Genomic DNA, 114,639 nt, shown 5'->3' on the forward strand with positions numbered 1-114,639 from the left:
CACGGCGACCGCTGTGCGGCGTTCGCCGCCGAGCTGCGGGCGGACGGCTACGACGCGACCGCGCCCGAACTGGGTGCCAGCGTCGACTGCTGACCGTCGCACGCCGGAGACGGTGACGCCGGCCGTCGAATCTCGACTCGGTCCTGCACGTTCAACGCGTACGGTTTTCCCTCGCGTCGGCGTCGTCACGTGCGTGACCGACAGCGATTCGAACGCCGGTCCCGACACGGAGACCGATCCGGACGACCTCGCGTTGAGCGACGCCGAACAGGCCGCGCTCCACGAACTCCAGTTAGGCATCGAGCACGTCCACCGCGCCTACGGCACTCTCCTCGAGTTTCACCACGAACTCGGCCACGCGATGGATCGGATGGGCGACGCCGAAGACGAGCTCCGCGAGGCCGGTCACGAGGAGTGGGCGAACGAACTCAGAGACGAGCATCTCCCCGCGGGCGCGATCAGCGATCAGTGGACGTTCGAACTCGTCGAGGAGTTCTCCGAGGCGTTCCTCGAGGACGTCGACGCCTTCGAAGACGATGTCAGGGACGAGCTGGCCGACGGCATCGACCACGTGACCGAACGCCGCCAGAAACAGCAGCTACGGGACCGTTCCCAGCGAGAGGAGTAGGCGATCGCTCCGAGGTGAGCGGCTACAGGTGGTCGATGATCTCGTCGGCGAACGTCGACAGCGCCGCCTCCCGGTCGTCGTTCTGCAGCCCGATAATCGCGTGATCGAGCCCGTACGCCTCGAGTCGAGCGAAGTACTCCTGGAACCACTCGATCCCGGCGTGGAATCCGAGGTGGAGCGGCTCCGGGTCGGCCGTCGGATCGTCGGCCAGCTCGACGCGGACGGCGATGGCGAACGGCTTCTCGCCCGCGGCCTCGCGCCAGTCCGCGAGGTAGTCTTCCAGCGTGCGTTCCGGGAGGTGGTAGAACAGCCAGCCGTCACCGTGCTCGGCGATCCAATCGCGGGACTGCCGGGCGTGGCCGGTCGGCAACAGCGGGAGTGTTTCCGTGGTCGGCTTCGGGACCACGTCGAGGTCGCCCTCGAGGGATCCCCACTGCCCCTCGAGTTCGGGGAAGTCCTCGCGCCAGACCGTCCGGAGGGCCTCGACGGACTCGCGGAACAGCCGACCACGCTCCTCGCGGTCGACGTCGAAGGCGGGGTACTCCGGGTCGCGGTCGCCGGAGGCGACGCCGAGGACGAGTCGCCCGTCGGAGAGTCGGTCGACCGTCGCCGCGGATTTCGCGACGTGGAGCGGGTGGCGCAGCGTGAGGACGACGCTCGAGGTGCCGAGAGCGATCTCGTCGGTGTGGGCCGCGACGTGCGAGAGCCACGGCCAGGTGTCGAACGTCTGGCCCGAATCGCCGAACTTCGGCCAGTAGGTCGGGACGTCGCGGGCCCAGAGCCCGTCGAACCCGACCGATTCGGCATGTTTCGCGAGGTGCAGTTCGTCAGCGACGTCCGGCGTCGAACGGTTCGCTCCCGTGAGCGGAAAGCCGGCACCGAAGGTCAGGCCCTCGCGATCGAACAGGCGACGGTACCCAGCGTTTTCGTGTCCACCGGCAGGCATTCGACTGTGCTATCGGGCGGAGCCGTATGACGATGGCGTCTCGAGCGAACGTCGTCACTCCTCGGCGGCGCGAGAAAGAAGAGAAGAGAGAGAAAGTCGTCGAGTCCTCAGTCGTCGGCGGGCGTCGCACCGCTGCCGCCTTCGGCCTGCTCTTTCGTCCAGGCGAGCTTGCCACCGGCCGCGAGGATTGCGCGCTCGCGCTCGGAGGCGTCCAGCGTCGCCGTGTACTCGTCCTCGCCGTTGATGCGGACGGTGAACTCCTCCTGTCCGCTCGTGACGGCGTCGTAGACGTTGTCGACGATCTCGACGTCGTCGCCCTGATCGATGTTCTCGTAGGTCTCCTCGTCGATCGTCAGCGGGACGATCCCGAAGTTGAAGAGGTTCGCACGGTGGATGCGTGCGAAGCTCTGTGCGAGGACGCCCTCGATACCGAGGTACATCGGACAGAGAGCGGCGTGTTCTCGCGAGGAACCCTGGCCGTAGTTCTCGCCGGCGACGAGGAAGCCGCCGTCGGCGTCAAGCGCGCGCTGGGCGAAGGTGTCGTCGACGCGCGAGAGCGTGAACTCGCTCAGCTTGGGGACGTTCGACCGGTACATCAGGATGTCCTGGGTTGCAGGGATGATGTGGTCGGTCGTGATGTTGTCCTCCATCTTCAGGAGCGCTTCGCCCTGAATGTCCGAGTCGAGCTGGTCCTTCAGCGGGACGTCGCCGATGTTCGGGCCCTTGATGAGCTCGTCGTCGACGGCCTCGTCGGGGGCGATGAGGTCCGTCTTGGAGCCGTCGTACTCGTCGGGGAGCTCGATGCCGGGCGCTTCGAGGTCGCCGAGTTCCTCGGCGAGGTTGCGCGGGTCGACGATTTCGCCCTTGAGCGATGCGGCGGCAGCGACCTCCGGCGAACAGAGGTAGACGTTGTCGTCTTCGATCCCCGAGCGACCCTCGAAGTTGCGGTTGAAGGTTCGCAGGGAGACGGAGTCCGAGGACGGAACGTGACCGATGCCGATACAGGCACCGCACGTCGCCTCGGAAAAGTTGACGCCGGCGGCCATCATCTCCGCGACCCAGCCCTCGCGGGCGAGCATCTCGGAGGCCTGCTTGGAGCCGGGCGCGACGATCGTCTCGGTCTCCATCGAGGTCTCGCGTCCCTCGAGCATCTTGGCGACGGGGAGGATGTCCTCGTAGCCGCCGTTCGTACAGGAGCCGACGATGACCTGCTCGACGGATTCGCCTTCGACTTCGCTGACGGGAACGACCTTGTCCGGCATCGAGGGCTGTGCGATCAGCGGCTCGAGGTCGGAGAGGTCGACGACGATCTCGTCGTCGTACTCGGCGTCGTCGTCGGGCTGGAGCTCGACGTACTCGTCGCCGCGGTTGACGCGCTGGAGGTAGTCCTCGGTCTGCTCGTCGGTCGGGAAGATCGACGTGGTCGCACCGAGCTCGGTGCCCATGTTGGTGATGGTCATCCGCTCGGGTGCGGTCAGGGTCTCGACGCCCGGACCGGTGTATTCGAGGATCTTGCCGACGCCGCCTTTGACGCTCAGTCGGCGGAGCATCTCCAAGATGACGTCCTTCGCGGTGGCCCACTCGGGGAGCTCGCCCTCGAGGCGGACGTTGACGACTTCGGGCATCTCGATGTAGTACGGTGCGCCACCCATGGCGACGGTGACGTCGATCCCGCCGGCGCCGATGGCGAGTTCGCCGAGGCCGCCGGGGGTCGGCGTGTGGCTGTCCGAACCCAGCAGCGTCTTGCCGGGGGCCGCGAAGTTCTCGCGGTGGACGTTGTGACAGATACCGTTACCGGGTCGGGAGAAGTGAGCGCCGTATGTGCCGGCCGCAGAACGCAGGAAGCGGTGGTCGTCGGTATTCTTAAAGTCGAACTGATATGTCTGGTGGTCGCAGTACTGCGCCGCGATTTCGGTCTGGACCTCGTCCAGCCCCATCGCCTCGAACTGGAGCCAAACCATGGTCCCGGTCGTGTCCTGAGTAAGCACCTGATCGATCTCGATCCCGATCTCCTCGCCGGTCTCGAGTTCGCCCTCGACGAGGTGGTCGTCGAGAATCTTTTCGGTGAGAGTCTGTCCCATAGCACCTCGAACTCGGCTTTCCGTCCTGATAAATCCAGCGTGTTTCTGTCAGGGACGACCGCTACAATCCCCGCAAAACGGGTCGGGTTCGAGTAAGTATTGCCGTACAGGTGACCGTTCGTTTGAGGGGTAATTCCCCTCTTCGCGCGGGACTGAGTAAACGCGTCTGCCCCCCGATCGGGCGTCGAGTGCTGAACCCTAGCGTACCAGACGATACCGAATCAACGGGCCGTCGCGAACGGATACGCTTTTGTCGTCGCCGCGGCGTTGCGGGAACAGACATGTTCCGTTCCGGTGCCTTCGTCGCCGACTACGTCTCACCGACGACCGATACGCAGATCCAGCCAAACGGAGTGGATCTCACCGCCGACGTCGTCTTCGAGCAGCTGGAACCGGGCCGCATCGGCCGGGACAGCAAACAGATCGGCGACCGCGTCGCCCGTCCGCTTGAGGAGCTCGAGCAGAAAGAGCCCGACACCTACTACCTACCGAAAGGTGCCTACGTCGTCCGCTACGGCGAACGGATCGAGATCCCGGAGGGTCACGTTGGCTTCGTATATCCGCGCTCGTCGCTCATGCGCAACTCCTGTATGCTCAATACGGCGGTGTGGGACGCGGGCTACGAGGGGCGGGGCGAGGGGCTGTTACAGGTCCACCACGACATCGAACTCGCGCGCGGTGCCCGGATCGCCCAACTGGTCCTCGCCGAGGCCGACCACGAGGACGTCTACGACGGGAGCTATCAGGGCGAAAACGTCGAGTGAGAACCGCGTCGAGTTCGTCACCCGGGGACCGGTACCGGTTCGCGTACCGTTTTGCCGTTCGCTCGTCTACCCTCGAGTGACACATCGATGATGGCGACCACCCACGTGTTCACCGGACTCGCGGTCGTCGCGCCGGTCGCGTACGCCGCTCCCGAGTTCGCGGCCGCGCTCGCGGTCGGTGCGATCCTCGGCGGGCTCGCCCCCGATTTCGATCTCGTCGTCACCCATCGACGGACGCTGCACTTTCCCGTCGCCGGGCTCGCGATCGCCGTTCCCGCGGTCGTCGTTGCGGCCGTCTCCCCCTCGACGCTCACGCTCGCACTGGCCGCGCTCGCCGTCACGGCCTGGCTTCACGCCGCGAGCGATGCGATCGGCGGCGGTCCCGAGATGGACCCGTGGAACGAGCGCACCGAGCGTGCGGTCTACGATCACGTCCGCGGGCGGTGGATCCGTCCTCGGCGATGGATCCGCTACGACGGCGCGCCCGAGGACGCCGCTCTCGGAATCGCACTCGCGATTCCGGCACTGCTCGTCTTCGACGGCCGGCTCACCGCCGTCATCGTCGGTGGAATCGCCGTCTCCCTGGTCTATACGATCTGCCGGCGTCGGCTGGTCGCGTGGACGCCCGACTGGCTCGAGTGACCGAACGGAGAGAAAGAGAGCGACGCTCGAGCGAACGGGGGACGCGATCCCGATATCGCACGCGACAGCGTATCGTCTCTGGCAGCGTGCCGTACGTGACAGAACGATTGACTCTCTCGCAGTCGAAAGTCGGAACGCTGATACGCCCCCTGTCCGAGCGACCCCGTATGGTCGACGAGCTCGCCGCCAGAACGGCGCACCTGGTCTTCGCCGCCCTCTGGGCCGGCAGTGTCTGTTTCGTTGCCGCCGTCATCGTCCCGCTCGCACGCGACGGCGCGTTCAATACGACCCAACCGCTCGAGGTCATCTCGGGGAAACTGACATCCGTCTCGCGGGTGAGTTCGCTCGTTCTCCTCCTCTCGGGCGGCCATCTGGCAGGGAACATCTACACGACCGAGACGCTCTTCGGAGAGATCGGCGGCCGACTGGTACTCCTGATGGTCGCGCTCTGGCTGGTCCTGACCGCGCTCGTCGAAATCGGTGCGAAGCGGTTCGAGACCGGACTCACCGGAAAGAAGATCCGCGAACCGGCCCGCGATGCGCTGCCGGTGTTTCGGGCGGCGGCCGTCGCCGCGATCGCCTTACTGATCGTCGCGGGGCTGCTCTCGGCCAACGTCGGTCGTCTGGTTTAGCGACGACGGCGATATCGGACGACGGTTTCAGCACTTCGTTTTCGCCTCTCGACACCTTGGCAACGAACATTCTTGCGAAAGATACTTAGTCGGTTACTGTAACGTACTCGCTAATGATCAGGGGGAAAGACATGGCCCTGTCGCTCCTCGCAGTGGGGACGGCTGCCGTGGCCGGCTACGTCCTGCGCTCGGAGCGGTCGGCGGCCCACACATCACGATCGAAGGCAGACCTCGGCGCACGCGTCGTCGGTCCCGAAGACATCCCCGACGAGGCGACCGTCGTCGACGCGTCAGCGCAACGACTCGGCGAGATTCCCGGCGCGCGGCGAGCGCTCGACCGGGCGGTCCGCAACGGCGCGCGCGAGGAATGGGAACACATCACCCTCGAACGCGACGGTGCCTGGTCCGTCGTCGACCGAATTCGGCAGACGCTTCCCTATTACGACGCCGACGACGACAGCGAGTACAACGGCGTCTACGTCCAGTACAACGATCGAATCGTCGTGCTCGACGCGATCGGCTGGGCCCGTCTCGAGGAACCGGTCGCGTAGACCCCTCTCGATGGCCGCTCGCTCCGTTCTCTTACGCCACAACATTAATCACCGTCGGCTACCTCCGTTGGCCCGACTGTGACTCGATCCGGGCACCGCGTCGTCTTCGCCGGGGACGACCCGACGTCGCTCGACGGCCTCGAGACCGCGTTCGACGTGGTCGCTCCGGGAGACCGAGCGGCGGTCATCGACTGCCTCGAATCGACTGCCATCGATTGCGTCGTCGTTGCCGGGACCGGAACCGATCGCGTCGAGACCGTCGCCGCGGCGGCCGACGCTGCCCCATCGGTGCCGATCGTGTACGCGACGGCGACGCCCGACGGTACCGCCGCGGCCGCGGCGACGCGTGCGGGGGCGACGGAGTACGTCGTTCGAACGGCCGAAGAGACGCTCATCGAGCGCGTCGCGGCCGTCTCGAGCGCTCTCGGCTCCGCGAGCGCAGGAGGGAGCTGCGGCGGACGCGACCCGGATCACGAGTGCCCGACCGGAACCGATTCGAGTCCAGACGGGTCGCGCGGTCGGGTGAGCCGGACCGAGCGCGACGCGATCCTCGACCGGATCCACGCGACCGTGTCGGACGACGGTCCGCTAGACGCGCGCCTCGAGGAACTCCTGTCGATCGGTCGCACCGCGCTCGGTGTCGAATACGGAACGCTCTCGCGGATCGACGGCGGCCGCTATACGTTCGAATACGTCTCGGGCGTCGACGATCACATCACGAGCGGGGAGACGTTGCCCCTGTCCGAGGCCTACTGCCAGCGAATCGTCGACTCCGGAGAGCCGCTCGGATTTACCGCCGTCACGGACCAGCGGCCGGAGTTGACCGATCGCGGTGCCTTTCGGGAGTACGGCATCACCTGTTTCCTGGGCGTCCCGGTCACCGTCGACGGCGACCTGTGGGGGACGCTCTGCTTTTTCGCCCGCTCGGATCGGTCCGCCGCGTTCTCCGAGTGGGAGCGGACGATCGTCGAGTTGCTGGCGAACTGGATCGGCCACGAACTCGAGGGGCGATCGCGAGCGCGCGAACTCGAGCGCGTGCGGACCGCTCGCGAGCGAGCCCTCGAGCGACACGACGACGCGGTCCTCACCGTCGACGAGGACTGGCGACTGACGTCGGTACGCGGCCGGACCGAGGAGTTGCTGTCGCGCGACGAGACGGCCGTCGGAGCCTCACTGTGGGCGGTGCTCCCCGACGCGATCGGCTCGAGGCTCGAGGCGGAGTATCGACGCGCGATGGCAGAGGGGACGCCGATCACCCTCGAGGAATACGTTCCCTCGCTGGAGCGGTGGCTCCGGCTCCGGCTCTCTCCCGCCGAGACCGAGCTGTCGGTGACCATTACCGACGTGACCGAGCGTCGCGAGCGAGAGGTCGAACTGCAACGCTACGAGACGATCGTTGAGACGGTCGACGACGGCGTCCTCGTGATCGATTCCGATCAGCGGTTCGTCCACGTCAACGACGCCTTCGCCGACCTCGTCGGTGCCAGTCGCGAGCGACTCATCGGCACGCACGCGTCGACTCTCATCGACAAGGCGGGTCGAGATGCCTGGATCACCGCCGCCATGTCCCTGGCCATGGGCGATTCGACCCGCGAGACGTTCGACGCCGAACTCCAGCGCGTCGACGGCGGAACCGTCCCGATCGAGGCGAACGTGACGCTGCTGGAGTCGACCGATCCGGACGACGTCGCGTTCGTGTCCGTGGTTCGCGACGTGACCGCCCAGCGACGCCGCGCGGACGTCGTCACCGAGTTGCTCGAGACGACGCGCGCCCTGTTCTCCTGTGAATCGCGGGCGGACGTCGCCGAGGTCGTCGTCGACGCCGCCGAGCGCGTCCTCGGGTTCGAAATCGGTGCCGTCCGGCTCTACGATCCGGAGACGGCGGAACTGGTCTTGACAGCCGCCTCCGACGCCGTCGACGAACTGTTCGACGAGCGAAAGCGCGTCGGAATCCACGAGAGCGAGATGGGTAAGGCGTTCCGCACCGCCGACCCGATCGTCTTCGAGGACGTCCAGCGCAGTTCGCCGTTCGATTACGAGTCGATCCGCGGCGCGATGTGTATCCCGATCGGCGACCACGGCCTCCTCAACGTTAGCTCCCCGGTCAGCGGTGCCTTCGACGACCACCACGTCCAGCTCGCACAGCTGCTGACCGCCAGCGCGGCCGCTGCGCTCGAGCGGGCCGACCGCGGCGAGGAGCTGCTGCGCCACGAACGGGTCCTCGAGACCGTCGAGGGGATGGTGTACGCGGTCGACGGCGACGCCCGCCTGACGCTGGTGACCGAACCCCTCGCCGAGCGGCTGGGATACGACCGCGAGGAACTCATCGGCGAGCCCGTGTCGCACATCTTCGCCGACGAGTCCTACGACCGCGCGGTCGAACACGTCGAGGGGCTGCTCGCGGACCCCCAGCGCGACGGCGACGCGTTCGAGGCCACCTACACCACCGCCGACGGCGAACGGTTCCCGGTCGAGATCGAGTGTTCACTGTTACCTCGTGACGAGGACGAAATCGCCGCCGAGACGTTCCGCGGGACCGTCAGCGTCGTCAGAGACATCACTCAGCGCAAGGAACGCGAGCAGTACCTGCAGGTTCTCAACCGCGTCCTCCGGCACAACCTGCGGAACGATCTCACCGTCGTCATCGGGTATGCCGAACTTCTCCGCGAACGGCTCGACGATCCGGAGCTCGCGGCCGCCGCGGACACGCTCCTGGAGACCGCGACCGATCTCGCCGACACCAGCGAGAAGACCCGCGCTATCCAGCACGCGCTCGACCGAGACGGCGACCTCCAACCGGTCGACGCCGCCGCGGTCGCCGCGGAGACCGTCGCAGAGACCGAGACCGGGGACGCGGCCGTCTCCGTCTCGACGGCGGGCAACTGCTGGGCCTGGGCCGATTCCGGACTGGGACTCGTCGTCGAGAATCTCCTCGAGAACGCGATTCGACACGGGGGCGCGACACCGACCGTCGAGGTGTCGGTCGCGCGCGACGGCGAGCGAATCGAACTCGCGGTCGACGACGACGGACCCGGCATCCCGCCCGCGGAAACCGCCGTCGTCACCGGCGAGACCGACATCACACAGCTCACCCACAGCAGCGGTCTCGGACTCTGGCTGGTCCGCTGGATGGTCGACAGCTACGGCGGCTCCGTCTCGTTCGCGACGTCGGCCCTCGGCGGGAGCCGGATCGAGATCGCCCTCGAGGCCGCACAGTCGCCGTCGGCCGACGCAGAGTGATGGGGCGCGATCGGGCGTCCGGCGACAGACGCGCCGCCTGTCGACGAGGGTGACGGCCGCGGCCGGCTCCGCCGCGGAACCGCAATCACTACCACACCGGCCGGCCGACCCCTATTCATGCAACTGGGCCTGATCGGACTCGGACGGATGGGACAGATCGTCGTCGATCGCACGCTCGCAGCCGGCCACGACGTGGTCGCCTTCGACCTGGACGAGGAGGCCGTCGCGACGGCGGCCGACGCCGGTGCCGACCCCGCCGCGTCGATCGACGACCTCGTCGACCGGCTGGGCGCGGACAAGCGCATCTGGCTGATGGTTCCCGCCGGCGAGGCGGTCGACGTCACCCTCGAGGAACTCGAGAGCCACCTCGAGGGCGACGATATCGTCGTCGACGGCGGCAACTCCTACTTCGAGGACTCCGTCCGACGCGCCGAGTCCTGCCCCGCGGCGTATCTCGACTGCGGGACCTCCGGCGGCCCTGCGGGTGCCGAGCTCGGCTTCTCGCTGATGGTCGGCGGTCCCGAGTGGGCCTACGAGGCGTTCGAGCCGATCTTCGACGCCGTCGCGACCGGTCCCGACGGCCACGAGCGGATGGGGCCCGCCGGCTCGGGCCACTACGTCAAGATGATCCACAACGGCGTCGAGTACGCCCTGATGCAGTCCTACGGCGAAGGGTTCGAGCTGCTCCACGAGGGCCGGTACGACCTCGACCTCGAGAACGTGGCCTCGGTCTGGAACAACGGCGCGGTGATCCGCTCGTGGCTGCTCGAGCTGTGCGAGGAGGCCTTCCGCGAGGAGGGGTCCGACCTCGGGACCGTCGCCGACCGCATCGAGGGGGGCTCGACCGGCACGTGGACCGTCCAGGAGGCCCTCGAGCAGGAGGTCCCGCTGCCGCTGATCTACACGGCGCTCTCCGAGCGGTTCGGCTCGCGGGCCGACGACGGCCGGTTCTCGCGGCGACTCGCGAACCGGCTCCGGTACGGCTTCGGGCGGCACGAGGTCCCGCGCCGCGAGTAGTCGTTCGACCGGAATCGACACGGCGCACGTTCGGCTGCGAGCTATTCCGGAACACGTATATGTGACTTCGGAATATTCGGTGGCAGTCGCTTCCACTCGACCGCCCAGTTCGACGTGTCGGATCGTTCTTTTCTCCGGGAACAGGTGTCTGAAATATTGGGGCATACTCTTTACTCTCGGCCCCACAGCAGGAGTCATGAATTCGTTCGAGTCGACGTCAGTGTCCGTCGCGGCCGACGACCAGCTCAGCATGGCTATTATCGATCTCGTCGCGCAGACCACCGACACCGATCCGGTCGAGTTGGAGCCGCTGTACCACGCGATCGATCCGGACCTCCTCGACTCCCTGCCGGGCGAGACCGGCTTCACCAGTCTCGAGTTTTCCTATCACGGCTACACCGTCGTCGTTCGGGAGGGACGCGACGCGATCGAGGTTTCGATCGCGGACGAGAGCGTGACGATCGACGACTCCACCGAGACCGACCTCGCGGGCACCGGGTCCTCGACGTAAGTCGCCGAGAGAACTCGCCGGCCCGACGAGAGGAAACGGACGGCGGAGGTAACAGGAGAGTCCACCGTCTCAGACGAACTGAGAGAGTCCCGAAGAGACACGTCGCCGTCCCAACTGCTGCAAAGAGCTTTACACCGGATTCTCGATGATCGACCTATGCGCGAAGCCATCGTTACCCTCAGTGACGCCGAACTCGAGGCGATGGGCTTCAGTGGGCTCGTCTCGCTCCTCCGGGAGGCGGGGATTCGCGACGTGGAGATGCTCGAGGACCGCGGTTACACCTGCGTTCCACAGGTCGAAGTCGAAGCCCGGCTCGACGCGGACGCGCTCGCGGACCTGGACTGCGTCGACGACTGGGAGCTCGTCGCCGAGACGGAAGACGCGTACCGGTATCTCCTCGAACTCACCGCGACGGAGCTGCCCGAGGAAACGGTCGACGATCACGCGGCGTTACTCGGTGCCTGTGAGACGACGGTGACCGATCACGGCGCTCTCGTCTCGCTCGTCGGGTCACAGGACGCGATCCGCGAGATGCTCCGTCACTACGAGGCCGCCGGTGTCACCCCGGATCTCTGCAAACTCGGCGAGTACGACGGCGAGGCGTCCGCGCTGGACGCGCTGACCGACCGCCAGCGCGAGGTCATCGAGACGGCCTACGAGATGGGGTTCTACGAGATCCCGCGCCAGGCGTCGACCGACGACGTCGCCGGCACGCTCGACGTCGACGCCGCGACGGTCTCCGAACACCTCCAGCGAGCGGAGCGGAACCTGCTGATGCGACAGCTACCGATGTAGCGACGGGCGGGCGGTCTTTGACCGGCAGATCGCGTTCGGTCACGTTCTCGGAGCGAAGCGGAACCGACGCCGCTCGACGGCTCCCAGTACGGGTTCATAAACCCGCCTAGCACGTCCGGATGAATCGATAGGCCGGTCTCGCCCGATACCAGTACCCGTATGGCAGAACCGATGCCGACCGATCGCGAGCGAGGTACCGACGCACCGATCGACTCCCACCGGCTCCCCGCGAACGCTGACCGTTCCCTGCGCTGGGGGGCGTACCTGTTCGTCCTGTCCGGAATCGGACTCATCGCGAACGGGCTCGCGATGCTCTACCGAGCGGTCTTCGCGCCCGGATTCGAGTCGGGGGTCGGGACGCTGGGCGGACTCACGAGGGGGGAGCTCGCGGCGATCAATCACGAGGTCGCCCACTACATCGACCACCTCCACGTCAACGTCGCCGGACTGATGATCGCCGTCGGCGTCGCCGTGATCGCCCTCGCCTGGTTCGGGATTCGCCGCGGTCAGCGGTGGGCGTGGGCGACGGCGGTGGCGCTGCCCGCTGTCTTCCTCGCACACAGTCTTCCGGTCCACCAGACGGCCGGCTTCACGTTCGACGCGGTGGCGCATCTCGGCCCCGGAATCATGTGGGTGCCGGCACTGCTCGTCGGAACGGTACTGGCCTACCGGGGGTTGCGATCGGTCGATGGGACGGCGTCCGCGGATCGCGTCCGAAGCGACTGATCGAGCGACTCCCGTCGCAGACGCTTTTTCGGTCCAAGTCGACGGATCGCTGACTGATCGCTCCCTCGGAGACGGGGACAGACCGCCAGAGACACACCACTGTTGCAAGTGAAGCGGGATCGTACGGGGTGGGGGAGGGGCCGATCGCCGTGTCGCAGCGGGGTGTACGTCAGTATTGTACTCACAGGGTCGTTCGCTCCTGGATTAGACACTATCCCGGCTCGATCTCGTGCCACTACATGTCACGCCCGGACCACTATATGTCACGGCTTTAGCTGAAATAGTGGACTGTTCTCGTTCGGTCTCCTCCTAGACTAGTCTTCACGTGAAACAGTGGTGTGTGTGAGTTCACTTGAATCAGATGAAAAGGTGGTTTTAAATATTGTATCTCTCTTGGTACGGACATGCCTCGGTTCGAGCGGAAGCAGAACATCTTCCAGAACAAGGACGCTCTCGGGGAATCGTATCAACCCGAACGGATCGAAGAACGTGACGAAGAGATCGAGGCCTACATGGACGCGCTTCAGCCCATCATCGACGGCTGGGAGCCGAACAACATCTTTCTCTACGGGAACACGGGCGTCGGAAAGACCGCTGTCACCGAGTACCTCCTCGACGTGCTCCAGGACGACGTCACCGAGTACGACGACGTCGACCTCTCGGTGCTCGGTGTCAACTGCAAGACGCTCAACTCGTCGTATCAGGTCGCGATCGAACTGGTCAACACGCTCCGCCCCGCCGGTGCCGAGATCAGCACGACCGGCTACCCCCAACAGACCGTCTTCAAGAAGCTCTACGGCGAGCTCGAGGCGCTGGGCGGCACGGTCGTCATCGTCCTCGACGAAATCGATTCCATCGGTGACCGCGACGAGTTACTGTACGAACTCCCGCGCGCCCGCTCGAACGGCTATCTCGAGGCGACGAAGGTCGGCCTTATCGGCATCAGTAACGACTTCAAGTTCCGCGAACAGCTCGATCCGCGCGTCCAGGACACGCTCTGTGAGCGCGAACTGCAGTTTCCTCCCTACGAGGCGTCCGAACTCACCAACATCCTCGAGTCTCGAGCCGAGGTCGCGATCGCCGAGGACGGCTGCGACGGCGGCGTCCTGAACCTCTGTGCGGCACTCGCCGCGCGCGACAGCGGGAGCGCCCGACAGGCGCTGGACCTCCTCCGATTGGCCGGCGAAGTCGCGGAGAACAACGACGACGACGCGATTCGGGAGGGGCACGTCGAACGGGCGCGGTCGAAACTCGAGCAAGAGCGCGTCGAGGAGGGGATGCGGGAGCTGACGACCCACGGACGCCTCGCCCTCCTGGCGGTCGTCTCGAAGGCCGCCAAGGAGTCGACGCCCTGCCGGACCCGAGAGCTCTATCAGGAGTACGAGGCGCTCTGTGAGTCCTCGGGCACCGACTCGCTCGCCCAGCGATCGGTCCACAACCACCTCTCCGATCTCCGGATGCTCGGCATCCTCTCGGCGAAGGAGAACCGAAGCGGCTCCCGCGGGAACTACTACAGCTACGAACTCGACGTCCCCTTCTCGAGCGCCGTCGACGCGATGGCCGACGTGCTCTACCTCGACGAGGAGATCGAGACGATCCGCGATATCGCACGGATGAACAGCGTCGCCTGAGGCGACCTATCGTCCGATATAGACGTCCATCAGCGTCGGTATCGGCTCCGTCTCGTCCACCCCACACCACCGTTTCAAGTGAACCTCGAGCGACACGACGCCGATCGCGGGGCCGCGACGCTGACCGCCCACTTCACTTGTATCGGTGGTGTGTCACGGCGTCGCATCTCCGGACGGACGAGTCCGCTCGAGCCACGATCTCGTGGTCGACGATCCATTTCACGCGAAGCGGTGGTGTCCCGGGCGGCCGTTCGCCACCTTCCGCTCGGGGTCCCGGACCGGGACGATTTCGTCCGTTCACATGTACCGGTGGTGTCTCTGGGTTACGGCTCGAGCGACTCCGCCGACGGGACCCACGTGTTCAGATGTAACCGTGGTGTGTCTCCGTCCCGATTCACTTGAACCGGTGGTGTGTCGGCGGTCGAACCGACCGCGGGAGAGACCGTACCGACTCCGATTATCTCGGCGACCGGATCACCTTGGGAGGACGAGTGCCGGGCCGTCGGCGCTACGCGTCCTCGTCCGGTTCGTAGTCGTCGTAGATGCGGTCCATCCGGGCGGCCATCACGAAGTCGGCCTTGTGGAGGCCGTCGATCTTGTGCGTCCACATCTCGATCGTCACCTCGCCCCACTCGAGCCGGATGTCCGGATGGTGCCACTCTTCCTCCGCCAACTCGCCCACTTCGTACGTGAACTCGAGGGCATCGCGGAAATCCGCGAACGCGTAGGTTCCCTCGAGATGGTGGTCGTCGACGACCGTCCACACGTCGTCGCGAATTTCCGCGCGGTAGTCAGCGTACTCGTCGGGCTCGAGGGGTTCGTCCTCGCTCGTACAGGCCTCACACTCCTGATCGGCGAGCGCTGGTTCGGACATAGATCTCACTACGACTGCCAACGACGTGAAGATTTACACGGTACCCCCTACCCGTATTCTAGTCCAGTCACGACGCTCGTTTTATAATGGCGTCCCGACAACGACAGAGACAGTAGAGCTCACTGATGGGAGGGGATAAACGCAATATCGCGGTTCGGTTTTTCGGCGGTGCTGGGAACTATACGGACGTTCTCGAGCGACTCTGCACGTACATCATCACCGAAAACCCGACCGAAGCGGCGGTTTTCGAGTGGATCAAATCGAACACGCGAGCGACGAGCGACGACAGTATCCGCGACCGGCTCGCCTTTCTCGAGGGGATCGGGCTGCTCGAACTCGATTCGGACCGCGTTCGGCTCACCCGGCAGGGGATGGCGTGGCTCTCGGAGACGGATCCGAGGACCCTCTACGACCTGCTCTCGAGCAACGTCCGGGGGTTCGATACGCTACTCGAGGCGCTGCTCGACGGACCGAAGACCGACGCCGAACTGGGCGACTCAATCGGAGCCGCTCATCCCGAGTTCGACTGGAACGACGCCTCCGGACCCGCCCAACACAGGGGGTGGTTGCAGAGTCTCGGCTACGTTGTACGATCCGACGGTGTGAACTCGCTGACCGACAGCGGCCGAGAACTGGCGCGGCGACGGTCGTCCGACCATCCGACCCTCGAGCGGGGCGCATTCTACGCCCAGACCGACCTTGAGGACGCGTTCGACACCAGTTTCGGCTCGTACATCAAGGGCATCAGTCCGCGAACGGACGACGGGGAGCTGGCGTACGTCATCGTGAAGGCTCGCGAGGACGGCCCCTACGGCGACGAGATCGACGGCGAGCGGTTCACTTACATCGGAGAAGGGGTCCCGGAGAAGGGCGACCAGCAGTTAACTGGGGCAAACAATGCGCTCCTCGAGCAGGCCGACCGATCGACCGTCCCGGTGTACTTCTTCTACCAGCCGGCGGACAGCGACGAGCTCCGGTACGAAGGGCTGGTCGACGTCGTCGACGCCGAGTACGTCTCGCGGGACGGGCGGATGGTCTACGAGTTCACGATGGAACGGCTCGCGCTCGAGCCGGCCGAGTTCGAGGCGCTCTCGGAGTCGGTCTCCGAAGGCGTCGAGGGGGGCGAAGACGACGAACCGGCCCTGACCGACGACGAAGAGGAGTTCACCGCGGTCCAGCGACGGGTTCGCTCGAGCGCGTTCCCGAAGGAAGTCACGGCCGCCTACGACGGCCGGTGTGCGATCTGTGGGAAATCGCGCGAATCGCCGAACGGGACGATCGACATCGAGGCGGCCCACATCTATCCGAAGCGAGAAAACGGCCGCGACAACGTCCGGAACGGGCTCGCCCTCTGTCGGCTCCACCACTGGGCGTTCGATACCGGCTGGCTCACGGTCGCCGACGACTACCGGATTCTGGTCGCCGACCGGCCCGATCTCGAGGGCTACGAGGAGTTCGCGGCGCTCGAGGGGGACTCGCTGACGTTGCCAGCGGACGAGGACCGACATCCCCACGCCAAATTCCTCGCTGCACACCGGGAACGACACGGGTTCGAGTCGCCGTAAAGGCCGTTTGAAAGAGCCACTGAGTCGGAGCGGCGAGTCTCAATCGCAGATGCAGTCGTGTGTCCGTGTCAGCTCGACGACTTCGTCGTGTAATTTCGAAGCAAGCTGATAGACTGTTTCGGCCCGGTATTCCCCTGCAATGCCAGTTCGGTAGTATGACTCTGAGCGATTCTCGAGCCAGAGTGCCTCCAGACGATCAGCGATGTCTTCCGAAAAGAGGCCTGCCTGGACGGCCAACTCGTACACTTCGGTGTGTCGCTGTGCAGCCACGTCGTACCCCTTCTCCTGGACGTAGAACTGGATCGATCGTTCGATAGCCACGAACGACGACTCGATGATGACCGTGAAGTGGCCGTTGCGCTCGAGCAGGAATCCCGCTGCATCAAGGAGACGACACGCTTTCCGAAGTTGGATAACCGAAGACTCGGTGACGTACTCGAGTCCCGTTTCCGGGATTTCGGGCGTCCGCTGGAACGCATCTTCGGCGTCTCCGAGTGCATCCTCAAGTTCATTCGACGTCACTCGCTTTCACCACCGAACACAGCGCGTTTCACCTGTGTGAGCGTTTCGTCGGCGTACAGTTCGACCCCTTCCTGAAAGATTGGCCGAAGGTCCGACCCTCGGTTTCGAGCGCTCTCGTCCGACTCGACGAAAACGTCGAACTCGTATCGGTGTCCATCGATCGATTCGGCCTCGAGTTCGCGTTTCAGATCCGAAACGGTCCGTCGAACGGATACAAGTTCATCGTCATCGGCGACGAGTACGAAGACGTCGATATCGCTCATACGGTCGGCCTCACCGCGAGCCACGCTGCCGAAACAGAGGATCCCCGCGATCGAGGGAACCGTTTCAGTGAGACGGTCGACGAACAACCGAAGCGGTGCTCGGAATTCCGCCTGTGGAATCTCGAAGAGGGGATCGTCGGCGTCCGAGAGGTGTCGCTCGGCGATTCGATACAGCGTTTTGCTGCCGGTATCACGCCGGACGACGAGATCCAACTGCTCGAGCAGTGACAGCGCCTTCGAAACGCTCGGCCCGCCGAATCCGGTGAGGTCTTGGAGATCCCGATTCGAGAATTCGTCGGTCGGATTCTGGGCTGTGATCTCGAGGATGTCGTCCATCGCCTCGTACCTGAAGATCTGTTCCTCAGGAAGCGGAAGGTGCATCTCGACCCGCATTTGTTATACTACCTATAACGCGTTATATCACATATAACAGTTCTGCCGAGGGCCACGCTCGGATCCGATGAACGGGTACTAACTCCGGAGAGAGCTACTAGCCGGCGGTACTATGCTTATTCGTCAGGACAATCGCCCCCACTATCCCCGCGCTGGCGCTCGAGTTCGCGCTCGAGCGCCCCCGCATCCGGCCCGAGATAGGATGTCGTGAACGATCGCGGGCGATCGGTCGGCGACGAACCGCGGTCGGGATCGTCATCCGGACGATAGGGGACCACCGCTTCGGGGCCGACCAGCAACAGGCCGACCTGACTGGCCTCCGCCCTGATCCCGCGGACGCGTCGCGCAGCCTCGCGACGAGTCTCGTGATTGGTTGTCTCGGGGTCCGTATCCACATCTCGGATGGCCGCGAGCAGGGTGCGCGTGAGGTAGTCGATCGCCGTGAGACAATCGCGGACGGACTCGTGTTGCGTCCCGCCATCGGCACGGACTCGAGCGTTCGACATCGATGCCACTGATCGGTCGGGGCCTTCAAGGTCCCGCGAATTGTGGTCGGACATGGCTTCCGTAGCACTGATACGGGAGCTGGCGCAGTCCAGTGCCCATACACTGGACTGCATTTTGCCACGGATCGATCGAATAGACCCGTATATAGTTCCCGTGACAAACAGTATTGTTTTCAGCCGAATTAAAACTAACGACAGTACTGTTTGTTTGTCAAATCATATTGTTTCTAGTAACTGTCCAATGAAAATAGTCAAACGGGGAGAGAACGTCGTGGTGGCAGATGCGACCGAGGTTAGCCGACTGGATGACGCCGGTCGATAGAGATATCCTCGAGTTGCTCCACAACGACGGGGGGTTGCACGAACTCGTTTTGTCCCCTCGAATCATCGCAGAGAATATCGATTGGAGTCGTCAAACAGTTCGGGAACACGTGATGACACTTCGTGAGCACGGGCTCGTCGAGTACTACGATGAAACCGGCGGGATCTACCAACTCTCTGATCGCGGCCGTTCGTATCTCGAGGGCGAGCTCGACGCCGACGATCTCGAAGCAACCGACGAGTGACGGCCACACTGATCCCCACCTGCTTGCTCTCAGTCTCACTCGAAAACGCGATAGCTGATGTATCAAACCCCCTGGTGGTTAGCTGCATTTGCTTTCGTACGGTGACATCCCCAAGAGCCCGAAACAGATCGAAGTAACAGAACTCGCCACGTACCAAACCTCGCTACGGTGTCGCGGGTGCCGCATCGCCGTCGTCGTGTGCGAACGGACTGATGATGAGGTCGTCGTAGGGGAAGACCGGTCGCTTCGATTGGCCGTCCTCGTCGAAGCGGATGATCCCCAACGCCTCGAGCGTCGTCAGTTCCTCGTAGACGTTTTTTACGTCGCGGCCGACAAGGCGTGCGGTCTCGCGGATGCTGTCGGGTTCGTCGGCGCGGATCACGCGCAAGAGTGTGTACGTGCGCTCGTTGAGCACGTCGCTCAGCTGCTGTTCGTTCGCAAACGTTACTATCGCCGGCTGGTCGACGGGATCACCGCCCTGAAACGTTCGAATCGCTTCGCGCCCCGCTTCGTAGAGCGACTCTGCATCCCCGATCGTGACCAGAAGTACGTTGGTATCTGTCATAACCTCTCACCCTTGTTTTCGGATGGTCCAAACCGTTTCTTCGGAATTTCGTCCCAGAACTGCTCGTACAGGACCGCCATCCCAGGGAAGTCGATCAGTTGCGGTTCCGGATCCGGCGCGACGTGTCGTTCGTGACCTTTCGTATCCTCGTGGGCGTTGTCGTACCGACGGAGCGTGCCGTCCTCAAGGGTCTCCGGCCCGGACGTGAGTCTTCCATAGTGGAGCGTATACCGTCACCCCGACGGATACGCGTCGTCGTCCGTGCGGCGAATCGACAGCCGGACGAGCGTCCCATCCTCGTACACGTGCGAGCGACTGTACCCGTCGAGATCGTCGGCAACTGGTGCCATCCGCTACTGTGTTGGTTCTTCAACCAACGGCAAAAATGTAACGGGAATCCCTTCCAGACCTACCCGGGCGGGAGGTCGTGACACGTGATTTCGCACATATTCCCCACAGAATGGAGTAGTGGATACGTTTAGGATACCCCACCCCCGAATTGGGTCATGGGTCAATCTGGGTCATCATCCGGTGCGAAAGCACCGGACTGACTCGTTACTACGATTCGATAGTGGCAAGTTCGGTTTTCGAACGGCGAACTCGACCGAATCAAACGGGCTCCCGAAGCGCCCAGACGTCCGCGAGCGGCTCGAGCCGACTCGGCTCTGCCCCGCGGTCGGTGAGAATACCGGCGTGGTACAGCATCGCCTTCAGTTGGAACACCGTCGGCGAGTGGTAGACAGAGCCGTCCTCGAGCGCCGCGTGCCGAAGCTCGCCGTCTTCGGTCAGCACGCGACTCCGAACGCCGTCGGTCCCGCGGATGAACAGTTCGACAGTGAACGACGGATGCAACTCGTGTAGATACTCCACGACGTCCACGAGCGACGGCTCCGTGATCCCGTCCTCGTGCATGTGCTGGAGCTCCCGGACGAGCAGCTCCGTCGCCTCGTAGTCGAACAGTACGCGACGAGCAAGCTGCCCCCACGCCGGCGCGAGATCGACGAACCGTTTCCCCGATCGGTACCAGTTCTCGAACTCCTCGAGGGCCGCCTCGACGGTTCCGTAGCGCGCCGTCGCGAACCGGACGACTTCCTCGCCGAGCGAGGTCAGGGCGACGCCCTCGGCACCGACGCCGTCTTCGATCAATCCCAGAAATGCAGCGCCCTGTCGGGCGCTATCGACGGCGCTTACGACCTTGTACTCCGACAGTAACGCCTCCGTCTCTCCGACCGCGTAGTGCGCCAGCGGATAGCCGAGGTAGTTCTTGGGATGGTTCAGGCCGAACGACGCGTCGGCGACCCCCTGTGCACCGGCCTGAAACCGGAGCGCGGTCGCCTCGGTCGTCGTCCGATTGCCGACGACGCGGGGTACCTCGAGCGCGTCCACGCTCCCGGCGGCATCGACGCCGAGAACGCCGACGTTCAGTTCTCGCGCGAGCGTCCGGTCGGTCTCGGAGACCGCGGCTACGGGCGCGGCGAGATAGGCCGCGTTCGCCTCGTGGAGCCGATCGTAGGCCTGCAGGATGCCGCGTTGGGTATCGACGCCGCCGCTGGTCTCCCCCTTCGCCTCGATGGCGATCAGCGGCGGCTCGTCACCGAGGCGCTCGACGGCGAGGAGCTCCGACTCGAGGTCGCGGACCCCGACGAGGTCGGGATACCCGCCGCCGATCCGAACGTGGTTGAACGGTGCCAGACGGTCCCGGACGGCCGCGTCGACGGGACGGCCGGGCAGCCACTCGTCCACGGAGAACTGGGTGTCGGCCACCGCGTACGCGGTCGACTCGTCGTCGGGAAAGAGCCGCCGCTTCGCGTGGGCCAGCACCTGCGGTTCCGAGAGCGACCGGGCCGCGCTACTCATGGCTCAGCATTGGCCACCGGTCTCAATAATGTTCTGGCGACGGGTCGCCGAACCGGCTCACTCCTCGCCGACGGCGAACGCGCCCGACTCGAGTTCGCTCGCGATGCCGGCGAGGACGGCTCCCGTCCCGAGCAGGGCGAGGACGACACCACCGATCCACGGCGCTGACCCGTACTCGACGATCGCGACGAGCCAGCACGCGGCGACGAGGACGAGGCCGCCGGCGACGATCAGCTGCACGAACCGCTCCATGGGAACCGCCTTCGCTGTCCCGGCCCAAGTATCCCGCCGCTCGAGGTGCGTCCCAGAGATGACCCACCGCTTCCCATCACCACCAGCTTCCGAGCCAAGCGTTTGTGTCTCGAGCCCGTTGACACGGATATGACCGACGCGACACTCGTCTACGATGACGACTGCGGCTTCTGTACGTGGTGGGCGGAGTACTTCGACGAGCGGACGGACCTCCGCATCGTCGGCTTCAGCGACCTCACCGACGACCTGCGCGAGCGGCTTCCCGACGAATACGAGGACTGCTCGCACCTGGTGACCGACGACGGCGTCTACTCCTGTGGGGCCTCGATCGAGGAGGCGTTCGTCCGCACGGACGTGGCCGAGCCCGCGGGGGAGGCGGTCGAGTTCCTCCGCCAGTTCGAGGACTACGAGCAGTTCCGCGAGCGAACCTACCGGTGGGTCGCCGACAACCGCGATCGGTGGGGGAAGTACCTCTCGAAGACGCCGCCGGCGCGCCAGAAATCCGACGACGGCTGACCGAGCCAGCGACCACACGAACACCGCAAACGATCGGAACCGCTCACCGCAAACGATCGGAACCGCTCACCGCAAACGATCGGAACCGCTCACCGCAAACGATCGGACCCGATCACCGCGATCGCGGCCGGCGAACCCGTAACTCCTCGAGCGAGACCGGGCTCACGTACGTTCCGACGCGCTCGCGAGCCCACCAGCGGCCGCTCTCGGCCCGTTCCTCGGGCGTGGTATAGCGATAGCGGTACCGAACCGCGCGAACGCGTTCCGGCGGTTCGCCGTCGAAGGGATCCTCGGCGAGCAGGGCGAGCGTGTCCGCGTCGGCCTCGAGGAGCTTCGCCAGGAATCGGAGGAACCACGGGCTCCGGTGCGGGCTCGGCGACATAGCGGCGAACCACAGCTGCCAATCGAGCCGGAGGTGGTAGGGCGCGACCTGGGGCGGCCGTCGCTCGAGATCGGTCGGCTTCCCCTTGAATCGGTAGGCCCGCCACTCCGTCTCCGGCGTGATCTTCTCGTCGGTCGTCCCCTCGACGACGACCTCGTACCGATCCCGGGTTATCGACCCGAACGCGCCGTAGGTGTTGACCAGGTTCAGCGGATCGAACGAGGTGTTCATGAGCTGCCGTTCGGAGAGCATGTTTCGCACCGGCTGAACGCTCAGAACGATCACGAGCGCGGCCAGGAGGAGCGCCAGCGCCTCGAGATAGAGCGGCGTCGGCGCGGTCGCGGGCGCGGAAATCGGGAGCGCGGCCGCCAGCGTCCCGTCGCTGAACGTCGGAATCGCGAGCACGATCGTCAGCGCGTTCAGCCAGGCGAAGTTCCCGGTGACCAGTAGCCAGCCCTGAAAGCCGATCGTCGCCAGTCCGGCCAGCGCCGACAGCGGCTGGGGAGCGAAGTAGCAAAACGGTATCAGTAGCTCGATGACGTGATTTGCAACGGTCTCCACCCGATGGAACCGGTCCGGAAGGTGATGGGCGAACCAGCTCACCGGATTCGGGATCGGCTGGGTCTCGTAGTGGTAGTCCATGCAGGTCAGGTCCCGCCAGCAGTCGTCGCCGCGGAGCTTGATCAGCCCGGCACCGAACATGTTGCGAAAGAGCACCCACTGAAGGAGTAGGACAACCACGAACGGCGGTGCGACCGAGCCCGCCCCGAGAAAGATCGCGAGGAACCCGGTCTCGCAGAGCATCGACTCCCAGCCGTAGCCGTAGAACGTCTGGCCGGCGTTCACGAAGGAGAGGTACAGCGCCCACAGCGTCGCCCACAGGAGCATCGAGACCGGCGTCGCGACGCCCGCCGGCAGCCAGTACGGCACCCCCACCAGCGCCAGCGCCGACAGCGCGACGCCGCTCCAGGCCGCGACCCCGATCGCCCGATCCGTCGGGACGAGATAGAAGAGGCTCGGTCGCTCCCGGAACGAGACGCCCTCGACGTACCGCTCGAGGGGCAACAGACCGTCCTCGCCGGCCAGCGGCCGGAACTGATTGGCTGCGACGAGAAAGGCGAGCAGGTACAGCAGCGCGAGTCCCCGCTGGAAGACGACGCGGACGAGCCAGTAGCCCTCCCCCTGCCACATACGCGCCCGTAACTCCGCGAACGGGCAAAGAACTGACGCGTGCACGGACACACCCGCTCGACCGCCACACCTGTTCGAGGAACACCGGTCCGTTCGCCGCGCCCGTCAGGAGTCGCCGTACCGATATCGCAACACGCTGCCGGCGACCGCGACGACGAGCCCGGCCGAGGCGAGGAGTCCTAATCCCGGCGCGTACGAGCCGGTATAGTCGTAGAGCGTCCCGACCAGCACCGGGCCGAGGAACCCCCCGATCTCGCCGACGGCGAAGATGAAGCCGACGGCGGTGCCGGTCAGGCGCGCGCCGATCCCCTCGAGTTCCGGCGGGATCGCCCGGATGAGCGGCGAGAGCCCGCCGAAGCCGAACCCGGTGACGACGACGCTCCCGAGGAGCAGGAGACCGAGCCCGCTCGAGAGGACGCCGGTGATGCCGAGTCCCGCCACGAGCCCACAGACCGCCAGAGCGGTGCGGCGGACGCCGAACCGATCGGCGACCGCGGGGACCGTCAGCACGCCGACGACGTTGGCGGCGACGAGGAGACTCGTCGTCCGTCCGGCCCGGTCCGGCGAGTAGCCCCGAGCCTCGAGCAGCGTCGGGAGCCACCCCTGCATGCCATGGGCGATCAGCAGGTACATCGTCCCGACGACGACCACGAGCTGCAGCTCGCGGTGGGTGAGGACGAGCGTGAGGTCCCGTCGGATCGCCGCGAGCGAGAGCGACGAATCCGCCTCGTCGGCGTCGTTGGCCGCGCGGTTGCGGGCGTCGATCCCCAATCGCCGAGCGACGACGAACCACAGCAAGCCGTACGCGATCGCGACGATCCCGCTCCAGAAGAAGAGGGCGCGCCAGCCGCCGAGCAGCGGGCCCAGAACCGGCCGGCCGACGGCGAAGGCGCTCGCCGTCCCCGCCGACGCGCCGACGAGGTAGATCGAGGACGGAAAGCCGGTCTCGTCGGGCGGGAACAGCACCGAGACGAGTTTGGGCAGCCCGAACGTGATCGCCGTCGCGCCAACGCCAATCAGCAGCGTCGCCGCGAGCAGGGAGGGGAAGCCAACCGCGAAGCTGCGAGCGATCTGGGCGACGCCGTAGATCACCACGCCGGCCGCGAGGCTCCGCCCCGGACCGACGCGGTCGACGACCATCCCGGTGAAGAGCGCGATCGGGATGTAGGTCAGCGGGACCGCCCCCGCGACCACGCCGGCCTGGGTGCCCGAGAGCCCGAGTTCGTCGATGATCGTCGAGAGATATGCCGGCAGCGAGAACCAGATAAACATCAAGCAGGTGTATCCCAGCGTCCCGACGACGACGGCGGCGTACGCGCGGCGGCGGCTCATCCGATCGGTCATCTGCCCGTGGATGGGTGACGCCGGTCCGAGTAGTTTGCCGTAGCGGTACGTCTCCCCGGAGCCGGCGCCGCCCCGGCCGCACCGCTTTCCGTCCGCGCGGCGTCCGTCACCCCATGACGCCCGAAGAGCAGGCCTTCCTCGAGCGAGCCCGCGTCGGCGCGTTAGCGACGGTCGACGCCGAGGGGCGGCCCCACGCGGTTCCGATCTGTTTCGCGCTCCTCGAGCCGGCGGCGCAGTCGGATCGGCCGACTCCGACAGACGACGCTATCGATGCGACCGAGGGACGGAGCGGCGGCCCCGACGACGGAAGCGTCGGGATCAGACTCGTCTCGGCGATCGACGAGAAGCCGAAATCGACCGCCGACCTCCAGCGCGTGCGGAATATTCGGGCGAACCCGCGAGTGACGCTGCTGGTCGACCGCTACCGCGAGGACTGGTCGCGCCTCGCGTGGGTTCAGGTCCGCGGACGGGCGCGGGTCCTCGAGCCCGACGCGTCGGGCCACGACGACGCGGTGCGCGCGCTGGAGTCGAAGTACGACCAGTACGCGACTCACGCTCTCGGCGAGCGCCCGGTCCTTTCGATCGAAATCGGACGGACCGTCTCCTGGGGCGCGCTCGAAGACGGATGAGAGAGTGCCGATGAAAGAGTGCGGATGAGAGTGTGCGGACGCGATCCGTCGGTCAGTCGTCGACGAGGGACCGCTCCGCGTTCCCGACGATGAGGAGGGTCCCCGCGACGACGGCGACGGTCGTCACTAGCGGGTTCACGATCCCGAGGGCGGCCGCGGGGACGGCGATCGCGTTGTAAACGAATGCGAGTCCGATGTTCTGCCGGATTCGACCGCGCGCGGCCCGTGCCAGGGCGAACGCCCGTTCGACCGCGGCGAGGTCGTCGTCGACGATCGCGACGTCGGCCGCGTCGGCGGCGAGTGCCGTCCCGCTACCCAGCGAGATGCCCAGATCGGCCGCGGCGAGCGCGGGCGCGTCGTTCGTCCCGTCGCCGACCATCGCCACGCGGTCGTCGGCCTTCATCCGTTCGACCGCCGCCGTCTTTCCGTCCGGCGAGACGCCGGCGAAGACGTGATCGACGCCCGGATGCCGGTCGAAGACGTCGGCCGCCGTCCCGTCGTCGCCGGTCAGGACCACGACGTCGACCCCGTCCTCGTCCAGGGCCGCGATCGTCTCGTCCCACGCCTCGCGGGGCTCGTCGCCGACGATCACGACGCCCTCGGCGGTCCCGTCGCGGCCGACGACGACCGGGAGCCGACCAGCCTCTCGCGCCCGATCGATCGTCTCCTCGAGGTCGGGCTCGAGCGCCCACCCGCGGTCCCGGAAGAGGTCGGGGTGGCCGACCAGCACCGTCCGGTCGTCGACGGTTCCCTCGACGCCGGTCGCGTGGGTGTGGAACTCCCGGACGTCCCGTTCGCCGGACGCGGTCGAGCCGCCGTCCGCTCGAGCCGTCCCGTCGGCGTCGTCGTCGAGCGCGTCTCCATCGCTTCCGAACGCGTCGGCGATCGCCGCCGCGGCCGGATGGGCCGCCCGCTGCTCGAGGGCGGCGGCGGCCGCGAGCAGGTCCTCGGGTGCGTCGGCCTCGCGGACGGTCATCTCGCCGGTCGTCAGCGTCCCGGTCTTGTCGAAGACGACGACGTCGACCGCGCGGAGGCGCTCGAAGACCGTCTCGTCGAAGACCACGATGCCGCGCTCGAGCGCTTCCCCCAGGCTCGCGGCGACGGAGTACGGCGTCGCGAAGCCGAGCGCCCACGGGCTGGCGACCATGAGCGTCATGAGGGCGGCCAGCGAGGCGGTCAGCCCGCTCGCGCCGGCGAGGAGGGAGCCCGCGCCGACGACGACCGCGGCGGCGAGGACGATCGGGACGAGGGTCGCGGCGAACTCGTCGGCCCGACGCGTGACGCCGTGGTCCGCGCTCTGGACGTTCCAGACGACCCGCGTGAGCCGCTCGATGCTGCTGGTCGTCCGCTCGCCGACGTCGACCACCGCCGCGTCGGTGGTGACGACCGAGCCGCCGACCACGTCGTCCCCCGCCGCCTTCGCGACCGGGAGCGACTCCCCCGTCACGACGGCCTCGTCGACCGTACACTCGCCCTCGGACAGCGTCCCGTCGACGGGGATGCGCTCGCCCTCCCGGACGAGCACGCGGTCGCCCGACTCGAGGTCGGCCACGGGGAGCTCCGTCGTCGAGCCGTCTCCGGCGTAGAGCCGGGCGGTGTCGACCTGCGAGACGGTGAGGTCGGTCAGCCGGTCCGTCGCGCGGCGCTTGACCGTCGCCTCGTAGTAGGTCGCGCCCATCACGACCGAGGCCACGACGATCGTCAGGTCGAAGTAGAGGTCGTTGCGGCCGAGCCCGGAGACGAGGATACTGAAGACGTACGCGCTGAGTATCGTGAGGGTCGCGAGCAGGTCAGTGGTCGGCCGCCGGAGCTTCAGACTGACGTACGCGCCTCGCAGGAGCGGGCCGCCGGTCAGGTAGATGATCGCGCCCGTCAGGAAGAGGAACAGGGGTAGATACAGCGGCCCGCTGAAGCCGGTAAAGGCCCCTTCGAAGTGCTCGATCGCGCCCCAGTCGGTAAACGACGTCAGAAACATCGGATAGAGGACGGCCACGAACGGCAACAGGAGGAACGACCCGAAGACGACGCCGACGACGTATCGCATCTCGAGCATGTCGTCCGACCGGCGCTTCCGGAGGCCGGACATCTCGCGCGAGCGCTGGGTCCCGCCGGTCTCGTCCTCGGCGGTCGCGTCGTCCCGGAGATAGGCCGTGTAGCCGAGCGTGCTCAGCGCGTCCTCGAGCGTGTCGGTCGATATCCGAGCGGGATCGTGATCGACCCGAATCGTCTCCGTGACGTAACTCGCTTCGGCCTCACGAACGCCGTCGCGGCCCTCGGCGACGGACTCGAGGAACGCCTCGCAGGTCGCGGAGTGCATGCCGTCGACCCGGAAGAACGTGCGGACGGTCCCGTCCGGTCGTTCGTCGCCGTCCGCGGTCGCGGTCGGCCGCGGATCGGCCGGCCGGTCCGCGGGGCGGGGCTCGTCGCTCCCGGGAGGGCCATCGCTCTCCGCGGCGGAGCCGCCGCTGTCGCCCGTCCCGTACTCGGCAGCCACGTCCCGACAGCCGGCCGAACAGAACCCGTCTGACGCCGACTCGCCGTCAGGCTCCGGGAGCGGCGTCCCGCACAGCCGACAGCGGTCGTCCCGGCCGCCCTCCGCGCGTCGATCGCTCACAGTGGTAGCTGCGGGTTCGACGGCCATAACAGTGACCGATCGAACCGCTCGCCGAGTCGCCCGTGCCGTCGGCGCGAGTCGACGGATCCGACGGCTGCGACGGCGTCACGTCGTGTCCAGATCGAGCCGCGAGAACGTCCACGAATCGATCGAACTCGACTCGAGCGCGAGTCCGTCCTCGAGGTCGCGGGCGAGGAGGGTCCGGGACGTCGGCCGAATCAGCGCCGACAGCGGCAGCCGCGTGTCCGGATAGAACCGGAACCGCAGCGGCGAGGGAACCGTCTCGCCGAACGCCTCGACGTAGCTCCGGTCCGCGGACGCCTCGAGGGCCGTCGCGAGCAGGCGCTCGAGCGCTGCCGATTCCGCGTCGAGCGCCCGCGGGAGCGCGTCGACGATCCGCGCGTGATCGCCGACGGTTGAGACGACGAGCGCGGCGACCGGATCGCCGTCCCGCCGGGCGACAGAGGCCCGATACGTGTGGACGGGATTCTCGAACCGCCACCGGTAGAACGCCGCGCTCCGGTGGGTGTGAATCGCGTCGGGGATCGACCGCCGGTAGACCGCTTCGAGCACCTCCGCCGGCGGCGTTTCGTAGCGCTCGAGCTCGAGGTCCGAGTCCGAACCGACGAGCAGCCTGTCGCCGGCCCGCTGGGAGGTCGCGATGGCGTCCTCGAGCGTGTGCGCGACTGCGGCGGCCGTGCCCTCGTCGGCGGACCGCGGGTCGGTTTCGCCGTCCGCCGGCCGGTCATCGGTCCGCTTCTCGAGCGCGGTGACGGGATTCTGGGGCCGGTAATAGGCCGGCACCGTTCCGATCTCGCGCCAGCCGTGCGCGAGGTTGCCGGGCTTCGAGTTCTCGTTGGGGAAGTTGAAGAAGAACGACGGCGCGCCGTCGGCGTAGCGCTCGACGGCGCGTTCGTTCAGCCGGTCGAAGAGCCCACGTTGGCGGTGGTCCGGATGGACCATCGTATCGCAGGGCTGGAACGCGGTCCGGACGGTCCCGCCGATGCGCATCTCTTGGGCGAAAAATGACCGGAAGCCGACGGGCTCGCCGTCGGCCGTCGCCACCAGGATCGGAACGTGATCGACGAACGGGTTCTCGCGGAACTTCCAGCGGAACCACGCCGGGCTTCTGTCGTGTCCGAAAACCGTTTCGTACAGCGACAGGAACGCCTCTCGATCGTCGGACTCGAACGCGCGGACGGTGTATCGCGTCGCCGTTCGTGTGTGTATACTCATGATCGAGGTCGTTCACGCCCGTCGGCGGGGCGACGGAGAGAGACCCCGCTGTGCGGTCGTGACGGGTAGATATCCGCCCCGGAACGGAAAGCCGGTTGGCCTTGAATACGCCGTCCGACAGGTCGGCGAACCGGTCGCTGAGGCCGACCGTCCGTCGCTCCGTCAACGCCCGTTGTATTGATATTCCCTACCATACTACTGCCGCCATGATCTCGCTCAGTTCCGAACGAGAACTACTCGTCTCGTCAGTGGCCGACATCGCGGACCGGGAGTTCGCCGACCGAGCGTTCGACTGGAACGGCGAGGCGCCGTGGGAAAACGTCCGACGCCTCGCCGAACAGGGGTTCCTCGGCGTCAACTTCCCCGAGAAGTACGGCGGCGGCGGGATGACCGAACTCGACGCGATCCTCGTCATGGAGGCCGTGGGCCGCGTCTGTCCGGATACCGCCGAACTCCTCTACAACCAGCAACTCGTCGCACCGCGCGCGATCGAACTGTTCGGGACCGACGCGGCCAAAGAGCGGTATCTCCCTCCGGTGCTCGCCGGCGAGGACAACGTCGCGATCGGCATCTCGGAGCCGGAGGCCGGCTCTGACGTCGGCGCGATGGGGACGCACATCGAGGAAGACGGCTCCGAACTCGTACTGAACGGCGAGAAGACGTGGGTGAGCCACGTCGAGCACTCGAGTGCGGTGCTCGTCTGGACGAAATTCCCCGAGGACTCGGCTCGGTCGTCGTCGAGTTCGACTGGGACGGCGTCGAGATCCAACAGCACTACGAGAACATGGCGGGTCACCACCAGACACATTTCGTCATGGAGGACGTGACGGTCCCCGAGGAGAACGTCGTCACGCGCGGCTCGGACGGGTTCGAGAACCAGCTCCGGGCGCTAAACTGGGAGCGTCTGGGCAGTGCGACGCTCGCGAACGTCATCGCCAGCTGCGCGCTCGAGAAGGCCCTCGACTACGCCGCACAGCGCGAGCAGTTCGACCAGCCGATCGGGGACTTCCAGGGGATCGAGTGGAAACTCGCCGACGCCGCGACGTCCCTCGAGGCGTCGCGAGCGCTCACCCACCGCGCGGCGATGCGGGCTCACGAGCGGGGTCGCGTCCCGGACCGTCGCGACGCGTCGATGGACAAGCTCCACTCGAGCGAGATGGTCGAGCGCGTCGTCAGCGAGGCCCTCCAGGTCCACGGTGCGAACGGCTACCAGCGGGGACACCCGCTCGAGTACCTCTATCGACTGGCCCGCGCCCGGCGGATCGCGGCCGGAACCGACGAGATCCAGAAGAATCAGATCGCCTCGAGCCTGAAGCGAGAGGGGCTCCGAGACCTCGCCTGAAGCGGGTCAGAAGCGTCTCGATCGATGTCGAGAGCGCTCACCGCCGTTCGACGACGGTTCCCTCCTCACCGACCGCGACCGTCCGGTCGCCGTCGGCGGTCGTCGAGACGGCGATGAGCGAGTCCGGCGCGCGAACGTCGACCTGATTCCACTCGGCGGCGGGCGTGCGCTCGTAGATTACGCCGTCCGCATCGCAGGCGATCGTCTCGCCCTCGCGGCGGGCGATCCCGCAGATCGCCTCCTCGCCGACCCGTTCGGGCGTCCACGTCGATCCGCCGTAGCGGTGGACGACGCCGTCGTCCGCGCTCACCAGGCAGTCGCCCCGCCCCAGCGTCGCGAGGTTCTCGAGCGTGCCGCCGGCACCCTCGAGGCCGACCCGATCGAACGACTCCCCGCCATCGGTCGTCTCGAAGACGCTATCGTTCGTATCACAGCAGTAGCCGACCGACGGATCCGCGAGCGCGAGCGCGATCGCGCTCAGACTCGAGCCGCTTCCGGGTTTGGTCGGCTCGTCCCACGAGACCGCGCCGTCCCGGTAGCGACCGCGGAGGACGGCCCCGGAGCCGTTGATCAACAGGACCGTCTCGTCGCCGCTCTCCCCGCCGACGGCGACCCCGAGCCAGTTGTCGGTGATGTCCGCAGGGGCCGTGTAATCCGTGTGGAGCCCCGTCTCGGCCTCGATTCGTCCCACCGAACCGCTGTCGCCCGCGACCCAGACCGCGTCGCCGCCGTCGGTCGCGTCGACGCCGGCGAGTTCGTCGCCCTCGGCGGCCGGCCCGTCCTCGAGAACGATCGACCACGCGTCGGGTTCGGCCCCGTTGGCGGGCGCTCCCGCGAGAACCAGCCCGTTCTCGCCCACCGCGTAGACCGCGCCGGCCGCGGTCACGCAGACGTCCCGGAGCGTCGCCTCGGTGGGGACGTCGACGAGCCGCCAGTCGCGGCCGCGCTCGTCCTCGCCCGCTTCGTCGATCTCGTCCGCCTCGTCTGCCGGGCTCTCGGTACGGGCACCGGGTTCGGTATCGCGGCCCCGGTCGCTCCGGGAGACGTCACTGCCCGCCGGAGCGGCGTCAGTCTCGGCCCGATCCTCGGTCTCGGCCCGCTCGAGCGGCGCGTCCGTCGCACCGGTACTCCGTTCGCCGGTCGCGACGGCGCGCTCTCGATCGGCCGCCGCTGCGTCGTCTTCATCCTCGACGGCCGTATCGCGCTCCCTCTCGGCGGCCGTACCGCCTTCCTCAGTAGCCGCGTCGCCGTCGTCTCGGCCCACCGACGGCCGCCACAGATACAGCGCGATCGGCGGCACGACATAGGAGGCCAGCGCGAGGGCGATGAACCCGCGGTGGAAGACCGATAGCGTCCCGAACGCGGTCAGACCGGCCGTCGCGACCGCGTGGATCCACGTCTTCGTATAGCTGCGAAAGAACGAGACGAAGCCGTCGCGAGAACGCGTCTCCTGAGTCGCCATTGGCGTGGCTAGTCGAGTGCTACCGGACTGGCGAGCAAAAACGTACTGCAGGCACGTCCGGTCCGGACGAGCGGGAGTAGGTGCGTCAGAACCCGTGTCGCTCGTCGATCAGCACGAGCTGGGTGCGGTCGTCGACCCGTTCGTGCTCGAGGGAGACGAGTTTCCCGACGACGCTCCCCTGTCCGTACACCTCCTCGGCGCGGGCGTCCTCGAGCGGATAGGCGTACTCGCGGACCCGCTCGACGGCGGTTTCCCAATCGTCGACGATCTTGTTCGTGCTGCCGACCAGCACGAGTGACGCCGCACCGAACGCCCACGCGCCGACGGCGTTGCCGAGCGCGTTGGCCCCGACGAGTTCGCCGCTCTCGGCGATCGCGTTGACGCTGTCGACGAAGACGTCGGCGGTGACCGCCTCGCGTCGCGCTCGAAACCGCTCCTCGTCGTCGTCGATCTCCTGAACCCTGTTTCCGAGGTAATCGAACCCGTCTTCGGCCGCGAGGTCGTCGGTGAAGCCGATCTCCTCGAGCGTCGTCGAGTGGCCGTCCATCACCTCGGCCCCGTCGGGGAGCTGCTCGCGGAGGTGTTCGCGCGCGGCCGCGCCGTCGTCGAAGACGTAGACCTCGATCCCCCGGTCTTCGACGTTCGAGACGGTGTCCTCGATCGTCTCTTCGTCCGGCTCCCGATCGAAGCGGGCTTCGTCGATCTCGAGGGCGTCCGCGAAGTCGTCTTTCGTGTAATAGTCGTCGCTCATCGCGGTAGCCGTGCTTTGCCGTCGCACAGGATCAACCTCGGGCAAGCGAATACCGGCCGACGGGGTCGCGGTCGCTATCGATCCGGCCGGTCCGGGGCCGCTCGAGGCCGCGGCGCGTACGGCGCTCGCGACGGGCCGGCCGGTCCGGCCGGTTCGATCGGTCCGGTTACCCGTTGCGAGGACGGGTGGCGAGCGACACCGTGAGGACGCCGTTGTTGTAGACCGCCTCGCGATCCTCGCCGAAGACGAGATCCGAGGAGAGCGGTGTGACGGTCCGCTCGACGACGTCATCGCCTCGATCGACGGCGATTCGGAGGCGACGCGAGCCGGCTTCGATCGTCACGTCATCGATACCCGCGGGGGCGACGTCGACGGCGGCTCGGAACCGGTCGGCCGCCCCCTCGTAGACGAACTGCGTCGGAAAGGGAAACGACGCCGCGTCGGACGACGAACTGGAGGACATGAGACGACGTTCCGACGACGGACGGAAGCCTTCCGGGGTGGACAGATGTCCGTTTGATATGCCTGCACATCGCATCCCGACGGCCGGTCGATCCGGTACCGACTCGTCTCCGATCGGGGACGGTCTCGAACGACCACCCGTCTCTTGGGAGCCGTCGCGATCGACCGAAGATTCGTCCGATAGTCCCGCACTGATTTCAGAATCCATATATTGAAGCAATAGTGATATACACGGCCGATAGAAATCAACGACTATGGCAGCTAAACTTAGCATCGAACAGGCACTCAGTTACGGATTCGATCGAATCACGACGCGCGGCGGCGCGATCCTCCTCGCCGTGTACGTCCTATTCCAACTCGTGACGCAGGTGAGCGTTCAATCGCTCTTCTCGAGTCTCTTGACCGAATTCGTCTCCGCGGAGGAGGTCGCACGGACGTATCCGCTCGCCGTCGACCTTCCGATCGCCGTCAGCGGCGGACTGACCGCCCTCCTCGTGCTCGTCGGCATCGTGCTCGGCGTCGTGACGATACGGGCGTTGTATTCGGACATCGACGACGTTCCGTCGGCCGACCATACTCGCCGACTCGTCCGAACGGTCGGCGTGCTGATCGTCGTCTCGATCGTCACCTTCGTCGCGGTACTGATCGGATCCGTCTTCTTCCTCATCCCCGGGATCTTCCTTGCGGTCAGCCTGGTATTCGCCACCATCGTCGTCGCTATCGAGGACGCCGGCATCATCGAGTCACTCGAGCGGAGTTGGGAACTCGCGTCCGGGAATCGGATTCAACTGCTCGTCCTCGGCGTGATCATCGGCGTCGTCGGCGGTCTGACTGGCTTCGTCTTCGGCATCGTCGGCGTGTTCGCTCCCGTCGTCGGCGATCTGGCGACCACGATCACGTCCGGCGTTCTCTCCCTGTTCGGTGCCGCCGTTCTCGTCGGCGCGTACCGACAACTCGCCGGCGAGCGGGAACCGGTCAGTACGTCCGAGTGGTAAAACGAGAGCCGGTCGGTACGTCCGAGTGGTGAGGACAGTCCGACCGATACGATCACGGCCAGTGACCGAGCCGGCATCTCCGTCGCACTCCCGCAAAACTCCTCAGAGATAGCCGAGATCCGCCAACCGCTCTTTCGTCCCCTCGCGCATTTCGACCTCGCCCGACGCGCCCGCCTCGGCGAGCGGGTCGAAGCGCTTCTCGAGTCGCCGCCGTAACGCCCGGACCCGCTCGGGGTTCTCGTCGCTGATATCGGTGTGCTCGAGCGGATCAGTCCGGACGCGGTGGAGCCGCTCGAAGCCGTCGTCGCCGCGAACGTACTTGTGCTCGGTCGTGCGGACCGCCCGCAGCCGGCGGTCGAATTCGCGGACCCGATCCGGAATCTCGCCGAACCGGGCCTCGAGCCGTTCGATCGAGGGCTGGGGCGCGACGTACTCGGCGAAGACGGCGTCGCGGGGGTCGGCGGTCGACTGGGGATGGAGCGAGCGGCTCGACCACTGCTGGCGTAGCTCGGGGTCGTCGATCCCGGCCGTCTCGAGCAGCGTGGCGGGAAGGTCGAGCAGTTGTACGAGGTCGTGGCGTCGCTCGCCGCCGGTGAAGGGACCGCCGTGACAGACCAGCGGGACGTTGAGCAGCGTGTCGTAGAGGTTGTACTGGTGGCCGAAAAAGCCGTGTTCGCCGATGTGCTCGCCGTGGTCGCCACAGACGACGAACAGGGTGTCCTCCCACTCGCCTGCGTCCTCGAGGGCGTCTCGGAGCTGACCGACCTGCTGGTCGACGTAGGCGAGTTCGGCGCGGTAGAGCCCCCGGAGCAGGGCGAACTCGTGATCGGAGATCTCGTAGTCGTCACAGTCGTAGGCGCGGGGGTCCTGCCTGATCGCGGTCGCCTCCTCGTAGCTGGCTCCCTCCGGGAGGAACCGTTCGGCGTACTCTCTCGGCGGATCGTACCGGACGTGGGGCTCGATGAAGTTACAGAACAGGAAGAATGGCCGGTCGTCGTCCCGGTCCGCGAGCCAGTCGGCGATCCAGTCCGTCGACCGATCGGAGCCGTCGTCGCCGGTCGGCTGTAGCAGTTCGCTGTAGAGGATGTTGGCGGCATTGACGAACGGGTTTCCGTCCAAAATCCGGTTCCGGGTTGCGGTGAGTTTCTCCCGGAGGTCTTCGCCGCGGACGACCGCGCCCATGTCGGCGTCGGACTGGATGTACTGCCACCCCTTGCGGAGGTCCTCGAAGCCGCGGTCGAAGCCGAACTCCTCGGTGATCCAGGTGTTGTTCGAGACGCCGATCGTCTCGAACCCCGCGTCGGCGAAGGCCTCGGGCACAGTCCGGAGATCGTCATCGAGATAGGTGTGGCCGCCGTGCGTGCCGTGTTCGGAGGGATAGGTGCCGGTGAAAAACGACGCGTGAGAGGGGAGCGTCCAGGGCGCGGTCGCGAACGCGTTCTCGAAGGCGACGCCCTCTTCGGCGAGGCGCGTCAGGGTCGGCGTCGGGTGGGCTCCGACGGAATCGCCGCTCGAGCCGGGTCGATCTCCCGGAGCCGATTGGATTCCGACGGGGTCGGCCGTCGGTGCGTTTCGATCGACCGGAAACGACTGCATCCCGACGCTCTTCGCCCGAGCCGTATCGAGAACCACGAGAACGACGTTCCGCACAGTACAATGTGACTCGTCGTCACGTCCGTTCGAGTCCGACATGGATACGCTACTTCCACGGCAGGCAGGGAAGGTCACCCGCCTGGAGTATGCAGGGCGACGATATCGATTACTGGCTGATTTCCGGTCGGATACGTCCGAGTACGGTAATATCCGATATCGAACCCAGAGCTACGGTGGCCCGGCCCCGATGGAATCGGGTAGTCATCTGCCGGTCTCCCTTTCATCCGGCCGGACGGCGTAGGATCCACGAGCGGACGCTGGTGGCCCGACCGATGCGTGAGCACGGCTCGCGACCGCCGTCGACGGACGGCCACCGGCACCGTCGCTCGGAGATCTTCCGATGACTGCACATCACGATGACGACGCGACGACGGACGTCTCGATGGACGACTTCACTGACCTCGAGGATCTCGAGGATCTCGAGGAGCTAGACGAACCGGCCGGCCGACTCGCTTCGGCGGCGTCGGATGCGGCCGCGAGCGGGACCCTGCCGCTGGTCGGCGGCGGACTCCTGGTAGCGGCCGCGATCCGCTCGCTGGTCGACGACCGGCAGCGGGCGATCCCGCTCGGAATCGCCGGCAGCGGGCTGGTCGGATTCGGGCTTCAAAAGCGCCGCGAGAGCGGCGAGTCCGGGACGGAGAGCGGCGTTCCGGAGGTCGAGGGCGGCACCGAGGGGAAGGACACGTCCGACCAGGCCAGTGCCGCCGCCGAGCGCGTCGATTCCGGCCGCGAATCCGAGATCGACTCCGACGGCGAGATTTCGGACGACCGGGGGATCGATGACGCGGACGAGTCCGGCTCGCAGATCGAGTTCACCGACGAGCCGGACGGCGACAAAGATCAGTCCAGACCGGATCTCGGAGACGAGGAAGCGGAACCCAGACGCGAGACCGACACTGACGACGTGGCGGTCGACGTCTCTAACTCGGCGATGGCAGACGAGACCAGCGAGGCGACGGGGCCGGACCCGACGCAGGCCCAGCCGACCCAGACCGCGGACACGGAACCGGAGGCGAGTCCCGCGGAGGACGCCTCCGAGATGAAGGTCGAGCCGCCGGACGAGGACGAGTCCGAATCGGAGACGGACGAGGAAGACGCCGCGGCGGACGACGATTCGGCGGCGGACGATCGGTGAACGCCCCGTTCCGTCGCCGCGATCGTCTCTCCGGCGCGGCTCCCCAGGCCGTTCTCGAGTGCCGCCCGCGGCCGGTGACGGCTCGGCTCGGAACGGCTGCGAGCGGGGCCGCTCTCAGATACCGCTCCCGCGCTCGGAACGGTAGAGCACGGGGACGGTGACGAACGCGGCGACGACGAGCCCGAGGACGCCGCTTCCAGCGAGCAACAGGACGGGCCAGTAGTAGCCCGAGAGGGCGACGAGCGACGCGATTCCGGCGACGACGGCGACGGCTCTCGCAGTGAGCGCGCGGCTGCGTCGAATCGGGCCGCGGCCCTCGTCCAGCCCTCGAGCGAGGACGGCGAACTGCCAACCGGCGAACGCGCCGACCGACGCGCCGAACAGGAGGACGGCGTCGGGGTCGACGGCACTCGTCACGAGCGCGACGGCGGCGAGGGCGACGGCCAGTCCGAATCCGAGCGTGCCCCGACGGGAGGGATACCGGTCCAGGAACCCCCACGCGAGGAGGAGAAAGACCAGCCCGACGCCGACGCCGGCGACGACGTCGACGAGGTAGTGGACGCCGAGGCCGACTCGAGAGAAACAGACCGCGGTCACGATCCCCGCGGCGCCGAGGTATCGCCGCCGGCGCGTGCCGACTGCGCCGTACTCGGCCAGGCTCAGGTAGACGATCGTCGTCAGCAGGGCGTGGCCGCTGGGAAACCCGTAGCCGGTCGCCGTCGCAGTGGCCTCGTACAGCGGGTGGATCGTCTCCGGGAGCGCCCCGACCTCCACGAGCACGCGCTCCGGTCGCGGCAGCGCGAAGACGTGTTTCAACGCCGTGATGAGCGAGAGGCCGGCCAGCAGCAACCCGAAGACGGCGGCGATCTGCTCCCGGTTGTCGGTCTCCAGCCAGTAGAGCGCCCCGACGAGCACGCCGAGAAACCACACATCGCCGAGCTGGGTCACCAGTCCGAGCACGACGACGGCCCACTCGGGGGCGACCTCACGAAACGCGTCGAACCAGCCGATCCCTCGAGACATACTCACGCTACGTGCGAGGAGCCATATAAGCGATTCCGCTCGGGCGGACGGCCGACTCCGGAATCGGCTCCAACCGCGTCGTCGTTCACTCGCCACGGAGAGTCACGCGAACGCGGGAAAACCCTCATTTCCGCGTCACCTGTAGGCTACCGAGACGCGCCATCGGTCGGCGTCTCGAGGGACCTGCAATGAGTGAGACATCGGAACCCGAGCGCGAACGCATCGACCCGGAGTACGATCATCAGCGCGAGGAGGGGGTCGACGAGGGCCGACTCGAGACCCTGCTCTCCGAGTACGCGATCGGACGGGACGATCACGAGAACGCGCCCGCGTTCGTGATCCGACCGGACGACGTACAGGCGGTGGTGCGCCTGCTGCGCGACGAGGCGGGGTTCGACCACCTCTCGTGTATCACGCCCCAGCAGTACGAGGACCGCTACGAGTCGATCATCCACATGACGAAGTACGAGCAGCGGACCCACGAGGTGACGCTAATCGTGCCGCTGCCGACGGGGGCACCCGTTTGCGAGTCCGCCGAACCCGTCTTCCGAACCGCGGACTGGCACGAGCGGGAGGCCTTCGACCTCGTCGGGATCGAGTACGCGGGCCACCCGAATCTCACGCGTATTCTCCTCCCCGAATCGTGGCAGGGCCATCCGCTCGCGCTGGACTACGATCAGGACAAACCGCAGGTCGTCAGCTACACCGAACACGCGAACCCGCTCGCGGAGGACCACCGCGGGGAGGAGTCGGAGACGATGTTTCTCAATATCGGCCCCCACCATCCGGCGACCCACGGCGTCCTCCACCTCGAGACGGTGCTCGACGGTGAGACGGTGGCCGACGTCGAACCGGACATCGGCTATCTGCACCGCTGCGAGGAGCAGATGTGCCAATCGGGGACCTATCGTCACCAGATCATCCCCTACGCGGACCGCTGGGACTATACGGCGAACCTGCCCAACGAGTGGGCGGTCGCCCGTGCGATCGAGGACATCGCCGACATCGAGGTTCCCGAGTACGCCCAGATCCTGCGAACGATGTCGACCGAGTTCGGCCGCATGCTCGGTCACTTCCTCGCGGTCTCGACGTTCGCGCTGGACGTCTACGGCGACTTCACCGCCATCTTCCAGTACGGCATGCGCGATCGGGAGGTCGTCCAGGACATCCTGGAGGACCTGACCGGCCAGCGGATGATGTTCTACTACTTCCGGCTCGGCGGCGTCTGCTGGGACCTGCCCGAGCCTCGCGAGGAGTTCATCGAGAAGTGCCGGGACTTCCTCGACGAGCTCCCCGCAAAGGTCGACGAGTACCACGACCTGCTGACCGGCAACGAGATCTTTCAGCGACGAACGATGGGTACCGGTGTTCTCGAGCCCGAGGTCGCCAAGAGCTACGGCGTTACCGGACCCGTCGCCCGCGGCTCCGGCATCGATTACGACGTCCGGCGGGACGACCCCTACGGCTACTACGAGAACCTCGAGTGGGACGTCGTCACCGAGGACAGTTGCGACAACCACGCGCGCGTGCTCGTCCGCCTCCGCGAGGTCGAGGAGTCCGCGAAGATCATCGAGCAGTGTCTCGACTTACTCGAGGACTGGCCCGAGGACGAGCGGACGGTCCAGAGCAACGTCCCCCGGACGCTCAAGCCGGACGCGGGGACCGAGACCTACCGCGCCGTCGAGATCGCGAAGGGCGAACTCGGCGTCTACATCCGCGCGGACGGCTCGAACTCGCCGGCCCGATTCAAGATCCGCAGCCCCTGTTTCCACAACCTCTCGGCGCTGCCCGAGATGGCCGAGGGCGAGTACGTCGCGGACCTGATCGCGTCGCTGGGCAGCCTCGACATCGTGCTGGGCAGCGTCGATCGCTGAACGGAACCCTGAGCCGGCCGCGAGCGGCGTCGTCTCCGGCTCACTCGTCGCTCGAGGGCTCGTCGCCGCCCTCCTCGAGGTACTCGAACAGTGGTCGCGAGCGGCGAGGCCGTTATCGACCGTCTCGTCTGCCATGGTCCGTTCTCGCATCCCGGCACGGGTAGGCGACGGGCCCGCCGATGACGATCCGACGCCGTGCGAACCCGTTTCACGACGATCTTTTATTTACCCGCGTTCGAATCCTTCCATGCATACCACTCCTATCGCGGCGACCGGATCGAGGGGCGGGAACGAGCGAGCGCTCCGTGGCTCCGCTCGCGATGGCCCGGTTTCCGACCGCCTCGATAGCAGTGCCGGACCGTCGTCGCTCGAGCGGACGAGGCATTCGTGAGCGAACCCACGTCCTCGAGTACTGAACCGAACGGGCCGGAGATTCCCGAAATCGGATTCGAGACGGTCCGATCGAGCCCGGGACGCCGCGGGTCAGTCGAGCCGGTCGGCGAGCACGACGGCAACGGTCACGTCGCACAGATCTACGAGACTCGCGAGGAGAAGTTTGCGGCCGCCGTCCCGTTCGTCGGCCGCGGGCTCGAGCGGGGCGACCGCATCATGTACGTCGTCGACGAGAGCACCGAAGCCGAGGTGCGGGCGGCGCTCCGCGACGCTGGGGTCGACGTCGACGCCGCGCTCGAGTCCGGTGCGTTATCGTTCCACTCCGTTCAGGAGACCTACCTCCGAAACGGATCGTTCGACGTCGACGAGATGATCGAGTTCTACGGCGACACCATCTCGAGGGCCACCGAGGAGTACGAGGCGCTTCGGATCGTCGCCGAGATGACGTGGCTCGAGGCCGCCGAGACGTCGATCGAGCAGGTCATGGAGTACGAACAGAAGATCAACGCGCTCTTCGATCGATCGGACTCGTTCGCGGTCTGTCAGTACGACCGCGGGCTGTTCTCGCCGACCGTCGTCCGAAACGTCGTCCGTACCCACCCCTACCTCATCTACGACGGGGTGACGTGTCACAATCCCTACTACACCCCGCCCGAGGAGTTCCTCGGCGAGGAGTCGCTCGCCCGCGAGAACGAACGGATGCTCGGAATGCTCCGAGATCGGGCCGCGGCGAACGCCGAACTCCATCAGCGCGAACGGTTCCTGCGCCGGTGCTACGAGGTCACGTCCGACCCGACGCTCGACTTCGAGTCGAAGCTCGAGCGGCTGCTCGAGCTTGGCCGCGAGCGGTTCGACCTCGAAATCGGGGGGCTGGCTACGGTGGATCGCGAGGCCGATCGCGTCGACGTCGAGCACGTCAGCACCGATCACGAGAGCGACGAGCCCCACCTCGAGTTCCCGCTGTCGGAGACGGTCTGTGCGATGGCCCTCGAGACCGACGGGGAGGTGAGCATCGTCGAGCCCGCGACGGACGGGGACGACGATCGCGGCAGCCACAGCGGCCGCGGGTTCGAGACCTATCTCGGCACCGCCCTCGAGGTCGACGGCGGCAGCGATCGAGTGTTCTTCTTCATGTCCGAGACGCCGCGCGACGGGGCGTTCTCGGACTCGGAGCGGACGGCCCTCCACCTGATGGGACAGTGGATCGAGTACGAACTCGATCGGCGACGGCGCGAGCGGGAACTCCGCGAGCGCACGGAGCAGTTGAGTGCACTCGTCGAGACCACGCCAGAGTGCATCAAGACCGTCGCCGCGGACGGCACGCTGATTCAGATGAACCCGGCCGGACTGGACATGGTGGAAGCCGACGCCGAGTCGGACGTGGTCGGCGAGTGCGTCTACGATCTGATCGCCCCCGAGCACCGCGACCGATTCCGCGAGTTCAACGAGCGGATCTGCGAGGGCGAGCGCGAGACCTTCGAGTTCGATATCGTCGGCTTGGACGGGACGCGCCGCCACATGGAATCGCACGCTGCGCCGCTGCCCAGACCCGACGGGACGACCGCCCACGTGGCGCTGACGCGAGACGTCACCGAACGAGAGGAGCGCAAGCAGGCGCTTCGAGAGAGCGAGAACCAGCTCCGGGCGCTCATCGAGGTGCTCCCGGTCGCCGTGTTCGTCGCCGAAGGCGACGGGCGGATCGTCAAGTGGAACGACGCCGCCGAATCGATCTGGGGCGGAGAGGTCGCTGAATCCGAATCGGTCGCCGAGTACGACCAGTACGACGGCTGGTGGGCGGACACGGGTGAGCCGGTCGAGCCCGACGAGTGGGCGCTCGCTCGGGCGCTCCGCGGCGACGAGGTCACTGACCCCGACGTGATCGAAATCGAAGGCTTCGACGGGGAGCGCCGCACCGTCCTGAACCACGGCATGCCCGTCCGGAACGCGGACGGCGAGGTGAGTCGCGCGGTCGTCACCCTCATCGACATCACCGAACGCAGGGAGTACCAGCGCAAACTTGAGGAGTCCAACGAGCGCTTGGAGCAGTTCGCCTACGCCGCCTCCCACGACTTGCAGGAACCGCTCCGGATGGTGACGAGCTACCTCCAGTTGCTCGAGGACCGGTACGACGACGCGCTCGACGACGACGGCGAGGAGTTCCTCGCGTACGCCGTCGATGGGGCCGATCGAATGCGAGAGATGATCGACGGCCTCCTCGAGTACTCGCGAATCGAGACGCAGGGCGATCCCTTCGAACCGGTCGAACTGGCGGGCGTTCTCGACGACGTGCTCGAGGACCTGCAGGTACAGATCGACGAGACCGACGCCGAGATAACGGCCGCGAACCTCCCCCGCGTGACGGGCGACAGGCGCCAGCTCCGTCAGGTCTTCCAGAACCTCCTGCGGAACGCACTGACGTACAACAGGAGTTCGTCTTCCCGCGTTCACGTCGACGCGAACCGACGAGGGCGGGAGTGGGAGATCTCGGTCCGCGATAACGGGATCGGCATCGAACCGGACGAGCAGGAGCGGATATTCTCCGTCTTCGATCGGTTGCACAGCCGCGAGGAGTACGACGGGACGGGGCTCGGGTTAGCGCTCTGTCAGCGCATCGTCGAACGCCACGGCGGGGAGATCCGAGTCGACTCCGAACCGGGCGAGGGGTCGACGTTCACGATCACGCTCCCCGCCGAGACGCGCTGATCGCGGGCGCGAGTGCCGAGGAGAGACCGTCGCTGTCGCCACCGGCACGAACCTATTTGGCGCTGAGCGCGCAATTCACCGGCGTATGGAAAACGGATCTTTCGAGGGATACGGCGGGCGACACGTGCCGGAACCGCTTCGAGAGCCGCTCGAGCAACTGGCAACGGCTTACGACGACATCGCCGGCACCGACGAGTTCCAGTCGGAACTGCGAGGGCTGCTCGAGGAGTTCGCCGGCCGACCGACGCCGCTGTACTACGCGCGCAACCTGAGCGAGCGCTACGGGGCCGACATCTACCTCAAGCGGGAAGACCTGCTCCACGGCGGGGCCCACAAGATCAACAACTGTCTCGGGCAGGCCCTGTTGGCCAAACGGGCCGGTCGCGATCGACTGATCGCCGAGACCGGAGCCGGTCAGCACGGCACCGCGACCGCGATGGTCGGCGCCCTGCTCGGCCTCGAGACGGAGATCTACATGGGGAAAAAGGACGTCGAGCGCCAGGAGATGAACGTCTTCCGGATGCGCCTGATGGGCGCCGAAGTCAACGAGGTCACCCGGGGCGATGAGGGCCTCGCAGACGCCGTCGACGCCGCGCTCGAGGACTTCGCGGAGAACGTCGAGAACACGCACTACCTGGTGGGCAGCGTCGTCGGCCCCGACCCGTTCCCGCGGATGGTCCGGGACTTCCAGAGCGTCATCGGCCGGGAGGCCCGCGAGCAGATTCGAGAGCGAACGGGCGACCTGCCCGACGCCGCGGTCGCCTGCGTCGGCGGCGGCTCGAACGCGATCGGCCTCTTCCACGCGTTCCGGGACGATCCCGTCGACTTCTACGGTGCCGAGGGCGGCGGCGAGGGATCGGACTCGAGCCGCCACGCCGCCCCGCTCGCCGAGGGGACGGACGACGTCATTCACGGGATGAAGACGCGCGTCATCGACGACGACGTCGACGTCCACTCCGTCTCGGCGGGACTGGACTATCCCGGCGTCGGCCCCGAACACGCCATGTTCCGTGCCGTCGGTCGCTGCGAGTACACGGGCGTCACGGACGACGAAGCGCTCGCGGCCTTCCGGGAACTGAGCGAGACCGAGGGGATCATCCCCGCGCTCGAGTCAAGCCACGGGATCGCTCGCGCGATCGAACTCGCGGAAGCCGGCGAGCACGACACCATCCTCGTGAATCTCTCGGGGCGCGGCGACAAGGACATGGAGACGGCGGCCGCGAAGTTCGACCTCTGAACGGCAATCCTCGAGCGCCGAACGGCGACTCGACGGCCGCCGTGACTGCTCGGTCAGAGGGTCGCTCGAACGCGATTTCGCAGTCGCGTCGCCTCGTCGGCCTCGAGCCGATCCCGCGGTAACGACAGCGCCACGTCATCGTCCGCGAAGCGGGGCACGAGGTGGACGTGGGCGTGATCGACGGTCCCGACCAGCGGTCCGCTGGTGTGAAAGACGCTGAACCCGCTCGGCTCGAGCGCCGCCTCCAACGCGTTCGAAACGGTGCGGACCGTCTCGAAGACGGCCGTCGATGTCGGTTCGTCGATCGTCAAGACGTCCTCCTCGTGGGTCCGCGGAATCACGAGGCTGTGCCCCGTCATGGCCGGGTTCTCGTCGAGAAACGCGACTGTCCGATCGTCCTCGTAGAGGACGTGTGCCGATCGCTCACCGGCGGCGATCCGGCAAAACTCACAGTCTCCTTCCATATCCGAACAGTCTCACGAACCAACATATAGGGCCTCCGGTCGATGGCGGACCATCCGAAGGGAATCGATCACACTGATGGCCGCCTACAGCACGCCGTGCTCGTCCCGAAGCGTCCGGTATCGCTCGAGGTACCGGTCGGCCACCGCCGACCGGTCGTAGTCCGCGAAGGCCTCGTCGTACGTGCGGTGCTCGAGGTCGCCCGCGTCGAGGATGGCCGCCGCGAGCTCGTCCTCGCTGGTCGTTCGGAACCCCCGGTCCCACCCTTCGACGAGTTCGTGGGCGCTCGAGTTCGCGTGGTACTCTACGATGCCGACACAGCCCGCGGCCAGCGCCCATAGCATCTCCGTCGGGAAGACGCAGTGATCCGCCGTCTGCGCGAAGACGTGAGCCCCGCGGTAGGCTGCGATCCGCTCCTCGAGATCGAGGTCGCCGACGAAGGTCACCCGGTCCTCGATCCGGAGATCGCTCGCGAGCCCCTCGTAGGCGTCCCGTTCGGGCCCGTCGCCGACGACCGTCGCCCGCCAATCGCGGTCGCGGAGTTCGGCCAGCCCCAACAGCAGGCTCTCGAGGTTAGCGCCCTCGTCGAGCCGCCGGGCGTAGATCACGTCGACGTCCTCGCTCGGTTCGACGTCTCGAATTCGATCGCAGTCGATCGGATTCGGAATCGTCTCGATGACGTCGCCGTCGGCCCCGAGTTCCCGGACCCACGTTCCGACGAGTTCCGACGGCGTGACGATCCGGTCCGGGCGACCCGTCGCGAACCGCGTCCACCGCGTGTCGTCGATGCCGCCGTCGCCGTACCACTCGAGGACGAGCGGTGCACGCGCCATCGTCGCGCCCCACCTGGCCGCGACGACCTGGCTCGGCGGCCGCGCGCCGACGTGAATCACGTCCGGGCTCGCCGCCGCGAGGACGAACGGTAGTCGCAGGAGAAACGAGGTCCGGGCTTCCGTTCCGGTCGCGACCGCGTGGTAAGTTATCCCCTCGTATTCGTACGTGGACTCCTCACCGGCCCAGAACCCGGCGCAGTACCAGTGGACGTCGTGCCCGCGCTCGGCGAGGATCTCGCAGACGGTCCGAAACCGCTGGTTCGTCTCAGTATCGCGGTGGTGAACCGTTTCGAACGAGACGAACGCGATTCGCATCTGCTCACAGCATGCCAGCGAAAGGATAAAAATCCACCCTGTTTCCGTCGAATGCGGGCTTGACGGTCACCGATTCGTCGATCGATCGCTCTCCGTTCGCCGCCGAGACGAAAATCGTCGCCGAACGAGTGGGTCCTTAGAAGAAGCCGCCGTCGGTATCGTCTTCCTCGTCCTCGTCGTCGTCCGCGCTCTCGTCGTCCGTCTCATCACCCTCGGTATCGGAGTCGCTCTCGTCGCCATCGTCGTCGTCATCGCTACCGTCCCCATCACCGTCATCACTACTGTCCTCATCATCGCTACTGTCATCGTCATCGCTACTGTCATCGTCGCTATCGTCTCCGCTTTCGTCCGCATCGGTCTCGCTGTCCGCGTCGTCATCGTCCTCGTCGGTGGCGTTCCCCTCCTCGAGTTCGCCGTCCTCGGACTCCTCGCCCTCGGTCGCGTCCGCGTCAGTCTCGTCGCCGCCGTCGCTCTCGTTGCCCTCGGGTTCGGTATCGCCGACGGTCGCGTTGTCACCGCTCTCGTTGCCGCTCCCGATTGCATCGGTTTCGGACTCGGTAGCCTCGAGATCCGTCCCCTCGTCGCCGTCATCGCTCTCGTTTTCGGAGCCGCCGGGTGTCGTCGCCTCGTCGTCGCCCTGCGTTCCCAGCGGTTCCGTTTCGCCGTCGGCCGCGGGCTCTTCGGCCGGCTCGGCGACGAACAGCTCCGGGCCGACGGCCGCGACGGTCAGCCCGAACGCCGCGAGGATGATCGCGGTCGTTACGAGGACGGTCCCGACCGACGACGCGTGTGTCTCTCCTGTCATCGACCATCTCCGCCACGCTCGAGGGCTTTGTTAAGCACAGCAATCCACGACCGTCCCGGCACGATGTCGGAATCGTCCGCTGATGAGTCGGGTCACGTGACTGTCTCCGTTCGAGGCATAACCGGCCCCTACTCGGTCGCTCGCGACCCGTGTACCCGACCGAAACGACTACCCACTCGAGTCCGTACGGCTCTGGCATGAGCAGCTACGACATCGAGCGCTACCTCAATATCCGCAGCGCCTACGGTGCCTCGTTCGGTCCCGACGGCGAACGGCTCTCCTTCCTGATGAACACGACCGGCACGCCACAGATCTGGACGCTCCAGGAACCTCGCGCCTGGCCCGAGCAGCGGACGTTCTACGACGAGCGAGTGACCTTCGCCTCGTGGTCGCCCGAGCGCCCGGAGCTGATCTTCGGGATGGACGAGGGCGGCAACGAGCGGGCCCAGCTGTTCCGGCTCGACGCCGAGACGGGCGAGATCGAGGCCCTCACCGCGATGCCGGACGCCAAACACCGCTGGGGCGGCTGGAGCCACGACGGCGAGCGGTTCGCGTTCACGTCGAACCGCCGCGACGAGTCCGTCTTCGACGTCTACGTCCAGGGTCGGGACGAGACCGGCGAGGCCGCCGAACTGGTCTACGAGGGCGACGGCTGGCTCTCGCTGTCCGGCTGGAGTCCCGACGACTCCCGACTGCTGGTCTCGCAGGCCTACTCTAACTTCGATCAGGACCTCTACATCCTCGACCTCGAAAGCGACGAGCGCGAACTCGAGCACCTCACGCCCCACGAGGGCGACGTGCGGTATCAGAGCGCGAGCTGGGCTCCGGACGGCGAGGGAATCTATCTGGTCACCGACGAGGGCGACGCCGACACCCTCTATCTGGCGTATCTCGACCTCGAGAGCGGTGATATGGAGACGGTCATCGACGGAAACGGATGGAACGTCGACGGCATCGCGCTGGACGACGAGACGGGGCGATTCGTCTGCTCGCGGAACGTGGAGGGCTACACCGAACTGACGGTCGGCGAGTTCGACCCCAATGAGCCCACGGCGTTCGAGACGTTCCCCGAGCCCGATCTACCGGGCGGGATCTCCGGCGGCGTGAGTTTCGATCCCGACGCGGAGCGGTTCGCCCTCTCGACGAGCGGAGACGCGGTCAACACGAACGTCTTCGTGATCGACGTTGAGAGCGGTGCGGCCGAACAGTGGACGAGCGCGCCGACCGCGGGCATCCCCCCGGAATCGTTCGACGACTCCGACCTCGTCAGTGTGGAGAGCTTCGATGGACTCGAGGTGCCCGGCTTCCTGACGCTGCCGGATTCCCCCGAGAACGGCGAAACGCCCGTCATCGTCGACATCCACGGCGGCCCCGAGAGCCAGCGCCGCCCCTCCTTCTCGAGCGTCAAGCAGTACTTCCTCGACCGGGGCTACGCCTACTTCGAACCGAACGTCCGGGGGTCGTCGGGCTACGGCTCCGAGTACGCGAGCCTCGACGACGTCGAGAACCGAATGGACTCCGTCGCCGACATCGAAGCGTGCGTCGAGTGGCTCCAGGATCATCCCGCGATCGATCCCGACCGGATCGCCGCCAAGGGCGGCTCCTACGGCGGCTTCATGGTTCTTGCCGCGCTGACCGAGTACCCCGACCTCTGGGCGGCCGGCGTCGACACCGTCGGCATCGCCAACTTCGTCACGTTTCTCGAAAATACGGGCGACTGGCGGCGGGAACTCAGGGAGGCGGAGTACGGGTCGCTCGCCGAGGACCGCGAGTTCTTGGAGGAGATCTCGCCGATCAACAACGTCGAGAACATCGAAGCCCCGCTGTTCGTCCTTCACGGCGAAAACGACCCGCGCGTCCCGGTCGGCGAGGCCGAACAGATCGCCGAGAAGGCCGCCGAACAGGGCGTTCCCGTCCGAAAGCTGCTCTTCGAGGACGAGGGCCACGGCCTCTCGAAACTCGAGAACCGCATCGAGGCCTACGCCGAGATCGCGGATTTCCTGGACGAACACGTCTGAATCGCGTCCCGTGATCGATACACGCCATTAACTACAAAAAGTATACATGACGGGGCGATGGAGCATCCGGTATGGCCGCCATCGAAACGTCCTCGCTCACCAAGCGGTACGGCGACTCGGTCCTCGCCGTCGACGACCTCGACCTGGTCGTCGAGGAAGGAGAGATATTCGGCTTTCTGGGGCCTAACGGCGCCGGTAAGTCGACGACGATCAACATGCTGTTGGACTTCGTCCGTCCCTCCGACGGGTCCGCGACGGTGTTGGGCCACGACGCTCAACACGAAACCGGAGCGATCCGCGAACGGATCGGCGTCCTCCCGGAGGGCGCGAGCGTCTACGATCGACTCACCGCGCGCGAACACCTCCAGTGGGTCATCGACACGAAAGGCGCCGACGACGACCCCGACGCGATCCTCGAGCGGGTCGGCCTCGCCGGCGACGGCGACCGCTCCGCCGGCGGCTACTCGAAGGGGATGGCCCAGCGGCTCGGCTTCGGGATGGCGCTGGTCGGCGATCCCGACCTCCTAATTCTCGACGAGCCCTCCTCGGGGCTGGATCCGACAGGCATGCAGGAGATGCGCGAGATCATCGCCGACGAGGCGGAGCGCGGCACCGCCGTCTTCTTCTCGAGCCACATCCTCGGCGAGGTCGAGGCCGTCTGTGATCGCATCGGTATCATGAACGAGGGACGCCTGGTCGCGACCGGGACGCCGGACGAACTGCAGGGCGACCTCGATCTCGGCGCGCCGATCTCGCTCGAGGTCGAGACCGTCCCCGAGCGCCTCGAACTGGAGCAGCTCGCGGGCGTGCGCTCGGTCAGCGTCGACGGCGCGACGATCACGGCGACCTGTGCCGACCCGTCGGTCAAGGTTGACGTCGTCCGACACGTCGCCGACGTGACGGCCGTTCGCGACATCATCTCCGAAGACATCTCGCTCGAGCAGCTGTTCAACACGTACACGAACGGCGAACGGGCGGACGAAGACGCCCCGGCCCCGGAGGTGACGGCATGAGCACGTTAGACGTCGCGAAGAAGGACTTCCTCGACGTCCGGCGAGCCAAGATGATCTGGGTCGTCGGTGCGCTGTACGCCGTCTTCATGGCACTCATGTTCTACTTCGGGCAGAACAACGTCCCGAACCCGGACGTGAAGAACGCGCTGTGGAACCTGACCGGCGTCGGCGCGATGTTCATCCCCCTGATCGCCCTCGTCTCGGCGTACCTCGCGATCGCGGGCGAACGCGAGTCGGGCGGTATCAAGTATCTCCTGTCGATCCCGAACAGTCGTCGCGACGTCGTCCTCGGGAAGTATCTGACCCGAACGGCCATCGTCACGATCGCGATCCTCGGCGCGTTCCTCCTCGGTGCCGCCCTCGCGCTCCTCTGGTACCCCTCGCTCGAGGCCGGGACCTTCGTCGGGATCGCGGCACTGACGGTCCTCTATGCGCTGACGTACGTCGCCGTTGCGGTCGGCATCTCCGCCGCGACGTCGTCCCGCTCGCGTGCGATGGGCGGCGCGATCGGCTTCTTCTTCGTCACGAACGTGTTGAACCTCTTCGGACCGCTCCGCCTCGCCATCGTGTACGTGTTCAACGACCTCGCGGGGCTCGATATCGCCGGCAATCAGATCGTGTTCGTCCAGTCGCTGATCAGTCCGACGGCGGCGTACGTCAACTCCACCGGACTGGTCTTTCCCGACGGCTTCCGCACCAATCCGGCGGACATCCCGTGGTTCCTCGAGGGCGAGACGATGGTCGTCATCCTCCTCGCCTGGCTCGTCGTGCCGATCGCACTGGGCATCTGGCAGTTCGAACGGACCGATCTCGGCTGACGGGTCGCGCTCGTTCGATCATCGCGCTGGAGAACGGTTCGCGGTGGAAATCGCGACCGGCCCGCCATCGTTTGGCCGCCCGAAACCGACCGCCGATCAGTCGATCACGCCCGTTTTCGTCGCCACGTCTCGAGCGGCCCGCTCGTTCATCCCGTTGCCCAGAATCGTGTAGCGGTCGCGGATCTCGTGGCAGGTGGTCAGCGACTCGATGACGGTCTCGTCGTCGATTCCGAGTTCGGCGGCGGTCGTCGGCGCGTCGATGCTCGAGAGCGCGTCGCGAATGTCGCGCCAGATGCCCCGATCGCCGCCGTGGAGGTAGGCGGTCATGATCGAGCCGACGCCGACCTGGTGGCCGTGGAGGGCCGCCTCGGGGGCCAACCGATCGAGCTGATGCGAGAAGAGGTGTTCGGCTCCGCTCGCGGGCCGCGAGGAGCCGGCGATGCTCATCGCGACGCCGGAGGACATGAGCGCCTTGGTGACGACCCAGGCCGATTCCTCGAGCCCCGGTCGGATGAGGTCGGCGTTGTCCACGAGGATCTCGGCGGTCATCTCCGAGAGCGCGGCGGCGTACTCGGAGTATTCGACGTCCTTGAGTCGATTGGCGAGCCGCCAGTCCATCACCGCGGTGTAGTTCGAGATGATGTCGGCGCAGCCGGCGGTCGTCAGCTCCCAGGGCGCGTCGGCGAGGATGCCGGTGTCGGCGACGACCGCGAGCGGCGGTTCCGCGGCGACGCTATGGCGTGAGTCGCCGTCCGGAACCGAGCCGCGGTTGCTGACGATCCCGTCGTGGCTCGCCGCGGTCGGAACGGAGAGAAAGCCCATATCGAGGTGGTGACTGGCCAGTTTCGCGATGTCGATGGCCTTCCCGCCGCCGATCCCGACGAGATAGGAGACCTCCTCGGCCTCGGCGACCTCGATCACCCGCTCGACGGCGTCGAAGGTCGCTTTCTCGATCGTGACGATCGCGGGGTCGATCCCGGCGGCCTCGAAGTCGGCCGCGATGGGGTCCGCGGCGACCTCGCGGGGCGTCGGACTCGTGACGAACAGCGGCCGCCCCTGCAAGTGGAGATCGTCGACCACGTCGACGACCTCGCTGCGAACGTCGTGGCCGACGACGACGTTTCGCGGGAGGCGGATCCACGTCGATTTGTCGAACATAGTCTGACTCACTCACCCGCGGACCATACGTGTTTTTCCTCGAGGAGGTTCCGACGACTGGACCGGCGACGCTGATCTCGACCGCCGGTCGTTCGACGGGCCGGAACCGGGTTGCGGGTTCAACGGGACGGGATCGGCCTGCGGGTTCGCCGGATCCGAACCCGACTCAGAGCGTGTCCAGAATACTCAGCACGCGCTCCTCGCCCTCTCGGTCCGGCCCGTTTTCGTCCCCGTCGCGATCGCTCTCGAGGTGGTCGTCGACCGATCGGGCCATCGCGTCCTCGATCGGCGTCGACTCCCACCCCAGCGCGGCGAGTTTCGCCGTCGAGAGGACGTGCGGGTACTCTCGGTAGAGCGGGTAGTCGTCGAGGTCGATATCGCTGGCAGCGAGCTCTCGAGGCCCGGCGTGGACGACGTCGACGTCGGTGTCCAGCGCGTCGGCGATCAGTTCGACCATCTCCTCGAGGGTGACGAGCCGCCGGTCGCCGACGTTGTAGGCCTCGCCGGCCGCGCCCCGTTCGGCGACGACCCGGAGCGCGCTGGCGACGTCTTCGACGTAGACGCGGTGGCGAAGGTTCGTCCCATCCCCGGGGACGACGACCCGGTCGAAGCGATGGATGCGGTCGATCCACCAGTCCAGACGTTCGGTGTAGTCGTGGGGGCCGTAGACGATCGGCGGGCGGACGGCCATCGCGCGGACGCCGTCCTCGGCTGCGGCGAACACCGCGCGGTCGCCCTCGGCCTTCCGATTGCCGTAGGTCTCGAAGGAATCGTCGGTCGCCTGCTCGGCCGTACAGGCGTGGAGGGGCGTCTCGTCCTCGCGTTTCGGGATCTCCTCGCGGTCGTAAGCCGCGCCGCTCGAGACGTAGACGTAGGCCTCGCAGTCGTCGAAGAGTCGGGTCGCGGCGCGGACGTCCTTCGGGTGGTAGGCCACGCAGTCGAAGACGGCGTCGGGATCGACCGTCGTCGCGGCCGCCTCGAGCGCCGTGTCGTTCGTCCGATCGCCCTCGACGCGGTCGACCCGGTCGTCGTCCGCGAACGGGTTCTCGCTGGTCCCGCGGTTGAAGATCGTGACGTCGTACTCGTGGTCGAGCAGGTCGTCTACGAGGTGGCGACCGATGAAGCGAGTGCCGCCGATGACGAGTGCGCTGTCCATACGGAGCCGATAGGGGCCTCGGAGAAAAACTCTGGCGACAGGGAGCGACGGGCCGCCGCTCGCCACCGAATGGCCGCGGAATTCGCGCGGCGACGACCGAACTCGGCGCGACCCACGTCGTTCAGGGGAGGGTTCTTTGATCCCGTTCGTGGTAGGGCGGTCCGGTATGTCAGAACAGCTCCGGACGGATCGCGCTCGGGAACATCCACTCGAGTGCGATCACTGTCACTACCCGATTCCGGGCGATCCCGAGGAGAGCGACGACGGGCGGTACTGTTCGACCGCCTGCCGCGAGGCCGCCGACGACGATTCGACGATGCCCGATCCCGACGCGTACAAGCGGTTCGTCAGCGGCATCGAACCGCTCGACTCGCTCGTCCCGAACGGACTCCCCGCCGACTCGTTTCTCCTCCTCTCGGGCGACGAAGGGACCCGCCGCGCCGAACTGGGGACCGAACTCGCCTGGCGCGCGCTCGAGCGGGGCGAACCCGCCGTCGTCGTCTCCGTCGCGAACCCGCCGACGGCGACGCTCGAGCGGTTCTACGGGAACGGGTGGAACGTGCTCCCGGCGCTGGAAACCGATCGACTGCGGATCATCGACTGCTTCACCCACCGGCTCGACGACCGGGACGACTTCCTCGACGAGCGAAGCGACTGGGCAACGTTCGTCGGCGAGGCCGCCGAGGACGCGATCGTCGAGGTCCGCGACCCGAGCGACCGTCGCGAGCTGGCGAACAGCATCCACCGCGCGCTCGACGACCTCGAGATGACCGAGACGGGACTGGTCACGATCGACTCGCTGGACGAACTCGAGTCGTTGCTTCAGGACCAGTTGGTCCACGACTTCATCAAGGACATTCGGGCGACGGTCTGTAAGGCGCGGTTCGTCCCGATCGTCGCCGGCGCGACGACGGCGGGCCAGGACGGCTATCCCGAGGAGGAGTACGTCTTCGACGGGATCGTCGATCTGCGACTAACGGATCGGCTGGCACCGGACGCCCGGCTCAAACAGCTCGCCGTTCGGAAACTCATCGGGGCCCAAATCCTCCCGCAGTGGGTGACCTACGAATACGAACCCGCCCGCGGGCTGTTCGCGTTCGGTCCGAACACGGATCCGCGACAGGTCTACGACCTCGGAAACGGCCCGTCACAGCCGACCCGCCCTCGGTAGCCGGGCCACGTGGCCGCTCGAGCGGAAACGGACGGACTCGGACCGCGAATCGGATCCGAGATCGGAATCCGGTTGTCGGACATATTTTCCCGTTATATGGCCTCATATTTCCCGTATTGGGCATGCACGCGAAATCACGCTCGGGTTTTAACCGCTCGTTCGCTCTACGTCCCAGCGCAGTACTACGACCACCAGCGGCCAGCGCGTCGATCGGACCGAATCGGGAATCGACCGACCTCGCCGATTACCACAGCCACACCCATGAACGACCGATACGACAGCGACCGACGGACGGACGAACGGACCGAGCGATCGAACGATACCGGGTCCCACACTCGGAATCAGGGTCGAGAGCAGAGCGACGAGAGCGACCGGAATCGACAGGGCGGCGACCGCGGCTGGCTTCACGGGTTGTTCAGCCGCGGCGAGAGCGACGACCGCGGTTCGCAGGGGCCCGAACACCGCGGACGCGAGCGAGAGCGAACGGAGGGCCACCGAGAGACGACCGCCGACACGGGCTGGGGACGCGGGTCAGGGACGACGAGCGAGAGAGACCGCGAGCGCAGCCAGCAGTCGGAGCAACGCGGTGAACGCGGTCAACGGCGAGGGCGACAGGCCGGGCAGCAGCGTGGACGGCAGTCCGGGCAGCAACGGGGCCAGCAGACCGGACAGCAACGGGGTCAGCAGCAGGGCGGCCAACAGCGCAGCGGGTTCGAAACGAACGCGATGGACGAAGCGAACCTCGCGTACGGTGGCGAAGCCCGACACGAGGAACGTCGTGGCGGACAGCGCGGCCAGCAGGGCGGCATGCAGGGTCAGCAGGGCGGCATGCAGGGTCAGCAGGGTATGCAGGGCCAGCAGGGCGGTATGCAACGAGGCCAGCAAGAGGGCGACCGCTCGCAACGCGGCCAACAGAGCGAGCGCAGTATGCAGGGCGGCATGCAGGGTCAGCGAGACCGCATGCAGGGCCAGCGTGGAACCGGGGGGTCCGATCGCCAGCAGGGCGAGCAACAGCAGGGCGGCATGCGACAGGGGCAACACCAACAGGGCGAGAGCCGATCCCAACGCGGCCAGCAGGGCACGCAGCGCGGCGAGGACCGACAGGGTGCCCAGCAGCGCTGGCACGAGAGCCGAGACACCGGCACCGAACCGATGGACCGCGAACGGGACTACCAGGGCCGACAGCATCGCGGGCAACAGAACAGGATGCGAGACCAGCAGAGAGGCCGGTCCCAGCGAGGCAGCGAGCAACACGGCAGTCAGTACCAGCAGGGCCAGCCCGAGTCCCGTCGCCACCAGCAGAGCGAAGGCCATCAGTCCGGCACCCAACGGGATCAGGGTAGCGGACAGCGCGACCGGCGAACCGACCGCGACTATCAGGACAGCCAACAGTTCAGCCGGCAGGAGGACCGGCGAGACACCCAAGGCTCCTCGGGCGGTCGCATGAACCGCGAGCAGCAGTCCGGCGGCGGCCTCGAGTACCGCCAACAGGGACGACGGTCCGAGCAGGGCGACTGGACCGACACCCGCGAGTCGGAGCGGGGCTCGAGCGGTGACCGAAACCAGCAGTTACAGGACGACGACATGAGCAACCGTCGCCACGTCCACGAGCGCGATCCGACCGCAGACGAGGATCGCGCCCGCGACGAGGACTGGTCGAGCTAACGGCCTCGAGTCCCCGGAAGGCATCCGTCACCGCGATCCGAAATCACCTCGTTTTTGCCACCGCTGTCCGGACGAGCCGATATGAGCGGCACGTACGTCCTCGTCATCGACGTCCCGCGATCGACGAGTATCGAGGTCGGTGCGCTCGGTGACCGCGAGTTCCCTGCCGGCGCGTACGCCTACGTCGGCAGTGCGTTCGGCCCCGGCGGCTTCAGTCGCGTCGATCGCCACCGCGAACTCGCCGACGGCGACCGCGAGACGCGCCACTGGCATATCGACTACCTGCTCGGCCATTCCGCGACGCACCTCGAGACCGCGATTACGTTCCCGAACGCCGATCGGGAGTGCGAACTGGCGGATCGGCTGCCCGGCGAGTTCGTCTCCGGGTTCGGCGCATCGGACTGTGACTGCGAGGCGCATCTCCTCGCGGCTCCCGACGCGGCAGCGATTCGAGAGGCGGCGGTCGACGCGGGCGGCGTTCTCGACGACTAGTATAGCACGCGAGGTCCCCGCTGCGTTATTACGGCTGCTTGTGAAACGGTAGCTATGGGCAACTCCGATTCCGAACCCGAGTCGACGTCCGAACCGACCCCGGAACTCAGCGACGACGCGATGGCCCGATTCTCCGTTCCGGCGTTCGACGACCTGCCCGACGACCTGCGGGACCGGATCGAAGCGGAGACCGAGCGCGCCGGATTCACACCGAACGTGTTCGCCGCGTTCGCGTACAAACCGTCGCACTTCCGTGCCTTTTTCGAGTATCACGACGCGCTCGTCGAGGACACCGCCCTCGAGCGCGAGGAGATCGAAATGATCATCGTCGCCGTCTCCGGCGTCAATCACTGCTACTACTGCAACGTCGCCCACGGCGCGCTCGTCCGGATCTACGCCGACGATCCGACGCTGGCCGACCAACTGGTCGCCAACTACCGGACCGCGGATATCAGCGACGCCCACCGAACGATGCTCGACGTCGCGGTCACGCTCACCGAACGGCCGACTGAGGTCGAGCCGGCGGATCTCGAGGCGCTCCGGGACGCCGGTTTCAGCGAAGAAGCGATCTGGGACATCGGCGCCGTCACCGCCTACTACAACATGAGCAATCGAATGGCGATGTTCGCCGAGATGCGGCCGAACGACGAGTTTCACACGCTCGGCAGAGCGTAGTCGTCCCGAGACGAACTCGAATGCAGCGGAGGATCGTCCCCTCCCACTGCCTCGCTTCTGGAAGGTCGTTTCGTCCGAAACCCCTCCCTGACGGACAGGGAGTCGCGTTCGCACAGCGGCCGAAGACATTTGTCGCTCACGCGAGACGGACGGCTATGTCCGACAGGGACGACGTCCGCCGCGCCTACGACGAAATCACGGCGACGTACGCGAACGAACGGACCACGACGCGGGACGACGAGGCGGCCGCGCTCGAGGCGCTGTTCGACGGCCTTCCGGACGAATATCGTCTCCTCGACGCCGGCTGCGGGCAGGGAACCCCGGCGCTCGAGTACGCCCTCGACCCGTCGAACGGATGCGATCCGGAGCTGGCCGTCGGGCTCGATCTCTCGCGGGGGCAACTCGAGACGGCGACGCGGCTCGTTCCCGATGCGGCGCTGTGCCAAGGTGAGATGACGCGGCTGCCGTTCGCCGCGAACGCCTTCGATGCCGTCACCGCACTGTACTCGCTGATTCATGTCCAGATCGACGATCACCCGGCGGCGATCGAGTCGTTCGCACGCGTGCTCCGCCCGGGCGGACGGCTCCTCCTCACGGAAGGGTGGACCGAGTGGACCGGTTCGAACCCGAACTGGCTCGAGACCGGCACCGAAATGCACTGGAGTATGGCCGGCGCGACGGCCACTCGTGCCCAACTCGAGTCGGCCGGGTTCGAACTGGTCGCGAGGGGAGAGTTCAGGGACGCGCTGGCCGACGAGGAGGACGCCCGATTCCCGTACTTCCACGCGCGGCTGGCGGAGTAATCGATCGTCGGCGAACGGAACGTCTCGTCCGGTGCGAACCGAAGAAAGAAGCGCCGTCCGAGTCAGTCGTCGCTCGCAGCGAAACTGGTCGATTCGGCCTCGGCCGCTGCCTCGGGCGAGCCGGGCAGTTCGTTGCGGACGTCGTCGCTGCCCTGCTCGGTGATCGCCTCGTAGTAGGCCTCGGGCATGACCTTCACGAAGGCCTCGAGCGCGCGCTCCCAGTTCTCGAGCAGCAGTTGCCCGCGCTCGGAGCCGGTGTAGGCGACGTGATTCTCGACGAGTCGGCGGAGCATCCGCTCGTCTTTCTCCTCTAAGTCGTCGTGGAGCGAGACCATGCCGGTGTTGGCCTTGGCCTCGAACTCGCCGTCGGGATCGTAGACGTAGGCGACGCCGCCGGACATGCCGGCCGCGAAGTTCTTCCCGGTCTCGCCGAGGACGGCGACGACGCCGCCGGTCATGTACTCGCAGCCGTGGTCGCCGACGCCTTCGACGACGGCCTTGGCACCGGAGTTACGGACGGCGAATCGCTCGCCGGCGACGCCGTTGACGTACATCTGACCGTCGGTCGCGCCGTAGAGGGCGACGTTGCCGATCGAGACGTTCTCGGTCGGGTCGTAGGCCGCGGTCTCGGGCGTCCGGATCGTGAGTTTGCCGCCGGAGAGTCCCTTGCCGACGTAGTCGTTCGCGCTGCCGTCGAGATGCATCGAGACCCCGCTCGCCAGGAACGCACCGAAGCTCTGGCCCGCGGTCCCCTCGAGGTCCACGGTAATGGTGTCCTCGGGGAGGCCGGGCTCGCCGTAGCGGTCAGTGATGCGGTTCGAGAGCATCGCACCGACGGTGCGGTCGACGTTGGTGACCTCGGTCTCGAGGCTGACCGGTTCCTGGTCCTCGATCGCGTCGGCCGCGGCCTCGATGAGGTCGCGGTCGAGCTGGTCCTCGAGTTCGTGGTCCTGCTCGCGGATCTTGCGGCGGACGTCGCTGCCGGGGTCCGCGAGGACTTCGGAGAGGTCGACGTTGCGGGCCTTCGGGTGGTCAACGTCGGTTCGCTGCTCGAGTGCGTCGACTCGGCCGATCATCTCGTCTATGGTCTCGAAGCCGAGTTCGGCCATGATCTCGCGCAGTTCCTGCGCGATGAAGGTCATGTAGTTGATGACGTGTTCGGGCTCGCCGGGGAACCGCTTGCGCAGGTCCTCGCGCTGGGTGGCGACGCCGACCGGGCAGGTGTTCTTGTGACACTGCCGGGCCATCACGCAGCCGCCGGTGACGAGCGAGGCGGTCCCGAAGATGTACTCCTCGGCGCCCAGCAGGGCGGCGACGGCGACATCGCGGCCGGTCTTCATCCCGCCGTCGGCCGAGACGCGGATACGGTCGCGGAGGCCGGTCGCACAGAGCATCTGGTTGGCCTCGGCGAGACCGAGCTCCCAGGGGAGCCCGGCGCTCTTGATCGAGGTCTTGGGCGATGCGCCGGTGCCGCCGTCGTGGCCCGAAATGTGGACCACGTCAGCGTTGGCCTTCGCGACGCCGGCGGCGACCGTGCCGATGCCGGCCTCGGAGACGAGTTTGACGTTGATGTCGGCCTCCTCGTTCGCGGCCTTGAGGTCGAAGATCAGCTGCTTGAGGTCCTCGATCGAGTAGATGTCGTGCAGCGGCGGCGGTGAGATCAGCCCCACGCCGGGCGTGGACTTGCGGACGTGGGCGATCATCTCGTTGACCTTCGAGCCGGGGAGGTGGCCGCCCTCGCCGGGCTTGGAGCCCTGGGCCATCTTGATCTGCAGCTCGTCGGCGTTCGAGAGATACGTCGAGGTGACGCCGAACCGTCCCGACGCGACCTGCTTGACGTTGCACTCGCGTTCAGTGTTGAACCGCTCCGGCGGTTCGCCACCTTCGCCGGAGTTAGATTTGCCACCGATCCGGTTCATCGCGATCGAGTTGTTCTCGTGGGCCTCCGGCGAGAGACTCCCGAGGCTCATCGCGGCGGTCGAGAACCGCTGGACGATGTCCTTGATCGGCTCGACGTCTTCGACCGGGATCGAATCGCGATCCGAATCGAACTCGAGCAGCCCCCGAAGCGTCTGGAGGTTCTGCTGCTGGTCGTTGATCTTTTCGGCGAACTCGCCGTAGCGCTCGTAATCGTTCGAGCGGACGGCCTGCTGGAGCGCACCGACGGTGTCGGGGTTCCACTGGTGGTGGATCCCGTCCGAGCGGTGTTCGAACTCGCCGTGACGATCGAGGTCGGCGTCCTCGCCGTCGCCGTCGAAGGCGGTCGCGTGGCGCTCGCGGAGGTCCTCCTCGATCTCGGCGAGGCCGATCCCTTCGGTTCGGTTCTCGGTCCCCTCGAAGTACTCGGCGACGAGATCGCTCTCGAGCCCGACGGCCTCGAAGATCTGGGCGCCCTGGTAGCTCTCGACGGTCGAGATCCCCATCTTGGCCATGATCTTCAGGAGGCCGTCCTCGACCGCGCCGACGTAGGCGTCGATCGCGACCTCGGTGTCGGCACCATCGGGGCCGGCGGTGATGTCCTCGATCGTCTGGTAGGCGAGGTACGGGTTGACCGCGCCGGCACCGTAGCCGACCAGCGTCGCGAAGTGGTGGACAGTGCGCGGATCGGCGGACTCGACGACGAGTCCGACGTGGTTGCGCAGCCCGTTGCGCACGAGGTGGTGGTGGACGCCGCCGGTCGCGAGCAGGCTCGGGATCGCGACCCGGTCCTCGTCGACGGCTCGGTCGGAGAGGACGATGACGTCGTTGCCCGCCTCGATGGCCTCGACGGCGTCCTCGCGGACGCGTTCGACGGCCGCCTCGAGGTCGGTACCGAGTTCGTCGTGTTCCGGTTCGTAGGTGATATCGATCGTCGCGGCCGTGATGTCGTTGGCCGAGCAGTCACGGACCGACTCGAGTTCGGCGTCGGTCAGGATCGGCGAGTCAAGCACGAGCTGGCGGGCGTGCTCCGGCGACTCGTCGAGGAGGTTGCGCTGGAAGCCCAGTCGCGACTCCATCGAGGTGACGAGTTCCTCGCGGATGTAGTCCAGCGGCGGGTTCGTGACCTGTGCGAACAGCTGCTTGAAGTAGGAGAACAGCGGCCGGTTGAAGTCGGTCAGCACCGACAGCGGCGTGTCGTCGCCCATCGAGCCGACGGGGTCTTTCCCCTTCTGGGTCATCGGCTCGATCAGGTTCTCGAGTTCGTCGTGCGTGTAGCCGAAGGCGGCCTGATAGTCGCGCAGCCCGTCGACTGCCCCTTGAGGCGAGCGGTCGTTCGTCGTCTGGATATCGTCCAGGTGGACCTGCTCCTGGTCGACCCACTCGCCGTAGCGGTCGTCGGTGAGGTCGTCGAAGACTTCCTCGTCGGGAATGACCCGCCCCTCGTTGGGATCGGCGAGGAAGAGCTGGCCGGGCTGGAGGCGACCGCGCTCCTCGATGTCCGCGGGGTCGGTCTCGAGCGCGCCGGCCTCGCTGGCCATGATCAGCTGATTGTCCGTCGTCACGTCGTACCGGCAGGGACGCAGGCCGTTGCGGTCCAGTACTGCGCCGACGCGTTCGCCGTCGGTCGCCGCGACGAGGGCGGGACCGTCCCACGGCTCGACGAGCGAGGCGTGGAAGTCGTACCAGTCTCGGCGGTCCTCGTCCATCGCGTCGTCGCCGCGCCAGGCCTCGGGGACGAGCATCCGCAGGGCGTGCTCGAGGTCGCGGCCATCCTGCATCAGCAGTTCGAGGGCGTTGTCGACGCTCGCCGTGTCGGACTGTTCGGGATCGTCGATGATCGGCTTGACCGCCTCGAGGTCCGCTAAGACGTCGCTCTCGATGTCGGTCTCGCGGGCTCGCATCCAGTTGATGTTGCCCTGAATGGTGTTGAACTCGCCGTTGTGGATGATGTTCCGGTATGGATGGGCGAGGTGCCAGGCGCCGAGCGTGTTGGTCGAGAACCGTTCGTGGACCATCACGAACGTCGACTCCATCCGCTCGTCGGTGAGATCGGGATAGTACGCGGGAACCTGAACGCCCTTCAACAGCCCCTTGTAGACGACCGTCTTCGAGTCCAGAGAGACGACGTAGAAGCGCTCCTTGTTCTCGATAGCCGCGTCTTCGACGGCGTTCTCGAGGGCGCGTCGGGCGACGTAGAGGCGGCGATCGAAGTCGTCGCCGGAGATATCGTCCTCGGGCGTGACGACGACCTGCCAGACGTCCGGTTCGGAGTCAACGGCCGTCTGACCGAGACCGTCGTTGTTCGTCGGAACGTCCCGCCACTCGAGGACGTCGAGATCGTAGGTGTCGAACGTCTCCTCGACGAGATCGAAGAGTTCCGCACGTGCCGCGCTGTCCTGTGGGAGAAAGAGCGAGCCGACAGCGTAGGTCTCGGGGAGGGAAGCGTCGAGAACGCTCTCGAAGAACGAATCGGGCGTCTGGAGCATAATGCCGGCCCCGTCGCCGGTGTTCTTCTCTGCGCCAGTCGTCCCGCGATGTTCGAGATTTTCGAGTAGTTCGAGTCCGTCGGCGACGATGTCGTGGCCCCCATCCCCATCGAGGTCCATGACGACACCGACGCCACAGTTCGACCGCGCGTCCGCGGGGTCGGCGAGCCCCTCCGAACGCTCGGCGGATGACGCTATATGTGGCTGTGACATACACACCCTTAGCGGGAACACCTATAAGAGACTAACCCATTATGACTAAGCGTATTATTAACACATATGTACCGGTATAAGGTGTACTATAATCCCTTAACCACTACTGCGGGCTCGATTCTACAGTTCGGTCTCTAATCGAATCGCTTCTCGAGACGTATCGATCGGTCCGCAGTATTGGTCAGCCAAAACCCCCTCCGGGACGGATACCGTCCGGAAGTGGGGAATGTCAGAGGCACGTAGTGTTCACCCACCAGAGTGAACACCACATACTTCTAATTACTCTCCCCCCGTAAGGTACCTCGGGTTAAACAGTTAGGTGCGTGTGGAATAGTCACCCACGATCTAGTGCGGATAGTCCACGAAGTCGGCTCGAGTTCGATTCGAGTAGCGCCGAAAAGAACTGCCGAGACTGCCCCGTTCAGTACGACTTCGCGAAGTACGCGATCTCGTCAGCCGGATCGCCGCAGACTCCGCATTCGTCGCGATCGGGTTCGAGGACTTCGCCGGCCGACGAGCCGCCCTCGTCGGACAGGGGCTGCATGACGATCTCGGCCGCGATCTTCTCTTTGATGACCTCCTCGCAGGCCTCGTCACCGCACCACGGCGTCTTCACGTAGCCGCCGTGTTTGCCGATCGTTCCGAGGATCTCCTCGGGGCTGTGGGCCTCGCGGACGTTCTCGTCTAAGTTCTCCTCGGCTGCCTCGTAGAGCTTGTCGAAGATCTCGTCCAGATGCTCGTCGACGCGCTCGACGATCTCGTCGCGGTCCTCGACGGACTCCTCGTTGTCCGGCCGGTGGACCAGCGTGACCTCGCCGTCGTCGACCTCGTGAGGACCGATCTCGAGTCGCAGCGGGATCCCGTTGAGTTCGTGTTCGTTGAACTTGAAGCCGGGGTTGCGCCCGTCGCGGTCGTCGAGTTCGACGCGGACGCCGGCGTCCTCGAGGTCCTCGGCGATCTCCTCGGAGTACTCGAGGACGTCCTCCTTGGTGTCCGCCTGCCAGATGGGGACGATGACGACCTGCGTGGGCGCGACCGTCGGCGGGAGCACGAGCCCCTGGTCGTCGGAGTGGGTCATGATGAGCGCGCCCAGCGCGCGCCAGGAGAGACCCCACGAGGTGGTGTAGGCCGTCTGTTCCTCTTCGTCTTCGTCGGCGAAGGTGATGTCGAAGGCCTCGGCGAAGCTCTGGCCGAGGTTGTGGCTGGTCGCGCCCTGCACGGACTTGCCGTCGGGCATCAGCGCCTCGACCGTCGTCGTCGTGTCCGCGCCGGGGAACTTGTCGTGTTCGGGCTTCTTGCCGCGCAGGACCGGAATCGCCAGCACGTCCTCGTAGACGCGCTCGTACTGGCCGAGGCGGGTCCAGACCTCCTCCCACGCGCCTTCGTTACTCGCGTGGGCGGTGTGGCCTTCCTGCCACATGAACTCCTTCGTCCGGAAGAAGGGCTTCGTCTCCGTGGCCTCCCACCGCACGACCGAACACCACTGGTTGAGCCGCATCGGCAGGTCGCGGTGGCTGCGGGTCCAGTCGGCCATGAAGGGCGCGATGATCGACTCGCTGGTCGGCCGGACGGCCAGTCGCTCCTCGAGTTCCTCGTGGCCGCCCTGGGTCACCCACGCGACCTCCGGATCGAACCCTTCGACGATGTCCTTCTCCCGCTCGAGGAAGCTCTCGGGGATGAACATCGGGAAGTAGACGTTGTCGACGCCGGTCTCCTTGAACCAGCCGTCCAGCGAATCCTGAATGGCCTCCCAGAGGGCATAGCCGCGCGGTTTCGTGACGATGAACCCGCCCATCGGCGCGTAGTCGGCGATATTGGCCTTCTGGACGACCTCGGCGTACCACTCGCCGGGTTTGTGCGATTTGGACTCGGTGATGCCGAGTTCTTGACTCTCGTCGCTCATTAGTACGACATGCAGGCAGCGCGGGCTTAAACCATGCGAAGGGCGAACGCTCGCTCGCGAGCACCTACGCCGTGTCCGTCGTCGCCCCCCGACGGACGGCGTTCACCGCTGCGCCCAGCAGTATCACGATGCTGCCGAAGTACAGCCACGTGACGAACAGCAGGACAGCCCCGATCACGCCGTACGCCGCATAACGGCCGGCGTTGGCCGCGTAGATCCGGAACCCGATCTGCAGAACGACCCAGCCGACCGCGGCGACGATCGTTCCCGGAAGCACGCCCCGCAGCGAGACGTCCATCGGCGGCAGCACGTAGTATATCGGCAGGAACGCGACCGTCAGGACGACGATCAACACGAGCGTTCCGATCACGTTGACGAACGGTATCTGCAAGTTCAGTATCGAGAGCGCAGCGCCGACGGCGACGACGAGCGCGACAGAGAGGGCGATTCCGACGACGACGACGATGCCGTCCCAGATCTGTCCCAGCAGCGACGCGTCGACCTCGTCCGCGTAGATCTCATCGAACGCCTGATCGAGGCCGCGAAAGAGTTTCAGCGCGCTCCACACCACCCCGAGAAACCCGATCACGGACGCGGCCGCCCGACCCGACGGGTTGGTGAGCGCCTGCGACACCATCTGCTGTCCCGAGGACGAGAGTTGCTGGCTGAGCATGCTGGCCACGCGATCGGCCAGCGCCTGCCCTCCGACGAACGACGCGATCGTCACGGCGAGCAGTAGCAGCGGTATCGTCGAGACGAACGCGTAGTAGGCGATTCCCGCCGCCAGAAACGTCAGATTCCGATCCCTCGCGAGCGCGACGACGGACCCCACGGTCGACATAGGCGTCGTATGACAACTGTCCTGTTGAACCCACTGGTGGCATTCGCAACCGTCTCGGTCGGTATCCTTTCCGACAACTATAAACGTTGTCTTAGTTTTGTCCGGTTCTGACAACGTTATGTGCCCGACTCCGGTATACGTATTCGGTATGAAAGCGATCGAAGTCTCCGAATACGGTGACAGCGACGCCCTCGAGGTCGTCGACGCCGATCGACCGGAGCCGAACGCGGGAGAGGTCCGTATCGAGATCGAAGCGGCTGGGATCAATTTCGCGGACATTATGCAACGGAAGGGGCAGTACCCGGGCGGTCCCGAAGCGCCGTACGTCCCCGGCATGGAAGCCGCTGGAACGGTCGATGCGGTCGGTGAGGGCGTGGACGATCTGTCGGAAGGCGACCGCGTCGTCGGCATGCTCGACGGCGGCGGCTACGCGGAGTACGTCACCGCCGCCGCGGACCTGCTCTTTCCGGTCCCCGAGGCGATGAGCTTCGACGAGGCCGCCGGCTTCCCCGTCCAGTTTCTGACCGCCCACGCCTGTCTCTTCGAGTGGGGCGGCCTCGAGGAAGGCGAGTCCGTCCTCATCCAGGCCGCGGCCGGCGGAGTCGGTACCGCGGCCGTCCAGTTGGCGTCCAACGCCGGCGCGGAGGTCTTCGGCACCGCGAGCACGCAGGAGAAACTCGACCTCGCGGCCGAGTTGGGCTGTGACCATCCGATCAACTACACCGAGACGGACTTCCGAGAGGTCGTCGACGAGGAGACCGACGGCGAGGGCGTCGACCTCGTCTTAGAGAGCGTCGGCGACGACGTCTTCGAGCGCAGCCTCGACGCGATGGCCCACTTCGGCCGCATGGTGACCTACGGTGTCGCCAGCGGGGTCCCAGCCGAGGTCAGCAACCGGCGACTGCTCTTCGAGAATAAGACCGTCAAGGGGTTCCACCTCGGGCAGGCCACGTTCCGCGATCCGAGCCGAATCATGACGGCCGTCCCCGAGCTGACCGACGGGTTCGCCAGCGGCGATCTCGAGGTCATCCTGGGCGAGTCGTTCGCGCTCGAGGACGCGGCCGAGGCTCACCAGTACATCGAGGACCGGAAGAGTTCCGGGAAGGTCGTCCTGAAGCCCTGAATCGAGAGGACGGGACTCCGTGTATCGCTTCCAGACGTGCCAGACGATCCGCGGTGGCGCGCGCTGTCGACTGCTCTCACTATTGCGATCGAGCAGTCGACGACATTGTGCGAGGGATGAGCGAGGACGGGAGTCCGAGCGAATCGGCTGGGGAGGGCGTGGCGATTCCCCGTTGCCACGATAACGGGACATGTCCGAATAGTGTCGTCCCGATACCATCAGCGCGAGCAAGTACGATCCGTTACTCGCCACCAGCGGCCTCGAGCGACACGCCCCACTCGAGGTTGTGAGCGACGAACTCGGCCTCGTCTAACGGCTCGCCGCCCTCGAACCGGAACTCCCCGGCGACCGTTTTCCCCTCGAGCACGCCGGGCAGCCACAGGTGATCGTCGTCCCACATCCGGTCGTAGGGCACGTCATCGACGGGCACCCACTCCGGATAGGCCTCCTCGGTCGCGGTCGGCTCGCCGGCGAACGAGCGCGTGCGGTAGACGTGACAGACGGTGTGGTCCTCGCCGTCGAGGAGAAAGGTGAGTTCGCCCGCCTTCTCGAGGTCTCGGACCTCGAGGCCGACCTCTTCCTCGGTTTCGCGGACGGCGCACTCTCGGGGCGTCTCGCCGGGTTCGCACTTGCCGCCGGGGCCGTTGTACCAGCCCTCGCCGAGCCCGCGGCGTTTCTCGATGAGGAGCACCTCGCGATCGGGGTCGGCATCGCTCTCGGCGTCCCGAAGCGGAAAACACAGCGTCGTCTCGGTCATACTCGAGGATTCGCTCGGAACGGGAAAAGGGGTACGCTCGCTCGACTCACTCTCGAGTTCGTGAGGATGCGGTAGTCCGGAACGGCCGTTCTGCTATCGTGGCGGCAGGGAATCGCCACGCCCTCCCCAGCCGATTTCTGCTCACGGACGCGTAGCGCCCGTTCGCATGGTTCGCGGAACCGACGGTTCCGCGCTAACGCTCGCTCCGTTCGTCGCTCGCTCATCCCTCGCGCGGGGTTGTGCGACAGGTCGCCCTCGACTCCCGGTTCCTTCCAGTCACCGCTCGCGCTGACGACCTGTCGCTCAGCACGCGCCACTGCAGTACACCGACGGAGAACGAGCCGCCGGGTCACCCGTCGGCGTGTGAGAAGACGAACTCCCGAACCAGTTTCGCGGCCAGCGCCGCTGCTTGCCCGTCGTCGCGGTCGTTGACTTCGACCACGTCGAACCCGCCCGCGTGGGGTGCGACGGTTCGGACGACGTCGCGGAGTTCGCGGGGCTCGAGGCCGAACGGCTCCATCGTTCCGGTCCCGGGCGCGTAGCCGGGGTCGGCGGCGTCGATGTCGACGCTCAGGTAGACCTCGCGGTCCTCGAGCCGATCATCGGGCGTCCACTCTCCCACGGCTTCGGGCGGGACGACGGTCACGTCGTCGTCGGCCGCGCGCTCCCACTCGGGTTCGCTGCCGGTACGAGCGCCGAGAACGATCGCTTCCTCGACGGACTCGACGTCGTCGACGATCCGCCGCGTGACGGCGGCGTGAGAGAGCGAGGTGCCGTCGTATTCGTCGTACAGATCGAGGTGGGCGTCGAGGCAGACGAACACGTCAGGCTTCACTGCGCGTGCCCCCGCGAGGGAGACGGTGTGTTCGCCGCCCAGCGTCAGGGGAACGGCGTCGTTCCAGACGGCCTCGCGGAGCGCGCTCGTCAGATACTCGAGATACGCCGAAACGTCGTTCCACGCCCGAACGTCGCCGCGGTCGAAGACGCCCAGTTCCGAGAAGTACCGGTCCGTCCGGTGATCGTAATCGTCGAACGGTTCCGCAAAAGATCGAATCCGACGGGGACCGAAGCGAGTCCCCGGTTGAAAGGTCGTCGTTGCGTCCAGGGGCGCACCGACGACCACGAAGTTCGCGCCGCCACGGTCGGACTCGCGCCCTCGCGTGTCAGGTCCCTCGCGTTCGTCGGTCGCCCCGGGAAACATCAGACGATCTTTCGCTGGTCTTCCATCTCGAGGTATTCGATGTTCTCGTCGGGGGAGACATCGACGTCGTCGGGGATGCGCATCGTGATGGTCTCGTAGGTCTCGAGGTCCATGATCTGCATGTCGTCGCCGTCGACGGAGACGACCTGTCCGTTTTTCCGCTCGATGATTGGGACCCAGATCTTCGCGTCGACGGGCTGGGAGAGCGAGCGCTTCTTGCCGTCGAAGACGCCCTCGGCCTCGACGCGAGCCTTGGCACTGCCGTGTTTGCCCGGCTTCGCCGTCGAGTAGGAGTTGATCTTACACGGCGTGTCGTCGATCATGACGTAGCTTCCCTCCTGGAGTTCGCGAACTTCGGTCTGCTGTTTCGCCATGTCCCGGCGTAATCAACCGACGGCCATAAACCGTTTGGAACGCCGTCGCGGCGTGTCACGTCGTCACGAAACGGCGGAACTGGCTATCGACGACGACCGCTCGGTCACGATCGGACGCGCCGAACGTGACGCTGCTATCGATCGCGGACTGTCAGTATAGATATTACCCAACACCTACCGAAATGAATATGGTACGTCGGTTGACATAGGGTGAGATACAGATGGAATTGGTTCGTGCGGGGGTGCTCTCGGTCGTGCTGATCGGTGGGGTGTTCGGTCTCGGTCGACTCCTCGCGATCGGGGTCAGGCGAATCGGCTGGTTCGAGACGAGACTCGAGTCGACGGTCACAGGGTGTCGGTCGCTGTTCACGATGGTCTCGGTATTCGGTGCGTTCGCCGTCCACGCCGCTCACTTCCGGGTACCGGGTCTGAGAGCGGTACTTCCGTCGGGACCGGTCGGGACGGTGGCGTGGATCGCAGTGGTCGTCACGGTCACGACGGCCACGGCCGTCGCCGCGGTGACGGCGTTTCACCGCGGGTTCCGACCGGCCGTCGAGGCGGTAATTAACCCCGAGTTCGAGATCGACGAGCGCGACCGGCGGCGCGGGACGATCGCGGCCGTCGGAGGGATCGCACTGTTCGTCCTCACACCGTACGCGGCCATCGCACTCCCGATTCCGTGGGAGTGGGTCATGGTGGCATGCTACGGAGGCGGCGTTATCCTGTGGATCGGCTACGTCCAGTCGGTACAGACGCTCCCGCCGACGGGCTCTCCCCTCCGGTTCACCGTGATCTGGGCGCGAGAGCCGACGGCCGACGAACGGGAACGCCTCGAGCGCTGTTACGATCGGTTCGACCGATCGCTCGGGCGGCCGATGATCGTCCGGAGCGAGCGACTCGACGGCGCACTCTACGTCATCGGTCGTGGTGACGATCGATTGCTCTGGCTCCGCGAACCGCTCCTCGAGGCGGCGAGCGACGACGAGCTCGCGGTCGCGCTCGCGAAGGCGGACGAAGCGATGGGCGCTCTCCGCCCCATGCGCGCTGCCAGATACGTGTTCGTGCTGCTCTTTCTCGGACTCTCCGCCGTCGCGTTCGAGATACCGCTCCCGGGAACGACGCCGGAGTGGCTGCTCCTCGGCGGTGCGGCCGTCCTGCTCATCGCTGTCCTCGTATGGCGGACGCGGCAGATAATCTACCGCGCTGACGACTTCGCGAGCAGGGAGTTGGGAGCCGATTCCGTCTACGAGACCTATCGTCGGTTGGGACTCGACATCGCGTTCTATGCCGTTCAGGACGCGGACGATCCCGGCCGCGGACGGGACGCGAAGTTCAGCGTCTTCGTGCCGACCGTGAGCAAGCGACTCGATCGCCTCGTCGATCGCAACTCGCTCGAGGGCGTCGACGCGAAACCGACGCCGCAATCGGTCCTCGAGGCTCCCGACGACTCCGACGGCGATTCCGGGACGCCCGCGGACGAACTGACCGCCGATCCGCGGGGAGGCGACGACGCGACGGGGGCCGGCCGATCGCGAACGGCCCCCGATGCGAGCCCCGGAACCGGGGCTGAATCCGACGCCACCGAACTGATCGCACGGCTCGAATCGCTGTCCGAGGACGAGTTCGTCCGGTTCGTCGCGGATTGCTGGGAAGCGGTCGGCTGGGACTGTACGCGCTCGTGGCACGCGGACGAACCGGGAACGGACGTGAAGGCGACGCGACACGAACCCGATGTCGAGACGGCGGCGATCCAGGCGATACGAGCGACGCCGAGCGGGGTCGTCGGACCCGACGAGATTCGGGCGTACGACGACCTCGAGCGGCAGGTAGCGGTCGGCTCCGTCGATTCGGTGGTCCTCGTGACGACGGGGCGGTTCGCCTCGGAGATCGCGGCTCGAACCGAGAAACGGAATATAACGCTCGTCGACGGCGACGAACTCGCCGCGCTCGCCGAACAGGTCGGAGCGGCTGAGCGGCCGACGTCTGATTCGAGCGGGACGTCGGAGTCAGAGCGAGCGGACGCGGGTTTCTTCTGAACGCCGGCGGCAGGATGCCTTCGATCGTCTCGTCCCACTAGATAGTAGTCCGATTTCTTTATTCAGACGAACTTGTGAAAATTGCGGTAAATATAGGCGGAGTACGTAGTACCGAAGCCACACTAAGCATGTAACAGCAGCATCGTTCTCTGACACAGGATTTTCCCGTTGTCAATCCGAGGCGTGACTCGATTTGGGTTTGGTACGGCTCCGCCATCTCTCAGCAACTATTACAGACCAGGTTATTACTGCGAAGGCTGGAAGGTGCCATGATGGTAGTGAGATCTCTGTGAGCATGAGGAGATACGGATACGCAACTACTGCTGCAAAAAGGACAGCTCCGTATCCTACCATAGTGTCTGTTGGTTCAGGTGGGGTAACCGTCCACACTCGATAAATAAGGAAGAGAGCATATGGACCAAGAATTAATAGCTTGATCACGGTCTCGAATATCATATCAAGACCATCGGTATCCCAAGTTGCACCTCCTGCAGGCTGACCTACCTGTACAATATACGTTTCTCCGTTAGAATCTTCTACAAGGGTATACCTACTGTCATCACTGGAGGGGTTTGGAACTTCGTTATATTCGTCACAGAATATGAGCGTGCTATCACAGACTCTTATCTCCAAGTCTCGTTCCCCAGAGGGCCCGTATCTTCCTTCTTCTTGTGGTTGATCTTTTGCCTCTCGGAATGCCTTCTGTTGTATTTCAGACAACTCTTCTATAGAAGTGACTGATTCTGTGTTACTATTCTCTTGACTCGCCGTTTCATTGAATGCTTCTGTTGATTCATGCGCGATAGAATAGGATTCACTATCTCCACTATATGGCTCCGTGAGTGCTCCAGGATAGAAGATGGCACCCGTGAGGAGAACCGCAACGACGAATGAAATCGCCAGAAAGGTTCGAGATTTCATTTAATTACAATTACAATCTTTCGGGTAAGTGTTTTCTGGAATGTCTGTGTTCAGTATGCACACGTGCGTACCGAATCGGGCGTACCAGTTTCGCGTTAAATTCGAGTGAAGAAGCCGTAGTAGCAACTACTAATACGGTTCGCCGGATCGCAACCTCGAGAGGGTGGTGTCCGGCGGGTCGGTTACCAGCGAAAGCCCGCGGGGTTCGCAGGGGGCTCGAGCGGACTCTCCGGCAACCCGTCCCCGACGGCGGGATCGTTGTACGCCCGCGGCGCGACGTCGTTCGGGCCGTCGGGGTAGCGAAGCGACGCCAACAGCTGAATCTGGCCGCGGCCGACCCCGAGTTCGAACTGGCCGCCGCCGTAGAGCCGAACGTCGCGCTCCTCGCAGTAGGCGAGGGTCTCGCACAGCGACTCGAGCGAGCCGAACCGAGAGGGTTTGACGTTGAGCCAGTCGGGCTCCCAGGGCAGCGCTTCGACGTCCGCGAGCCCGTGGATCGGGGCGTCCCAAGAGACCCGCTCCCGGACGGCGGGGTCCTCGAACAGCGGCCGCGTCTCGTCGGTCAGCGCGGGGTCCTCGATGACGGCCTCGGGGAACGCCTCGAGGACGCGTTCGTACAGGGCGGGATCCGCCGGCACGTCGACGTCGGTGCCCTCGTACCGCCCTTTCAGATCGAGGATGCGGACGGCGTCCGTCCCGACCGTCTCGCCGATGGCCGCGACGAGGTCGTCGTCCCACTCCGGGATCGGATCGAGCTTGAACTCGAGGGTGGGGACCCGCTCGCGCAACGACTCGAGCCGGTCGGTCGTCGGCGGCTCGCCGAGCCTGGTACTGGCGACGAACCGGACGGGATCGGCGGATCGGCCCAGTTCGCTCCCGAGATCGGTCTCCGCCTGCCGGAGCGCGAGGTCCAGCGCGGCGCTCTCGAGGCCCCAGCGCCGGTAGTTCCGGAAGACCTCGCGGTCGGGCGCACCGCCCGGGAAGAGATCGACCGACTCGAGGCGGTCCGAGAACGAGTCGATCGTCCACTCGCCGGTCAGATCGGGCAGCCCCGTTTCCGCCAGTCGGTCGTGATCCGTGGTCTCGTAGGTGACGTCCTCGCCGCGTCCCGTGGCCGTCTCGTCGCCGTCCGGTCCCGGCCCCGAAAGGGAGAGTTCCGTCGTGACACGGGTGAATTCGCTCGAGGTCTTCCGTTCCAGGCGCTCGGTCGATACGTCGTCGATCGCTACCGACAGGTCGGCGATCCGATCGTAGTCCATACCGATCGTTCGGGCCCGGGGAGGAAAGAGGCTCGGAGGGCGGACTCGCCGGCGTTACGCGAGGGAACTGCGGTGGCCTGCTCGGCCGTTCTCCGCCGGTTCCGAGACGACCGTCCCCGGTTCCGGCGCGGTTACACCCTCTCACCTTCGGACCGGGGCGTGCTCGAGGGAACGGACACGGTCCGGGTGTGAGAGACTGGCTCGAGGTCGTCCGATCGCAGGACGCGGTCGCGCCAGACGGCGTAGCCGGCGAGGTTCCACGCGAGGCCTGCCGAACGGTCGACGATCGAACCCGAGATATCCGGCGCGAACTCGGGGACCTCGTAGCGGTCGAAGACCGACTCGAGCGGCCCCGACCTGAGGAATCGCTCCGCGGGGAAGTTCCCGTTCCCTTTCGGCTTGCTCCGGTCGTACTCGGGGTACCACTCGCCGAGCAGTTGCTTCGGGACGTGTTTGGGCTCGCCGTCGTGGACGTAGCGATCGGGCGAGGAGAGCCCGAGCGCGAGTTCGGCGACGGCCTTGCCGGCGAACGGCGTGTACATCTCGCGCCCCCGCGCGAGGCCGGCCTGCCGCCAGACGGTGACGGCGTCCTCGCAGAAGAAGTCGACCCACTGCCCGACGTGGACGTGCCGGGCGTACCGGTCTCCGGTCGCCGCGGGAACGCGATCCATCGCGTACTCGTAGCGCTCGCGCTGTCGTCGCTCGTACCGCCGGCGACCGATCGCATCGACGACCGACGGCACGTCCGTGTAGACCGCGAACTGGAGCGCCTGTCCGTCGGGATCGGACGGATGTCGTCGGAGCCCCTCGAGCACGTCCCGGTGCCGCTGCAGTTTCTCGACGACGGGCGGGACGTAGCCGAGGTGGCGCGTCCGCCAGACCGTGCGCGCGACCTCGAGCGAGCCGCCGAGGCCGAAGACGGCGTCCGCCCCCTGGCCGCTGACGAGCCGCTCGCTCCCGTCGAACTCGCGGTAGATCCCGTCGAACGTCGGCGTCTGGAGCTGATGGGGCGGCATCCCCAGCGCGTCGACGGCCGCCTCGAGCCGCTCGAGGTAGTTCGACTCGGTCATCTCGACGACCTCGCGATCGGTCTCGACGAGGTCGTTGGCGCGGTCGGCGTACTCGCGTTCGAACGCCAGTTCGGGCGTGTCGAACGACGCGGTCACGCTCTCGGTGGGATTTGTCAGGTAGGGCTCGAGGACCGTCGAGTCGACGCCGCCGGAGAGCATGAGCGACGAGTCGTCCGCGATGGGCGCACAGACCGCCGACAGCACCTCGTCCAGCCGCTCGTGTGCGCTCGCAGGAGACAGTCCGGTTTCGGGCGCGAGTGTCTCCGTCAGTTCGGTTCGGGGCGTCGTCTCCCCGGGCGTCCAGGTGAGCGTCTCGCCGTGGCCGAGGCGGTGGATCCGCTCGACGTAGGAGTCGATCGGCGTCGTCCGGTAGAGCAGGTGATCGGCCTTCGCCCGGTCCGGGACCGTCCGATCGGCTGGCTCGAGCCGGGCGAGGGCGTTCCGAAACAGGTCGGTGAGCACCGGCTCGCCGCTCGAGTCGAGACAATAGAACACCTCGTAGGCCGACGTGATCCCGCGGTGGGCCCGCACCGTCGGTTCGTCCGCCCGCTCCGAGAGGACGACGACCGTCCCCTCGCCGGGCAGCGAGTCGTGGAGCGCTTTGATCTCCGCGAACCCCGCGCCGCGCTCGATCGCCGCCCGGAGTTCGCGCCGGTGTGTCCCACAGAGGATCCACCGTCGCTCGTTGCTGGTAACGATCGCAGCGTTCGGATTCGCGAGCAGCACTGTCGCCATTACCCGACCGAACCGGCAGACGGGACATTGTAATGGGATGGATACTCCGTTCGAACCGATATTCAGTCGGCGATGAACGCGCCGTCGCTACTCCTCGCCGCGGCGCTGGCGCAGGTTCTGTCGCGTGAACTGCGGGCGCGCGCCGATCGACGTCGGCGAGCGGAACGATCGGTAGAGCTGGATCAGCACGATCACCGAGAAGCCCGCCGCGACGATCGACGCCCGGGGTGCCTCAAGGGCGTACAGTACGCCCATCGAGAACAGCGACATCGTGAGGAGCATGCCGTAGACCAGTCGCTTGGCGAGCTTGTCGAAGACCTGTTCCGAGTCCTCGACGCCGATACGGACGTAGAGGTCGTCCCGGTCGAGTCGGTCGAGCGCCCGTTCCGCCTTGGGCGCGAGCCGCGTCAGCGACTCGCCCGACCGGCGGAGCTGTCGGCCCGTCTCGTCGATGTACTGTCGGATGGATTCCTCGCGATACCCCTGCTCGGTCAGGTAGTCGGTCGCGACCGAGATGAAGTCGAAGTCCTCGTCGAGCGTGACGCAGACCCCCTCGACGACGGTCGCGACCCGGAGGACGAGCGCGAGATTCTTCGGCAGCCGAAGGGGGAACTCGTAAATCGAATCCTCGATCTGGCCGATGATCTGGTTGACTCGGTACTGCTCGACGTCCTCGCCGCGGGCGTCCTGAATCGCGATCTCCATCACCTCGGCCATGACTCCGCGGTCCGCGTCGGGCGAGAGCGTCCCGATCTCGACGAGCGCGTCGAGAATGCCGTCGATGTCCTGATTGGCGACGGCGATGTAGAAGTCGACGATCTTGTCCTGGACGAACGGGTCGACCCGCCCCGACATGCCGAAGTCGTAGAAGACGATCCGCCCCTCGTCGGTGACCGCGAGGTTCCCCGGGTGCGGGTCGGCGTGGAAGACCCCGTCGTCGATGATCATCTGCAGGTACGCACGCTCCAAGTTCTCCGCGATCTCGGTTCGGTCGATCCCCTCGCGCTCGAGTTCCGCGACGTCGTTTATCTTCGTCCCCTCGATGTACTCCATCGTGAGTACGCGCGGGCCGGAGTGGCTCTCGATCACGTCGGGGATCAGGAGGCTGTCGTCGTCCGCGAAGTTCGACCGGATCTCGGCGAGCATCGCCGCCTCGCGCTCGTAGTCCATCTCCTCGCGGATCGTCTTCGAGAACTCCTCGGCGAGATTCTCGAGCGAGAACGAGCGGGCGTCGTCGACGAAGTACAGCAGGATCGGTAGCGACCACCTGATGACCCGCAGGTCGGCTTTAACGAGGTTTTCGATGTCCGGACGGCGGACCTTCACCGCGACATCGGGGCCGACCTCACCGTCCGCGTCGGCCCGCGCCCGCTCGCTCTCGGGATCGAGGCGTGCCCGGTAGACCTGCCCTAGACTCGCGCCGCTGATCGGGTCGGTGTCGAACTCCGCGAAGCGCTCGTCGACCGGGCCGAGTTCGTCCTCGAGCACCCGTTTCGCCTCGGGCCAGGGTGCCGGCGGCACGTCGTCCTGCAGCGACGCGAGGACGTCGATGTACGCCGGCGGGAGCACGTCGGGACGGGTCGACAGCAACTGGCCGAGTTTGATGAACGTCGGCCCGAGCGTCAACAGCGACTCGAGCAGCACCTCCGCCCGGTGGCGGTGCGTCTCCGGATCGACCCGGCGGCGGCGGCCGAACAGGAGGAACCGCCGCCGGTCGCGGGCGTAGGCGAGCATGAGCGGGAGGAACTGCCAGGCGACGATGACGAATCGCTTGTATGCGCGGAGGGAAACCAGCCTCGGTCACCCCAGGTTAGGCGTCCTCGTCGACGATATCGATCGTCGTCTCCCCGTGGGCACCGCGTTTCGGCAGCGTCAACTCGAGGACGCCCCGGTCGACCGTCGCCTCGGCACCGGCGTCGGACGCGTCGTCGGGCAGCGGGAGGTCGACGTCGAGGAAGAGCGACCGGTTCTCCTCGACGTACTGGTAGTCGCCGGCCGGCTCTTTCTCCCGGTGGGCGTCGATTGAGATGCGACCGTCGTCGATCGCGAGGTCGAGCGACTCGGCGGAGACGCCGGGGACGTCGAGTACGAGCAGGTAGGCGTCCTCGCTCTCGAGCAGATCGAAGAAGACGTCCTCGGAGAGGTCCCGCAACGCGTCGCGGAGCGCTGACATGGATACAGGTTCGAACGCCGATACGAAAAACCCCGCGGTCGCGGCGATCCGTCGACGCCCCGCGAGCGGTCCGTGGACCATTTCGATGACGGCTGAAAGATGGAGGGAAAAGAGACGTCTCATGCCGAACTGACTACCTCCTCCCACCTCCCCCGTGCAGTGGCGCGCGCTGGGACGCGATGAGCGGACAGCGGACCGCGATCCGAACTCGTGCGAGGCCTTCGCGAACTTTGTGAGTGAAGGCTTGGAAGACGTGAGCGTCTTCCAGTGGATGAGCGAATAGTGCGGGACCTTCGGCCACGCATACCATGCGAACGGGCGCGGAGCGCCCGTGAGCAGACGCAGTGAGCGAATCGGCTGTGGAGGCTGAGGAAATTCCCTGTTGCCACGATAGCAGCACACTCTCACCCATCACGTCCTCTCTCTGGGCGGATAACTCCATACAGACGAATGGACAGCGTAATCGTCCGGAAAAGGCAGCGTCCTGCTATCGTGGCAACACGGAGGAGCCACGCCCTCCCCAACCGATTCGCTCATTCACTCCGTTCATTCGCTTCATCCCTCGCGCAATGTCATCGGCCGCCTTCGCTAGCGCTCAGACGGCCGACAGCGCGCGCCACCGCGGGCTGCCCTCTCAATTTGCACGGTCGAGCCGCGGGTTCCCCCACGCTTTTGGCGTCCGGCGACTCGAGTTCTCCTATGGAAGGTGCCGATCGCGAACGTACGGAGGCCGGGTTCAAGGTTCGGACGCCGGTCGACGAGGCGCGCCGGATTTTGCAGGAGGCAGTCGAGGGGACCGGGGACGCTGAGTCGGACGTACCCTGCGGGACCGAGACCGTCGATGTCGACCGCGCGGACGGCCGCGTCCTCGCCGCACCGGTCACGGCCGCTCGAGACGTGCCCCACTACCGGCGGGCGGCGATGGACGGCTACGCCGTCCAAGCCGCGGACACGTTCGGAGCGAGCGATCGCTCGCCGGAAGTGTTGCGGATCGCCGAGCCGGCCGGCGATACCGACGGCGAGCACGCCACCGCCGACAGCATCGGGCCCGAGACGGCCGCACGGGTTCACACCGGCAGCGCGCTCCCGGAGGGGGCCGACGCCGTCGTCATGATCGAGCGAGTGACCGAACTCGAGTCGGTCGGCGAACTCGAGGTCGAGGACGCGGTCGCGGAAGGGGAGAACGTCGCGCCGGTCGGCGAGGACATCGAGGAGGGCCAGCACCTCTACGAGGCGGGCCACCGGCTCCGGCCGTCAGATTTGGGACTCCTGCGATCGGCGGGGTACGGCCGCGTCGCGGTGGCTCAGCAACCCAAAGTGGGCGTCGTGCCGACGGGCGAGGAACTCGTCGCGGGCGATCCGGATCCCGGCGAGGTGGTCGAGACCAACGGGCTGACGGTCTCGCGACTGGCCGAGCGCTGGGGCGCTCGCGCGACCTACCGGGACGTGGTCACGGACGATCCCGAGTCGCTGCGCGTGGCGATCCAGCGAGATCTGACGAAGGACGTCGTCGTCACCACCGGCGGTTCCTCGGTGGGCGAACGCGACCTGTTGCCGGAAGTGATCGACGATCTGGGAGAGGTGGTCGTCCACGGTGTCGGGCTCAAACCCGGTCACCCCGTCTGCCTCGGGATCGTACAGGACACGCCCGTCCTCGCGCTGCCGGGCTATCCCGTCGCCTGCATCGTCAACGCCGTCCAGTTCCTCCGGCCCGTCCTGCGATGGCTTGAGGGGACGACGCCCGATCCTCATCCGACCACGCGGGCCCGTCTCGAGCGCAAGATTCCGAGCGAACCCGGGACCCGGACGTTCGCGCGGGTACGACTCGAGGCACGCGACGCGGACGACCTCGGCACCGACGAGCCCCGATACGAGGCGATCCCGACGCGAGCGAGCGGGTCGGGCGTGCTCTCGAGCGTCGCGCTCGCCGACGGTTGGGTAGTCGTCGACGACGACCGCGAGGGGATTCCGGCGGGCGAGACGGTCGCCGTGGCGGACTGGGAGCCCAACGCCTGAGTCTAGTACCCTCGCTCCGTCCGGCGCTGGCGCGCGACGAACAGGAGACCGACTGCGAGCCCGATGACCACGACGGCTGTAGTGAGAGCGGGACGATCGGTGGCGGCGGCTCCGGCGGCGGCGAACAGTGACCGTTGGCGGCCGTAGTAGACGACCGCGCCGACGGCGGCGTAGAACAGAACGGAGCCGACGGCCGTGTAGAGGCCGAAGCGAGCCGGCGACATTCGGGCGAGTCCGGCCGGAATCGAGACGACGGACCGGAGTCCTGGCAGGAACCGGCCCCAACAGACCGACGACGTTCCCCACCGACGGAACCACTGTCGGCCGCGTTCGGTCGCGTCCTCGGAGACGTTGATCCGCTCCCGGAGATGGCCGAGACCGCGGGAGCCGGGGCCGCGAAACGCGTAGAAGGGGACGTAGGCCCCGACGGTTCCGCCGAGAGTCGCCGCCGCGACGAAGACGACGAACGAGATCGGATCGACGATCAATAGCGCGGCCGCCGCTGGAACGACGACCTCGCTCGGGAAGAAGGGGAAGAGCATCGACGTCTCGAGGAAGGTAAAGAGCAACAGTGCAAGCGGGCCGTACAGTTGAATGAATCGCAGCGCGGCCGTCCCGAACTCAGCCATGGGCGGGACTAGGGAAGGCCGACGTATCACTGTTCGGTCAGCGACCGCGAGGCGATAAACGAGGGCGTGAGCGGCGATGCTGGCCTCGATCGCGGCCCGCACGAGAGGGGGTTGGGAGTTCCGACCGAGCACTTAGAGCCCCGGAACCGCTACTGCGACGGAACCGTCGCATGCGCGAACTCCAGATCGAGGGGCTTCATCCGTCGGACTTGACGCGACGCCAGCGTCTGGTGCTCATCTACGCGGTCAGTATCGTCTCGATCGTCGTCTTCTACGCGGTGCTCTACAACGTAGGGATGCGGCGGCTCGAGGGGCGGCCCCAGTCGATCTTCCGCTCGTTGCAGACGGTCACCGAGACGATGACGACCACGGGATTCGGCGCGGGCGCGCCGTGGGCGACCCCCGCGATGAACCTGCTGATGATAACGATTCAGGTGACCGGGATCCTGATCGGGTTCGTCGCCCTTCGCATCCTCGTCATCCCGCTGTTCGAGCGGACGCCGCTCAACCTCGACGACCGGCTCACGGCCAAGGACGATCACGTCGTCGTCGCGGAGTATCGGCGCGATACCGATATCCTGCTCGACGAACTCGAGGAACTCGATGTGGGATACGTTCTCCTCGAGTCCGACGAGGACGAGGCCAAGCGGCTCTCGGACGACGGCTATCAGGCCATCCACGGCGATCCCGAGAACGGATCGGACCTCGAGCGCGCGATGATCGAGCGCGCGTCGCTGCTGATCACCGACGCCGGCGACAGCACCGCGAGCATCGTCCTGACGGCGCTGGAGGCGAACGAAGACCTGCGGACGATCAGCTTCACCGAATCAACGCGCCACGACGAGGCGCTCACAGAGATCGGCGTCGACCGGAGCGTCGCACCGCACGCGCTCATCGGTCGGCGGCTCGCCCAGAAGGCCACGACGCCCGTCGCGGTCGACGCGGCCGCCGACGGGGGCGCGGAGGCGATCACCGTCCGCGAGATACTCGTCCGGCGGGAGAGTCCGCTCCACGGCGTTCGTATCGACGAGTCGCCGATCGCGGTCCACCCGGATCTGACGCTTGTCGGCGGCTGGTTCGACGGGACCCTCCGCCTGTCGCCGCCGGGCGACGTTCGGCTCACCCCGAACACCGTCCTGGTCGTCGCCGGTCCCGAACGGGCGATCGACGACGTCTCAAGCGAGGTGTCCGGCGTCCGAACGCCGCGGGCGTCGGAGCGGTCTCGGATCGTCGTCGCCGGCGTCGGCGAGGGCGGCGCGGCCGCGACCGATACGCTCCCGGACGATACCTCGGTCACGACCATCGACCGCTCCGCGGCGGCGGATCCAGACGTCGTCGGTGACGTCAGCGAACCGGGGACGCTGCGGGACGCGGATATCGGTGACGCCGACGCGCTGGTCGTCACCGTCGACGACGACGCGACCGCGCTGTTGACCGTGGCGACGGCCCGATCGCTCTCGGACGACGTCGAGATACTCGCCCGCGTGACCGATACCGAGAAGGCGACGCCGGCGTTCAAAGCCGGTGCGGACTACGTCCTCTCCATCCAACGGGCGTCCGCGCGACTGGTCGCGGCCGAAGTGCACGGCGAGCGGGTGATGGACCCGACGAGCCAGATCCGCCTCGTTCGGACCGACGCGGAGCCGTTCGTCGGCGACTCGCTGGCAGACGTCCGCCGAAACACCGAGCGCGGCTGGACGGTCGTCGGTGTCGTGCGGGACGACTGCATCGTCACCGACGAACACACCGCGATCGAATCGAGCGACGAGGTGATCGTCGCCGGCAGCGACGAGACGATCCGGGAGTTCGAACGGACGGTCGACGCATCGTGACGGGCGGCCGCCGGCAGTAATGAGTTTCCGACTGCCTCACCGGAGCGCCTGCCGGACCGCGTCCGCCAGTGCGTTCACGCGGGCGACGTGTTCGTAGGAGCCGTCGCGAACGCCGTTCGTCACGTAGGAGAAGGCGACGTTCTCCTCGGGATCGGCCCAGCCGACGCTGCTGCCCAGCCCGGCGTGTCCGAAGGCGTGTTCGGGCGAGAGCGAGCCGTACGGCGCGACCGTCGTCCCGCCCTTCCAGAACCCGAGCGCGAACCGCGCTTCCCGACCGATCGTCCCGTCCGATTCCGTCTCGGCCTCGAGTTGCGTCATCCGTTCGACGGTCTCTGGCTCGAGGAGCCGCGTCCCCTCGAGTTCGCCGCCGTTGGCGAGACAGGCGTAGAAGCGGGCCATGTCGCCCGCGGTCCCGATGCCGTTGGCGGCGGGGATCACGGCGCGGTGGATCTCCTCGGAATTGAACGGCGCTGCGACCTCGGTGTGATCACCCAGTCCCTCGCCGGGGTCGCGACAGCGGTCGAATTCGTCGAAGCCGACCAGCGTCGCGACGTCGTCGTCCTCGTCGTCTCGCAGCCCGATGCCGGTGTCGTCCAGTCCGAGCGGGTCGAAGACCCGCTCTCGAGCGGCCCGCTCGATCGGCGTCCCGGAGACGCGGCGAACGAGTTCGCCGACCAGCCAGCCGAACGTCAGCGCGTGATAGGCCGGGGTCTCGCCCGGCGTGAAGTTGGGCTCCATCGCCTCGAGTTTCTCGACGACGGCGTCCCAGTCGCCCCAGAGGTCGGGGCGGTCGTCAATCTCGCCCCGATTGAGCCCCGATGTGTGGCTGAGCACCTGTCGAACGGTGATATCGGCCTTCTCCGTGCCCTCGTCGGCGAACTCGGGCCAGTGGTCGACCACCCGGTCGTCGTAGTCGAGCTTGCCCTCTTCGACGAGCGAGTGCAGCGTCACCGCGGCGTAGGGTTTCGTGCTCGAGAAGAGGATGTGCCGCGTCTCGCGGTTCTCGTCCGGGCCGTCCGGTGCCTCGACGCCGCCCGCGAGGTCGATCACCGGTTCGCCGTCGACGTAGACGGCCAGCTGTGCCCCGTGGTGGAGCCCGACCTCGAGGTGACGGTCGAAGAGATCGGCGATGCGCTCGCGGTCCGTATCGGAAAGCCGTGACATGGGTCGCACCTCTTCGGGCGAACGCTTAATCGTTGTCGTACGAGAACATTCCACAGACGACAGACGGCGATCGGGACTGCAGCGAGTCGACCGACGTTTTTAGCCTCGGCGTCCGAAGGACCGCTATGAACCGCAAGGAATTCCGCGATCTCGCCTCCCCCGCGGAGGCGCGCGAGGCGATCGACTCGCTGGGCCTCGAGGGCGGCATCGAACGCGTCTCGCTCGAGGACGCGCGCGGCCGGGTGCTCGTGGCGCGACTCGACGCCGAACTCGACGTGCCGGGGTTCGACCGGGCGAGTCTGGACGGCTACGCCCTCCGGGCCCGGGACACGTTCGGCGCCGACGAGGCCGATCCCGCTCGTCTCGAGGTCGTCGGCGAGGTCCACGCCGGTGCGAAACCGGACGTGGCGCTCGAGGAGGGAGAGGCCGTCGAAATCTCGACCGGCGCGGTGATGCCCGACGGTGCGGACGCGATGGTCCCCGTCGAGCGAACTGATACGGACGCCGACGGCGACGCGGTTCTGATCCGGACCTCGGTCGCCCCCGGCGACAACGTCATGTTCGCGGGGGCGGACGTCGCCGCCGGCGAACGCGCGCTCGGTCCCGGCACGACGATCACGCCCCGCGATATCGGTCTGCTGTCGGCGCTGGGAATCGACGAGGTGCCCGTCCGCGCGAAGCCGACGGTCGGCATCGTCTCGACGGGCGACGAACTCGTGCGGCCGGGGGAGGACCTCGACAGCGAACGCGGCGAGATCTACGACGTCAACAGCTACACCATCGCCGCGGGCGTCGAAGACGCTGGCGGCGAAGCAGTCCTCTACCCCCACGCTGGCGACGAACAAGACGAGATGGAGGAGATTCTGCGGACCGCGGCCGACGAGTGCGACCTCGTGCTCTCCTCGGGGTCGACCAGCGCGAGCGCGGTCGACGTCATCTATCGGGTCATCGAGGAGCAGGGCGAGTTGCTGCTCCACGGCGTGAGCGTCAAACCGGGGAAGCCGATGCTGATCGGTCGGCTGGACGATTCGGCCTACGTCGGCCTCCCCGGCTATCCCGTCTCCGCGATGATGGTCTTCCGAACCTTCGTCGCGCCGGCGATCCGCGAGGCGGCCGGGAGGCCGGAGCCGGCGTCCGCGACCGTCTCCGGCCGCCTCGCTCGGCAGGAGCGGTACGAGGAGGGCCGCCATCGGCTCATGCCGGTGGGGATCGTCACGGATGGCGACGGCGAGACGCTCGTCTACCCCGTCGACAAGGGCAGCGGCGCGACGACCAGCCTCGCGGACGCCGACGGCGTCGTCGAGGTCGGCCCCGAGACCGATTACCTCGAGGCGGGCGAACCCGTCACGGTCACGCTGTTCTCGCCGGACGTCCGCCCGCCGACGCTGTTCGGCGTCGGCGAGGACGACCCGGCGTTCTCGCGGCTGCTCGACGGCCTCGAGAACCCGCGCTATCTCTCGGTCGGAAGCCGACCCGGCCTGCGGCGACTCCGCGAGGGCGTCCCCGACATCGCCGTGGCCGCGGGACCGCTCGAGAGGGAAGTCGACGCGACCGAACTCGGCCGCTGGGATCGCGAGTGGGGGCTAGTCGTCCGGACCGGCAACCCAGTCGAGATCGAGGGGCTCGCGGACCTGGTCGATCGCGATCTGCGGTTCATCAATCGGACGACGGATTCGGGGCTTCGCTCGAGTCTGGGCGCTGCGGTCGCCGACCTCGCCGCGGAGCGGGACACGGACCGCCACGAGATCGTCGACGCGATCGACGGCTTCGATCTCGGGCTGCGCGCCCACGAGAGCCCGGCCCGCAAGGTCATCGACGGCGACGCCGACGCGGGCCTCGGCCTCCGCGAGACCGCCGACCGGCTCGATCTGGGGTTCGTCCCTCTCGGCGAGCAACCGGTGCGGGTGCTGGCGAATCCCGACCGGACGGAAAAGGACGGGGTGAGTGAGCTCGAGCGAGCACTCGAGGACGTGTCGTCGCAACAGAGATAACGCGAGAGACACGGATCGCCGCCACGATAGCGGAACGGTTCACTTTTGCTTCTTCCGTGCACACAGTCGCTCTCATCACACCTCTTATCGAGGCCGCCGTTTTTGGTCGCGCGCTCCCTACGACCGACCATGCGAATCGTCACGACGCTCCCCTCGGCCACCGAAACGGTCGCCGCGCTCGGCCGCGAACCGGTCGGTGTCTCCCACGAGTGCGACTACCCGCCGGCGGCCGCGTCCGCACCCGCTGTCACCCGTTCGAGAATCGACGCCTCGGGCTCGAGCGGCGAGATCGACCAGCAGGTGCTCGAGACCGCCGACACCGAGGGCGGCGTCTACGACGTCGACGTCGAGACGCTCGCGGAACTCGAGCCGGACGTGATCGTCACGCAGGGAATGTGCGACGTCTGTGCGGTCGACGTGGCGGTAATCGAGGACGCCGTCGACCGGATCGATGCGGATCCCGAAATCGTGCCGACCGACCCCCACAGCGTCGGCGACGTGCTGGGAGACCTCGAACGGATCGGCCGCGCGATCGGCCGAGAGGAGCGCGCTCGCGAGGTCCGACGCGATCTCGAGTCGCGGATCGAAGCGATCCGGATCCGAACCGCCGATATCGCTGCCGAGGACCGTCCGCGCGTGGCGGTCTTCGACTGGACCGATCCCGTGATGGTCGCGGGCCACTGGACCGCCGAACTCGTCGACTGGGCCGGCGGCGAGTACGGGCTGGCCGACGTCGGCGAGGCCTCGAGTCCGCGCGAGTGGGACGACATCCGCGACTACGACCCCGAACTCGCCGTCGTCGCACCCTGTGGCTTCGGCCTCGAGCAGACCGCGCGGAACAGAACCGATCTCACCGAGCGCGACGGCTGGGCGGATCTCACTGCAGTTCGAGAGGGCCGCGTCTGGGCGATGGACGGCGACCACTACCTCAACCGGCCCGGGCCGCGGCTGGTGGACACGCTCGAGGCGCTGGCACCGATCGTCCAGCCCAACCGGTTCGACGGGCCGGCCGCGGATATCGCGGTTCCGTTCGGGGAACTCGAGAACCTCGAGACGGCACGTGACAAATCGGAGTCTCGAACCGAGGTCGACTCGAGCCCGTGATCGTCCTCCCGACTGTCGTTCGCGAGGCGATCCTCGAACGCGCCCGCGACGGCGAGCCGGACGAAATCTGTGGCGTCCTCGGCGGCGAGTTCGAGCCCGACGGTCGGAGTCGCGTTCGATCGCAGTATCCGGCCGCGAACGTCGCCGACACGCCGCGGACGCGGTACGAGATCGATCCCGAGGAACAGCTGGCTATCTTCGAGCGCCTCGAGGACCGGGGCGAGGAAATCGTCGGCTTCTATCACTCCCATCCCCGCGGGCCGCCGCGGCCGAGCGCGACCGACGCCGCGCGGGCGACCTGGCCCGACCGGTCGTACGTGATCGTCTCGCTCGAGCCGCTCGAGGTGGGATCGTGGCGCTGGCGGACAGAGAACGAGGACGATACCGATGGGAACGTGACGACTGACGAGGAATTCGAACAAGAACGGATAGTCGCCTGAGCGTCTTCACGAATCCGCACGTTCCCGATTACGATTTATCCCACTTACGGAGCGGGCCAACAGCTATCGGGAAGTGGGTCTGTAATATTCCATAACAGAGTCGTCAAATCATCGATCAACCAGTCCCAGAGAGCGAAGTTGGGCACAGTTAGGGCACCATTCAGAACCTTCTGCCCGAGAAAATTTTCTCTCACCGCAATCGGGACATCGACCGTCGGGATACCGGACCATATCCAATTGAGACGAGGATCACAGTATAGGTCTTCTGTAATCCGACACGGGTTAGATCTAATTCTCGAATTCAGCCGTGATATAGGCGATAAACCCGTCCCGTGAGCTCGGGATCGGTCACGAGTATCTCCGCAGATCACTCTCAGTCGGTCGTCTCGTCCTCGAGTTCGTCGGCCTTCCGCCTCGCCTCGGCCGCTTGCTCCCGGAACTCCTCGATCCGCTGGCTGAGCTTCTTTCCGGCGGTGTAGGTGAACTCGTCGGGCATCATCCCGTACTCGATGTCGAGGGTGATCATCGTGTCACAGCCCTCGATGATCTCCGGTGCCCAGCTCCCCTGTGCCAGTTTCGACTCGTCCGTGACCACCGCCTCGCCGTCCTCGACGTCGATGAACGCGCTCACGATGTTCCAGATGTTCGGATCGCTTGAGCTGACCTCGTCGAACAGCCCCTCGAGCCGCGAATCCTTGAGCTCCTCGTCGCGCAGTTCCGCGAGGAGGTCCTCGAGGCCGTCGGCTATCTCGTCGTATCTAGCGGCGTCCTCGCGGAGGTCGGCCGGGGACTCGTTCGGGTCGTTTCGCTTTCCCGTCATCGTCTCTCCCCCGTCGCGTCGCTGTCGGCGATCATATCGGAAGGTATCGGCTTCGGAACCGTAAACGTACGCTTCCGGGACGATCATGCTCCCTGCTCGTACCGTCGCTCGTTCACTCCCCTCCTGTTCCGTCTCCGCTGCTGAACTATTTCGCTCGAGTTCGGCCAGCAAGTGAGTGCGTGTCGTCTCGTAGGACACTCGGCTAATGGCCGACCCAACACGACACCATCTCTTAAAATTTAGCGTGTGTAGTAACAGTAAATACTATTGTTGCGGACCCAAAACGACCTGGATATCACAGCGATGGGACGATATTCTTCGCGTTCGGGACGCTCGTCCGACGAGGAATCTGATTCCTCGTCCGCGGTTCAGCGACAACAGTCCACTGACTCGAGCGTATCAGTACACCGAACGAGTGACGAGGGGACGACATCAGCGGACTCAGCAGAGATGCCTGCGTCGCTGGGCTCGTTCGGGTCGACGGCAGAGCGAGTGCAGCGACTGAAAGAACACACCGACTCGTCACAATCGGAGACCGCTTCGGACTCGATCGGCGCACTGGATGCTGCGGCACGCCTCCAGCGCGCGAAGCAACGGACGGACTCGAGTCTCGGGCCGACGTCGACTAGCGGGTTGGGCGCTGCCGAGCGCGTTCATCGAATCAAAGAATCGATCGGAACAGGGCTGTCTCGGACAGCTAGCGGTCCCCGTCTCGGCAACAAATCGAGTCGCGGTGCCTCGAGCGCACTCCAGCGCAGTGCGGAAGGCGGGGCTCAGAGCGGCGCGGCCGGTGAGACACAGGTCCCGGAGGGCGTTCGGGACGTCATCTCCTCACCCGGCCGGTCGCTGGATACGTCGATCCAGCGGGCGGTGGAAGACCGGATGGGTGATTCGCTGGGTGACGTGCGGATTCATACTGGTCCAAAGGCTGCCCAGGCATGTGAGCAGATCAATGCACGGGCGTTCACGGTCGGGAATCACGTCGCGTTTAATTCCGGCGAGTACGATCCGTCTTCGCCGGAAGGCCAGCACGTTCTGGCTCACGAGTTAGCCCACGTACGCCAACAGACTGGCGGTGCGGTGTCGATGCTTCCACAGGAGAATTTGGGGCTCGAGATCGATCCGGATCCACAGTTAGAGCGGGAGGCGGAGGAAACTGCCCAGCGTGTGATGGAAGGTGGTGAATTGGGAATCCAGCGCTTGGGACAGACGGAAGTCCACATCCAGCGGTTGACCGAAGGTCGTTTGTCGTCGCTGAAGGAGGCGGTATTTGGGAGTAATGAGAAATCCGATCTGTCGCTGCAAGACATCGGTGAGAAATCCGGTGTCGACGACCGCCTCTATGCATTAGCGGAAAATCAAAAGCAACTGCAGGCCAGAGTCGACGGATTATCATCCACGCTCGAAGGTAACCTTTTCCAGAAGATGGGTGATGCAGGAACTGGGGAAGCCCTCAAGATGGGAATGACCGAGGCCGGCAAAGAGTCCGGGCTGCCTTTCGGTAAAATTATTGGTTCCCTGTCCGGTGCTGCGCTTCGTAGGCGATATACAATAATCGCGAGAAGGTACTCGATATTCTCGGGCTCAAATCACAGACCAATGTCGATAAGTCACAGAAAACAGGAACGGGTAGTGATCCGACTGGAGTGAGAGAATAATGAATGGTACGGTTATCGGTGAAAATGAAGTGGGTATCGGGGTCGATATCAATGACAATAACGGCGTAATTCACGAAATATCGATTGAAAAGGGAAGTTGGGAAATCGTGTATCATGAACAAGAGGGCTATCCGGATGACCCAGACGACCGAACAGGTGAGGGGAACGAGATGGTTGATCAAGCGCGGGATTATGCCAAATGGTACGTCGCTCAGAACACCGAGTATGACACAGTCCCGTGGTACCTGCGGAGTGACCAGATCGAGCAGGTCGAAAATGTAGTCGCGGATCTCTCCGAAGACGACCTGAAGCACCACTTCCATCACTACTATCAGCAACTGGCCGGTGCGTACGACGCCACTATCGCGCAACCAAACCCGATCCCGTGCCCGCAGGTGTGGCGATGAACGAATATCGAGAACACAAACTCGATATTTACCTCACCGACGACGGAAGTGAGATTGACGCCACCTCCGGAGTCCACGTGATATACTACGCCGATATCAACGACGATCGCATTATTCAGAGTGACGACCCTTATCCGGACCGCAAACCTGATACGCGCCTCGAGCACGTCGTCATCGACATCGACAGGGGCCAGTTCCGAGAGTTTCTGGTCTATCACCTTCGGTGCCAGATTCGGGATAGCTACCTCGCTCGCGGTGAGGAACCGCCCGAAGAATATCGCGTCCTCGGTCCGGGGACCGACCATATGATGGTTCGGTGTATGAACCGCGATTTCAATCCACAATATCACGATTATAATGCCACTATCGAGGGCTACCGAGCAGAAGATACGTTCAACGCTGGCGTCTTCGGCCAGCTATTGAGTCTATTTTAAACTGAACTAACACTCACGTACAGACACGCACGGTCTCGCCCACATTCAACGGATGAGCACGACCGACGTGGATCAGCTCCGGGCGCGACTCGAGGAGCGCCCCAACTGCTCGAGTTCGCGGAGCGCCCTTCACGCGGTTGAGAACCCGAGACGGCCCGAACGGGACTCTCGAGGCACGCTCCGAAACTGCGACTTGCGGACGCGTTCAGTTCGCCGGTGGGTCGACGACGACACAGCCGTCGCTCGAGACGGTCACTCGACAGCCTTCGTAGGAGAAAGAAACGTCGATGGGGTGGTCTCGCGCAGACGTCACGAGATCGGTGAGCGCTTCGGGGTCGATCGTGTGGTAGAGCGGTGACATCGCGTCGGGCTCTTGATTCGTCACGGCCGCCACGGCTTCGACGATCTCGAGGACGACCGTGGTGGGACCGTCGTCGAACCGGCCGCGGATCTCCGAACTGTCGTCACCGACCGGTCGGGATGGGGAGGGACTGGAGTGAGCTGTATCGTTACTCATTGAATCCAGTATCGCAGATGTCGTCGTAAGGAGTGACGCTGACTGGTCAGTGTCCGTCCGCGCCGGACTTCTCGAAGAGGTGCTGGAAGACGGTCCGCTCGGCCTTGCGGAGGTGCTGATTGAGGGTCTGGCGGGTGACCCCGAACCGGTCCGCCAACTCGTCGCCGGTGCTGGTCCGCGGTGTGTCGAAGTAGCCGCTGAAGTAGGCGGCATCGAGTGCGGCCAGCTGTCGGTCGGTGAGCGCGTCCGCGACGATGTCGTACAGCAGTTGGGGTGAGTAGACGAGTTCCTCGGCGACCAGTTCGGCCTCGGGGTGAAACCGCCGGATCTCGTCGCCGGCCTGCCGGTGGTCCACGTCGCCGGGGAGTTCGCCGCGGAACCTGACCTCGTCGGACGCGATAACGATTTCGCGGGGGCGGCCGCCGAGCGCAGAGAACACGTGGGCGACCGTCTCCGAGTCCGAGTGGGCTTCGATGCGATTGTAGCCGTCGACCGAACTGAGCAACCGCGCGTCGAGGTAGTGGGGCACCTCTTCGACGGCCGTAACGAACTCGCTCGCGGTGAGATCCGACGTCCCCATGTACTGAACGGTGGTCCCGTCGGGGAGTGAGACGACGGAATCGATGTCGATCCACATCCGTTCGTCCTCGACCCGCAGCGAGGGCGGAACCGCCGATTCGTCCGCGCGGAACTCGAGCAGTCTGACGTGGTCGCTGGTCAGTCGCTCCTCGTGGCGCTTCAGCGCTGTTACGTCCTCGAACGCGAAGACGACGAACTCGACGCCGCCGTCTTCGTCGAACAGCGGTGCGGCGTTGCTCGAGAACCACCGTTCGGTGCCGTCCGGGAGTTCGATCCAGTGTTCGAACCCCGACTCGGGATCGCCCGACTCGAAGACGCGCGTGACGGGATGGTCATCCACGGAGACGGGTGTCCCGTCGTCGTAGCAGATGGTCCACTCGGACGAATCGTACGGACGGCCGACGAGCTCCTCGCGCGAGAGCCCGAGCGTCTCCGACGCGCGGTCGGTAGCGAAGGCGATACCGCCCGTCGAATCGATCACGAGGGCGGCGACCGGACACGCGTCGAAGAACCGTCGCGCGAGGTCCGCGGGAAGCGCCTGGGGAGAGGCGTTCTCGCGATCGCGCTCGTTCGTCTCCCGCTCCGACGAATCGTCGTGAAAGTCGCCCGTTGGCGAGTCCGTCATTGCGCCGCTGTCCGCTCGCTGTCCGCGGGGGTCACCTCGAGGCGATCGCTCGCCGGTTCAGGGGATAGATACCGGTTCATAGCACCGATACGGTGCCGACGGATAAATGCGTACCACCGGTCCCGTTCCTGTCACGTCGATCGACGCCGTTCCGCCGGAAAGAGGCGCTCCGGAAGGTACGCGGAGACGACCCAGTTCGGAGCGTTGACCACCTCGTTGAGTTTCAGATCGACGGCGGCCGAGCACAGGATATAGGCGTCGCTCCGGTCGAGTCCGCGTTCGTCGTGCAGGTGGTCGACCATGTTCCGGACGGCCGTTCTGGTCGCCGTCATCAGGTCGTCCGCGATCCCCGTCGTCCCGTACATCGGCTCGTCTCGGCCGCTCGGCGTGAACGGTCCCGCGGTCTCGAACTGGGGCTGGTCGATCGACAGGTCCGACCGGAGATCGAACCGACAGGTGACGTCCATCGGCGCCTCGATTCCGGTCCCGCAGACTTCGCCGTCCCCCTGCGCGGCGTGTCCGTCGCCGACGCTGAACAGGGCGTCGTCGACCGCGACGGGGAGGTACAGCGTCGCGCCCGCCGTGAGTTGTTTGATGTCCACGTTCCCGCCGACCGACCGCGGCGGGAACGTCTCGTGGGTGCCGTCCTCGGCGGGTGCGACGCCGAGCACGCCGGGAAACGGATCGAGCGGGACCTCGATGTCGTTCGCGAACCGAGCGACATCGCCGTCGAACTCCCAGACGTATAGCGCCGGCTCCGGGAACTCGTCGGCCAGGAGCCCGAGCTCCGCCTCGCCCGGGAGGACCAGCGTGTACCCCCAGCCCCGGTGGTCGACCTCGAGCAGTTCGATCTCGAGGACGTCGCCCGGCCGAGCGCCGTCGATCGCGACGGGGCCGGTCAGCGTGTGGACCCGGTCGACATCGAGGTCGGCGACGTCGGCGACGGTCGAATCGGGGCCGAGCTGCCCGCCCGTCGAATCCCTGCATGCGAAGCGGACGATGTCGCCGGGCTCGATCGTCTGGACCGGCTCGAGGGTATTGTCCCACGCGCTGTGGATCGCCTCGTCGTCGGCAGCTATCTCGTACGTTGTCGCGTCGTGTCCGCTCGACATGTAACCTCAGCACATCGCGTGCCGGGATAAAACAGTCGCCCGCCTCGCCTCCCTGCCGCAGTCTCCGCTGGGCCGACTACTGCGCGTCCTCGAGCGCCGGTACCGCTGCGGCCTCGTTCTCGAAGAAGGCCAACCCGTGGATCCGGCTGTCCGGGGTCAGTTCGGGGTGGAAGGAGGTCCCGACGACGGGACCGTCTCGGACCGCGACCGGGCGGTCGTCCCACGACGCGAGCACGTCGGCGTCGCCGACCGAATCGATGACGGGTGCGCGGATGAACACCGCCGGATACGGGTCGTCGAGACCCGCGACCGCGAGCGGTGCTTCGAAGCTGTCCGTCTGTCGGCCGAAGGCGTTGCGCTCGACGCCAACGTCGAGCAGTCCAAGTTCGTCGACCCGGTCGTCGCCGGCGTCGCTCGAGGCGACGATCAGGCCGGCACAGGTCGCGAGCAGGGGTTTTCCGGCGGCGACGTGCTCCCGAATTTCGGGGGCGATCCCCTCGCTGTGGATCAGTCGGGAGATGGTCGTCGATTCGCCGCCGGGCATCGCGAGCAGGTCGCAGTCGGGGACGATCCCGGAGTCCCGGATTTCCCGAACCGTAATCTGGCGGTCGCGAGCCGCGGCGGCGCGTTCGATGGCGGCCGCGTGTTCCTCGACGTCGCCCTGGACCGCGACGACGCCGGCAGTCAGTGACATGACCGCGGGTACGAACGGTGCGGTGAAAAAGTTCGCGCCACGGGACCGGCGCGCCGGCACCGCCATGGCGGTCGCTTTTGCCGTTCCCCGTCGGCGATACGACCGTGACGACGGTCCCACCGACGGCGGAACGGCTCCTCGAGAGCGAGCCGCTGATGGCGCATCTGGGAACCTGCGTCGAGGGGCGACCCCACGTCGCGCCGGTCTGGTACCGCTACGCGGACGAGACGGTCGAGATCGTGACGACGGGTCGGAAACTGGCGAACGTTCGACGGAACCCGCGAGTCGCACTCTCGGTACAGAGAGACGAGGCGGGGCACGCGCAGTGGACGGTGACGCTACTCGGGACGGCGACGGTCGTCGAGGACGAGGCCGAGACGGCAGCCGCCCGCCGCCGGATCAACGAGAAGTACGACGCCGACGCCGACGCCTACGCGGAAAACGCGCTGGTCCGGATCGACGTCGGGTCGGCGACCTACCGGACCTACGACGACGCGCTCGAGTGATCACCGGGCGGCCTCACTCGCGTCCCCTGCCCGGCGACGGCTCGCGCAATCCCGGATGCGTCTCGAGTTCGCGGACGCGTCGCATCTGCGCTCGGAGGTCGGGCGGGCTTCCGGGTACCGAGCGCTCGAGGTCGCTCTCGATGCCGTCGCTGTCCGCACCGTCATCGTCCGCTTCGTCGCTCGCCTCGAGGTCGTCGAGCGACTTCGGGAACGGCCGGAGGTCCTTGTGAAGCGCGAGGCCGGCGTAGGCACCGTCGCCGATGGCGATGGTGGTCTGGTTCTGGCCGTGGGTGACGTCGCCGACGGCGTAGACGCCGTCGACGCTGGTCTCCCGGTCCTCGTCGACGGCGATGGCGCCGTCGTCGCGCAGGTCACAGCCGAGATCGGCCGCGAGGTCGGCGTTGTACGCGGAGCCGTACATCGCGAACCCGCCGAGGTAGTCCCGCTCGGTGCCGTCGGCGAAGGAGAGTCCGCCCAACCACGGCGGCTCGTCGTCGGGGATCGTGTCGTCCTCGTACGCCGAGACGACCGCCGTGTCGACGACGTCGACCGGATGGGCCTCGAGTTGCCGATCGGTCTCCTGGTCCCACTCGGGCTCGCGGTCGTCGAGCAGGAGGTCGACGTCGGCGGTGAAGTTGAGCATCGTCATCGCGACGTGGGCCGCGCTTTCGGTGTGACCGAGCACGAAGACCGGCCCGTCGCCCAGCGTGTACGCGTCGCAGTGCAGGCAGTAGTGCAGGCCGCGGCCGGTGAACCGCTCGAGTTCCGACACCTCGGGGCTCCGATCGCGAAAGCCGGTCGCGAAGACGACCCGCCGGGCGTCGACCGTGGCGTGGGTGGATTCGAGTCGAAATCGGGGGTCGTCGCCGCCGCCCGGAGTGCCGTCGCCGTCGTCACCCAGTTTCGCCACTGACTCGACGGCGTCCGGGAAGAAGTCTCCGCCGTAGTGCTCGAGCTGGTCGACGGCGTGGGTCGCCAACTGTTCGCCGGAGACGTTCTCGGAGACGCCCAGCAGGTTGTGGACGTGGGTGACTCTCGCGTGGCGACCGCCTTCCTTCTCGAAGAGCACGGTGCGGTGGCCCAGCCGGGTCGCGTACAGCGCTGTCGTCAGCCCCGCGGGACCGCCGCCGACGACGGCGACCTCGTACTCGAGTGGATCGCTCATGGCAGTCTCGTCGGACGGCCAGCCGGTTGAGGCTACGCCGTGCATATGCGGCCGGGTCGATCCCGGTGTCACCGCACGCTCGTATCAGACGCAGTGGCAGTCTCGGCAGCGTCGAAAGGGGTTGAAACGGGCGCGCAGTGGAGGGAAATCCATGAGCCAGTTCCGTGCCGCCGACATCGAGTTCCCGACGGCCGAGACGGACGACGCCGACCTCGAGAACGGATCGATCTTCTTCGTTGGGACCGCGACGGTGATCATCGAGTACGCCGGCTTTACGATCCTCACGGATCCGAACTTCCTCCACAGCGGCGATCACGTTCACCTCGGCTACGGGATCACGTCCCGACGGCGGACCGATCCCGCCATCGAGATCGAGGAGTTGCCGTCGATCGACTTCGTCCTGCTCTCTCACTATCACGGCGATCACTTCGACCGCGTGGTCGAAGAGAAACTCGACGAGGACCTGCCGATCGTGACGACCCACCACGCGGCCGAGGAACTCGACGAGAAAGGGTTTCACGAGACCTATCCCCTCGAGACCTGGGAGGAGTGTCACCTCCGGAAGGGCGACGCGCGGCTCACGATCACGGCGATGCCCGGCCGCCACGGCCCGCCGGTCGTCTCGAAGGGGCTCCCCCCGGTGATGGGCAGCATGCTCGAGTTTCGGTCCGACGACGAGGCGGCGAGCCCGGACGAGCCGCCGCTCGTGCGGCTCTACGTCTCTGGCGATACGGTCGTCTACGACGCGCTCGAGGAGATCCCGGAGCGCTACCCCGAGATCGACCTCGCGTTGCTCCACCTCGGCGGGACGCGGATTCTGGGCGTTCTCCTGACGATGGACGCCGACCAGGGCGTCGAAGCGGTCGACCTGATCGACGCGGAGACGTCGATCCCGATCCACTACAACGATTACGAGGTGTTTCGATCACCGCTCTCGAACTTCAAGGCGGCCGTCGAAAAGGCGGGGCTCGAGGATCGGGTGGACTACCTCGAGCACGGCGAGACCTACGAGTTCGAACCGCCGTCGGATCGTCGTTAGATGCCAGGTGAACGGGCAGTGCGGCAGACCTCTGTGTCACTTCGGCTTCGAGCAACCGGTGTGCGGTGGCGCGCGCTGAACCGCAGTGAGCGACCAGCGAACTGCGGTTCGATCTGTGCGAGGGATGAGCGAACGAAGTGAGTGAATCGGTTGGGGAGGGCGTGGAAATCCCCGTTGCCACGATAGCAGAGCCACTGTGTTCGTTTCAGTCTCACCGACGACGAGCGTCCTGCTCATGCTGGCAACACGGAGTAGCCACGCCCTCCCCAGCCGATTGCGGTCCTCGCTCCCGCTGGTCGCTGTGGTCCTCATCCCTCGCGCAGTTTCGGTCCGCGTCTCACTGATCGTTCGACGCGGCCCAGCGCGCGCCACTGCACGTCGGTTAACCAGTCTCGAGCCGATGCGGTACGCATCGAGGGCGAGCGCAGTGGTGTCGTCTCCCGCGAGCGCCGTGCGATCAGTTTTCGAGTCGTTCGCGCGCGGCGGCGACCACCAGCGGGAGCGTAATCGTCGCGTCGGCGTAGACCGAGACGTTGTCGGCGTCCTTCTCGAGTTTGCCCCACGAGCGGGCCTCGTCGAGCGTCGCGCCGGAGAGGCCGCCGGTCTGCTTGGGATCCATGGTCAACTGGACGGCGTAATCGTAGGCGTCGGGCGAGACGAGCATCGTCTGGAGGGTGAAGTTCTTGGGGACGCCGCCGCCGACGACGAACGCGCCGGCCTCGTCGGCCTCGAAGGCGATATCGGTAAGCGGTGTCATGTCGGCCAGCGCGTCCAACGTGAACGCTCCGGTCTGGGAGTACATCCACGCCTGCAGGCCGAGCACGGAGTCTTGGACGGCCGGACAGTAGATCGGCACATCGTTCTCGTACGCGGCGGCAGCGATGCCGGCATCCTCTTCGATCTCGTCGCGCTCGTTGACCTCGGCGTTGGCTCGGCCGAGTTCCTCGGTGAGCCGCTGGATCGAGACCGCGCCCTCTTCTTCGCACTCGGCCTCGAGCACCGGAAAGACCTCGTCGCGCAGGTGGGACTCGAACGTCGCGAAGAACTCCTGTGGGAGGTAGACGTTGTAGATGCGGTCGACGCCCTCGTCGCGCAGGGTCTCGTCGTGTTCGCGTTCGGTTTTCCCCTCGGCGTGGACCGCGCCGTGGTGGTGTTTGCCGCCGATGGCCTCGATGGCGTCGTGGGTGAGGTTCGCGCCGGTCGTCACGAGAACGTCGATGTGGCCGTCCCGGATCAGGTCCGCGACGATCGCGCGCATCCCCGTCGGGACCATCGCGCCCGCGAGGCCGAAGAAGACGGTCACGTCGTCGTCGAACATCGACTCGGTCACGTCGACGGCCTCGTGGAGGTCCGCCGCGCCGACGCCGGCGTTGCCGTACTCGCCCGCGAGTTCGCCGACCGTCATCCCCGCGCGGACTTCGGCGTGGCCGACCGGATCGTGCGAGAAGGTCTCCCGTTCGGGGTCGTGGTGGTCGTCGTGATCGTGGTCGTTGCTCATGTTCACGCGTCCGCAAGCCAGCGGTTTCAACGTCGCGATTCCCTCGGTCCGTCGCCTCGCACATCGCGATACCGGGGACGCGGTGTCGCGACGATCAGTGCTACGAGCGTTCCGATCACGGGGATCCGCAATGCGACCACCGGCCGTATCGGCTCTTCAGCAGCGGTTCCACACTACCGAATGTACTCATCTTCGTGCCGGAAATTCCCACTACATTCAATGATATACTATTCCAATGAAATTTATAATTGTTCCTATGATGGAGAATATGGCACCAAGTACAAAAAGAACGGCAAACTCATTAAGTAATATTAATATCTGGAAACAAATAACGCCCATAATTGTTATTTGTAGCCCGGCAAAATTGAGCCATCCGAATTTTGGACTCATCTATAGTAGATACACAGTCACTACGTCTATTTGTATTATAGTGCCCGAATATATTTATGCTATATTATCTCTGCTTGACTCATCTCCAAGTTAGTACCATCATCAGAGGTTGTAATCGTGGAATCGTTCACCTGCCAGTCAGGAGAAAACTCGAGGGCAGGGCCGTCCGAACTGAATGATACCGATGGGTTAATCGAAATATTTGCCCAAGCGTGAGTGTATGCTACATTTATTACACGGTCTTCCGGATCCCAGTCTCCAACAGGTTCTAAATAAAGTCCGCAATTAGTACCATAAACTTCATCTTCCTCCTCTTCATCAAGCCCCTTGTATACGGTGCAATTCGGTAGGGAATCCTCCCAATCAAGAAATGCTTCTTTGTCATCTATATTAAACCCGGTTCTACCCCTGCTGGGGTCGTGGACATCCTCATTCCATTCTGAATGCTTTGGTGTACTCATAGCGTTTTCCCCACCTCCAAATGCAAGTTCAAAAAATTCGTTTTGGAAGGAGTTCCAAGCAATTCCTACTGCGTCGTTGGGGTCCGCTCCGGAGCTTTTGTTATTCCATCTCCCTCGCAGACATTTCACTCTGTAATCGTACGAAGTTTCTACAAATATACCCACTCTGTCATTGAATCCTTCTTGTACCCCAAGAAGTTCTACTGTTATACCACCGTCTTGGGGGTCCTCTATTTTTTGGGTGCCAACACTACCACTCGTGTTAGCTTCATTGACACCTAATTTGATTGATTTCGTGAATTCTTTTGATCCAGTACGATAGCCATTGTCTTCGAGGAAATCCGTAGCCGCTTCTATTCCTTTTTTATCTCTGATTTCATTTGCTTTCTTCATGTCACCCTTTATATTGCTACTCTCACTGGATCTTGCAGTACTAACTGTCGCTCCCATGCTGATAGTACCGACACCAATCGTTTGCAACAATTTCCTCCGTTGCATACATGCAATATTTTCTTGATATAATGTAATATTTTATATTTTATATATTTACATTTATTTAGACTTATTTAGTTCTATAATGTATTTTATGAAATACGCTCCTATCTGCCAACGGATCGCCATCAGAACCCCGTTGGGACCTCGAGGTACATCGTCTCGAAGCATCTGATCCGGTCACGAAGGTCACTCACCCGCTGTCGTCGCGGTGAATCACGACAGCAGCAAACGAAGCGCCACCGCGACAGCGCGACGAGCAGTCCGATCGCCGTCGCCCGCAGGACGATCGCTGATCGCCGCCGGTCCGTCTGCAACAGTTCCGCGACGCCCGACAGCCCCGCCGAGGTGGCGAAAACCAACAGCAGGATTGAGCCACCGGCACGGAGAAATTCGAAGTACGCGTACAGGGCGACGAACGCGAGCGATCCGCCGAGGAACGCTCGTGCAGCGCACCACCCCCTCGGTTCGTCCAAGACAGCCGTAAGATGAAGGCCCATAACCTCGTATACTGGCTGGTCGAAGTAGAAAGTGCGACCCACCCTCTCGGTCCGTCCCGACGGCCGTCCGCTCTCCAGCGAATCGCGAATTGGCTTCGGGGGAGCGAACCGATCGCCGGTCCGCTCGTGGACGGTCGTCAGAGCCCCGTCGGCACCTCGAGAAACCTCGTCTCGAGGCCCCACTCCTCGACCAGGTCCTGCAGCGATCGCACGCCGAAGGTCTCGGTCGCGTAGTGGCCCGCGAGGAAGACGTAGATTCCTGCCTCCTGGGCCTCGTGGTAGGCCTTCCCTTTCCCCTCGCCGGTCACCAGCGCGTCGGCGTCCGTTGCGGTGGCCTCGCCCAGCCAATCGACCCCGCTGCCGGTGACGATCGCCACGTCCTCGATCTCGTCCGGACCGAACGCGAGGTGCTGGACGGGCTGGCCGTCCGTGTCGAGGTTCTCCTCGAGGCGCTCACGCAGCTCGTTGGGCGCGTACGGTTCCGTCGCCGTTCCCCGCTGACCGATGTACTCGGGGCCGAGTTCGCCGAACGGGGTTCGGTCCTCGAGGCCGAGCAGGTCGGCGACGCCGGCGGCGTTACCGAGTTCCTGGTGGCCGTCCAGCGGGAGGTGCGAGACGTACAGCGCGAGGTCGTTCTCGATCAGAGGGGCGATCCGGTCGTAGGTCCGGCCCGTCACGCGGTCGAAGCCGCCCCACGAGAGCCCGTGGTGGACGACCAGCAGGTCCGCGTCGGCCTCGATCGCCCGATCGAACGTCTCGCGAACGCCGTCGACGGCGAACGCGACGCGCTCGATCTCGCCGTCGTCCGGCCCGACCTGTAGCCCGTTCGCGCTGGCGTCGAGATCGGCGTAGTCGGCGGTTCGGAGCTCCTCGTCGAGTCGATCGACGACGCTCGAGAGTTCCATAGCGGACCGTTCGAGGGGGGCCTCCTTGTATTCGGTTGATCTCGTTCAGTCGAACGACCTCGAGTGACCCCTTGGCCGTCACACCCCGAAAAACGGCCTCGACCGCGCTACATGAGGTAGAACAGCGGGAACAGGATCACCCAGACGATGTCGACGAAGTGCCAGTAGAGGCCGAAGAACTCGACGGGCCGACTGTCTCGGAGGTAGGCGTTGACGGTCACGATGCGGTATATCATGAACGCGGCGATGAGCAGCCCGAGGATGACGTGGAGGGCGTGCAGACCGGTCGTCACGAAGTACATCGAGTACTGGAGCTCGGTAAACCAGTAGATGTCGTGGGCGAACTCCTGTCCCCACTCGTAGCCCTTGACTCCGAGGAACGTGAACCCGAGCAACAGCGTGGCTCCCATCGACGCCAGCAGCCCGCGCTTGTTCTCCCGTTCGGCCATTGTGAGCGCGATGATGACCGTGAAACTCGAGGTCAGGAGGACGTACGTGTTGAAGAGGCCGATGATCTCCGACGGCGGCACGGGTTCGATCTCGCCCCAGCCGGTGTGAATCCGCATGAAGACGTACGCGCCGATGACTGCCCCGAAGACGACGACGTCCGAGGCCAGGAAGATCCAGACGCCGGTTTTCGTCGTTCCGACGCCGTCGAACGGCCAGCGTTCGGCGATGGCCATGTGGGGCGCGTTGAACCGTTCGCGTCCATACTGGAAGAGGGTGACTCCCAGGACGAGAACGCCGACGATCGAAAGCAGTGGATAGAGAATGTTGGTCGAGCCGATGCCCGACACCTCCGCGCCGCGTGCGGTGGCGAACTCGGCGACGTAGGGAGTCATCCCCGACAGTCCGAGGAACGTGACGAACATGCCGATCCCGATGCCGAAGGGCCAGATGCTCGCGTGATCCTCGTGGTCTCCCTCGAGCGACTCGGCTTCGCCGATCCGCTCGTGTGCGGCCGCACCGCCGTCGGTCGCGGTCGAATCGTCGACGAACCGGAGTTCCCCGCTGGCGTAGCTGGGCCGGTTCGGCCAGTTCTCGAGGGGGGGTGGTGAGGTCGTCGCCCACTCGGCGGTTCGCGAGTACGTCCACGGGTTGTCGGGTGCGTCGGGACCCGTGACGAAGCTCTTCGCGAGGGTGATGAAGACGAGCAGGAACGACACGGCGAGGACGTAGGCCCCGACGGTTGCCGCCTGGTGGTAGAGCTGTGCGCCCTCGCCGTAGTGGAAGACGCGGCGCGGCGTCTCCCAGGCGATGAACATCGGGAAGTACAGCAGGTTGAAGCCGAGGAAGTAGACCGCGAAGCTGAGCTTCCCGAGCCGCTCGGAGTACATTTTGCCGGTGATCTTCGGCCACCAGTAGTAGAGACCGCCGATCAGTGCGGTGACGCCCGCGACCATCACGTAGTGGAAGTGGGCGACGACCCAGTAGGTCCCGCGGAACTCGTAGTCGAGGACGACCGCACCGAGGAAGACCCCCGTAATGCCGCCGAGGATGAACAGGACGAGCGCGCCGAGGTTGAACAGGAACGGCGTCGTAAACCGGACGCGGCCCTTGACCATCGTGTAGATCAGCGAGAAGACCATCAGGTCGAACGGCAGCGAGATCCCGATCGTCGTCGCCATAAAGAGCGTCTTGATTGGCAGGTTGATCGTCGTCAGGAACATGTGGTGCATCCAGACGAGGAACGACTGCACCGCGACGAGGACCATCGCGATGATGACCCACTTCCGGCCGACGAGGCGTCGACCGGTAAACGTCTGGAACGTCTCGAACATGATCCCCAGCGACGGGAAGAAGACGATGTACACCTCCGGATGGCCGAAGAACCAGAACAGGTGACCCCACAGCAGGCTCGAGCCCTGTGACGTCGAGGAGTAGTACTGGGTCAGCAGGATACGGTCGGTGAGTAACAGGAGTACCGCTGCCAGCAGCGCCGCGAAGGCGAACAGCATCATCCAGACGGTCAGCAGAATGCTCCACGTGAACAGCGGCATGTTCCACAGGCCGAGGCCTTCCGCACGACAGCGGTGGATCGTCGTGAGGAAGTTCACCGAGCCGAGGGTGACCGACATGACGAATAAGGTCAACGCGAGGATGGTCGTGTTCCCGCCCATCGTCAGCGTGTACCCGGGGTTGTAGATCGGGACGTTCAGCGGCGCGTACATGTACCAGCCGTTAGCCCACGAGGTTCCCTGGAAGAACGAGAGCAAGACGAGAATGCCCGAGAACAAGTAAAACCAGTAACTCAACGCGTTCAGGCGCGGGAACGCCAGATCCTTCGCACCGATCTGTAAGGGGACGAAGTAGTTCGCGAAGCCGAACCCGAACGGGGAGAGAAACCAGAACACCATCAGGAGGCCGTGGATCGAGACCGACTGATTGTACTCGGTGTTCGTGAGCAGTCCGGTGCCGCCGGCCTCCCACAGATGGGCGCGGAACAGCAGCGCGAGAACGCCGCCGGCGATGAGGAAGAACAGCGCCGTCCCCAGGTACAGGATGCCGACATCCTTGTGATTGGTCGTCACCAACCACCGTTTGATCGTCGTCCGTGGCGGAAAATCACTCATACGCGGAGTACACCTCCTCCCTGAGCTGACGCCGCGGCTCGAGTCGATATCGCTTCGAGCCGCAGCCGGCCGTCCCGCTCGCGACTCGACCGTCGAGACGGTTCCTCGGAGAGACGACGAAATCCATAAGCACCACATCCTCCGACGATTCTCTGTATCAAGGTGTCCGGTGCAGTTGCAGGCGATACTTGTCCGGCCGCCAATTCTCTCGTCTCGAATATGGCACTTATCTCCCCATATAGTGCTTCTACTGCCTATTCTCTCGAAACCATGACAACCGGGAACACTCCCTCTCACGAGAGGGCGCTTTCTCGCTCAGTTCGAGCGCTGCACCCGGTCGCTCGAGCCCTCGCCCAATCCGGGGTAGTCCGCGATGATCCCGTCGACGCCGGCCGCCGCGAGCGCGTCGAACTGGACCCAGTTCGTCACCGTCCAGACGTTGACCGCTCGCCCCTCGTCGTGAGCCGCTGTGACGACGTCGATATCGGGTTCGGTATCTGAACCCCCGATTTCTGCCATCTCGACCCGATCCGTACCGGAAATCGCGGTTCGCGGCGGATGGATCGCCTCGCAGTCGTAGCGGCGTGCGATCTCGAGGCCGGCAGCGAGATCGTCTCGGAGCAGCGGGGCGGCGGCGTAGTCGGCGGTCTCGCGCAGCGCCGCGATGGCCCCCTCGCAGAACGACGAGAAGAGCAGGTCGCCGTTGAAACCCGCACAGTCGGCGACGACCCGTTCGACGAACGCCTGCCAGACCTCGCGGCGCTCGTCGCGCTCGTCCGATGGGAGCGACTCGCCGGCTCGCAGATCCCGGGTTCCGGGATTCTTCAACTCGACGTTGACGCCGATCGTCTCAGGGACGGCCGCGAGCAACTCGGCCAGCGTCGGAACCGTCGCGTCGGTGCCGAGCACTCGCGTCTCTCGGAGCGTCTCGAGCGGCGTCTCCCAGACGAACCCGGTCGCGTCGGTCAGCGGTCGGCCATCGCGGTCCCCCTCGAGGCGCTCGTCGTGGACGACCACCGGGGTTCCGCAGGCGGCCGGCTGGACGTCGATCTCGATCATCGCGGTCTCGTCGCGCTCGGCGGCGCGCGCGGCCGCGGTGACAGTGTTTTCTGGTGCGACGCCGGCGTAGCCGCGGTGGGCGATGACGGCAGGGCTGGGCATACCGGATCGACGGGGGGCCGAGTAATGGAAGCTGTGGCGGCCACTCGAAACGGCCACGTGGCGCTTCCCGGCCCGTCTTTGATCCGTCTCCCCCGCGAACCGCCGCTATGACCGAGACCACGCTCACGGACGTCGAACGCGCCCTCGACCGCGCCGCCGATCTCGAGACCGAGGAGGCCGTCTCCGTGTTGCGGACCGCCCGGCAGGACGTTCAGGGTCTGGCGAACAACCCCGACGTCGACGAGGACCGCCGACGGGAACTCGAGACCCGACTCGAGCAGCGGATCCGCGAGGTAACCGAGCGCGACGCCTACGACAGCGGGCTGGGATCGGCGATGAACCCGACTGAAGACGACGCGCCGTAGAACGTCTCTCGAAGTCGCGATCGTCATTCCTCGTTGCCACGTGAGCACGAGTCCCCGTTCGTGTCCCAGCGATTCACTCGTCGTTCATCGCTGGAAAGCGCGCCACCGCGCGTTGATTCGGTCGCCGTTCGCAGTGAGATTACCGTCGATCGCTCCGGAGATCCGCTCGACGTTGCCGTTCGAGCGTCTCCGAGAACCCGGCGAGTTCGGCCGATCTCCGGCCCTTTTATTCGGGTGCCGTCCCGAGAGGTGGGTATGCGAATTGCACTACTGGGCGGCACCGGCGATATCGGCGAAGGACTCGCGCTGCGGTTTGCACGCGATACGGGCCACGAGATTCTCATCGGCTCGAGAGATCCCGAGAAGGCCCGCGACGCGGTCGCGGAGTACGAGGAGGAACTCGCGGACCGCACCGACGAGGTCGACATCAAGGGCTTCGGCAACGAGATGGCGGCCGATCGCGCGGACGTCGTGATACTCAGCGTCCCGCCGTACTACGTCGGCGACACCGTCGAAGCGGTTTCCGACAGCCTCGATTCGGACTCGGTCCTGGTCACCCCCGCCGTCGGCATGCAGGGCGACGAGGACGGGCTGCACTATCATCCGCCCGAGGCCGGCAGCGTCACCCAGCTCGTCGCGCAGCGGGCCCCCGACGAGGTGCCGGTCGTCGGCGCCTTCCACAACCTCGCGGCCGACGCGCTGTCGAACCTCGAGAACGACCTCGACCTCGATACGCTCGTCGTCGCCGACGATGACGACGCCAAAGACACCGTCCTGACGGTCGCCAACGAGATCGAGGGGCTGCGCGCGCTCGAGGCCGGGCCGCTGGCCAACGCCGCCGAAGTCGAGAGCGTCACGCCGCTGGTCATCAACATCGCGAAGTACAACGACGACATGCACGACGTCGGCGTGAAGTGGATCTAGGCCGGGCTGACGACGCTTCGGACGGTCTTTCGTGCCGATTTATCGGAGCAACCGCAGGTCGGTCGCGGGTATACCGGCAATGACTTCCAACGATCCGTATCAGATCGAACGTATTCAGTCGCGTTGCCGGACGCCGACCGGAGTCAGGACTGCCCGGCGATCGAAAACCGCGAAAAGCTGGTGGTCGTCTACGCCCCGGCCGACTCGAGGGCGTCCTCGATGTCGTCGCGCTGGGTGACGCCGACGAACCGTTCGACGATACCGTCGTCGTTCTCGATGATGAGCGTCGGCAGCGATCGAACCTGGTACTCGTTGGCGATGTCCTGTTGTTCGTCGACGTTTACTTTCTCGACTTCGAATCGGCCCTCCCAGTCGTCCTCGAGCTCCTCGAGGATCGGATCCTGGGTCTTGCAGGGGCCACACCAGTCCGCGTAGAAGTCCTTAAGTGTGACAGTCATGCGGTCAACGCTAGTTGCCCCGCGCCGCGCATAAGGGTTTCCCACTGCCAACCAATTGCCGTGATCGAGGACACGGCCCGGTCGAAAGGTTTAGTTTGAGGGGCCCATAGGAACGACTATGGATAAAGGACAGAACACCGGTGGCCTGATGTCCAGTGCCGGGCTAGTCCGGTACTTCGACTCCGAGGACTCGAACGCCATCCGTATCGATCCCAAGACGGTCATCGCGGTCGGCGTCATGCTGGGCGTGCTGGTCCAGCTGCTGACGTTCGTCTCGTAACGCGGCTACCGGCGACCTTCTTTCACTATCGCCTCGAGTAGCGGCAGCATTGGCTCCGTCTCACCCGAACGCGACGGTTCAGTAGTCCGCGCGGAGCCGTTCGACGTCCAGCCGGAGATAGTGCCACAGGGTCCTCGTCAATCCCGCGTCGGCGATCCGCCGGCCCGAACTCTCGACCAGAACCGTCGGGCAGTAGGCCGTCGGAAACCGCCCGGCGAGCGATCGGCTGAAGGCCGTATCCTCGTTCGCCACGTCGGGAAAGCCACCGATTTCGGCGAAGGCTCGCCGGTGGACGAGACAGTTGAACCCCGGCATGATCGGCCGCTCGAGCCGCGAGAAGGCGTGGTTGATGGTTAACTCCATGGCTTTCGCTCGTCGCGGCCCGGTGATCCGACAGTAGGAACTCGCGGCCGCGAGCCCCTCGGCTTCGACGAAGCCGAGCAGTTCGGTCAGGTAGTTCGCTCGCACCCGCGTGTCCGCGTCGATGAACGCGAGCCACTCGCCGGCCGCGCGGTCGGCCCCGAGGTTTCGGGCGGCGGCGATGCTCGAGCCGTCCTCGCGAAGGACTGTCGCGCCGTACTCGCGGGCGATCGCCGGCGTCCCGTCGCTCGAGTCGCCGTTGACGACGATCACCTCGTAGGCGTAGTCCGTGTCCAGTGCGGCGAGACTCGCCAGCGCTCCCCGGAGGTACTCGGCTTCGTTTCGCGCCGGCACCACGAAACTCACGTCCGGCCCGTCGGCGTCGCCGTCTCGATCGTCGCTCGCCATCGTGTTACCGTGAGAACTCGGCCGCGGGTTCTCAAGGTATCGGAGTCGCGACGGCTCTCGACGGATGGCGGCCGATTGGGCGAGTGCGAGGATTCAGTGGTGAACCGGCACCTCGAGTCATTGAAACCCGCTACGACGGATGCGCCTCCGGCGATCGCATCGCTGTTCTATGCTACCTTTTCCCATGGTATTTGTTTTCAGACACCTGTTCCCAGGGACGATATCCATCATGAACTTTTATAACCTAGCAGCGGATAGGGGTGAGTACAGATGTCGGTCGTACACGTAGCAGTCTGAGTTCGCCGCTGACGACGAGTACCGATTTTCGACGATATCCACATCCCGACCGACATGAGTACACAACGCCTGCAGCCCACGACCGACGCCGAACCGACACGAACCACCACCCGCACGCGAACGACCCCCTCGAGCGCAGCCGCGGACCCGCGAACGGCCACCGATCGCGCCCAGCGGATGTTCTCGCATGGGAATACGGACCGACTCGAGAACCTGATCGACGAGTGGAACGCGGCGTTCGCGAACGAGGACGGACGCGGTTCGTAAGGCCCGATTCGGCGCGCGTTTCACCGGTGAATCCAAACCGTCTTTTGAGCGACGGCGGTAGCTAGACGTGGCCGATGACGATGCACCCGCTCCGAGCCGGACTCGGCATCCGGCGGTGACGAGCCCTATGAGTGCCGAGGCCACCGATTTACTGATACACCAGATAAAATTTAAGAATATTATTAATAAATATCCCAAGAGTATCGAGGTAGCAGACTCAAAATTCCGTAGACTAAGGAATATCGTTCCCACAGCTGTCTGGTTACGTAACCGAAATCAAGAATGTGATGAGAAGGAACAGTTTCGCACCCTTGTTATTCCAGTTCTGATACTGGCTAATGGTTCCACCAGAGCGAGCAGGTTCGGACGTGTCACTCACGTTCGAGTGGTTTGGAATACCACATGCACAGCACGCTGTCAGCAACCAAGTTGACATCGTTGGATTCGCAGTTAGAACACTGATACGATTCGCTGTTGTACTCAGTCGTCCACTCGATAGCGACTTCACCGTTTGCTATGCTGCGCGCGACCTGCTGTAGCGGCCGTGGAATCGCCTGGAAAAGCGGTGTCACCGACTAGTACTTTGGGCCCTCGACCGACTCGGCAGTACTGCAGTAGGAGTCTGCTGCATCACGGTACGCGCTGGATGCGCCGTCAAGTCCACCAGCGAGCTTGGTTTCTACAACCAGTTCCTGCAAACAAGCTTGCTGTGCAAAATGCTCGAGAGTCGTCTGGAGATCAGTCCAAACGGCACTGGCCCCGGTCCCTCGATACCCAGTCCGATCCGGACGACCAGCGACGCGATAATAGATACATCAGAGTAACTCTTTTCCACAAATATATAATGGACTAATATAATATTAACTATTCGATCGTCGATTTGCGGTGGTCGGTGTCGGTAGGTTCGTTGTCAAAAGACAGTACGAGGGTGCCGACGTCCGCGACGAGAGGACACATCTGTCTGCGACCGGTGATACCGAGGGCTTCTTCGGCGTGGCTGTCGAGCGGGCAAACAGTAAGTCCAGATTCGCCCGTTCGCAGTTCGGTGGCGTACGCTGCATAGCGCTGTAGGCTTCTTCCATCGTCTCAGTTACATCGATCACTGCGTCGTTTACGACAGGTGCGTAGGAGTCGATCACGTCGGCTGCGGCGGGGGTCGACACAGCCAGACAGACGAGATCGAACGAGTCGAGTTCGTCCTCGATCACAGCCTACCTGTCGACTGTCCCGGCTGCCTGGCATGCAGTGGCTCCCTCTGTATCCAGAAAGGAGACGCTGGTCTTCTTGAGACCGTTTTTTGAGCGCGGATCCAAGCCAGCGTCCCATCGCACTAACACCGACGACGAGTGTCTCAATAGGGCGTTGCCAACCCGGCTGCCGACAAAAACAGTTCGATGCGGGGAGGTTTCTTTCGGGCTATGTGGAGTGGTCGGCGCTGATGCAGGTCAAATGGTGTGGCGATTATCGAGATGAATTGAATGAACTGCATGTCTCGGTTACCTCCCGACTTGAGCCGTCATCACTGTCAACGCGAACAGGATCTCCACTGAGACTATATGTGAATGTGTATGAAACAGTCCCCCCGGGCGATTGTACGAGACCGATCTCTCCGGTATGCTCTGAACCATCACATGCAGTTTCAGATTTATCGCTCGAAAATACAAAAGGACGATACGTAGTTTCTAATTGGGTAGTTTCGTCCGGGCCAACGACGAGATATTCCCTCTGTGAGTTAGATTCCTGGCGACGGCCAGAGCCAACGACACTCGGTCCCTGTTCAAAAGAGTCAATATCAAACGAGTCGCTCTGAATATCAACCGTTGGGTTTGGTACATCCCTATAGATTCCGACAAACCGAATCAGAAGGGAAGCAGTGCCTGTATTGTGAACCTCAAAAGAAGCCCTTCCGTCTGATAACATTTCTATATTTTGCATGGCCCCATGAGCGGGTTCCCACACCCACTGCTTAATCCAACCGTCAGCAGTCTTAGCCTCCACGTAGAGATCTTTGGAGATATATGACTCTAGTCTATCAGGGAACACGACGTTGAACCGAACACTATCCTCCGGCCGAGTGATCTGTTGATATTCTTCGTCAGTGGCGTGGTTGACTAACGCCGCCTTCTCAATTTCTACGTTATCTTGGAATTCCACTACCAATTCTGTACCGTCGTAAGTATAACTCTGAAAAACTTCGCTTTTAGAGGGAGGTGATGTTGAGTTCAATGCTCCACAGCCACTTATTAATATCGCACTGCTACAACATAACGCAGCAAATTCTCTCCTTCTCATAAATTCAAATCACCACACAGAAATATAAATCTGTTGCTCGAATGGATTGTGAAACTGACTTTCGATACTTCGGCAGTATTGATCACTAGGTGGTAGCGGAGGTGGTGAAATAGCTTCGCCAACTACGTCTTTTATTTTCGATTCAGAAGATAACAATCTGGATCAGGAACGCGAGCACATCCAGATCCAGATATTTTATCGTAGTCGATCCAGCGGACCAATTTGATCGATTACTCGCTCGTGAAGTACTGACTTTATTAGTAACCCACTCTGGTGTAATAGTCCCAAGTCATGGGTGTCCAGTCGTCGAAATCGATCTGAGATTCGGAGCCGATATCGACAAATGCGATCATATCCACAACGGTGCGATCTTCGCCCTCCCAGGACACGACATAATCACCACCTGGCCCGGGAGTCCACTCGTCTGGCCCAAAGGTCCCGTCGTCGTATTCTACAACCTGATCTGCACCAAAGGCTACACCGTTGACCTCAGCGTATTGTCTGACAGTAAGTCGTTCATCGTTAACGTCGTAAGTGGTACTGGGATCGCGGTCGTGGAACGTTATATCATCGTACTGGTTGTCGTGTATCTCCGACTTCAGCTCTTTTACCTGTGCACTGCTACACCAGGTGGACTCATCGGTTACTTCAGCCTGCTCCCACAGCTCAACGATGTATCGGTAGTCACCGTTACTGTCTTGAACGATGTTATTATCGCTGTCAACCGCTTTGTAGACCGTACAGAGATGTTCAATATCAAAGTCTGCATCATCTCCAGGCTTACAGTCAGGAGAGAGTTGTGCAGTGTCCTTCCAGTGATCCACATACGTGAGATTCTGGAGGTTTCCAGCTTCACCCTCCTGCGCTATTTGCACGGAGTCACCAGATTCGAGCGATGAAGAGGGGTTTCGACCCCTCTGCTCCATCGTCTCCTTCCACTCTTGTTTAGTCCCACCATTCTCCGCTTTTAGTTTAACACTCCCACTAAGTGTGGCATCGGCCGATTGGCCTTTTCCTTTCCCACCACTCTTTCCTGGGTGTTCATCATCGTGCTTCTTACCACTTGCTCCCTGGACGCCTGCAATGCCGGTGAGAGCGAATGCACCCGTAGTTGATAGTACTTTTCTCCTGGACGTTTTGTTATCTTTCTCCGTCACGATCTAATTTTGATAAGCATATATATTAAATCTTTATATTAGCTATATACTATATTTGATATCCAAAATATAATTAAAAATCAATAAAATAGTGGTAATATGGGTGCAGAGATGGGTCCATCAGTATACTAATATATAGTCATCCTACTGAATATGGCCGGTTCATCTACCCGCCTTGCCCTCTGCCTCACCATCAGTCTCTTCACTGGAAGCACACGTGGTTTCCTGTTTGTCCCTACCCCGACCACCATTCCTGCACTCGTCTTTGCGATCGGTTGGTACTGGTAAACCGTCCGGGTTCGAGTGCCGAGGCCGACTTTCTACACACAATTGCTCGAGGAGAAGTGACGCAGCAAATCACTCGATCGCCTGCTGCCAGTGCTGATCGGACTGTCGGGTATCGCCTCCGAGAAGGACGTTTTCGATGGCGTACGCGTCGGCCTCTGCCGGTGTCAACTTCTCAGACCAGCTCACCCGTTCGTCCGCCGGTTTCGCACCGGGGCCGTGGTTATCGTACTCCGCGTATGTGACAGTGTCCTCCGCGTCCGGACGGGACCAGTTGTGCCACCCGGCCAGGTGAATGTGCGGGTCCATCCGTGACTCGATAAACGCGACGTGCGCATGGTCTCGCCAGGGTCGGCCCAGGTACACTTCCGAAACCGCCGGATCAGCGGTCAGCGTACAGTCTCTGAAAACGTACCCGAACGGTTCGCTCTGGGGCGTGGAAGCCGCCGTAATATACGAATCGGCTTTCGAATGGATATCGCACCGTTCGAACACGGCGGTGGACCCTCCGAATACGAAGTCAGTCGTCCCTTCGATATGGCACCCGTCGAAATACTGTCGACAGCCGTCACCAGCGGCGTAGACCGTGTCTTGATTCCCGACGAACCGACAGTTTTCGAAGACGGCTTGATCGCTCTCTACGTGCAGTGCGACGGCCTGCCCCTTGTCCGGTCCGGCGCTGTTCCGCACCGTCAGGTTGCGCGCACGGAAATCGTTCCCGCAGACCTTCAGCGTATACGTGAAGAACGTACTGTTCCGGCCTCTCCCGATTTTCTCGAAGTGGTCGTCGTGAGTGACGATCGTCCCGTCCTCGCTCTCTCCGACCAAGTCGATCTTCGGATTCCACGAGTGAACCGTCACTTTCTCCGTATATACGCCGTCTCTCAGGAAGATCGTGATCCGATCCGAGGGGAACGATTTCGCCCCGTCGATCGCTGCTTGAACGCTCTCGTAGTCTCCGTCCCCCGCCGGATCGACGACGTAGTCGTACCGATCACTCTCACCAGAACCCATTCGTACACCTTCCCATTCGCCACCGACTCGTATGCTCTTCGGCTCTCGTCCGCGCCTCACTGGCGGAGACGCCGGTATCGGGGACCGAACGGGTCGCCCCCACACCGACTCGGAACCACCGACCCCACGTTCCGACATGCTCGGCGGACGACGGCGGAATCGAGTCAGAAAGCCGCCCCGTCCGAACCGCAGTGGCCCGGTTCCTCGATCAGAGCGGTCGTCCGCGAGACCGGACTCGAGTAGACGGGTATTTTCCGCTGGAGCCCATCTATCTGATAATGCACTCGGAAACCGATTATACTAGCTTGCTCGAGAGTTTCACCCAATGAACCCGACTCGCGTCGACTTCGCGGTTGACCTCGCGTACGGGATTATGATTTTCGCTGCGGTCGCGCTCATCGTCGCGGTAGAAACCGGGATCGGCATCGCGTTCGGACTCGGTGTATTGGCCTCCTACGTCATCCACGTCGCGTGGAAGATGGCCCGATTCGACCCCGACTGGATGACGACCGAGGTCGCCGAGCGGGTCGAAGAGACGGTCAGCGATACGGTCAGCAGAGAGGTCGAAGAGACGGTTAGCGATACAGTCAGTAAGGAAGTCGGAGAGACCGTCAGCAAAGAGGTCGAGGAAACGGTCAGTGATACCGTTAGTAAGGAAGTCGAAGAGACGGTCAGTGATACGGTCAGCAAAGAGGTCGAAGAGACCGTCAGCGATACAGTGAGCAAAGAAGTCGAAGAGACCGTCAGCGACACGGTCAGTAAGGAAGTCGACAACGTGGCCGAAAAAGTCGGGGAGACCGTCAGTGAGGACGTGACCAAGACGGTCGAAGAGACGGTTACCGACACGGTCAGCAAGGAAGTCGAGGAGACGGTCAGTGACACTGTCAGCGAGGAGGTCGAAAAGACGGTCAGCGAAGCAGTCGACGAGTCGTCCGACGACGACTCGGTCGAGACGGACGACGACGATTCGGAGTCCGATGGACGAAAAGAACCGCGTCCCTCGAGTTCGGGAGCGAAGTAACCCGGAACTGGGTCGGCTGGATCCGGATCCAGCGACCGCCTCGAGACGCCAAGCGGACGGACTACTCCTGTGACGTGCGGAACGCGCGGACGGTATCTCGCTTCCCCGACTCGGCGTCGACCTCGTGGAGGCCCAACTCGGTGAACACGCGGTTCCAGTCGCGGTGATAGAGCGGAAAGTCGTCGTTGACGTAGCTCACGTCGGGCTCGGCCGACTCCGACTGACCGCTCTCGCCTTCGTTCTCGACGGTAACGAGGAGGTCGTCGGTGATCCGGGTCAGTTCCTCGAGCACCCACTCGGCGTCCGGGTGGATGTGCTGGAGCGTTTCCACGGAGTAGACGACGTCGAACTGACCGTCCTCGAAATCGCCGACGACGGCTTCGATCGTGTCGTGGTAGAACGTCCCGTCGGCGGCGAGGTCGGGATAGGTCTCGTCCATCACGTCGAACGCGTCGTCGTTGACGTCGATTCCGTGCAGGTTCTCGAACCCGTTATCGTGGAGGTGTGCGAGGTGACGACCCGAACTACAGCCGAGTTCGAGGACGGCCGCGTCTCGATCGACGAACCGCTCAAGTCGACTGCGGACCGCCTCGCTGCGCTTGTCGGGGCCGTAGTAGGCGTAATATTCCGGTGAGTACGCGCCGGTCCGCTCTGCCCACTGGCGACGGACCTCGTTAGAATTCACGTGTGTCATTCCCGGCGGACACCTAAAGGCTAGTCGACTCCGCCCGGACCGCACGGACAGTCTCGGAAACGTCCCTCTCGTCGCCACCGAAAGCCACTGACACCTGATCGCATTCGAGAAACGGCCCGCGGATCGGGCCGGTGAGCGACCGGCTGAGCCGGACGCGTCGAGACCACACTTTCCGGCCGAGAACCCGAGAATCTACGTGTCCCCCTCGAGGAATGGGAGTGTCGAATGTCCACTGATTCGTCGCGCGGCGGCCGCGATCGACGCGAACTCGTCCGCTTCTACTTACTGGACCACCGGACGCCGCTGGGGAAGGCGATCGACATCGCACTGCTGACGTTGAATCTGGTGTTCGTCGCCGTCTTCGTCGCGGAGACGTATCCGCTCTCCGAGGGGCTTCGGTCGACCCTCTGGCGACTCGAGGTCGCGATCGCGGTCGTGTTCCTGGCGGAGTACTTCCTTCGGCTGTACGGCGCTGCCGATCGCCTCGCGGAGTTCTTCAGCGCGTACACGATGGTCGACCTGGTCGCGATTCTCCCGACGTTCCTCGTACTGCTTCTGCCCGGAGCGACGGTCGCTAACGTCGGCTTCCTCCGCGTGATCCGGGTCGTTCGAGCCCTCCGGTTCTATCGCTTCACGCAGGACGCGGAGTTCTTCTTCGGAACGATCTCGGACAACGCCTTGCGCGCGTTGAAGTTGCTGTTGACGGTGCTGGTCCTCCTCTTCGTCTCCGCCGGTCTATTCTACAGCGCGGAACACGCGGTTAATCCCGACGTCGGGACGTTCGGCGACGCCTTCTACTACGTCGTCGTCGCGCTGTCGACCGTCGGATTCGGCGACATCGTCCCGATCACGGTCGCGGGGCGGTGGGTCACGGTGGCGGCGATCCTGGCCGGCATCATCGTCATCCCGTGGCAGGCGAGCAAGATCGTCCGCGAGTGGAGCCGGCGGGAGAAGATCGACGTCACGTGTCCGAACTGCGGGCTCTCGTCGCACGACCGCGACGCGTCACACTGCAAGGCGTGCGGCCACGTCATCTATCAGGAGTCCGACTCCGGCCAGTAGTCCGACCGTCGCTGCCGATGCGGGCCGAAACCGATCACCCGACTACGGATGTCGTCGGTGGAGTTTACAATTTCCATGCAGTTCCTTCCCGTTTCACCGGAGCGCCGACGAGGTATCACAGTTCGCACACAGGTCTTCGCTCTCCGACTCGAGGCGAACGCGCCTCCCGGTACGTCGA

Annotated in this window: 102 protein-coding genes and 2 pseudogenes (1 of these 104 only partly in view); 49 read left to right on the forward strand and 55 right to left on the reverse strand. The window is 65.1% G+C overall.

Going from position 1 to position 114,639, the window contains the following annotated elements; genetic code table 11:
* On the forward strand, positions 1-93 hold the final stretch of the coding sequence (locus tag LDH66_RS08320) for an MBL fold metallo-hydrolase (RefSeq protein WP_226480589.1). The gene continues 1,146 nt to the left of window position 1, outside the view; the window shows 93 of its 1,239 coding nt (coding positions 1,147-1,239); its start codon lies off the left edge, out of view; it ends in the stop codon at positions 91-93.
* A 100-nt stretch (positions 94-193) separates the two neighbouring features.
* Entirely contained in the window at positions 194-628 is a 435-nt protein-coding gene (locus tag LDH66_RS08325; protein ID WP_226480590.1) for a hypothetical protein, read from the forward strand.
* Positions 629-650: 22 nt separating this feature from the next.
* On the opposite strand, the gene LDH66_RS08330 is transcribed toward LDH66_RS08325, so the two are convergent.
* Positions 651-1,574, reverse strand: a complete 924-nt coding sequence (locus LDH66_RS08330) for a TIGR03571 family LLM class oxidoreductase (protein WP_226480591.1) — start codon at positions 1,572-1,574, stop codon at positions 651-653.
* Between the two features lie 107 nt (positions 1,575-1,681).
* Positions 1,682-3,655 carry an aconitate hydratase gene (locus LDH66_RS08335; protein WP_226480592.1) on the reverse strand — a complete coding sequence of 658 codons (1,974 nt, stop codon included), beginning with the start codon at positions 3,653-3,655 and terminating at the stop codon, positions 1,682-1,684.
* Positions 3,656-3,936: 281 nt separating this feature from the next.
* On the opposite strand from LDH66_RS08335, the gene LDH66_RS08340 reads away from it, so the two are divergent.
* From LDH66_RS08340 to LDH66_RS08385, 10 genes are all read left to right on the forward strand, one after another.
* Positions 3,937-4,419 (forward strand): deoxyuridine 5'-triphosphate nucleotidohydrolase, encoded by a 483-nt coding sequence (locus LDH66_RS08340; protein ID WP_226480593.1) that lies wholly within the window; start codon positions 3,937-3,939, stop codon positions 4,417-4,419.
* Between the two features lie 87 nt (positions 4,420-4,506).
* Positions 4,507-5,061: a metal-dependent hydrolase gene (locus LDH66_RS08345; RefSeq protein WP_226480594.1), complete on the forward strand. Its 555-nt coding sequence runs from the start codon at positions 4,507-4,509 to the stop codon at positions 5,059-5,061.
* A 167-nt stretch (positions 5,062-5,228) separates the two neighbouring features.
* On the forward strand, positions 5,229-5,693 hold the full coding sequence (locus LDH66_RS08350) for a copper resistance protein CopD (RefSeq protein ID WP_226480595.1): 465 nt from the start codon (positions 5,229-5,231) through the stop codon (positions 5,691-5,693).
* A 113-nt stretch (positions 5,694-5,806) separates the two neighbouring features.
* Positions 5,807-6,244, forward strand: coding sequence for a hypothetical protein (locus tag LDH66_RS08355; RefSeq protein ID WP_226480596.1), 438 nt, complete (start codon positions 5,807-5,809; stop codon positions 6,242-6,244).
* Positions 6,245-6,322: 78 nt separating this feature from the next.
* Positions 6,323-9,484 carry a PAS domain S-box protein gene (locus LDH66_RS23110; RefSeq protein WP_226480597.1) on the forward strand — a complete coding sequence of 1,054 codons (3,162 nt, stop codon included), beginning with the start codon at positions 6,323-6,325 and terminating at the stop codon, positions 9,482-9,484.
* 117 nt (positions 9,485-9,601) lie between these two features.
* Entirely contained in the window at positions 9,602-10,501 is a 900-nt protein-coding gene (gene gnd, locus LDH66_RS08365) for a phosphogluconate dehydrogenase (NAD(+)-dependent, decarboxylating) (RefSeq protein ID WP_226480598.1), read from the forward strand.
* 196 nt (positions 10,502-10,697) lie between these two features.
* On the forward strand, positions 10,698-11,012 hold the full coding sequence (locus LDH66_RS08370) for a HalOD1 output domain-containing protein (protein WP_226480599.1): 315 nt from the start codon (positions 10,698-10,700) through the stop codon (positions 11,010-11,012).
* Positions 11,013-11,168: 156 nt separating this feature from the next.
* Positions 11,169-11,807 carry a helix-turn-helix domain-containing protein gene (locus tag LDH66_RS08375; RefSeq protein WP_226480600.1) on the forward strand — a complete coding sequence of 213 codons (639 nt, stop codon included), beginning with the start codon at positions 11,169-11,171 and terminating at the stop codon, positions 11,805-11,807.
* A gap of 159 nt (positions 11,808-11,966) precedes the next feature.
* Positions 11,967-12,533 carry a hypothetical protein gene (locus LDH66_RS08380; protein ID WP_226480601.1) on the forward strand — a complete coding sequence of 189 codons (567 nt, stop codon included), beginning with the start codon at positions 11,967-11,969 and terminating at the stop codon, positions 12,531-12,533.
* Between the two features lie 404 nt (positions 12,534-12,937).
* Entirely contained in the window at positions 12,938-14,164 is a 1,227-nt protein-coding gene (locus LDH66_RS08385; RefSeq protein ID WP_226480602.1) for an orc1/cdc6 family replication initiation protein, read from the forward strand.
* Between the two features lie 508 nt (positions 14,165-14,672).
* On the opposite strand, the gene LDH66_RS08390 is transcribed toward LDH66_RS08385, so the two are convergent.
* Positions 14,673-15,038: a 4a-hydroxytetrahydrobiopterin dehydratase gene (locus LDH66_RS08390; protein WP_226480603.1), complete on the reverse strand. Its 366-nt coding sequence runs from the start codon at positions 15,036-15,038 to the stop codon at positions 14,673-14,675.
* 125 nt (positions 15,039-15,163) lie between these two features.
* On the opposite strand from LDH66_RS08390, the gene LDH66_RS08395 reads away from it, so the two are divergent.
* Positions 15,164-16,603, forward strand: a complete 1,440-nt coding sequence (locus LDH66_RS08395) for an HNH endonuclease (RefSeq protein ID WP_226480604.1) — start codon at positions 15,164-15,166, stop codon at positions 16,601-16,603.
* A 39-nt stretch (positions 16,604-16,642) separates the two neighbouring features.
* On the opposite strand, the gene LDH66_RS08400 is transcribed toward LDH66_RS08395, so the two are convergent.
* The 3 genes from LDH66_RS08400 to LDH66_RS08410 form a co-directional block, all read right to left on the reverse strand.
* On the reverse strand, positions 16,643-17,125 hold the full coding sequence (locus LDH66_RS08400; RefSeq protein ID WP_226480605.1) for a DUF8154 family protein: 483 nt from the start codon (positions 17,123-17,125) through the stop codon (positions 16,643-16,645).
* On the reverse strand, positions 17,122-17,769 hold the full coding sequence (locus tag LDH66_RS08405) for a nucleotidyltransferase domain-containing protein (protein WP_226480606.1): 648 nt from the start codon (positions 17,767-17,769) through the stop codon (positions 17,122-17,124). The genes LDH66_RS08400 and LDH66_RS08405 overlap by 4 nt, the downstream gene beginning before the upstream one ends.
* 128 nt (positions 17,770-17,897) lie before the next feature.
* On the reverse strand, positions 17,898-18,287 hold the full coding sequence (locus LDH66_RS08410; protein WP_319004346.1) for a hypothetical protein: 390 nt from the start codon (positions 18,285-18,287) through the stop codon (positions 17,898-17,900).
* 305 nt (positions 18,288-18,592) lie between these two features.
* Between LDH66_RS08410 and LDH66_RS08415 the strand changes: the two genes are divergently transcribed.
* On the forward strand, positions 18,593-18,853 hold the full coding sequence (locus LDH66_RS08415; RefSeq protein ID WP_226480958.1) for a winged helix-turn-helix domain-containing protein: 261 nt from the start codon (positions 18,593-18,595) through the stop codon (positions 18,851-18,853).
* Positions 18,854-19,016: 163 nt separating this feature from the next.
* Here LDH66_RS08415 and LDH66_RS08420 read toward each other — a convergent pair whose 3' ends face one another.
* From LDH66_RS08420 to LDH66_RS08435, 4 genes and pseudogenes are all read right to left on the reverse strand, one after another.
* Positions 19,017-19,418 (reverse strand): HVO_A0114 family putative DNA-binding protein, encoded by a 402-nt coding sequence (locus tag LDH66_RS08420; RefSeq protein ID WP_226480608.1) that lies wholly within the window; start codon positions 19,416-19,418, stop codon positions 19,017-19,019.
* Positions 19,415-19,768, reverse strand: a pseudogene (locus tag LDH66_RS23270) (toxin-antitoxin system TumE family protein). Before LDH66_RS23270 ends, LDH66_RS08420 begins: the two are co-directional and overlap by 4 nt.
* Before the next feature lie 259 nt (positions 19,769-20,027).
* Positions 20,028-21,275 (reverse strand): hypothetical protein, encoded by a 1,248-nt coding sequence (locus tag LDH66_RS08430; RefSeq protein ID WP_226480609.1) that lies wholly within the window; start codon positions 21,273-21,275, stop codon positions 20,028-20,030.
* A 57-nt stretch (positions 21,276-21,332) separates the two neighbouring features.
* On the reverse strand, positions 21,333-21,527 hold the full coding sequence (locus LDH66_RS08435; RefSeq protein ID WP_226480610.1) for a hypothetical protein: 195 nt from the start codon (positions 21,525-21,527) through the stop codon (positions 21,333-21,335).
* Positions 21,528-21,656: 129 nt separating this feature from the next.
* Here LDH66_RS08435 and LDH66_RS08440 point away from each other — a divergent pair, with 129 nt between their 5' ends.
* Positions 21,657-22,043: a DCC1-like thiol-disulfide oxidoreductase family protein gene (locus tag LDH66_RS08440; protein ID WP_226480611.1), complete on the forward strand. Its 387-nt coding sequence runs from the start codon at positions 21,657-21,659 to the stop codon at positions 22,041-22,043.
* A 112-nt stretch (positions 22,044-22,155) separates the two neighbouring features.
* On the opposite strand, the gene LDH66_RS08445 is transcribed toward LDH66_RS08440, so the two are convergent.
* Positions 22,156-23,616 (reverse strand): lipase maturation factor family protein, encoded by a 1,461-nt coding sequence (locus tag LDH66_RS08445; RefSeq protein ID WP_226480612.1) that lies wholly within the window; start codon positions 23,614-23,616, stop codon positions 22,156-22,158.
* Between the two features lie 105 nt (positions 23,617-23,721).
* Positions 23,722-24,960 (reverse strand): MFS transporter, encoded by a 1,239-nt coding sequence (locus LDH66_RS08450; protein ID WP_226480613.1) that lies wholly within the window; start codon positions 24,958-24,960, stop codon positions 23,722-23,724.
* Positions 24,961-25,073: 113 nt separating this feature from the next.
* Between LDH66_RS08450 and LDH66_RS08455 the strand changes: the two genes are divergently transcribed.
* A complete protein-coding gene (locus LDH66_RS08455) occupies positions 25,074-25,589 on the forward strand; it encodes a TIGR03668 family PPOX class F420-dependent oxidoreductase (protein ID WP_226480614.1) in 516 nt (171 codons plus the stop codon).
* 52 nt (positions 25,590-25,641) lie between these two features.
* Here the strand turns inward: LDH66_RS08455 and LDH66_RS08460 are convergent, their stop codons facing one another.
* Both LDH66_RS08460 and LDH66_RS08465 read right to left on the reverse strand, forming a co-directional pair.
* Positions 25,642-28,203 carry a heavy metal translocating P-type ATPase gene (locus LDH66_RS08460; RefSeq protein WP_226480615.1) on the reverse strand — a complete coding sequence of 854 codons (2,562 nt, stop codon included), beginning with the start codon at positions 28,201-28,203 and terminating at the stop codon, positions 25,642-25,644.
* 105 nt (positions 28,204-28,308) lie between these two features.
* Complete coding sequence (locus LDH66_RS08465) at positions 28,309-29,439, reverse strand: GNAT family N-acetyltransferase (protein ID WP_226480616.1); 1,131 nt, start codon at positions 29,437-29,439, stop codon at positions 28,309-28,311.
* Between the two features lie 206 nt (positions 29,440-29,645).
* Between LDH66_RS08465 and LDH66_RS08470 the strand changes: the two genes are divergently transcribed.
* Entirely contained in the window at positions 29,646-30,266 is a 621-nt protein-coding gene (locus tag LDH66_RS08470) for an acyl-CoA dehydrogenase family protein (RefSeq protein ID WP_226480617.1), read from the forward strand.
* Positions 30,254-30,781: an acyl-CoA dehydrogenase family protein gene (locus LDH66_RS08475; RefSeq protein WP_226480618.1), complete on the forward strand. Its 528-nt coding sequence runs from the start codon at positions 30,254-30,256 to the stop codon at positions 30,779-30,781. Before LDH66_RS08470 ends, LDH66_RS08475 begins: the two co-directional genes overlap by 13 nt.
* A gap of 37 nt (positions 30,782-30,818) precedes the next feature.
* Here the strand turns inward: LDH66_RS08475 and LDH66_RS08480 are convergent, their stop codons facing one another.
* The 3 genes from LDH66_RS08480 to LDH66_RS08490 form a co-directional block, all read right to left on the reverse strand.
* Positions 30,819-32,243: a WD40/YVTN/BNR-like repeat-containing protein gene (locus LDH66_RS08480; RefSeq protein WP_226480619.1), complete on the reverse strand. Its 1,425-nt coding sequence runs from the start codon at positions 32,241-32,243 to the stop codon at positions 30,819-30,821.
* Positions 32,244-32,328: 85 nt separating this feature from the next.
* Positions 32,329-32,994 (reverse strand): lactate utilization protein, encoded by a 666-nt coding sequence (locus tag LDH66_RS08485; RefSeq protein ID WP_226480620.1) that lies wholly within the window; start codon positions 32,992-32,994, stop codon positions 32,329-32,331.
* A 166-nt stretch (positions 32,995-33,160) separates the two neighbouring features.
* Positions 33,161-33,457: an Hsp20/alpha crystallin family protein gene (locus LDH66_RS08490; RefSeq protein WP_226480621.1), complete on the reverse strand. Its 297-nt coding sequence runs from the start codon at positions 33,455-33,457 to the stop codon at positions 33,161-33,163.
* 253 nt (positions 33,458-33,710) lie between these two features.
* On the opposite strand from LDH66_RS08490, the gene LDH66_RS08495 reads away from it, so the two are divergent.
* Positions 33,711-34,451, forward strand: coding sequence for a DUF7847 domain-containing protein (locus tag LDH66_RS08495; RefSeq protein WP_226480622.1), 741 nt, complete (start codon positions 33,711-33,713; stop codon positions 34,449-34,451).
* Between the two features lie 102 nt (positions 34,452-34,553).
* Here the strand turns inward: LDH66_RS08495 and LDH66_RS08500 are convergent, their stop codons facing one another.
* Complete coding sequence (locus tag LDH66_RS08500; protein ID WP_226480623.1) at positions 34,554-36,143, reverse strand: sulfatase; 1,590 nt, start codon at positions 36,141-36,143, stop codon at positions 34,554-34,556.
* A gap of 301 nt (positions 36,144-36,444) precedes the next feature.
* Here LDH66_RS08500 and LDH66_RS08505 point away from each other — a divergent pair, with 301 nt between their 5' ends.
* A complete protein-coding gene (locus LDH66_RS08505) occupies positions 36,445-37,239 on the forward strand; it encodes a prolipoprotein diacylglyceryl transferase (protein ID WP_226480624.1) in 795 nt (264 codons plus the stop codon).
* 114 nt (positions 37,240-37,353) lie between these two features.
* On the opposite strand, the gene LDH66_RS08510 is transcribed toward LDH66_RS08505, so the two are convergent.
* Entirely contained in the window at positions 37,354-38,262 is a 909-nt protein-coding gene (locus tag LDH66_RS08510) for a phosphatase PAP2 family protein (RefSeq protein ID WP_226480625.1), read from the reverse strand.
* A gap of 188 nt (positions 38,263-38,450) precedes the next feature.
* Between LDH66_RS08510 and LDH66_RS08515 the strand changes: the two genes are divergently transcribed.
* The 3 genes from LDH66_RS08515 (at position 38,451) to trpB (ending at position 44,469) form a co-directional block, all read left to right on the forward strand.
* On the forward strand, positions 38,451-40,136 hold the full coding sequence (locus tag LDH66_RS08515) for an NADH-quinone oxidoreductase subunit D (RefSeq protein ID WP_226480626.1): 1,686 nt from the start codon (positions 38,451-38,453) through the stop codon (positions 40,134-40,136).
* Between the two features lie 387 nt (positions 40,137-40,523).
* Positions 40,524-43,232: an MEDS domain-containing protein gene (locus LDH66_RS23115; RefSeq protein ID WP_226480627.1), complete on the forward strand. Its 2,709-nt coding sequence runs from the start codon at positions 40,524-40,526 to the stop codon at positions 43,230-43,232.
* An 85-nt stretch (positions 43,233-43,317) separates the two neighbouring features.
* A complete protein-coding gene (gene trpB, locus LDH66_RS08525; RefSeq protein ID WP_226480628.1) occupies positions 43,318-44,469 on the forward strand; it encodes a tryptophan synthase subunit beta in 1,152 nt (383 codons plus the stop codon).
* A 53-nt stretch (positions 44,470-44,522) separates the two neighbouring features.
* On the opposite strand, the gene LDH66_RS08530 is transcribed toward trpB, so the two are convergent.
* From LDH66_RS08530 to LDH66_RS08540, 3 genes are all read right to left on the reverse strand, one after another.
* A complete protein-coding gene (locus LDH66_RS08530; protein WP_226480629.1) occupies positions 44,523-44,933 on the reverse strand; it encodes an HIT family protein in 411 nt (136 codons plus the stop codon).
* Positions 44,934-45,017: 84 nt separating this feature from the next.
* Complete coding sequence (locus LDH66_RS08535) at positions 45,018-46,079, reverse strand: glycosyltransferase family 4 protein (RefSeq protein ID WP_226480630.1); 1,062 nt, start codon at positions 46,077-46,079, stop codon at positions 45,018-45,020.
* 136 nt (positions 46,080-46,215) lie between these two features.
* Complete coding sequence (locus LDH66_RS08540; protein WP_226480631.1) at positions 46,216-46,884, reverse strand: hypothetical protein; 669 nt, start codon at positions 46,882-46,884, stop codon at positions 46,216-46,218.
* A 197-nt stretch (positions 46,885-47,081) separates the two neighbouring features.
* On the opposite strand from LDH66_RS08540, the gene LDH66_RS08545 reads away from it, so the two are divergent.
* From LDH66_RS08545 to LDH66_RS08555, 3 genes are all read left to right on the forward strand, one after another.
* Positions 47,082-48,902: a S9 family peptidase gene (locus LDH66_RS08545; protein ID WP_226480632.1), complete on the forward strand. Its 1,821-nt coding sequence runs from the start codon at positions 47,082-47,084 to the stop codon at positions 48,900-48,902.
* Between the two features lie 71 nt (positions 48,903-48,973).
* Complete coding sequence (locus LDH66_RS08550; protein WP_226480633.1) at positions 48,974-49,915, forward strand: ABC transporter ATP-binding protein; 942 nt, start codon at positions 48,974-48,976, stop codon at positions 49,913-49,915.
* Entirely contained in the window at positions 49,912-50,733 is an 822-nt protein-coding gene (locus LDH66_RS08555; protein WP_226480634.1) for an ABC transporter permease subunit, read from the forward strand. Before LDH66_RS08550 ends, LDH66_RS08555 begins: the two co-directional genes overlap by 4 nt.
* Before the next feature lie 96 nt (positions 50,734-50,829).
* Here LDH66_RS08555 and LDH66_RS08560 read toward each other — a convergent pair whose 3' ends face one another.
* Together LDH66_RS08560 and LDH66_RS08565 are read right to left on the reverse strand one after the other, a co-directional pair.
* Positions 50,830-51,891, reverse strand: a complete 1,062-nt coding sequence (locus LDH66_RS08560) for an NAD(P)-dependent glycerol-1-phosphate dehydrogenase (RefSeq protein WP_226480635.1) — start codon at positions 51,889-51,891, stop codon at positions 50,830-50,832.
* A 166-nt stretch (positions 51,892-52,057) separates the two neighbouring features.
* Entirely contained in the window at positions 52,058-53,047 is a 990-nt protein-coding gene (locus LDH66_RS08565) for an NAD-dependent epimerase/dehydratase family protein (RefSeq protein WP_226480636.1), read from the reverse strand.
* Positions 53,048-53,213: 166 nt separating this feature from the next.
* Here LDH66_RS08565 and LDH66_RS08570 point away from each other — a divergent pair, with 166 nt between their 5' ends.
* From LDH66_RS08570 to LDH66_RS08590, 5 genes are all read left to right on the forward strand, one after another.
* Complete coding sequence (locus LDH66_RS08570; RefSeq protein WP_226480637.1) at positions 53,214-54,218, forward strand: RAD55 family ATPase; 1,005 nt, start codon at positions 53,214-53,216, stop codon at positions 54,216-54,218.
* Between the two features lie 261 nt (positions 54,219-54,479).
* Positions 54,480-55,883 (forward strand): hypothetical protein, encoded by a 1,404-nt coding sequence (locus LDH66_RS08575; RefSeq protein WP_226480638.1) that lies wholly within the window; start codon positions 54,480-54,482, stop codon positions 55,881-55,883.
* Between the two features lie 81 nt (positions 55,884-55,964).
* Complete coding sequence (locus LDH66_RS08580; protein WP_226480639.1) at positions 55,965-56,375, forward strand: GIY-YIG nuclease family protein; 411 nt, start codon at positions 55,965-55,967, stop codon at positions 56,373-56,375.
* 54 nt (positions 56,376-56,429) lie between these two features.
* Positions 56,430-57,050 (forward strand): peroxidase-related enzyme, encoded by a 621-nt coding sequence (locus LDH66_RS08585; RefSeq protein ID WP_226480640.1) that lies wholly within the window; start codon positions 56,430-56,432, stop codon positions 57,048-57,050.
* Between the two features lie 155 nt (positions 57,051-57,205).
* Positions 57,206-57,853 (forward strand): class I SAM-dependent methyltransferase, encoded by a 648-nt coding sequence (locus LDH66_RS08590; protein ID WP_226480641.1) that lies wholly within the window; start codon positions 57,206-57,208, stop codon positions 57,851-57,853.
* 62 nt (positions 57,854-57,915) lie between these two features.
* Here the strand turns inward: LDH66_RS08590 and gltB are convergent, their stop codons facing one another.
* From gltB to LDH66_RS08605, 3 genes are all read right to left on the reverse strand, one after another.
* Positions 57,916-62,472 (reverse strand): glutamate synthase large subunit, encoded by a 4,557-nt coding sequence (gene gltB / locus LDH66_RS08595; protein ID WP_226480642.1) that lies wholly within the window; start codon positions 62,470-62,472, stop codon positions 57,916-57,918.
* A gap of 421 nt (positions 62,473-62,893) precedes the next feature.
* Positions 62,894-64,375 (reverse strand): proline--tRNA ligase, encoded by a 1,482-nt coding sequence (proS, locus tag LDH66_RS08600; protein WP_226480643.1) that lies wholly within the window; start codon positions 64,373-64,375, stop codon positions 62,894-62,896.
* Between the two features lie 64 nt (positions 64,376-64,439).
* Positions 64,440-65,216 carry a YihY/virulence factor BrkB family protein gene (locus LDH66_RS08605; protein ID WP_226480644.1) on the reverse strand — a complete coding sequence of 259 codons (777 nt, stop codon included), beginning with the start codon at positions 65,214-65,216 and terminating at the stop codon, positions 64,440-64,442.
* A 148-nt stretch (positions 65,217-65,364) separates the two neighbouring features.
* On the opposite strand from LDH66_RS08605, the gene LDH66_RS08610 reads away from it, so the two are divergent.
* Positions 65,365-66,339: a quinone oxidoreductase family protein gene (locus LDH66_RS08610; RefSeq protein ID WP_226480645.1), complete on the forward strand. Its 975-nt coding sequence runs from the start codon at positions 65,365-65,367 to the stop codon at positions 66,337-66,339.
* 241 nt (positions 66,340-66,580) lie between these two features.
* On the opposite strand, the gene LDH66_RS08615 is transcribed toward LDH66_RS08610, so the two are convergent.
* The 3 genes from LDH66_RS08615 to LDH66_RS08625 form a co-directional block, all read right to left on the reverse strand.
* Positions 66,581-67,096 carry an 8-oxo-dGTP diphosphatase gene (locus LDH66_RS08615; RefSeq protein WP_226480646.1) on the reverse strand — a complete coding sequence of 172 codons (516 nt, stop codon included), beginning with the start codon at positions 67,094-67,096 and terminating at the stop codon, positions 66,581-66,583.
* Positions 67,097-67,445: 349 nt separating this feature from the next.
* On the reverse strand, positions 67,446-68,297 hold the full coding sequence (gene speB, locus LDH66_RS08620) for an agmatinase (RefSeq protein WP_226480647.1): 852 nt from the start codon (positions 68,295-68,297) through the stop codon (positions 67,446-67,448).
* Positions 68,297-68,671, reverse strand: coding sequence for a translation initiation factor IF-5A (locus tag LDH66_RS08625; RefSeq protein ID WP_226480648.1), 375 nt, complete (start codon positions 68,669-68,671; stop codon positions 68,297-68,299). The genes speB and LDH66_RS08625 overlap by 1 nt, the downstream gene beginning before the upstream one ends.
* A gap of 221 nt (positions 68,672-68,892) precedes the next feature.
* On the opposite strand from LDH66_RS08625, the gene LDH66_RS08630 reads away from it, so the two are divergent.
* Positions 68,893-70,707: a restriction endonuclease gene (locus tag LDH66_RS08630; RefSeq protein WP_226480649.1), complete on the forward strand. Its 1,815-nt coding sequence runs from the start codon at positions 68,893-68,895 to the stop codon at positions 70,705-70,707.
* Positions 70,708-70,878: 171 nt separating this feature from the next.
* Here the strand turns inward: LDH66_RS08630 and LDH66_RS08635 are convergent, their stop codons facing one another.
* From LDH66_RS08635 to LDH66_RS08655, 5 genes are all read right to left on the reverse strand, one after another.
* On the reverse strand, positions 70,879-71,628 hold the full coding sequence (locus LDH66_RS08635) for a hypothetical protein (RefSeq protein ID WP_226480650.1): 750 nt from the start codon (positions 71,626-71,628) through the stop codon (positions 70,879-70,881).
* 182 nt (positions 71,629-71,810) lie between these two features.
* Complete coding sequence (locus LDH66_RS08640) at positions 71,811-72,887, reverse strand: enolase-like domain-containing protein (RefSeq protein ID WP_226480651.1); 1,077 nt, start codon at positions 72,885-72,887, stop codon at positions 71,811-71,813.
* A gap of 131 nt (positions 72,888-73,018) precedes the next feature.
* Positions 73,019-74,692, reverse strand: a complete 1,674-nt coding sequence (locus LDH66_RS08645) for an asparagine synthase-related protein (protein WP_226480652.1) — start codon at positions 74,690-74,692, stop codon at positions 73,019-73,021.
* An 87-nt stretch (positions 74,693-74,779) separates the two neighbouring features.
* Positions 74,780-76,426 (reverse strand): ABC1 kinase family protein, encoded by a 1,647-nt coding sequence (locus LDH66_RS08650; RefSeq protein WP_226480653.1) that lies wholly within the window; start codon positions 76,424-76,426, stop codon positions 74,780-74,782.
* A 76-nt stretch (positions 76,427-76,502) separates the two neighbouring features.
* Entirely contained in the window at positions 76,503-76,865 is a 363-nt protein-coding gene (locus LDH66_RS08655) for an Hsp20/alpha crystallin family protein (protein ID WP_226480654.1), read from the reverse strand.
* Positions 76,866-77,564: 699 nt separating this feature from the next.
* Here LDH66_RS08655 and LDH66_RS08660 point away from each other — a divergent pair.
* On the forward strand, positions 77,565-78,881 hold the full coding sequence (locus tag LDH66_RS08660; protein WP_226480655.1) for a molybdopterin molybdotransferase MoeA: 1,317 nt from the start codon (positions 77,565-77,567) through the stop codon (positions 78,879-78,881).
* Positions 78,882-78,883: 2 nt separating this feature from the next.
* Here LDH66_RS08660 and LDH66_RS08665 read toward each other — a convergent pair whose 3' ends face one another.
* Positions 78,884-79,510, reverse strand: coding sequence for a DedA family protein (locus LDH66_RS08665; RefSeq protein ID WP_226480656.1), 627 nt, complete (start codon positions 79,508-79,510; stop codon positions 78,884-78,886).
* Between the two features lie 170 nt (positions 79,511-79,680).
* On the opposite strand from LDH66_RS08665, the gene LDH66_RS08670 reads away from it, so the two are divergent.
* Positions 79,681-81,342, forward strand: a complete 1,662-nt coding sequence (locus tag LDH66_RS08670; RefSeq protein ID WP_226480657.1) for a potassium channel family protein — start codon at positions 79,681-79,683, stop codon at positions 81,340-81,342.
* 36 nt (positions 81,343-81,378) lie between these two features.
* On the opposite strand, the gene LDH66_RS08675 is transcribed toward LDH66_RS08670, so the two are convergent.
* The gene (locus tag LDH66_RS08675; RefSeq protein ID WP_226480658.1) at positions 81,379-82,506 is read right to left on the reverse strand and encodes a serine hydrolase domain-containing protein; all 1,128 of its coding nucleotides are present in this window, start codon (positions 82,504-82,506) and stop codon (positions 81,379-81,381) included.
* Positions 82,507-82,631: 125 nt separating this feature from the next.
* Here LDH66_RS08675 and LDH66_RS08680 point away from each other — a divergent pair, with 125 nt between their 5' ends.
* The 3 genes from LDH66_RS08680 to LDH66_RS08690 all read left to right on the forward strand — a co-directional run bounded on the left by LDH66_RS08680 (position 82,632) and on the right by LDH66_RS08690 (position 86,041).
* Positions 82,632-84,497 carry a molybdopterin biosynthesis protein gene (locus LDH66_RS08680; protein WP_226480659.1) on the forward strand — a complete coding sequence of 622 codons (1,866 nt, stop codon included), beginning with the start codon at positions 82,632-82,634 and terminating at the stop codon, positions 84,495-84,497.
* Positions 84,498-84,626: 129 nt separating this feature from the next.
* Positions 84,627-85,601, forward strand: coding sequence for an ABC transporter substrate-binding protein (locus tag LDH66_RS08685; RefSeq protein ID WP_226480660.1), 975 nt, complete (start codon positions 84,627-84,629; stop codon positions 85,599-85,601).
* Positions 85,598-86,041, forward strand: a complete 444-nt coding sequence (locus tag LDH66_RS08690; RefSeq protein ID WP_226480661.1) for a desampylase — start codon at positions 85,598-85,600, stop codon at positions 86,039-86,041. Before LDH66_RS08685 ends, LDH66_RS08690 begins: the two co-directional genes overlap by 4 nt.
* Positions 86,042-86,414: 373 nt before the next feature.
* Here the strand turns inward: LDH66_RS08690 and LDH66_RS08695 are convergent, their stop codons facing one another.
* Complete coding sequence (locus tag LDH66_RS08695; protein WP_226480662.1) at positions 86,415-86,861, reverse strand: hypothetical protein; 447 nt, start codon at positions 86,859-86,861, stop codon at positions 86,415-86,417.
* Between the two features lie 684 nt (positions 86,862-87,545).
* On the opposite strand from LDH66_RS08695, the pseudogene LDH66_RS08700 reads away from it, so the two are divergent.
* The 3 genes and pseudogenes from LDH66_RS08700 to LDH66_RS08710 all read left to right on the forward strand — a co-directional run.
* Positions 87,546-88,094 (forward strand): annotated as a pseudogene (locus tag LDH66_RS08700) (eCIS core domain-containing protein); the annotation flags it as partial.
* A gap of 424 nt (positions 88,095-88,518) precedes the next feature.
* The gene (locus LDH66_RS08705; RefSeq protein WP_226480663.1) at positions 88,519-88,926 is read left to right on the forward strand and encodes a DUF7958 family protein; all 408 of its coding nucleotides are present in this window, start codon (positions 88,519-88,521) and stop codon (positions 88,924-88,926) included.
* Positions 88,923-89,360 (forward strand): DUF7958 family protein, encoded by a 438-nt coding sequence (locus tag LDH66_RS08710; RefSeq protein ID WP_484549485.1) that lies wholly within the window; start codon positions 88,923-88,925, stop codon positions 89,358-89,360. The genes LDH66_RS08705 and LDH66_RS08710 overlap by 4 nt, the downstream gene beginning before the upstream one ends.
* A 205-nt stretch (positions 89,361-89,565) precedes the next feature.
* Here the strand turns inward: LDH66_RS08710 and LDH66_RS08715 are convergent, their stop codons facing one another.
* The 4 genes from LDH66_RS08715 to pdxT all read right to left on the reverse strand — a co-directional run bounded on the left by LDH66_RS08715 (position 89,566) and on the right by pdxT (position 92,887).
* Complete coding sequence (locus LDH66_RS08715; protein ID WP_226480665.1) at positions 89,566-89,877, reverse strand: HalOD1 output domain-containing protein; 312 nt, start codon at positions 89,875-89,877, stop codon at positions 89,566-89,568.
* A gap of 46 nt (positions 89,878-89,923) precedes the next feature.
* Positions 89,924-91,081 (reverse strand): bacterio-opsin activator domain-containing protein, encoded by a 1,158-nt coding sequence (locus LDH66_RS08720; RefSeq protein WP_226480666.1) that lies wholly within the window; start codon positions 91,079-91,081, stop codon positions 89,924-89,926.
* Positions 91,082-91,212: 131 nt separating this feature from the next.
* Positions 91,213-92,193, reverse strand: a complete 981-nt coding sequence (locus tag LDH66_RS08725; RefSeq protein WP_226480667.1) for an acetamidase/formamidase family protein — start codon at positions 92,191-92,193, stop codon at positions 91,213-91,215.
* Between the two features lie 76 nt (positions 92,194-92,269).
* Complete coding sequence (pdxT, locus tag LDH66_RS08730; protein WP_226480668.1) at positions 92,270-92,887, reverse strand: pyridoxal 5'-phosphate synthase glutaminase subunit PdxT; 618 nt, start codon at positions 92,885-92,887, stop codon at positions 92,270-92,272.
* A 104-nt stretch (positions 92,888-92,991) separates the two neighbouring features.
* On the opposite strand from pdxT, the gene LDH66_RS08735 reads away from it, so the two are divergent.
* Entirely contained in the window at positions 92,992-93,393 is a 402-nt protein-coding gene (locus LDH66_RS08735; protein WP_226480669.1) for a pyridoxamine 5'-phosphate oxidase family protein, read from the forward strand.
* Between the two features lie 13 nt (positions 93,394-93,406).
* Here LDH66_RS08735 and LDH66_RS08740 read toward each other — a convergent pair whose 3' ends face one another.
* A complete protein-coding gene (locus tag LDH66_RS08740) occupies positions 93,407-94,558 on the reverse strand; it encodes an NAD(P)/FAD-dependent oxidoreductase (protein ID WP_226480670.1) in 1,152 nt (383 codons plus the stop codon).
* Positions 94,559-94,709: 151 nt separating this feature from the next.
* Between LDH66_RS08740 and LDH66_RS08745 the strand changes: the two genes are divergently transcribed.
* On the forward strand, positions 94,710-95,597 hold the full coding sequence (locus LDH66_RS08745; protein ID WP_226480671.1) for an MBL fold metallo-hydrolase: 888 nt from the start codon (positions 94,710-94,712) through the stop codon (positions 95,595-95,597).
* A 457-nt stretch (positions 95,598-96,054) separates the two neighbouring features.
* On the opposite strand, the gene LDH66_RS08750 is transcribed toward LDH66_RS08745, so the two are convergent.
* The 6 genes from LDH66_RS08750 to LDH66_RS08775 all read right to left on the reverse strand — a co-directional run bounded on the left by LDH66_RS08750 (position 96,055) and on the right by LDH66_RS08775 (position 103,577).
* On the reverse strand, positions 96,055-97,095 hold the full coding sequence (locus LDH66_RS08750) for a deoxyhypusine synthase (protein ID WP_226480672.1): 1,041 nt from the start codon (positions 97,093-97,095) through the stop codon (positions 96,055-96,057).
* A gap of 449 nt (positions 97,096-97,544) precedes the next feature.
* Positions 97,545-98,396, reverse strand: coding sequence for a hypothetical protein (locus tag LDH66_RS08755; RefSeq protein WP_226480673.1), 852 nt, complete (start codon positions 98,394-98,396; stop codon positions 97,545-97,547).
* A 170-nt stretch (positions 98,397-98,566) separates the two neighbouring features.
* Positions 98,567-98,938 (reverse strand): DUF8011 family protein, encoded by a 372-nt coding sequence (locus LDH66_RS08760; RefSeq protein ID WP_226480674.1) that lies wholly within the window; start codon positions 98,936-98,938, stop codon positions 98,567-98,569.
* Positions 98,939-99,075: 137 nt separating this feature from the next.
* Positions 99,076-99,843: a Nif3-like dinuclear metal center hexameric protein gene (locus LDH66_RS08765; RefSeq protein WP_226480675.1), complete on the reverse strand. Its 768-nt coding sequence runs from the start codon at positions 99,841-99,843 to the stop codon at positions 99,076-99,078.
* A 107-nt stretch (positions 99,844-99,950) separates the two neighbouring features.
* Positions 99,951-102,416 (reverse strand): cbb3-type cytochrome c oxidase subunit I, encoded by a 2,466-nt coding sequence (locus LDH66_RS08770; RefSeq protein ID WP_226480676.1) that lies wholly within the window; start codon positions 102,414-102,416, stop codon positions 99,951-99,953.
* A 315-nt stretch (positions 102,417-102,731) separates the two neighbouring features.
* Complete coding sequence (locus tag LDH66_RS08775) at positions 102,732-103,577, reverse strand: glycerophosphodiester phosphodiesterase (protein WP_226480677.1); 846 nt, start codon at positions 103,575-103,577, stop codon at positions 102,732-102,734.
* A 107-nt stretch (positions 103,578-103,684) separates the two neighbouring features.
* On the opposite strand from LDH66_RS08775, the gene LDH66_RS08780 reads away from it, so the two are divergent.
* Both LDH66_RS08780 and npdG read left to right on the forward strand, forming a co-directional pair.
* On the forward strand, positions 103,685-103,942 hold the full coding sequence (locus LDH66_RS08780; RefSeq protein ID WP_226480678.1) for a hypothetical protein: 258 nt from the start codon (positions 103,685-103,687) through the stop codon (positions 103,940-103,942).
* A gap of 255 nt (positions 103,943-104,197) precedes the next feature.
* Positions 104,198-104,866, forward strand: a complete 669-nt coding sequence (gene npdG, locus LDH66_RS08785) for an NADPH-dependent F420 reductase (protein ID WP_226480679.1) — start codon at positions 104,198-104,200, stop codon at positions 104,864-104,866.
* 188 nt (positions 104,867-105,054) lie between these two features.
* Here the strand turns inward: npdG and LDH66_RS08790 are convergent, their stop codons facing one another.
* Positions 105,055-105,324: a thioredoxin family protein gene (locus tag LDH66_RS08790; RefSeq protein WP_007110841.1), complete on the reverse strand. Its 270-nt coding sequence runs from the start codon at positions 105,322-105,324 to the stop codon at positions 105,055-105,057.
* Positions 105,325-105,442: 118 nt separating this feature from the next.
* Between LDH66_RS08790 and LDH66_RS08795 the strand changes: the two genes are divergently transcribed.
* Positions 105,443-105,604 carry a preprotein translocase subunit Sec61beta gene (locus LDH66_RS08795; RefSeq protein ID WP_222916623.1) on the forward strand — a complete coding sequence of 54 codons (162 nt, stop codon included), beginning with the start codon at positions 105,443-105,445 and terminating at the stop codon, positions 105,602-105,604.
* Positions 105,605-105,682: 78 nt separating this feature from the next.
* On the opposite strand, the gene LDH66_RS08800 is transcribed toward LDH66_RS08795, so the two are convergent.
* Entirely contained in the window at positions 105,683-106,372 is a 690-nt protein-coding gene (locus tag LDH66_RS08800) for a glycosyltransferase family 2 protein (protein ID WP_226480680.1), read from the reverse strand.
* Between the two features lie 351 nt (positions 106,373-106,723).
* Here LDH66_RS08800 and LDH66_RS08805 point away from each other — a divergent pair, with 351 nt between their 5' ends.
* Positions 106,724-106,936 (forward strand): hypothetical protein, encoded by a 213-nt coding sequence (locus tag LDH66_RS08805; protein WP_226480681.1) that lies wholly within the window; start codon positions 106,724-106,726, stop codon positions 106,934-106,936.
* 1,461 nt (positions 106,937-108,397) lie between these two features.
* Here LDH66_RS08805 and LDH66_RS08810 read toward each other — a convergent pair.
* The 3 genes from LDH66_RS08810 to LDH66_RS08820 form a co-directional block, all read right to left on the reverse strand.
* The gene (locus LDH66_RS08810; protein ID WP_226480682.1) at positions 108,398-109,090 is read right to left on the reverse strand and encodes a hypothetical protein; all 693 of its coding nucleotides are present in this window, start codon (positions 109,088-109,090) and stop codon (positions 108,398-108,400) included.
* A 395-nt stretch (positions 109,091-109,485) separates the two neighbouring features.
* Positions 109,486-110,385 carry a hypothetical protein gene (locus tag LDH66_RS08815; protein ID WP_226480683.1) on the reverse strand — a complete coding sequence of 300 codons (900 nt, stop codon included), beginning with the start codon at positions 110,383-110,385 and terminating at the stop codon, positions 109,486-109,488.
* A 357-nt stretch (positions 110,386-110,742) separates the two neighbouring features.
* Positions 110,743-111,684, reverse strand: a complete 942-nt coding sequence (locus LDH66_RS08820; RefSeq protein ID WP_226480684.1) for a pectinesterase family protein — start codon at positions 111,682-111,684, stop codon at positions 110,743-110,745.
* A 325-nt stretch (positions 111,685-112,009) separates the two neighbouring features.
* Between LDH66_RS08820 and LDH66_RS08825 the strand changes: the two genes are divergently transcribed.
* Positions 112,010-112,705, forward strand: a complete 696-nt coding sequence (locus LDH66_RS08825) for a hypothetical protein (RefSeq protein WP_226480685.1) — start codon at positions 112,010-112,012, stop codon at positions 112,703-112,705.
* A 61-nt stretch (positions 112,706-112,766) separates the two neighbouring features.
* Here LDH66_RS08825 and LDH66_RS08830 read toward each other — a convergent pair whose 3' ends face one another.
* Entirely contained in the window at positions 112,767-113,390 is a 624-nt protein-coding gene (locus LDH66_RS08830) for a class I SAM-dependent methyltransferase (RefSeq protein WP_226480959.1), read from the reverse strand.
* Between the two features lie 234 nt (positions 113,391-113,624).
* On the opposite strand from LDH66_RS08830, the gene LDH66_RS08835 reads away from it, so the two are divergent.
* Positions 113,625-114,461 carry an ion transporter gene (locus tag LDH66_RS08835; RefSeq protein WP_226480686.1) on the forward strand — a complete coding sequence of 279 codons (837 nt, stop codon included), beginning with the start codon at positions 113,625-113,627 and terminating at the stop codon, positions 114,459-114,461.
* Positions 114,462-114,639 lie beyond the last annotated feature (178 nt).

Origin of the sequence: Natrinema amylolyticum (genome assembly GCF_020515625.1) — an archaeon.
Classification (GTDB): Archaea; Halobacteriota; Halobacteria; order Halobacteriales; family Natrialbaceae; genus Natrinema; species Natrinema amylolyticum.

Coding starts and splice junctions, on each gene's coding strand:
- LDH66_RS08745 (WP_226480671.1), top strand. CDS start 94,710: ATGAGCCAGTTCCGTGCCGCCGACATCGAGTTCCCGACGGCCGAGACG.
- LDH66_RS08800 (WP_226480680.1), bottom strand. CDS start 106,372: ATGGCGAGCGACGATCGAGACGGCGACGCCGACGGGCCGGACGTGAGT.
- LDH66_RS08790 (WP_007110841.1), bottom strand. CDS start 105,324: ATGACTGTCACACTTAAGGACTTCTACGCGGACTGGTGTGGCCCCTGC.
- LDH66_RS08485 (WP_226480620.1), bottom strand. CDS start 32,994: ATGAGCGACGACTATTACACGAAAGACGACTTCGCGGACGCCCTCGAG.
- LDH66_RS08410 (WP_319004346.1), bottom strand. CDS start 18,287: ATGTCGAACGCTCGAGTCCGTGCCGATGGCGGGACGCAACACGAGTCC.
- LDH66_RS08415 (WP_226480958.1), top strand. CDS start 18,593: ATGACGCCGGTCGATAGAGATATCCTCGAGTTGCTCCACAACGACGGG.
- LDH66_RS08515 (WP_226480626.1), top strand. CDS start 38,451: ATGAGTGAGACATCGGAACCCGAGCGCGAACGCATCGACCCGGAGTAC.
- LDH66_RS08470 (WP_226480617.1), top strand. CDS start 29,646: ATGATCTCGCTCAGTTCCGAACGAGAACTACTCGTCTCGTCAGTGGCC.
- LDH66_RS08835 (WP_226480686.1), top strand. CDS start 113,625: ATGTCCACTGATTCGTCGCGCGGCGGCCGCGATCGACGCGAACTCGTC.
- LDH66_RS08530 (WP_226480629.1), bottom strand. CDS start 44,933: ATGGAAGGAGACTGTGAGTTTTGCCGGATCGCCGCCGGTGAGCGATCG.
- gltB (WP_226480642.1), bottom strand. CDS start 62,472: ATGTCACAGCCACATATAGCGTCATCCGCCGAGCGTTCGGAGGGGCTC.
- trpB (WP_226480628.1), top strand. CDS start 43,318: ATGGAAAACGGATCTTTCGAGGGATACGGCGGGCGACACGTGCCGGAA.
- LDH66_RS08795 (WP_222916623.1), top strand. CDS start 105,443: ATGGATAAAGGACAGAACACCGGTGGCCTGATGTCCAGTGCCGGGCTA.
- LDH66_RS08435 (WP_226480610.1), bottom strand. CDS start 21,527: ATGGAGCGGTTCGTGCAGCTGATCGTCGCCGGCGGCCTCGTCCTCGTC.
- LDH66_RS08465 (WP_226480616.1), bottom strand. CDS start 29,439: ATGAGTATACACACACGAACGGCGACGCGATACACCGTCCGCGCGTTC.
- LDH66_RS08660 (WP_226480655.1), top strand. CDS start 77,565: ATGGAAGGTGCCGATCGCGAACGTACGGAGGCCGGGTTCAAGGTTCGG.
- LDH66_RS08335 (WP_226480592.1), bottom strand. CDS start 3,655: ATGGGACAGACTCTCACCGAAAAGATTCTCGACGACCACCTCGTCGAG.
- LDH66_RS08370 (WP_226480599.1), top strand. CDS start 10,698: ATGAATTCGTTCGAGTCGACGTCAGTGTCCGTCGCGGCCGACGACCAG.
- LDH66_RS08590 (WP_226480641.1), top strand. CDS start 57,206: ATGTCCGACAGGGACGACGTCCGCCGCGCCTACGACGAAATCACGGCG.
- LDH66_RS08345 (WP_226480594.1), top strand. CDS start 4,507: ATGATGGCGACCACCCACGTGTTCACCGGACTCGCGGTCGTCGCGCCG.
- LDH66_RS08420 (WP_226480608.1), bottom strand. CDS start 19,418: ATGACAGATACCAACGTACTTCTGGTCACGATCGGGGATGCAGAGTCG.
- speB (WP_226480647.1), bottom strand. CDS start 68,297: ATGTTTCCCGGGGCGACCGACGAACGCGAGGGACCTGACACGCGAGGG.
- LDH66_RS08670 (WP_226480657.1), top strand. CDS start 79,681: ATGCGCGAACTCCAGATCGAGGGGCTTCATCCGTCGGACTTGACGCGA.
- LDH66_RS08585 (WP_226480640.1), top strand. CDS start 56,430: ATGGGCAACTCCGATTCCGAACCCGAGTCGACGTCCGAACCGACCCCG.
- LDH66_RS08570 (WP_226480637.1), top strand. CDS start 53,214: ATGTCAGAACAGCTCCGGACGGATCGCGCTCGGGAACATCCACTCGAG.
- LDH66_RS08770 (WP_226480676.1), bottom strand. CDS start 102,416: ATGAGTGATTTTCCGCCACGGACGACGATCAAACGGTGGTTGGTGACG.
- LDH66_RS08430 (WP_226480609.1), bottom strand. CDS start 21,275: ATGAGTAGCGCGGCCCGGTCGCTCTCGGAACCGCAGGTGCTGGCCCAC.
- LDH66_RS08480 (WP_226480619.1), bottom strand. CDS start 32,243: ATGGCGACTCAGGAGACGCGTTCTCGCGACGGCTTCGTCTCGTTCTTT.
- LDH66_RS08665 (WP_226480656.1), bottom strand. CDS start 79,510: ATGGCTGAGTTCGGGACGGCCGCGCTGCGATTCATTCAACTGTACGGC.
- LDH66_RS08650 (WP_226480653.1), bottom strand. CDS start 76,426: ATGCTCGCCTACGCCCGCGACCGGCGGCGGTTCCTCCTGTTCGGCCGC.
- LDH66_RS08630 (WP_226480649.1), top strand. CDS start 68,893: ATGGAATTGGTTCGTGCGGGGGTGCTCTCGGTCGTGCTGATCGGTGGG.
- LDH66_RS08545 (WP_226480632.1), top strand. CDS start 47,082: ATGAGCAGCTACGACATCGAGCGCTACCTCAATATCCGCAGCGCCTAC.
- LDH66_RS08390 (WP_226480603.1), bottom strand. CDS start 15,038: ATGTCCGAACCAGCGCTCGCCGATCAGGAGTGTGAGGCCTGTACGAGC.
- LDH66_RS08395 (WP_226480604.1), top strand. CDS start 15,164: ATGGGAGGGGATAAACGCAATATCGCGGTTCGGTTTTTCGGCGGTGCT.
- LDH66_RS08765 (WP_226480675.1), bottom strand. CDS start 99,843: ATGGAACTCTCGAGCGTCGTCGATCGACTCGACGAGGAGCTCCGAACC.
- LDH66_RS08380 (WP_226480601.1), top strand. CDS start 11,967: ATGGCAGAACCGATGCCGACCGATCGCGAGCGAGGTACCGACGCACCG.
- LDH66_RS08550 (WP_226480633.1), top strand. CDS start 48,974: ATGGCCGCCATCGAAACGTCCTCGCTCACCAAGCGGTACGGCGACTCG.
- LDH66_RS08510 (WP_226480625.1), bottom strand. CDS start 38,262: ATGTCTCGAGGGATCGGCTGGTTCGACGCGTTTCGTGAGGTCGCCCCC.
- LDH66_RS08560 (WP_226480635.1), bottom strand. CDS start 51,891: ATGTTCGACAAATCGACGTGGATCCGCCTCCCGCGAAACGTCGTCGTC.
- LDH66_RS08655 (WP_226480654.1), bottom strand. CDS start 76,865: ATGTCAGCGCTCCGCGACGCGTTGCGGGACCTCTCCGAGGACGTCTTC.
- LDH66_RS08555 (WP_226480634.1), top strand. CDS start 49,912: ATGAGCACGTTAGACGTCGCGAAGAAGGACTTCCTCGACGTCCGGCGA.
- LDH66_RS08705 (WP_226480663.1), top strand. CDS start 88,519: ATGAATGGTACGGTTATCGGTGAAAATGAAGTGGGTATCGGGGTCGAT.
- LDH66_RS08775 (WP_226480677.1), bottom strand. CDS start 103,577: ATGCCCAGCCCTGCCGTCATCGCCCACCGCGGCTACGCCGGCGTCGCA.
- LDH66_RS08505 (WP_226480624.1), top strand. CDS start 36,445: ATGACTGCACATCACGATGACGACGCGACGACGGACGTCTCGATGGAC.
- LDH66_RS08405 (WP_226480606.1), bottom strand. CDS start 17,769: ATGCACCTTCCGCTTCCTGAGGAACAGATCTTCAGGTACGAGGCGATG.
- LDH66_RS08625 (WP_226480648.1), bottom strand. CDS start 68,671: ATGGCGAAACAGCAGACCGAAGTTCGCGAACTCCAGGAGGGAAGCTAC.
- LDH66_RS08440 (WP_226480611.1), top strand. CDS start 21,657: ATGACCGACGCGACACTCGTCTACGATGACGACTGCGGCTTCTGTACG.
- LDH66_RS08540 (WP_226480631.1), bottom strand. CDS start 46,884: ATGACAGGAGAGACACACGCGTCGTCGGTCGGGACCGTCCTCGTAACG.
- proS (WP_226480643.1), bottom strand. CDS start 64,375: ATGAGCGACGAGAGTCAAGAACTCGGCATCACCGAGTCCAAATCGCAC.
- gnd (WP_226480598.1), top strand. CDS start 9,602: ATGCAACTGGGCCTGATCGGACTCGGACGGATGGGACAGATCGTCGTC.
- npdG (WP_226480679.1), top strand. CDS start 104,198: ATGCGAATTGCACTACTGGGCGGCACCGGCGATATCGGCGAAGGACTC.
- LDH66_RS08580 (WP_226480639.1), top strand. CDS start 55,965: ATGAGCGGCACGTACGTCCTCGTCATCGACGTCCCGCGATCGACGAGT.
- LDH66_RS08780 (WP_226480678.1), top strand. CDS start 103,685: ATGACCGAGACCACGCTCACGGACGTCGAACGCGCCCTCGACCGCGCC.
- LDH66_RS08610 (WP_226480645.1), top strand. CDS start 65,365: ATGAAAGCGATCGAAGTCTCCGAATACGGTGACAGCGACGCCCTCGAG.
- LDH66_RS08445 (WP_226480612.1), bottom strand. CDS start 23,616: ATGTGGCAGGGGGAGGGCTACTGGCTCGTCCGCGTCGTCTTCCAGCGG.
- LDH66_RS08330 (WP_226480591.1), bottom strand. CDS start 1,574: ATGCCTGCCGGTGGACACGAAAACGCTGGGTACCGTCGCCTGTTCGAT.
- LDH66_RS08685 (WP_226480660.1), top strand. CDS start 84,627: ATGCGAATCGTCACGACGCTCCCCTCGGCCACCGAAACGGTCGCCGCG.
- LDH66_RS08475 (WP_226480618.1), top strand. CDS start 30,254: ATGGAGGACGTGACGGTCCCCGAGGAGAACGTCGTCACGCGCGGCTCG.
- LDH66_RS08755 (WP_226480673.1), bottom strand. CDS start 98,396: ATGGGAGCGACAGTTAGTACTGCAAGATCCAGTGAGAGTAGCAATATA.
- LDH66_RS08805 (WP_226480681.1), top strand. CDS start 106,724: ATGAGTACACAACGCCTGCAGCCCACGACCGACGCCGAACCGACACGA.
- LDH66_RS08675 (WP_226480658.1), bottom strand. CDS start 82,506: ATGTCACGGCTTTCCGATACGGACCGCGAGCGCATCGCCGATCTCTTC.
- LDH66_RS08340 (WP_226480593.1), top strand. CDS start 3,937: ATGTTCCGTTCCGGTGCCTTCGTCGCCGACTACGTCTCACCGACGACC.
- LDH66_RS08825 (WP_226480685.1), top strand. CDS start 112,010: ATGAACCCGACTCGCGTCGACTTCGCGGTTGACCTCGCGTACGGGATT.
- LDH66_RS08820 (WP_226480684.1), bottom strand. CDS start 111,684: ATGGGTTCTGGTGAGAGTGATCGGTACGACTACGTCGTCGATCCGGCG.
- LDH66_RS08710 (WP_484549485.1), top strand. CDS start 88,923: ATGAACGAATATCGAGAACACAAACTCGATATTTACCTCACCGACGAC.
- LDH66_RS08355 (WP_226480596.1), top strand. CDS start 5,807: ATGATCAGGGGGAAAGACATGGCCCTGTCGCTCCTCGCAGTGGGGACG.
- LDH66_RS08715 (WP_226480665.1), bottom strand. CDS start 89,877: ATGAGTAACGATACAGCTCACTCCAGTCCCTCCCCATCCCGACCGGTC.
- LDH66_RS08750 (WP_226480672.1), bottom strand. CDS start 97,095: ATGAGCAACGACCACGATCACGACGACCACCACGACCCCGAACGGGAG.
- LDH66_RS08385 (WP_226480602.1), top strand. CDS start 12,938: ATGCCTCGGTTCGAGCGGAAGCAGAACATCTTCCAGAACAAGGACGCT.
- LDH66_RS08740 (WP_226480670.1), bottom strand. CDS start 94,558: ATGAGCGATCCACTCGAGTACGAGGTCGCCGTCGTCGGCGGCGGTCCC.
- LDH66_RS08615 (WP_226480646.1), bottom strand. CDS start 67,096: ATGACCGAGACGACGCTGTGTTTTCCGCTTCGGGACGCCGAGAGCGAT.
- LDH66_RS08350 (WP_226480595.1), top strand. CDS start 5,229: ATGGTCGACGAGCTCGCCGCCAGAACGGCGCACCTGGTCTTCGCCGCC.
- LDH66_RS08680 (WP_226480659.1), top strand. CDS start 82,632: ATGAACCGCAAGGAATTCCGCGATCTCGCCTCCCCCGCGGAGGCGCGC.
- LDH66_RS08725 (WP_226480667.1), bottom strand. CDS start 92,193: ATGTCGAGCGGACACGACGCGACAACGTACGAGATAGCTGCCGACGAC.
- pdxT (WP_226480668.1), bottom strand. CDS start 92,887: ATGTCACTGACTGCCGGCGTCGTCGCGGTCCAGGGCGACGTCGAGGAA.
- LDH66_RS08500 (WP_226480623.1), bottom strand. CDS start 36,143: ATGTCGGACTCGAACGGACGTGACGACGAGTCACATTGTACTGTGCGG.
- LDH66_RS08455 (WP_226480614.1), top strand. CDS start 25,074: ATGACGCCCGAAGAGCAGGCCTTCCTCGAGCGAGCCCGCGTCGGCGCG.
- LDH66_RS08640 (WP_226480651.1), bottom strand. CDS start 72,887: ATGGACTACGATCGGATCGCCGACCTGTCGGTAGCGATCGACGACGTA.
- LDH66_RS08760 (WP_226480674.1), bottom strand. CDS start 98,938: ATGGGCCTTCATCTTACGGCTGTCTTGGACGAACCGAGGGGGTGGTGC.
- LDH66_RS08490 (WP_226480621.1), bottom strand. CDS start 33,457: ATGTCCTCCAGTTCGTCGTCCGACGCGGCGTCGTTTCCCTTTCCGACG.
- LDH66_RS08635 (WP_226480650.1), bottom strand. CDS start 71,628: ATGAAATCTCGAACCTTTCTGGCGATTTCATTCGTCGTTGCGGTTCTC.
- LDH66_RS08495 (WP_226480622.1), top strand. CDS start 33,711: ATGGCAGCTAAACTTAGCATCGAACAGGCACTCAGTTACGGATTCGAT.
- LDH66_RS08375 (WP_226480600.1), top strand. CDS start 11,169: ATGCGCGAAGCCATCGTTACCCTCAGTGACGCCGAACTCGAGGCGATG.
- LDH66_RS08695 (WP_226480662.1), bottom strand. CDS start 86,861: ATGACGGGAAAGCGAAACGACCCGAACGAGTCCCCGGCCGACCTCCGC.
- LDH66_RS08450 (WP_226480613.1), bottom strand. CDS start 24,960: ATGACCGATCGGATGAGCCGCCGCCGCGCGTACGCCGCCGTCGTCGTC.
- LDH66_RS08575 (WP_226480638.1), top strand. CDS start 54,480: ATGAACGACCGATACGACAGCGACCGACGGACGGACGAACGGACCGAG.
- LDH66_RS08565 (WP_226480636.1), bottom strand. CDS start 53,047: ATGGACAGCGCACTCGTCATCGGCGGCACTCGCTTCATCGGTCGCCAC.
- LDH66_RS08535 (WP_226480630.1), bottom strand. CDS start 46,079: ATGCGAATCGCGTTCGTCTCGTTCGAAACGGTTCACCACCGCGATACT.
- LDH66_RS08605 (WP_226480644.1), bottom strand. CDS start 65,216: ATGTCGACCGTGGGGTCCGTCGTCGCGCTCGCGAGGGATCGGAATCTG.
- LDH66_RS08720 (WP_226480666.1), bottom strand. CDS start 91,081: ATGACGGACTCGCCAACGGGCGACTTTCACGACGATTCGTCGGAGCGG.
- LDH66_RS08645 (WP_226480652.1), bottom strand. CDS start 74,692: ATGGCGACAGTGCTGCTCGCGAATCCGAACGCTGCGATCGTTACCAGC.